General features: G+C 51.4%; 113 protein-coding genes, 3 pseudogenes, 1 riboswitch and 1 other annotated feature (1 of these 118 cut by a window edge). Of the genes and pseudogenes, 34 read left to right on the top strand and 82 right to left on the bottom strand.

Annotation, left to right across the window (positions count from 1 at the left end):
- Positions 1-72: 72 nt before the first annotated feature.
- From cobT to pduF, 22 genes are all read right to left on the bottom strand, one after another.
- Positions 73-1143 (bottom strand): nicotinate-nucleotide--dimethylbenzimidazole phosphoribosyltransferase, encoded by a 1071-nt coding sequence (gene cobT, locus EOS98_RS08930; RefSeq protein WP_126523995.1) that lies wholly within the window; start codon positions 1141-1143, stop codon positions 73-75.
- Between the two features lie 26 nt (positions 1144-1169).
- Positions 1170-1913, bottom strand: coding sequence for an adenosylcobinamide-GDP ribazoletransferase (cobS, locus tag EOS98_RS08925; protein WP_058821190.1), 744 nt, complete (start codon positions 1911-1913; stop codon positions 1170-1172).
- Positions 1910-2455, bottom strand: coding sequence for a bifunctional adenosylcobinamide kinase/adenosylcobinamide-phosphate guanylyltransferase (gene cobU / locus EOS98_RS08920; protein ID WP_000973145.1), 546 nt, complete (start codon positions 2453-2455; stop codon positions 1910-1912). Before cobU ends, cobS begins: the two co-directional genes overlap by 4 nt.
- Complete coding sequence (locus EOS98_RS08915) at positions 2452-3972, bottom strand: cobyric acid synthase (protein ID WP_126523994.1); 1521 nt, start codon at positions 3970-3972, stop codon at positions 2452-2454. Before EOS98_RS08915 ends, cobU begins: the two co-directional genes overlap by 4 nt.
- Positions 3969-4784 carry an energy-coupling factor ABC transporter ATP-binding protein gene (locus EOS98_RS08910; protein WP_000881550.1) on the bottom strand — a complete coding sequence of 272 codons (816 nt, stop codon included), beginning with the start codon at positions 4782-4784 and terminating at the stop codon, positions 3969-3971. The genes EOS98_RS08915 and EOS98_RS08910 overlap by 4 nt, the downstream gene beginning before the upstream one ends.
- 8 nt (positions 4785-4792) lie before the next feature.
- Positions 4793-5470: an energy-coupling factor ABC transporter transmembrane protein gene (locus EOS98_RS08905; protein WP_086811906.1), complete on the bottom strand. Its 678-nt coding sequence runs from the start codon at positions 5468-5470 to the stop codon at positions 4793-4795.
- Positions 5457-5738 (bottom strand): energy-coupling factor ABC transporter substrate-binding protein, encoded by a 282-nt coding sequence (locus tag EOS98_RS08900; protein WP_000753212.1) that lies wholly within the window; start codon positions 5736-5738, stop codon positions 5457-5459. Before EOS98_RS08900 ends, EOS98_RS08905 begins: the two co-directional genes overlap by 14 nt.
- A gap of 1 nt (position 5739) precedes the next feature.
- A complete protein-coding gene (gene cbiM / locus EOS98_RS08895) occupies positions 5740-6477 on the bottom strand; it encodes a cobalt ECF transporter S component CbiM (RefSeq protein WP_000764336.1) in 738 nt (245 codons plus the stop codon).
- Positions 6474-7187 (bottom strand): cobalt-factor II C(20)-methyltransferase, encoded by a 714-nt coding sequence (locus tag EOS98_RS08890; RefSeq protein ID WP_001013552.1) that lies wholly within the window; start codon positions 7185-7187, stop codon positions 6474-6476. Before EOS98_RS08890 ends, cbiM begins: the two co-directional genes overlap by 4 nt.
- Positions 7184-7978 (bottom strand): sirohydrochlorin cobaltochelatase, encoded by a 795-nt coding sequence (gene cbiK / locus EOS98_RS08885; protein WP_126523993.1) that lies wholly within the window; start codon positions 7976-7978, stop codon positions 7184-7186. Before cbiK ends, EOS98_RS08890 begins: the two co-directional genes overlap by 4 nt.
- Before the next feature lie 2 nt (positions 7979-7980).
- Positions 7981-8772 carry a cobalt-precorrin-6A reductase gene (locus EOS98_RS08880; protein ID WP_076726802.1) on the bottom strand — a complete coding sequence of 264 codons (792 nt, stop codon included), beginning with the start codon at positions 8770-8772 and terminating at the stop codon, positions 7981-7983.
- Entirely contained in the window at positions 8769-9494 is a 726-nt protein-coding gene (locus EOS98_RS08875; RefSeq protein WP_000953647.1) for a precorrin-3B C(17)-methyltransferase, read from the bottom strand. Before EOS98_RS08875 ends, EOS98_RS08880 begins: the two co-directional genes overlap by 4 nt.
- Positions 9494-10549, bottom strand: coding sequence for a cobalt-precorrin 5A hydrolase (gene cbiG / locus EOS98_RS08870; protein WP_126523991.1), 1056 nt, complete (start codon positions 10547-10549; stop codon positions 9494-9496). Before cbiG ends, EOS98_RS08875 begins: the two co-directional genes overlap by 1 nt.
- Positions 10530-11303 carry a cobalt-precorrin-4 methyltransferase gene (locus EOS98_RS08865; RefSeq protein WP_000004867.1) on the bottom strand — a complete coding sequence of 258 codons (774 nt, stop codon included), beginning with the start codon at positions 11301-11303 and terminating at the stop codon, positions 10530-10532. The genes cbiG and EOS98_RS08865 overlap by 20 nt, the downstream gene beginning before the upstream one ends.
- A complete protein-coding gene (locus EOS98_RS08860) occupies positions 11287-11865 on the bottom strand; it encodes a decarboxylating cobalt-precorrin-6B (C(15))-methyltransferase (RefSeq protein WP_000650985.1) in 579 nt (192 codons plus the stop codon). Before EOS98_RS08860 ends, EOS98_RS08865 begins: the two co-directional genes overlap by 17 nt.
- Positions 11855-12460, bottom strand: a complete 606-nt coding sequence (locus tag EOS98_RS08855; RefSeq protein ID WP_023202813.1) for a cobalt-precorrin-7 (C(5))-methyltransferase — start codon at positions 12458-12460, stop codon at positions 11855-11857. The genes EOS98_RS08860 and EOS98_RS08855 overlap by 11 nt, the downstream gene beginning before the upstream one ends.
- The gene (cbiD, locus tag EOS98_RS08850; RefSeq protein WP_126523990.1) at positions 12454-13593 is read right to left on the bottom strand and encodes a cobalt-precorrin-5B (C(1))-methyltransferase CbiD; all 1140 of its coding nucleotides are present in this window, start codon (positions 13591-13593) and stop codon (positions 12454-12456) included. The genes EOS98_RS08855 and cbiD overlap by 7 nt, the downstream gene beginning before the upstream one ends.
- Positions 13593-14225 carry a cobalt-precorrin-8 methylmutase gene (locus EOS98_RS08845; protein WP_000558995.1) on the bottom strand — a complete coding sequence of 211 codons (633 nt, stop codon included), beginning with the start codon at positions 14223-14225 and terminating at the stop codon, positions 13593-13595. Before EOS98_RS08845 ends, cbiD begins: the two co-directional genes overlap by 1 nt.
- A gap of 10 nt (positions 14226-14235) precedes the next feature.
- The gene (cbiB, locus tag EOS98_RS08840) at positions 14236-15195 is read right to left on the bottom strand and encodes an adenosylcobinamide-phosphate synthase CbiB (RefSeq protein WP_000153647.1); all 960 of its coding nucleotides are present in this window, start codon (positions 15193-15195) and stop codon (positions 14236-14238) included.
- Positions 15192-16571 (bottom strand): cobyrinate a,c-diamide synthase, encoded by a 1380-nt coding sequence (locus tag EOS98_RS08835; protein ID WP_109187924.1) that lies wholly within the window; start codon positions 16569-16571, stop codon positions 15192-15194. Before EOS98_RS08835 ends, cbiB begins: the two co-directional genes overlap by 4 nt.
- A 96-nt stretch (positions 16572-16667) precedes the next feature.
- Positions 16668-16843, bottom strand: a riboswitch (cobalamin riboswitch).
- 325 nt (positions 16844-17168) lie between these two features.
- Entirely contained in the window at positions 17169-18080 is a 912-nt protein-coding gene (pocR, locus tag EOS98_RS08830; RefSeq protein WP_000622326.1) for a transcriptional regulator PocR, read from the bottom strand.
- A 216-nt stretch (positions 18081-18296) separates the two neighbouring features.
- The gene (pduF, locus tag EOS98_RS08825; protein WP_001000023.1) at positions 18297-19091 is read right to left on the bottom strand and encodes a propanediol diffusion facilitator PduF; all 795 of its coding nucleotides are present in this window, start codon (positions 19089-19091) and stop codon (positions 18297-18299) included.
- Between the two features lie 524 nt (positions 19092-19615).
- Here pduF and pduA point away from each other — a divergent pair.
- From pduA to pduX, 21 genes are all read left to right on the top strand, one after another.
- Positions 19616-19900, top strand: coding sequence for a propanediol utilization microcompartment protein PduA (gene pduA / locus EOS98_RS08820; protein ID WP_001183618.1), 285 nt, complete (start codon positions 19616-19618; stop codon positions 19898-19900).
- On the top strand, positions 19897-20709 hold the full coding sequence (pduB, locus tag EOS98_RS08815; RefSeq protein ID WP_000097500.1) for a propanediol utilization microcompartment protein PduB: 813 nt from the start codon (positions 19897-19899) through the stop codon (positions 20707-20709). The genes pduA and pduB overlap by 4 nt, the downstream gene beginning before the upstream one ends.
- Before the next feature lie 18 nt (positions 20710-20727).
- Positions 20728-22392: a propanediol dehydratase large subunit PduC gene (gene pduC / locus EOS98_RS08810; RefSeq protein ID WP_001256896.1), complete on the top strand. Its 1665-nt coding sequence runs from the start codon at positions 20728-20730 to the stop codon at positions 22390-22392.
- A gap of 10 nt (positions 22393-22402) precedes the next feature.
- The gene (gene pduD, locus EOS98_RS08805) at positions 22403-23077 is read left to right on the top strand and encodes a propanediol dehydratase medium subunit PduD (protein ID WP_000405047.1); all 675 of its coding nucleotides are present in this window, start codon (positions 22403-22405) and stop codon (positions 23075-23077) included.
- 14 nt (positions 23078-23091) lie between these two features.
- Complete coding sequence (gene pduE, locus EOS98_RS08800) at positions 23092-23613, top strand: propanediol dehydratase small subunit PduE (protein WP_001090597.1); 522 nt, start codon at positions 23092-23094, stop codon at positions 23611-23613.
- A 15-nt stretch (positions 23614-23628) separates the two neighbouring features.
- Positions 23629-25461, top strand: a complete 1833-nt coding sequence (gene pduG / locus EOS98_RS08795) for a propanediol dehydratase reactivase alpha subunit PduG (protein ID WP_017441814.1) — start codon at positions 23629-23631, stop codon at positions 25459-25461.
- Positions 25451-25801 carry a propanediol dehydratase reactivase beta subunit PduH gene (pduH, locus tag EOS98_RS08790; protein ID WP_080217597.1) on the top strand — a complete coding sequence of 117 codons (351 nt, stop codon included), beginning with the start codon at positions 25451-25453 and terminating at the stop codon, positions 25799-25801. Before pduG ends, pduH begins: the two co-directional genes overlap by 11 nt.
- Positions 25802-25820: 19 nt before the next feature.
- Positions 25821-26096, top strand: a complete 276-nt coding sequence (pduJ, locus tag EOS98_RS08785; RefSeq protein ID WP_001057755.1) for a propanediol utilization microcompartment protein PduJ — start codon at positions 25821-25823, stop codon at positions 26094-26096.
- Between the two features lie 3 nt (positions 26097-26099).
- Positions 26100-26582 carry a propanediol utilization microcompartment protein PduK gene (gene pduK, locus EOS98_RS08780; RefSeq protein WP_001284379.1) on the top strand — a complete coding sequence of 161 codons (483 nt, stop codon included), beginning with the start codon at positions 26100-26102 and terminating at the stop codon, positions 26580-26582.
- Entirely contained in the window at positions 26582-27214 is a 633-nt protein-coding gene (locus EOS98_RS08775) for a phosphate propanoyltransferase (protein ID WP_000356733.1), read from the top strand. The genes pduK and EOS98_RS08775 overlap by 1 nt, the downstream gene beginning before the upstream one ends.
- Positions 27211-27702: a propanediol utilization microcompartment protein PduM gene (pduM, locus tag EOS98_RS08770; RefSeq protein WP_001012966.1), complete on the top strand. Its 492-nt coding sequence runs from the start codon at positions 27211-27213 to the stop codon at positions 27700-27702. The genes EOS98_RS08775 and pduM overlap by 4 nt, the downstream gene beginning before the upstream one ends.
- 3 nt (positions 27703-27705) lie before the next feature.
- Complete coding sequence (gene pduN, locus EOS98_RS08765) at positions 27706-27981, top strand: propanediol utilization microcompartment protein PduN (RefSeq protein ID WP_000549825.1); 276 nt, start codon at positions 27706-27708, stop codon at positions 27979-27981.
- Positions 27982-27990: 9 nt separating this feature from the next.
- Complete coding sequence (pduO, locus tag EOS98_RS08760; protein WP_001029486.1) at positions 27991-29001, top strand: two-domain cob(I)yrinic acid a,c-diamide adenosyltransferase PduO; 1011 nt, start codon at positions 27991-27993, stop codon at positions 28999-29001.
- Positions 28998-30392, top strand: a complete 1395-nt coding sequence (pduP, locus tag EOS98_RS08755) for a CoA-acylating propionaldehyde dehydrogenase PduP (protein ID WP_127821163.1) — start codon at positions 28998-29000, stop codon at positions 30390-30392. Before pduO ends, pduP begins: the two co-directional genes overlap by 4 nt.
- Positions 30393-30403: 11 nt before the next feature.
- Positions 30404-31516 carry a 1-propanol dehydrogenase PduQ gene (gene pduQ / locus EOS98_RS08750; protein ID WP_126523988.1) on the top strand — a complete coding sequence of 371 codons (1113 nt, stop codon included), beginning with the start codon at positions 30404-30406 and terminating at the stop codon, positions 31514-31516.
- Positions 31513-32868 carry a cobalamin reductase PduS gene (gene pduS, locus EOS98_RS08745; RefSeq protein WP_126523987.1) on the top strand — a complete coding sequence of 452 codons (1356 nt, stop codon included), beginning with the start codon at positions 31513-31515 and terminating at the stop codon, positions 32866-32868. The genes pduQ and pduS overlap by 4 nt, the downstream gene beginning before the upstream one ends.
- Before the next feature lie 2 nt (positions 32869-32870).
- Positions 32871-33425: a propanediol utilization microcompartment protein PduT gene (pduT, locus tag EOS98_RS08740; RefSeq protein WP_000075777.1), complete on the top strand. Its 555-nt coding sequence runs from the start codon at positions 32871-32873 to the stop codon at positions 33423-33425.
- Positions 33425-33775: a propanediol utilization microcompartment protein PduU gene (gene pduU, locus EOS98_RS08735; RefSeq protein ID WP_000441100.1), complete on the top strand. Its 351-nt coding sequence runs from the start codon at positions 33425-33427 to the stop codon at positions 33773-33775. The genes pduT and pduU overlap by 1 nt, the downstream gene beginning before the upstream one ends.
- A 4-nt stretch (positions 33776-33779) precedes the next feature.
- Positions 33780-34232 carry a propanediol utilization protein PduV gene (pduV, locus tag EOS98_RS08730; protein ID WP_000826277.1) on the top strand — a complete coding sequence of 151 codons (453 nt, stop codon included), beginning with the start codon at positions 33780-33782 and terminating at the stop codon, positions 34230-34232.
- Positions 34217-35431, top strand: a complete 1215-nt coding sequence (gene pduW / locus EOS98_RS08725; RefSeq protein WP_000120647.1) for a propanediol utilization propionate kinase PduW — start codon at positions 34217-34219, stop codon at positions 35429-35431. The genes pduV and pduW overlap by 16 nt, the downstream gene beginning before the upstream one ends.
- A gap of 93 nt (positions 35432-35524) precedes the next feature.
- A complete protein-coding gene (pduX, locus tag EOS98_RS08720; RefSeq protein ID WP_001533066.1) occupies positions 35525-36391 on the top strand; it encodes an L-threonine kinase PduX in 867 nt (288 codons plus the stop codon).
- Between the two features lie 33 nt (positions 36392-36424).
- Here pduX and EOS98_RS08715 read toward each other — a convergent pair whose 3' ends face one another.
- The 8 genes and pseudogenes from EOS98_RS08715 to EOS98_RS08680 all read right to left on the bottom strand — a co-directional run.
- Positions 36425-36760, bottom strand: a complete 336-nt coding sequence (locus EOS98_RS08715) for a DUF496 family protein (protein ID WP_000450405.1) — start codon at positions 36758-36760, stop codon at positions 36425-36427.
- Between the two features lie 244 nt (positions 36761-37004).
- Entirely contained in the window at positions 37005-38063 is a 1059-nt protein-coding gene (locus tag EOS98_RS08710) for an FUSC family protein (protein ID WP_001200854.1), read from the bottom strand.
- Positions 38064-38181: 118 nt separating this feature from the next.
- Positions 38182-38649 (bottom strand): DNA gyrase inhibitor SbmC, encoded by a 468-nt coding sequence (gene sbmC, locus EOS98_RS08705; protein WP_000384326.1) that lies wholly within the window; start codon positions 38647-38649, stop codon positions 38182-38184.
- 150 nt (positions 38650-38799) lie between these two features.
- A complete protein-coding gene (gene dacD / locus EOS98_RS08700; RefSeq protein WP_000925042.1) occupies positions 38800-39972 on the bottom strand; it encodes a serine-type D-Ala-D-Ala carboxypeptidase DacD in 1173 nt (390 codons plus the stop codon).
- 123 nt (positions 39973-40095) lie between these two features.
- Positions 40096-40860, bottom strand: coding sequence for a thiosulfate reductase cytochrome B subunit (phsC, locus tag EOS98_RS08695; protein ID WP_001092553.1), 765 nt, complete (start codon positions 40858-40860; stop codon positions 40096-40098).
- Positions 40857-41435: a thiosulfate reductase electron transport protein PhsB gene (phsB, locus tag EOS98_RS08690; protein ID WP_001016236.1), complete on the bottom strand. Its 579-nt coding sequence runs from the start codon at positions 41433-41435 to the stop codon at positions 40857-40859. Before phsB ends, phsC begins: the two co-directional genes overlap by 4 nt.
- A gap of 14 nt (positions 41436-41449) precedes the next feature.
- The gene (gene phsA / locus EOS98_RS08685) at positions 41450-43726 is read right to left on the bottom strand and encodes a thiosulfate reductase PhsA (protein WP_127821162.1); all 2277 of its coding nucleotides are present in this window, start codon (positions 43724-43726) and stop codon (positions 41450-41452) included.
- Positions 43727-43985: 259 nt separating this feature from the next.
- Positions 43986-44078, bottom strand: a pseudogene (locus tag EOS98_RS08680) (heavy metal-binding domain-containing protein); the annotation flags it as partial.
- A 266-nt stretch (positions 44079-44344) separates the two neighbouring features.
- Between EOS98_RS08680 and sopA the strand changes: the two are divergent.
- A complete protein-coding gene (gene sopA, locus EOS98_RS08675) occupies positions 44345-46693 on the top strand; it encodes an SPI-1 type III secretion system effector HECT-type E3 ubiquitin transferase SopA (protein WP_126523985.1) in 2349 nt (782 codons plus the stop codon).
- A gap of 128 nt (positions 46694-46821) precedes the next feature.
- On the opposite strand, the pseudogene EOS98_RS24815 reads toward sopA, so the two are convergent.
- A pseudogene (locus EOS98_RS24815) lies at positions 46822-46899 on the bottom strand (hypothetical protein); the annotation flags it as partial.
- A gap of 159 nt (positions 46900-47058) precedes the next feature.
- Between EOS98_RS24815 and sbcB the strand changes: the two are divergent.
- Positions 47059-48489 carry an exodeoxyribonuclease I gene (gene sbcB / locus EOS98_RS08670; protein WP_000216702.1) on the top strand — a complete coding sequence of 477 codons (1431 nt, stop codon included), beginning with the start codon at positions 47059-47061 and terminating at the stop codon, positions 48487-48489.
- A 135-nt stretch (positions 48490-48624) separates the two neighbouring features.
- Here sbcB and plaP read toward each other — a convergent pair whose 3' ends face one another.
- The 4 genes from plaP to EOS98_RS08650 form a co-directional block, all read right to left on the bottom strand.
- Positions 48625-49983 carry a putrescine/proton symporter PlaP gene (plaP, locus tag EOS98_RS08665; protein ID WP_001519005.1) on the bottom strand — a complete coding sequence of 453 codons (1359 nt, stop codon included), beginning with the start codon at positions 49981-49983 and terminating at the stop codon, positions 48625-48627.
- Positions 49973-50035, bottom strand: a complete 63-nt coding sequence (yoeI, locus tag EOS98_RS08660; RefSeq protein ID WP_096335044.1) for a membrane protein YoeI — start codon at positions 50033-50035, stop codon at positions 49973-49975. Before yoeI ends, plaP begins: the two co-directional genes overlap by 11 nt.
- Before the next feature lie 233 nt (positions 50036-50268).
- Complete coding sequence (locus EOS98_RS08655; RefSeq protein WP_000803316.1) at positions 50269-51183, bottom strand: LysR family transcriptional regulator; 915 nt, start codon at positions 51181-51183, stop codon at positions 50269-50271.
- 45 nt (positions 51184-51228) lie between these two features.
- Positions 51229-52053: an SDR family oxidoreductase gene (locus EOS98_RS08650; RefSeq protein ID WP_000754712.1), complete on the bottom strand. Its 825-nt coding sequence runs from the start codon at positions 52051-52053 to the stop codon at positions 51229-51231.
- A gap of 162 nt (positions 52054-52215) precedes the next feature.
- Here EOS98_RS08650 and hisL point away from each other — a divergent pair, with 162 nt between their 5' ends.
- The 9 genes from hisL to hisIE all read left to right on the top strand — a co-directional run bounded on the left by hisL (position 52216) and on the right by hisIE (position 59548).
- The gene (hisL, locus tag EOS98_RS08645) at positions 52216-52266 is read left to right on the top strand and encodes a his operon leader peptide (RefSeq protein WP_001364200.1); all 51 of its coding nucleotides are present in this window, start codon (positions 52216-52218) and stop codon (positions 52264-52266) included.
- Positions 52242-52365: a sequence feature (His leader region), on the top strand. Its footprint overlaps the gene before it by 25 nt.
- Before the next feature lie 46 nt (positions 52366-52411).
- A complete protein-coding gene (gene hisG, locus EOS98_RS08640; protein WP_000886600.1) occupies positions 52412-53311 on the top strand; it encodes an ATP phosphoribosyltransferase in 900 nt (299 codons plus the stop codon).
- A gap of 102 nt (positions 53312-53413) precedes the next feature.
- On the top strand, positions 53414-54718 hold the full coding sequence (hisD, locus tag EOS98_RS08635) for a histidinol dehydrogenase (protein ID WP_000009613.1): 1305 nt from the start codon (positions 53414-53416) through the stop codon (positions 54716-54718).
- Positions 54715-55794, top strand: coding sequence for a histidinol-phosphate transaminase (gene hisC, locus EOS98_RS08630; protein WP_126523984.1), 1080 nt, complete (start codon positions 54715-54717; stop codon positions 55792-55794). Before hisD ends, hisC begins: the two co-directional genes overlap by 4 nt.
- Positions 55791-56858: a bifunctional histidinol-phosphatase/imidazoleglycerol-phosphate dehydratase HisB gene (gene hisB, locus EOS98_RS08625; RefSeq protein ID WP_000080053.1), complete on the top strand. Its 1068-nt coding sequence runs from the start codon at positions 55791-55793 to the stop codon at positions 56856-56858. Before hisC ends, hisB begins: the two co-directional genes overlap by 4 nt.
- Positions 56858-57448 carry an imidazole glycerol phosphate synthase subunit HisH gene (gene hisH / locus EOS98_RS08620; protein WP_001103593.1) on the top strand — a complete coding sequence of 197 codons (591 nt, stop codon included), beginning with the start codon at positions 56858-56860 and terminating at the stop codon, positions 57446-57448. Before hisB ends, hisH begins: the two co-directional genes overlap by 1 nt.
- Entirely contained in the window at positions 57448-58185 is a 738-nt protein-coding gene (hisA, locus tag EOS98_RS08615; protein WP_000586409.1) for a 1-(5-phosphoribosyl)-5-[(5-phosphoribosylamino)methylideneamino]imidazole-4-carboxamide isomerase, read from the top strand. Before hisH ends, hisA begins: the two co-directional genes overlap by 1 nt.
- Positions 58167-58943: an imidazole glycerol phosphate synthase subunit HisF gene (hisF, locus tag EOS98_RS08610; RefSeq protein WP_126523983.1), complete on the top strand. Its 777-nt coding sequence runs from the start codon at positions 58167-58169 to the stop codon at positions 58941-58943. The genes hisA and hisF overlap by 19 nt, the downstream gene beginning before the upstream one ends.
- Positions 58937-59548 (top strand): bifunctional phosphoribosyl-AMP cyclohydrolase/phosphoribosyl-ATP diphosphatase HisIE, encoded by a 612-nt coding sequence (gene hisIE / locus EOS98_RS08605; RefSeq protein WP_000954846.1) that lies wholly within the window; start codon positions 58937-58939, stop codon positions 59546-59548. The genes hisF and hisIE overlap by 7 nt, the downstream gene beginning before the upstream one ends.
- Positions 59549-59629: 81 nt before the next feature.
- Here the strand turns inward: hisIE and wzzB are convergent, their stop codons facing one another.
- The 44 genes and pseudogenes from wzzB to EOS98_RS08385 form a co-directional block, all read right to left on the bottom strand.
- Positions 59630-60613, bottom strand: a complete 984-nt coding sequence (wzzB, locus tag EOS98_RS08600) for an LPS O-antigen chain length determinant protein WzzB (RefSeq protein ID WP_000215250.1) — start codon at positions 60611-60613, stop codon at positions 59630-59632.
- 142 nt (positions 60614-60755) lie between these two features.
- The gene (gene ugd, locus EOS98_RS08595) at positions 60756-61922 is read right to left on the bottom strand and encodes a UDP-glucose 6-dehydrogenase (protein WP_000704825.1); all 1167 of its coding nucleotides are present in this window, start codon (positions 61920-61922) and stop codon (positions 60756-60758) included.
- A gap of 236 nt (positions 61923-62158) precedes the next feature.
- Complete coding sequence (gene gndA, locus EOS98_RS08585; protein ID WP_000043532.1) at positions 62159-63565, bottom strand: NADP-dependent phosphogluconate dehydrogenase; 1407 nt, start codon at positions 63563-63565, stop codon at positions 62159-62161.
- 163 nt (positions 63566-63728) lie between these two features.
- Entirely contained in the window at positions 63729-65159 is a 1431-nt protein-coding gene (locus EOS98_RS08580) for an undecaprenyl-phosphate galactose phosphotransferase (RefSeq protein WP_024797758.1), read from the bottom strand.
- A gap of 78 nt (positions 65160-65237) precedes the next feature.
- Positions 65238-66674 (bottom strand): phosphomannomutase, encoded by a 1437-nt coding sequence (locus EOS98_RS08575; protein ID WP_024797757.1) that lies wholly within the window; start codon positions 66672-66674, stop codon positions 65238-65240.
- A 7-nt stretch (positions 66675-66681) separates the two neighbouring features.
- A complete protein-coding gene (locus EOS98_RS08570) occupies positions 66682-68103 on the bottom strand; it encodes a mannose-1-phosphate guanylyltransferase/mannose-6-phosphate isomerase (RefSeq protein WP_024798623.1) in 1422 nt (473 codons plus the stop codon).
- 14 nt (positions 68104-68117) lie between these two features.
- Positions 68118-69275 (bottom strand): glycosyltransferase family 4 protein, encoded by a 1158-nt coding sequence (locus EOS98_RS08565; protein ID WP_000405025.1) that lies wholly within the window; start codon positions 69273-69275, stop codon positions 68118-68120.
- Positions 69262-70272 carry a glycosyltransferase family 4 protein gene (locus EOS98_RS08560; protein WP_126523982.1) on the bottom strand — a complete coding sequence of 337 codons (1011 nt, stop codon included), beginning with the start codon at positions 70270-70272 and terminating at the stop codon, positions 69262-69264. The genes EOS98_RS08565 and EOS98_RS08560 overlap by 14 nt, the downstream gene beginning before the upstream one ends.
- The gene (locus EOS98_RS08555) at positions 70272-71471 is read right to left on the bottom strand and encodes an O-antigen polymerase (protein WP_127821214.1); all 1200 of its coding nucleotides are present in this window, start codon (positions 71469-71471) and stop codon (positions 70272-70274) included. Before EOS98_RS08555 ends, EOS98_RS08560 begins: the two co-directional genes overlap by 1 nt.
- Positions 71472-71564: 93 nt before the next feature.
- Positions 71565-71867 carry a hypothetical protein gene (locus EOS98_RS24810; protein WP_225872849.1) on the bottom strand — a complete coding sequence of 101 codons (303 nt, stop codon included), beginning with the start codon at positions 71865-71867 and terminating at the stop codon, positions 71565-71567.
- Complete coding sequence (locus EOS98_RS08550; protein ID WP_225872848.1) at positions 71846-72607, bottom strand: glycosyltransferase family 2 protein; 762 nt, start codon at positions 72605-72607, stop codon at positions 71846-71848. The genes EOS98_RS24810 and EOS98_RS08550 overlap by 22 nt, the downstream gene beginning before the upstream one ends.
- A gap of 1 nt (position 72608) precedes the next feature.
- On the bottom strand, positions 72609-73223 hold the full coding sequence (locus tag EOS98_RS08545; RefSeq protein WP_024797753.1) for an acyltransferase: 615 nt from the start codon (positions 73221-73223) through the stop codon (positions 72609-72611).
- A gap of 180 nt (positions 73224-73403) precedes the next feature.
- Positions 73404-74231: a glycosyltransferase family A protein gene (locus EOS98_RS08540; protein ID WP_318655734.1), complete on the bottom strand. Its 828-nt coding sequence runs from the start codon at positions 74229-74231 to the stop codon at positions 73404-73406.
- Positions 74224-75564 (bottom strand): hypothetical protein, encoded by a 1341-nt coding sequence (locus EOS98_RS08535; RefSeq protein ID WP_001079813.1) that lies wholly within the window; start codon positions 75562-75564, stop codon positions 74224-74226. Before EOS98_RS08535 ends, EOS98_RS08540 begins: the two co-directional genes overlap by 8 nt.
- Positions 75564-76445 carry a CDP-abequose synthase gene (rfbJ, locus tag EOS98_RS08530; RefSeq protein WP_000887842.1) on the bottom strand — a complete coding sequence of 294 codons (882 nt, stop codon included), beginning with the start codon at positions 76443-76445 and terminating at the stop codon, positions 75564-75566. Before rfbJ ends, EOS98_RS08535 begins: the two co-directional genes overlap by 1 nt.
- Before the next feature lie 13 nt (positions 76446-76458).
- The gene (gene rfbH, locus EOS98_RS08525) at positions 76459-77772 is read right to left on the bottom strand and encodes a lipopolysaccharide biosynthesis protein RfbH (RefSeq protein ID WP_000126351.1); all 1314 of its coding nucleotides are present in this window, start codon (positions 77770-77772) and stop codon (positions 76459-76461) included.
- A 26-nt stretch (positions 77773-77798) separates the two neighbouring features.
- Entirely contained in the window at positions 77799-78878 is a 1080-nt protein-coding gene (rfbG, locus tag EOS98_RS08520; RefSeq protein ID WP_000565902.1) for a CDP-glucose 4,6-dehydratase, read from the bottom strand.
- Positions 78879-78882: 4 nt separating this feature from the next.
- Complete coding sequence (rfbF, locus tag EOS98_RS08515) at positions 78883-79656, bottom strand: glucose-1-phosphate cytidylyltransferase (RefSeq protein WP_000648783.1); 774 nt, start codon at positions 79654-79656, stop codon at positions 78883-78885.
- Positions 79653-80646 (bottom strand): annotated as a pseudogene (locus EOS98_RS08510) (CDP-6-deoxy-delta-3,4-glucoseen reductase). The gene rfbF and the pseudogene EOS98_RS08510 overlap by 4 nt, the downstream one beginning before the upstream one ends.
- 5 nt (positions 80647-80651) lie before the next feature.
- Positions 80652-81203 (bottom strand): dTDP-4-dehydrorhamnose 3,5-epimerase, encoded by a 552-nt coding sequence (gene rfbC / locus EOS98_RS08505; RefSeq protein ID WP_077914013.1) that lies wholly within the window; start codon positions 81201-81203, stop codon positions 80652-80654.
- On the bottom strand, positions 81204-82082 hold the full coding sequence (rfbA, locus tag EOS98_RS08500; protein WP_126523980.1) for a glucose-1-phosphate thymidylyltransferase RfbA: 879 nt from the start codon (positions 82080-82082) through the stop codon (positions 81204-81206).
- Positions 82083-82129: 47 nt separating this feature from the next.
- Positions 82130-83029, bottom strand: coding sequence for a dTDP-4-dehydrorhamnose reductase (rfbD, locus tag EOS98_RS08495; RefSeq protein WP_001023662.1), 900 nt, complete (start codon positions 83027-83029; stop codon positions 82130-82132).
- Positions 83029-84114, bottom strand: coding sequence for a dTDP-glucose 4,6-dehydratase (gene rfbB, locus EOS98_RS08490; protein ID WP_080094861.1), 1086 nt, complete (start codon positions 84112-84114; stop codon positions 83029-83031). Before rfbB ends, rfbD begins: the two co-directional genes overlap by 1 nt.
- Before the next feature lie 376 nt (positions 84115-84490).
- On the bottom strand, positions 84491-85384 hold the full coding sequence (gene galF / locus EOS98_RS08485; protein ID WP_000981469.1) for a GalU regulator GalF: 894 nt from the start codon (positions 85382-85384) through the stop codon (positions 84491-84493).
- 177 nt (positions 85385-85561) lie between these two features.
- A complete protein-coding gene (gene wcaM, locus EOS98_RS08480; RefSeq protein ID WP_126523979.1) occupies positions 85562-86965 on the bottom strand; it encodes a colanic acid biosynthesis protein WcaM in 1404 nt (467 codons plus the stop codon).
- A 10-nt stretch (positions 86966-86975) separates the two neighbouring features.
- Positions 86976-88196: a colanic acid biosynthesis glycosyltransferase WcaL gene (wcaL, locus tag EOS98_RS08475; protein WP_069722191.1), complete on the bottom strand. Its 1221-nt coding sequence runs from the start codon at positions 88194-88196 to the stop codon at positions 86976-86978.
- Complete coding sequence (wcaK, locus tag EOS98_RS08470) at positions 88193-89473, bottom strand: colanic acid biosynthesis pyruvyl transferase WcaK (protein ID WP_126523978.1); 1281 nt, start codon at positions 89471-89473, stop codon at positions 88193-88195. Before wcaK ends, wcaL begins: the two co-directional genes overlap by 4 nt.
- A 21-nt stretch (positions 89474-89494) precedes the next feature.
- Positions 89495-90973, bottom strand: a complete 1479-nt coding sequence (gene wzxC / locus EOS98_RS08465; protein WP_000058681.1) for a colanic acid undecaprenyl disphosphate flippase WzxC — start codon at positions 90971-90973, stop codon at positions 89495-89497.
- A 101-nt stretch (positions 90974-91074) separates the two neighbouring features.
- The gene (gene wcaJ, locus EOS98_RS08460) at positions 91075-92469 is read right to left on the bottom strand and encodes an undecaprenyl-phosphate glucose phosphotransferase (protein WP_000183155.1); all 1395 of its coding nucleotides are present in this window, start codon (positions 92467-92469) and stop codon (positions 91075-91077) included.
- A gap of 53 nt (positions 92470-92522) precedes the next feature.
- Entirely contained in the window at positions 92523-93893 is a 1371-nt protein-coding gene (gene cpsG, locus EOS98_RS08455) for a colanic acid biosynthesis phosphomannomutase CpsG (protein WP_126523977.1), read from the bottom strand.
- Positions 93894-94002: 109 nt separating this feature from the next.
- Positions 94003-95445 carry a mannose-1-phosphate guanyltransferase gene (cpsB, locus tag EOS98_RS08450; RefSeq protein WP_000605946.1) on the bottom strand — a complete coding sequence of 481 codons (1443 nt, stop codon included), beginning with the start codon at positions 95443-95445 and terminating at the stop codon, positions 94003-94005.
- Positions 95442-96665, bottom strand: coding sequence for a colanic acid biosynthesis fucosyltransferase WcaI (wcaI, locus tag EOS98_RS08445; protein ID WP_001523542.1), 1224 nt, complete (start codon positions 96663-96665; stop codon positions 95442-95444). The genes cpsB and wcaI overlap by 4 nt, the downstream gene beginning before the upstream one ends.
- On the bottom strand, positions 96662-97135 hold the full coding sequence (locus tag EOS98_RS08440; protein WP_001624869.1) for a GDP-mannose mannosyl hydrolase: 474 nt from the start codon (positions 97133-97135) through the stop codon (positions 96662-96664). The genes wcaI and EOS98_RS08440 overlap by 4 nt, the downstream gene beginning before the upstream one ends.
- A gap of 2 nt (positions 97136-97137) precedes the next feature.
- Entirely contained in the window at positions 97138-98103 is a 966-nt protein-coding gene (gene fcl, locus EOS98_RS08435; protein WP_001041701.1) for a GDP-L-fucose synthase, read from the bottom strand.
- A 2-nt stretch (positions 98104-98105) separates the two neighbouring features.
- Positions 98106-99227 (bottom strand): GDP-mannose 4,6-dehydratase, encoded by a 1122-nt coding sequence (gmd, locus tag EOS98_RS08430; RefSeq protein ID WP_000048160.1) that lies wholly within the window; start codon positions 99225-99227, stop codon positions 98106-98108.
- 23 nt (positions 99228-99250) lie between these two features.
- Complete coding sequence (wcaF, locus tag EOS98_RS08425) at positions 99251-99805, bottom strand: colanic acid biosynthesis acetyltransferase WcaF (protein ID WP_001153603.1); 555 nt, start codon at positions 99803-99805, stop codon at positions 99251-99253.
- A 15-nt stretch (positions 99806-99820) separates the two neighbouring features.
- Positions 99821-100567, bottom strand: a complete 747-nt coding sequence (gene wcaE, locus EOS98_RS08420; RefSeq protein ID WP_094947811.1) for a colanic acid biosynthesis glycosyltransferase WcaE — start codon at positions 100565-100567, stop codon at positions 99821-99823.
- Between the two features lie 12 nt (positions 100568-100579).
- Positions 100580-101794, bottom strand: a complete 1215-nt coding sequence (gene wcaD / locus EOS98_RS08415; RefSeq protein WP_000091397.1) for a colanic acid polymerase WcaD — start codon at positions 101792-101794, stop codon at positions 100580-100582.
- Entirely contained in the window at positions 101769-102986 is a 1218-nt protein-coding gene (gene wcaC, locus EOS98_RS08410) for a colanic acid biosynthesis glycosyltransferase WcaC (protein ID WP_079950493.1), read from the bottom strand. The genes wcaD and wcaC overlap by 26 nt, the downstream gene beginning before the upstream one ends.
- Positions 102983-103471 (bottom strand): colanic acid biosynthesis acetyltransferase WcaB, encoded by a 489-nt coding sequence (gene wcaB, locus EOS98_RS08405; RefSeq protein WP_000888724.1) that lies wholly within the window; start codon positions 103469-103471, stop codon positions 102983-102985. Before wcaB ends, wcaC begins: the two co-directional genes overlap by 4 nt.
- A 2-nt stretch (positions 103472-103473) precedes the next feature.
- A complete protein-coding gene (wcaA, locus tag EOS98_RS08400; protein ID WP_000205695.1) occupies positions 103474-104316 on the bottom strand; it encodes a colanic acid biosynthesis glycosyltransferase WcaA in 843 nt (280 codons plus the stop codon).
- 86 nt (positions 104317-104402) lie between these two features.
- Complete coding sequence (wzc, locus tag EOS98_RS08395) at positions 104403-106562, bottom strand: tyrosine-protein kinase Wzc (protein WP_017442202.1); 2160 nt, start codon at positions 106560-106562, stop codon at positions 104403-104405.
- Entirely contained in the window at positions 106559-107008 is a 450-nt protein-coding gene (wzb, locus tag EOS98_RS08390; protein ID WP_000482224.1) for a low molecular weight protein-tyrosine-phosphatase Wzb, read from the bottom strand. Before wzb ends, wzc begins: the two co-directional genes overlap by 4 nt.
- A 5-nt stretch (positions 107009-107013) precedes the next feature.
- Positions 107014-108153, bottom strand: a complete 1140-nt coding sequence (locus tag EOS98_RS08385) for a polysaccharide export protein (protein WP_000978077.1) — start codon at positions 108151-108153, stop codon at positions 107014-107016.
- Between the two features lie 674 nt (positions 108154-108827).
- Between EOS98_RS08385 and EOS98_RS08380 the strand changes: the two genes are divergently transcribed.
- Positions 108828-110408: a TerC family protein gene (locus EOS98_RS08380; protein WP_126523975.1), complete on the top strand. Its 1581-nt coding sequence runs from the start codon at positions 108828-108830 to the stop codon at positions 110406-110408.
- A gap of 85 nt (positions 110409-110493) precedes the next feature.
- Here the strand turns inward: EOS98_RS08380 and asmA are convergent, their stop codons facing one another.
- From asmA to udk, 3 genes are all read right to left on the bottom strand, one after another.
- A complete protein-coding gene (gene asmA, locus EOS98_RS08375) occupies positions 110494-112350 on the bottom strand; it encodes an outer membrane assembly protein AsmA (protein ID WP_023206604.1) in 1857 nt (618 codons plus the stop codon).
- 38 nt (positions 112351-112388) lie between these two features.
- Positions 112389-112970 carry a dCTP deaminase gene (gene dcd / locus EOS98_RS08370; protein WP_001234783.1) on the bottom strand — a complete coding sequence of 194 codons (582 nt, stop codon included), beginning with the start codon at positions 112968-112970 and terminating at the stop codon, positions 112389-112391.
- 90 nt (positions 112971-113060) lie between these two features.
- Positions 113061-113702: a uridine kinase gene (udk, locus tag EOS98_RS08365; protein WP_000132082.1), complete on the bottom strand. Its 642-nt coding sequence runs from the start codon at positions 113700-113702 to the stop codon at positions 113061-113063.
- Between the two features lie 329 nt (positions 113703-114031).
- On the opposite strand from udk, the gene EOS98_RS08360 reads away from it, so the two are divergent.
- Positions 114032-115343 carry the 5' portion of an MASE1 domain-containing protein gene (locus tag EOS98_RS08360; protein ID WP_000042941.1) on the top strand. The gene runs 1679 nt beyond the window's last position, so the window shows 1312 of its 2991 coding nt (coding positions 1-1312); it begins with the start codon at positions 114032-114034; its stop codon lies off the right edge, out of view.

The raw sequence follows: 115343 nt of genomic DNA, 5'->3' as shown, positions 1-115343 counted from the left end.
CCCTTCCTTTGTCGCGGCAGGAGTGCGTTAAGTATAGCTTTTTTCTCACATGGCTGGTGTTGTGCGCCCGGGTTATGTTGCGTTTGCGTTCCCCTCCGGCAGGACAATATTACTGGCCGCTAACTCCCCCATATTGTGGAACATGGCGCACGCGGCTTCCACGATCGGCATCGCCAGCGCCGCGCCGCTTCCTTCACCTAACCGCATCGCCATATGCAAATAGGGTTCCATAGACAAATGCGCGAGCGCGATGCGGGCACCCTTTTCCGCCGAAAAGTGCGACGGGATCAGATAAGGTCTCACCGCAGACGCAATCTGACAGGCCGCCAGCGCTGCCGAGTAGGAAAGAAAGCCATCCAGCAATACGGGTAAGCCACACCTTGCCGCGCCAAGCATCACGCCGGTCATCCCGACCAGATCGAAACCACCCACCTTCGACAACACATCAATGCCATCGCGCGGATTGGGCTGATTAATCGCAATCGCCCGCCGCACGACGTCCACTTTATTATCGATGCGGGAAGGCGGAAGATTCGCGCCAATCCCCACCACCTCTTTTGCATCACTTCCTGTAAAAACGCTGACCATCGCGGCGGCTGGCGTAGTGTTCGCCATTCCCAGCTCCCCTACGCCAAATAAGGTCACGCCGCGTTGCGCCAGGTCGCAGGTGTAGCGGGAAACCTCCAACAAAAGCGCTTCAGCCTGCGAGCGGCTCATCGCCGGGCCAACGGCAATATTTCCGCAGCCGCGCGCGACGCGCATATCAACTACGCCAGGAATAGGTTCGGCATCAATACCGACATCAATGACATGCACCTTCGCACCGGCCTGAGCGGCAAGCACGCATACGCCGGTTGTTCCCTGCGTCATATTCGCCGCCTGAATCGCCGTCACGATTTTGGGCGAAACCGCTACGCCTTCATCCCAGACGCCATGGTCGGCGCACATCACCAGCACCGCCTTTTCACCTACCTGCGGCGTACCGTTAAGACCCGGCATTCCCGCGAGCTGAACGGCTAAGGTTTCCAGTCTGCCCAGGCTGCCCGGCGGTTTGAGCAGGCCGTCAATATGTTGCTGCGCACGCGCCATCGCCTCGGCGTCCGGCGCAGGAATGTCACGAAGTAAAGCGTGTAGTGTCTGCATAAGATGTCTCGTCCGTAATAATCGGCTCATAATAGAGCCAGCAGAAAGATCAATTCGCCAAGTTCGATCGCCGCGCCCAGCGTATCGCCGGTTTGACCGCCAAGCGTACGTTTAAGCAACTGGCCAAGGATGAAAATCGCCGCGCATGTGACCACCATTGCGGCCAACCCTTGCATACCAGGCAGTAATACCGTGGCGACGATTATCGCCAATCCCAGAGTAATGCAGGTTTGCCGTCCGCTGACTTTACCGATAAATACATTGCCAAGCCCCTCTTCACGGGCGTAGCGATGACGGTACATCAATAAAACGGCGCTGCCGCGCCCAGCCGCACAGGCCGCTGCCAGCGCCGCCAACATTGGCGTTCCACGTAACGCCAGTTCACTGACCACCAGAATTTTTGCCAGTAGCACGAAAATAAGCGCCAGCCCGCCATGGGTTCCCAGGCGACTATCACGCATAATCTCCAGCATTCGCTCACGGCGGCGCGCGGAAAAAATGCCATCGCAGGTATCGGCCAGCCCATCCAGGTGAAAACCACCGGTCAGCAGCGCCAGCGCCAGAATACAGAACAACGCCGCTAGCGGAATACCGCACCAGGGTTGCAGGAGGATGAAAATCAGGCCGCTTACGCCCCCCAGAATCAACCCGATAAAGGGAAACATCACGATCCCACGCGAATATTGCTCGAAATCCAGTCCCTGCGACCAGCGTGACGGCACGGGCAAGCGGCTAATAAAAGCGAGCATGGCCCAAAACAGCTTACTCATTTAATTTTGACTCCAATACCTGAGACCACCAGCCAGACCTCATCCGCCGCTGCCGCCAGTCGTTGGTTGACCCGACCGGCAATATCACGAAAATGGCGCGCCAGACGGTTTTCCGGGACGATCCCCATTCCCACCTCATTTGTCACCAGTACCACTTTCGCCGGGCAGCGCTGGCAGGCTGCAATTAAAATCTGAATTTCATCGTCAATGGCGCGCTCCATCGCCGCATAATCCCACTGTTCGGGATCGTTCTCGCCTCCCAGCGCAAACAGCAGATTCGTCACCATGGTGGTAATACATTCCAGCAAAATCGCGTCGTCAGGGGCAAGATCCGCGGTAATCAACGTATCAAGATGCCGCCAGCATTCTGCGGTCCGCCAGTGTGCCGGCCTGCCATCTTTATGATGCTGAATTCTCGCCGCCATCTCGTCATCAAGAATCTGCGAGGTGGCGATATACAGTACCTGCGGCGCATCGCCAATTAAGGCTTCAGCATGACGGCTTTTACCACTACGTGCCCCGCCCGTCACCAGAATCATCATACCGGCTCCTGATGCTGTTGCATGATGGTATAAATTTTATCAATATCAATATGTTGCCGCATCGCTTCCGCCAGCAGATCAAATTGCCGCGCTTTATGATCCGCATAACAAAAAGTCGTTTCCCACGGCGCAAGCCCTTTTCGCGCCCGTAACCCATTGACCACCGCACGGGTAAAGGCATCGCTGTCAAACAGGCCGTGAAGGTAAGTGCCAAACGCCAGTCCGTCGGCGGTGACCGCGCCATCCGCCACAGAGCATCCATTTTTCTGTAACGTCATGGCCGTACAGCATCCTTCCTGCAGCACCGTTTCCCCCATGTGAATTTCATAACCGCGTACCGGTAGCCCCGCCGCGGCAGCCAGCCAGCCGGGCAGCTCGCCTGACATTGTCGCGTTAACCTGCGTCGTGGTTTTATCCTGTGCAAAGCGAGTGATCGTATTAAGCAGCCCCAGGCCCGGCTGCGTACCCAGCCCCGACTCCACCTCATCCACAATGGTGTCGCCCAGCATCTGGTAGCCGCCGCAAATCCCCATCACCGGCACGCCCTGCCGATGTGTCTGCAATACCGCATCCGCCATCCCGCTTTCGCGCAGCCAGGCGAGGTCGCTCAGCGTATTCTTACTGCCCGGCAGGATCACCAGATCAACGTCTGCCAACGCTTCCGGGCGGCGAATATAGCGTATGCGCACATCCGGCTGCGCCGCCAGAGCGTTAAAATCCGTAAAGTTAGAAATATGTGGCAGTTGCACAATGGCAATAGTGATATCACGGGGGGCGTTACCGCGATATTTATCGTTTTGCAGCGCGACGCCATCTTCATCTTCCAGATCCACATCCAGCCATGGCATCACTCCCAGAACCGGGACGCCGGTAAGCGATTCGATTTGTTCGATACCGGAATAGAGTAGCGCCACGTCGCCGCGGAATTTGTTGATAATGACGCCCTTTACTCTGTCACGCTCCTGTTTATGCAGCAGCGCCAGCGTGCCATAAATAGCGGCGAATACGCCGCCCCGGTCGATATCCGCCACCAGAATAACCGGACACTGGGCCATTTCCGCCATTCCCATATTGACGATATCGCGATCGCGCAGATTGATTTCCGCCGGGCTTCCGGCGCCTTCCAGCACAATAACGTCATATTCCTGCGCCAGGCTGTTATAGACCGCAAGGATTTGCTCACGCAAACGCGGTTTATAGTCATGGTAACTCACCGCATCCATATTGGTCGCCACTTTCCCCATCAGCACGACCTGCGCCTGGCGATCGCTGGTCGGTTTGAGCAGCACCGGGTTCATACGCACATCTGGCGTGATCCCCGCGGCTTCCGCCTGAAAAATTTGCGCCCGCCCCATCTCTTTACCATCCGGCGTAATACCAGAATTAAGCGCCATATTTTGCGATTTAAACGGCGCGGTACGCAGACCATCCTGATAAAAAATGCGGCATAAACCCGCCGCCAGCACACTTTTGCCGACGTCGGATGCCGTCCCCTGCAACATAACTGCCTGCGTCATGACGCCTCCCTGAATGCGCACTTTTGCATTCGATGAAAAAACTCCGTTTCTGTTTTACACAGCGGCAGTCCCAGTTGAGTATGAAGTTTGACCAGCCAGGGCTGGGTTAGCCCCGCTTGTTCCATCGCTTCCGTACACGCAAAAACCTCGCCAGGCGCGCCATGCGTCAGGATCTGGCCCTGGCGTAATACGTATACGGCATCGCTAATTTCATAAATAAGATCGATATCATGGCTGGAGATAATGACATGATTGCCCTGCGCCACAATCCGCCTGATGATAGCAATCATCTGAGTGCGCCCTGCGGGATCGAGACCAGCAGTGGGTTCATCCAGCAATAGATAGCGCGCCTGTAGCACCAGCGCTCCGGCGATAGCCACACGTTTTTTTTGCCCATGACTCAAACACTGAATGGGCTGATGGCGAAAATGTTGGGCGTCAACCAGCGTTAGCGCCTCGTCGACGCGGCGCGTGATTTCCGCCTCCGGCACCCCCAAATTACGTAAACTAAATGCAATATCGCTATCGATATCAGTATAAAAAATCTGCTGTTCAGGGTCCTGAAAAACCGTCGCAACTTGCTGGCGCAGCGCCAGTAGTCCGCGCTTGCTGTAATCCAGCGGTTTTCCCTGCCACAACACGGCCCCTTTTTGCGGACGCAACAAGCCGCTCAGGTTCATAAAAAGCGTAGACTTCCCACAGCCGTTCGCGCCCACCAAACCGGTAACAGGCGAAAGCGAAAAATCCAGATTTAACCCTTTAAGTACCGGCTCATTCTGATAACGAAACCACAGGTCTGAAGTGGCAAGCATAATAGTCCTTACAGGTGAAAATCACCCTGATACAGTTTGATATCCAGCGTGGTGGTCATTTGCTGATAACGCATTAACACCCGCGTAAACAGGAGTCCAGCCAGCATCGCCAGAGATCGATAGCCGTTCGGCAGGCTGCAATAACCAAAACGCAGCGTTTGCGCACGACGGATTGCCACCGCCTCATCCAGAAGAATAAAGAGAAAGCGCCACGTTAACAGGATTTGCTCGGTAAGCAGGCGTGGAATATGCGCGCGCTTAAGCAAGCTAATTAACTGCGGAAACGGTAGGTTCATCACCAGCCACAACGTCGCGGACAGCGCCGTCAGGCTACGCCAGAACGTTTCATTCGCCGTAACCACGCCCGCACGGGTAATCCCGATCCAGTACGGCCCAACAGATATGCCAGCCAGCAGCATTTGCGGCTCGCGGCTGATGCTGAAGATAATCGTTATCACGCCGACCAACAAAAATCCAAAAGGTATCGCCATCCATCGACACCAGCGCCAGAGGGATATGCGCAATAGCCAACAGCTCAATCCGGCAATGATCAGCAGCTCAATGCCCTGCCCTACAGGCGGCAGAATAAACGCCAGTATCATCATCGCCAGCCACAGCAAAAACTTGCGCTGCGGCGCAACGTGTGCCCAGCGGCTTTGATAGCTGAGTCGATCAAGCCCGGTCATCACGGCGTTGTTTACCTTTGCAATACCCCAGGATATAAAAAATCACCGCCGCGCCAAGAGAGCCCTGAAGGGTAAACAGCAGGCTTTCAATTTCACCGCTGGCAGGTTCATATAACGGCTGAAACCAGGGTTTATACTGCGGCGCAATAGCCTGAATCTGGCTTTCCGCTTCGCCGTCTGAACCGCCATATTCACCGCCATGATTAATAAAAAACGGCAGAATCACCAGCGCCACCACCATCGCTAACAACATCAACGTTTTTTTCATTTTAATGTCCTTGTACGGTAATCACTTGCCGTTTGGTTAACTGGTCATAAATCATGACGGTTAATAAACCTTCAGCAATGGCGACAGGAATCTGTGTGAGGCAGAAAATCCCCATAAACTTCACAACAGACCCTGTCGCTCCGGCATGGGGATCGGGAAACGCAACGCCAAGCTGGACTGAAGTCACAAAATAGGTCGCCAAATCCGCCAGCATCGCGCACAGAAAAACGGCGACATCGCGGCGCAGTCCGGCACGGCAGGCCATTTTCCACACCAGATAACCGACAACCGGGCCAATCACCGCCATCGACATTCCGTTTGCGCCAAGCGTCGTCAGGCCGCCGTGCGCCAGCAATAGCGCCTGAAACAACAGCACAACCGCGCCGAGAATCGCCACCACCCCGGGCCCGAACAAGATAACCGCCAGACCAACGCCGGTCGGATGTGAACAACTCCCCGTTACCGACGGAATTTTGAGCGCGGACAGGACAAAAATAAACGCGCCGCACAGCGCCAGCAGTACCTTCTGATGATTATCCTCCTGCACAATACGCCGTAAGCGCACCAGCCCATACCACAAGCAGGGTAAAAACAGTAACCACCAGGCCAGCGCCCACACTGGCGGTAAAAAGCCCTCCATGATATGCATCGCAAACGCCTGTTGCGGGACAACCATCAGCAATAGCGCTGCAGCCAGTCCACTGAAAGACAACTGTCGAAGCTGCTGTTCAAGTTTCATTCTGCATACTCCCACTGTTTATTGACCAGAATGGTCGAAAAATAGGGCAACGGTCGATCATCGTTGACCTCGTGGAGATGGCGCCAGCACTGCTCGCCGGGCAGTGTGGCCTCGGACATCATTAAGGCGCATTCCAGCAGGCCAGCCTGCGCCAGCAACGCTTTAATACGAGCGAACCGGCCATACACTTTCATCAGCACCAGGCTATCATGCTGTTGTAGCGCCTGGGCTATTTCCGCTTCCGGCGCGGTACAAGAAATAACCGCCAGCGATTGCCGTTCTATGGCGAGCGGCATTTTCGCGCGGGCGGCTATCGCGGCGAAGGACGTGACGCCGGGGACAATCTCCAGCCACTCCGGGCAGCCGATTCGCTGGAGTAAAAAAATCCAGGTACTGAATAGCATCGCATCGCCCAGGGTAATAAAACCGACCTGTTTACCTGCTTCCACCTCTGCGGTAAGCGCGGCGGCAACCTCGTTCCAGACCGCTTCTTTCTCGGCGCCGTCAGCGCTCATAGGGAAATGGCAACAACGTACTTCCGTCTGCTCGCCGAGATAGTCGCGCACAATCGACAGCGCCAGACTATCGCCCCCCTTACGACCGGCGGGCGCATACAGAATGTCCAGCGAGCCAAGAATCCGCGCTGCGCGGACGGTTATCAGGTCGGGCGCGCCTGGCCCGGTGCTTAATGCGTATAATTTACCGTTCATGCCGCCTCCTCTACCGCCATGTTCAGCGCCTGGTGCAAATGCGCGACAAACATCGCCCGGATAGCCGGGTTTTCTCCCAGCCCGCTCAGCCACGGCGTCGCCGGAATGCCCGCCGCGTTAAAGCGCATTTTCCATGAGTCGCCGTCGTCTGAAGCCATATCATTAATGGCGTGATCGCCCGCCACCAGCATTAATGGCATCAAATGTACGCCGGTGACGCCTTCGTCACGCAGGCTGTCGATCAGGATGTCGACCTCCGGGTAGCTTTCTACGGCGCCGACGCGCGCCGGGAAGCGCTGCGCGGTCATCATATGATCGAGACAGGCATAGGCTGCGAATGCGTGATGGCTGGCGCCGTGGCCCATAAAAACGACTTTCTCCGTTTGTCTGAGCGATGGCATCTGTTGTCGCAACGCCTGCATTAGCTGCACATAATCGTTATGGCTGCTCAGCAGCGGCACGCCCAGCGTCAGGCGAGTGAATAACGGACGCAAGAGTTGTACCTCACGGACAATTTTTTCATATTCGTCGCCGTTAATAATGTGCAACGACTGAATCGCCACGTCCCGATATCCCTGTGCGGCAAGCTTTTGCAAAGCCTGTAATGGCGTATCGATGTCGATACCGTCACGCTGGCGAAGCTTGCGAATGATCATTCCGGAAGTGAAGGCGCGAAACAGGTCGCGATCGGGACAGGACGCCGCCAGATCACGTTCGCACGCCACAATGTTTTTTTCACAGGTGTCGTGATAGCTGGTGCCAAAACTGACTACCAGAAGCGCTTTTTTCATTTTTACTCCTTAGCTGCGGCCAGCCAGCGCGATAAACGCTGCGCAAAGGCGGCCTGGCTTTCCAGTAACTCATCACCCGTCACAAGCGGCGTCGGGCGCGCAATAACGATGCAGGGAATGCCCGCATCCAGACAGGGCTGAACTTTTTCCTGATATCCCCCCTCCGCGCCGGACGCTTTGGTAATGACTACGTCGGCCCGGCACTGGTGGTAAAACGCGGCGTTAAAATCAGCGCTGAACGGCCCACACAGTGCGAAAATTTCTCCAACGCCGAACCCCAGTTCGCTGCAGCGTTGAATCACCTCCGCCACGGGCAGTACGCGCGCCAGCAACGTTTTTTCCGCCAGCCCGGCACGCCAGACGGCCAGATCTTTACTGCCGGTCGTCAGTAACACGCGCGGACCAAAACGCCTCGCTATCTCGCAGGCATCGGCAATACTGCGCGCCGTATAGAGAAGCGGATGCGTCAGATTGCTAAGCTGCTCCGGACGCTGATAACGACTTAACAACACGCCTGCCGTTTCACAGGCGCGAAGGATGTTATGGCTGACCATTTCTGCATAAGGATGCGATGCATCTATTACCCAGCGAGTACGGTTTTCTTTTAGCCAGGCGACCATCTGCCCGTACTCCAGACGACCACAGCGCACCTGTCCTTTAATGTCGCCCGCCAGCGCTTTTCCGGCTGGCGTCGCCACGGATAAGGTGTACGCGACGTTCGCCGCATCCAGTTGTCGGCATAACGCGCGCGCATCGCTGGTGCCGCCCACCACCAGCACCTCCCCCTCATTCACAGCGTGTAACCTCGCGGCGTTATCATCAGCCCATCCTGAACATAGGTCGTTTTATTACCAACGATGACCAGACTGGTCATATCTACCGGTTCAAAATCCATATCGCCGAGCGTAGTCAACCATTTTTCCTCTTTCTTACGTCCGGCGGATTTCACTACGCCAACCGGCGTTTGCGCGCTTTTACTGGCGGCAAGCAGGTCAAACGCACGCGCCAGATGCCCTTCGCGCCCGCGGCTGCGCGGGTTGTAAAAACAGATAACAAAGTCTGCCTCTCCGGCGGCAACGATGCGTTTTTCAATCACCGGCCACGGGGTCAGCAGGTCGCTGAGGCTGATATGACAGAAGTCATGCATCAACGGCGCGCCCAGTAAAGAGGCGGCGGCGATGCTGGCGGTCATGCCAGGAATGAGCCGCACCTCGACGTCCAGTTTCTGCTTGCCGACCAGTTCCAGCACCAGACCCGCCATGCCATAAATACCGGCGTCGCCGCTGCTAATCAGCGCTACGTTATGCCCGGCCTGCGCCAGTTCAATAGCCGCCTGGCAGCGTTCAATTTCCTTACACATGCCGGTCTTGATCACCTGTTTGTCGCCGGTGAATGCTTTCACCAGGTGGGTGTAGGTTTTGTAGCCCACGACGATTTCCGCCGCCTGTAACGCCTCAATCGCTTCCATGGTCATCATTGACTGTGAGCCAGGGCCAATTCCGATTACGCTTAACATCAGTGTGAAACTCCCAAAGTAATAGTGACGCCCTGTTCGCGCAGGGTTTCGCCTAACAATTGTCCCTGGCTTAATAACCACGCAGCCGGGCCGGATACGCTGCCAACGCCCACCGTTTTTCTGACGAAGCCAGAACCGGGAAAATAGTGTTCGAATTCGCGCAACGCTTCGGCGGTAAAGGTTTTAAAAGGCACGCGGCAGCAGGAGGCGAGCTGAATAAGCCCCGGCTCCCCTTTTTTGAGCGTGACGCTGCCAATCGCTTTTAACGCCAGCGGATCGAGTTTCTGCGCTTCAAGCTGGCGCGCCAGTAATGTCGCTAACAGGGGAAATGGCGTATCGCGGCGACAGCCAATTCCCGCCACCACGCGCTGGGGCACCAGTTTCCAGTGCGGTACGGGAAGCTCAGGGAGGTCATTACGCAAAGAGACGCAGATAAGCGCATCCAGTTCAGGCAACCGCTGCAAATCATCAACAGGGATAAAACCGCGAATATCGCACTGGCCGATCTCTTCCGTTAGTTCGGCATCCCACCATAACCCCACACGTTGATGACTGACCAACATCTGGTTAACGGTTTTTACCGCCGTGCGAAGATCGGTCATGCGGGCGTTAAGCTGGAAAGCTAAAGTGTCCAACGCGGACATCTCATTGACATCCGTTGCCGTGGTAATCACCGGATCGGCGCCTAACATTCCTGCCAGGTAGCGCGTCAAGGCATTGGCCCCGCCCGCATGACCGGAAAGCAGGCTAATGACATGCTGACCACGTTCATCAATGACGACCACCGCCGGATCGCTGAACTTGTCGTTCACTAACGGCGCCAGGACACGAACGGCAATGCCGGTCGCGCCGATAAAAATAAGCGCGGTATAAGTGGTAAAAGCCTGCCGCGCGGTATTAGCGAATCCGCCATCGAAGGGAATAAATCCCTCTTCCCGCAGTTTTTCACTGGTAAAGCAGGTTAACGGCAGCATCGCGGCGAGTCTCTTTGCCAGCGCCACGCCGCCGGGCGTCAGGCAAAACAACGCAATGGATTCAGGCTTTACGGTATTCATGGCTAAAGTCCGCTGCATAAAGTCTTGAGTAGTGATACTCCTTACCCAGAAAATTCCCGACCAGGATTAGCGCCGTCTTACGGATGCCAGCATCACGTACTTTGTCGCTAATATCCGCTAATGTGCCGCGAACGGTCTGGCTTTCCGGCCAGGTAGCCTTATAGATGACCGCGACAGGCGTAGCTGCCGGATAACCGCCGGCAATGAGACGTTCCGCCACTCGGTGAATACGCTGAACGGAGAGATAAATCGCCATCGACGTCTGGTGACTGGCGAACGCCTCCAGTTGTTCGCGCGCCGGTACTGGCGTACGCCCTTCCAGACGGGTAATAATGAGACTCTGCGATACCTCCGGTACGGTATATTCCACACCCAGCTCCGCCGCAGCGCCGAGAAACGCGCTGACGCCAGGCACTACCTGCCAGTCGATACCACGGCGGGTTAACTCTTCGCCTTGCTCACGTACGGAGCCGTACAGCGAGACATCGCCCGTTTGCAACCGCACCACCGTTTTTCCCGCTTTCACGCCCGCCGCCATCAGCTCGATAATCTGCTCAAGATGCAGTTCGGCGCTGTCATAGCGTTCTGCCTGCGCGGGGCAGTAATCCAGCAGTTCGGTATTGATCAGCGAACCGGCATAGATAACTACCTGCGCCTGTTGCAGCAGGCGGTAGCCTTTAAGCGTGATCAGCTCGCGATCGCCCGGCCCGGCGCCGACGAACCATACACAGCGTGGATCAAATGTCTCTGACATGGTTTTCTTCCTTCTGACAGGCGATAACAAAAACAGGGTTGTTCGGTTTGAAATAGTGTCCCGCCCCCAGCGGCGTTAACGATGAAAGCTGAAGCTGTACACAGTCCATTCGACATGCGCCGATGTGGGCAAGATGCGCCAGCGCGCTATGAAGGTTTTCCTGCAAGATAAAGGTCATCACCAGACGGCCACCGGGATGCAGATGGCCCATCGCCCAGTCAATCAGCGCCGTCAGATGCCCGCCGCTGCCGCCCATAAACACCGCATCGGCTTTCCCGGTTATGGTCATTGGCGCTTCGCCGGGGAGAATATCGATATTACCGCAGGCAAAGCGCTGACGATTCTCATCAAGCAGCCGTAGCGCGGCAGGATTACGCTCGATAGCCGTCACCTGCAACGAAGGAAATTGCAGCGCCGCTTCAATTGAGACGCTTCCCGTTCCCGCCCCGACGTCAATCAGGTGACTGGCGCGGTGGAGCTCAAGTTTCGACAGTGCCAGCGCCCGTACCGCCTCTTTGGTCATTGGCACGTTCTCGCCGCGCAGAAAAAGCTCATCTTTCATCCAGGATCACCACTGCATTCATTTCATAGTCGGCGTTGACCGCACTGACGGGTAGCCAGTGGATCCGCTCATTTTCCATCGCCAGATTTTCACCAATCACCATTAAGCGATGCCCTTTACCGCGCGCGACCAGCTCCCGCGCGATTTCTCGCGGCCCGCAGCGGGCATCCGTGACCATCGCCACTTTGCGATGGTTCGCCAACTGCTCGAAGCTGACGCAACGACCGTGGCTACTGGTCAACCACATGTCATTCATATCAATTCCAGCCTGTGCGCACAGATACTGTACGGCGCTGATGCCAGGGATAATGCGAACCTGTTCGATACCAAAATGCGCCACCAGGCGTGTACCGATGCCATAAAACAGCGGATCGCCGGAGGCCAGCACCACGATCCCTTTATCCCGACGGGCGGCAATCCATGACAACAACGCGCCAATATCCGCGCCCAGCGTAAATCGTTCGCCGCCAAACGCCGGAAACTGCGCCAAATGGCGTTTACCGCCTGCCAGCGCATCGGCATGGTCTATCGCTTCCAGCGCCGCAGGCGTCATCAAATGCTGTCCGGCGGGCCCCATTCCCACGACCGTTAGCATTGCAGCTCCTTAGCAATCTCGTCGACGGGACGATTACTGCCGAGAATATGGTTATCAAAAGAAAACAGGATGGCGTCGCAGACAGGCGGCGTTTTGGTAAAACGCAGCATCTGCATGACTCGTAAACAAATACGCCGGGCAAGATGGTTATAGATATGCCCGAAGCCATATGCTTCAATGTGCTCCATTGCCGCTTCGGTGGTATCGCAATCGCTGACCAGGGTGAGTAACTCCAGCGGCGCGCCCAGTAAAGCTAAATGCGCGACCAGCGTTTCCATGCGCGCATCGGCAATATGGCTATGGGTATGAAAGATCCCGGCGGCGATTTTGATCAATTTTCCAGGATGCCCCACCAGCACTATCTGGCAAAATCCCAGCCGTACCGCCTCTTCAATCATGTAGCCGACAAAATTGCTCATGGTGACGACCGCCTGTGTGTCGACGCCCATTTGTTCGCGAACAAACCGTTCGCCGTGGTTGCCCGGCACGAGTATCACCCGCGTTAATCCTGACGCCCGTTTGATCTCCAGTTCCAGCGATAGCGAGCGTTTCCAGCTTTCTTCCGACATCGGCGTCACAATGCCGGTAGTGCCAATAATGGAAATGCCGCCAAGAATGCCAAGCCGCGAGTTATACGTTTTTTGCGCCCGCACTTCGCCTTCCGGGGCAAAAATCTCCACATCGGCCCCACGCGCCGGGCCTATCGCTTCGCGCACCGCAGATTCAATGGTATGGCGCGGCGTACGATTGATGGCGGCGCTCCCGAGCGGTAGTCCAACCCCTTTACGCGTTACCGTACCAATACCTTCTCCGCCAGTGAGCGTAATCTCACCGCTGTCGTTGAGCGTAACGCGGGCAAAAATCAGCATTCCGTGCGTGGCATCCACATCATCGCCGCCATCTTTACGAATTGCGGCTATCGCCTGCCGGCCTTCAATGTGCGGCGACTCCACGTTCAGGCATAGCGTGACGCCCGACGGCGTGACGATGGAGACCTGATGAATCAGATGTTGACGCAATACCATCAGCGCGGCGACTTTTGCCGCCGCCGTCGCGCAGGAACCGGTGGTATATCCTTTACGTAACGCTTTACCGTGGCGCCAGACCGGCGCGTCAAAAGAAAGCTCGCTCATCAGGCCTCCCGGAGGTGATAGAGCAGCGCATTGACGATAGCGGCAGCCACGTTACTGCCGCCTTTACGCCCTAACGCGGCAACCGCGGGGAAATGGCTATGGGTGAGCGCCTCTTTGGACTCCGCCGCGCCGACAAAGCCTACCGGTACGCCCACCACGCCGCTCACCGTCACGTTATGTTCAAGCAAACGGAACAGGGCCGTCGGCGCATTACCGAAAACAAAGAGCTTGTTTTTCTCCTCCTCGGCGATAGCGATATCGACGGCGGCCATTGAGCGGGTAATCCCCTGCGTTTTTGCGGCGCGCACCACGCGCGGATCGCTGATATAACAGCGACACTCGCCGCCAAACGTCGCCAGTAATCTTTTATTAATGCCGGACAGCGCCATCGTGGTATCGGTATAAATAATGCCAGGTTGACGTAGCGCATCACAAAGCTGTTCCAGCGCATCGGCAGAGAACCACAAAATGTCCAGCCAGTCGAAATCGGCGGTGGTATGAATAACCCGCTTGATAATGGCCTCATGGAGCGGACTGGCGAAACGGTAATCAGGACGCGTTTCGCGAATAATGTCGCTAATAATGGTGAAACTGTTGGCCTCAATGGTTTGGGGCTGCTGGATATAATGCATACTGTCGTCCTCAGGCCACGCCAGATAACCCGCACCGCGCCGCAATAAACAGCGCCAGCGCCAGGGTTGAAGCGACCCACATCAATCGAATCGTTCGGGAAATATCGTCCACGGAAATATCGCGCTGCGCGTCGCCTATCCAGGGCTTGTCCACACGCTCGCCAAAGTAGTTATTTGGGCCACCGAGCTGGATACCTAAGGCGCCGGCCACACACGCTTCCGACCAGGCGCAATTTGGGCTACTGTGGTTATAACGGTCACGCCAGCCAATACGCAGCGCCCGCCAACCACTCAGGCGACACAGTCCTGCCGCAATGCCCAGCAACAGCCAGCTCAGTCGGGCAGGAAGATAGTTCGCTACGTCGTCCATACGGGCGCTGACCATACCAATCGCCCGGTATTTTTCATGTTTGTAGCCCACCATTGAATCCAGGGTATTGACGGCTTTGTAGGCCATCGCCAGCGGCGCGCCGCCGAGAAAGAGGAAAAAGAGCGGCGCGATAATGCCGTCAACGGTGTTTTCTGCAACCGTTTCCACCACGGCGCGATTGATCTGCGCTGGCTGAAGTTGCGACGTATCGCGCCCGACGATCCAGGAGAGTTTTATTCGGCTTTCCGCAAGGTCGTTCTTCCGTAACGGTCGTTCAACCTCCTGCGCGGCGTGGGCCAGAGAGCGTCCGGCCAGCGTGGTAAAGATCATCCAGACTTCGACGCTCCAGCCAAACCAGGGGTGAATCCGCTGCGCCAGCGCCAGTACGCCCCATGCCACGCCCCAGGTCGCCCCGACAACCACAACCCACATTACGCCGCCGCCAATCCGCAGCGCTTTATCGCCGGGACAATAGCGACGCACAATACGCTGCACAAACGTGATTAAACGACCTATCCAGCGTACCGGATGGGGCCAGTGTTGAGGGTCGCCGATGATAAAATCCAGCACCCAGGCGATACACCAGGCAAGAATCGTCATAATACGCGCCTCGCCGCCGCCAGCCAGTGCTGCAACATTTCCGGACGCTGGGCGAAATGGACGTGCAGATAGCTGGCAAACGTGTTGCCTGTCTGCCAGCCGCCAGCCCATTCCTGTAACACGCGGCCATCGCGAACCTTACGACAGGCCATAACGGCGGGTGTTTCGGGAATAAAATCTGAGTAGTGAAATTCATGGCCGCGCACTATCTCGCCAGGCGCCGCCAATAGCGTTGGCTGCATAGCCTGCGCCTCACAGTAGCCAAAGCGGGTAAGTCGCTTACCCATTTTGCTGTGACCGGGGATAATATTCGCCATCTGATGAATTTCCCCACCGCTATCCTCCAGAGTGCTCCCCAGATACATCAGACCGCCACACTCCGCGTAAATCGCCACGCCGCGCTGATGCGCCGCCCGCAAATGTTTTAACATCGCTGTATTTGCCGCCAGATCCGCGGCGTATAATTCAGGATATCCACCGCCCAGCCAGATCATCTGACAATCAGGCAATGCGCGGTCATGCAGTGGGCTGAAACGCACAATGTTAACGCCGGCGCGCTCCAGCAAATCGATGTTATCGGGATAATAAAAGTTAAAGGCCTCATCATCCGCCAGAGCAAGCGTCAGCCCTGCCCCCGCTGTGTTATCGGGGCGTTCAGGCCACATTCCCGCCGGAAGCGCGGATAACACGCTCAGCGAGAGTAGCGCATCCACATCCACTGTTTGTTCCAGCGTGGCGGCAAAATCATGCCATGATTGCTGATTGACGAGGGATTCTCTGGCAGTAATCAACCCCAGGTGGCGTTCAGGTAATGCGACGCCGTCGCAAGGAGGGACATACCCCAGTACCGGCAGTGAGCAATAATGTTCAATGGCATTTTTGAGGAGCTGATAGTGGGCGTCGCTAGTGACGCGATTCACAATCACGCCCGCGAGGTTGAGGGTCGGGTCGAAGTGCTGAAATCCCATAACGGTAGCCGCAAGCGACGTTGAAACAGCCTTGCCGTCCACCAGTAGGATGACCGGGCAACCAAGCTGTTTGGCCATCGCGGCTGTGCTGCAGTAATTGGGGTCGACGCCATAGCCGTCATACAGCCCCATGACGCCTTCAATGACAGCGATATCCGCCTGCCGCATTTGTTCGCAAAATAAGGCGTTGAGAACAGGAGGAGGAAGCATGAAACTGTCAAGATTACGGGACGCCACGCCACAGATAGCGGTATGCCAGCCGGTATCAAGGTAATCTGGCCCAACTTTAAACGGCTGTACGCGCAGCGCGCGTTTTTGCAGCAGCCTCAACAAACCAAGCGTCACCGTGGTTTTGCCGCAACCGCTTCCTGTGCCTGCAAGAATAAATGCGTGATGCCTTGCCGCCATTACCCTGATCCTGTTCAGGGTGGTAGGGGTATACAGGTACGCGCATGTTCAGTCTTTCGACTGTACGCGTCTTCGCAACCCACTTCCCACCGAAGTTGTTGGTTATCACCGACAGGCAGGTCTTCTGGCTTAGCGTCCTCCTCGCCCGTCCTTCCCAATCTTGCGATCAGTGGTCTTTACGGGGTCGTCAGCATCACAGCAGCGGGGGCTGCGGGGGATTTTCACCCCCTTCCCTACCACAAATGTGGCAAACCTGTTGGTTTACGTTATGGCTGTACGGCACACCCATAACGGCAATTAATAATGTGTTACGTTTTACATTTCTGTGAGCAATAGCCTGAGCGGTTGCTCATCTGACGTTAATCTACTCATCCTTACCGGTATATTGACGATAAAACGTATCGACAAAGCGTAATAAAACTTATCTTTCCTGACACTGTACTTCATCACAAAAATAAAAACTGGTGCAGTTTATGCCCTAAATTTTATTATTTTGTTGCGCTATGACAATTTATTGTTACACCAGATAAATTTTCTTTCTGAAATGATTAAGATACAAAAGACTATCAAAAATCGGCAATAGCAAAATATTGCTATTCATAACGATGGAGGATGAGAATTCTCATTTATCTGCTGGCGATAAGCCTGCGGCGTAACCTGATAGGTCTGGCGGAAGACTTTGCAAAAATAGCTGGTTTGCGAAAAGCCTAAATTACGCGCAATACTGGCAATACTCCAGTCACTATGGCAAAGCAATTCTCTGGCGCTAACCATTCTCTGGCGGTTTACCCACGCATTAAATCCGATTCCCTGATATTTCTTGAATAGCTTACTGAAGTAATAGGGGCTGAGATAGACATGTGAGGCGACATCCTCAAGACGAAGATCGTCGGACAAATGCGCATCAATATAGCGAAGCGCTTTTTTCATTTTACTGTCATGCGGAGTGGGACCACGAGTGGTTTTATTTGCCTCCGATTGCTGCGGATTGTCTTTGATAACCACGAAATTGAGCTGTTTTTTCAGGCAATTCTCAACAATCAGTTTAAGAAGATCGGCGGAAGCGATAACGCGTGAATAGTCCATCTCTGGCACATTCCGAAATTCATTCAAGAGCTCAGGGTCAGCCTGCCAGCGATCGTCGACATTAAGAATGTTTACCAGCTCCACGTCATTACTTAAACGAACCTGCCCGCATAAAACAAAGCCAACTAAATGCCCTGCGATTACCAGCGGAATAGAAAAATCCGTTAGACCGGCATGACAACGATAAATACAGGGTTGATCGGACTTCGATGCCTCCAGTCCCCCGCAGCGATCGCTCATACGACAACGTGTACTATGCTGGGGATGCTGCCGCATCAACTGACAAAACGGCGTGAAATTGAATAGCTCAGATATTTCATCACCATGAATATTGACAACCACAACCGCCAGACCGGTGGCTTGTGCAAAATCCTGTGCGATTTTATTAATGAGTTCTGAGTTCAGAGCGCTCGCAGAAATCATGATAAAACCCCTCAGTTAATTTATTGTTATAAACAAAACACATTATTTACATTCACTTTTTATTAGCATTATCCTGGCCCTGATAAAAAGTACAATGACAATATCAAAAGTCTCCCATTGCTGGGAGACGTTTTGATCAGTTCGTGAAAGCAGATCACGAAATTATCTCACCTGTTTTTACGATACATCATTGCTGTGAATCTGGTTCGCATTTTCTTACAGTTCACAGCGGTTACAAGGTAAATTCTTACCAATAAAATAGCGATATATGGCTGCTCCGGCACAGGCGCCGATAACAGGCGCGACAATCGGCACGATAAAATAAGGGATCTCTCGCCCGCCGCTCATCGCCATGTTCCCCCACCCCGCTAACCATGTGAACAGTTTGGGACCGAAATCACGCGCCGGGTTCATTGCAAAACCGGTAAGGGGTCCAGTAGACGCGCCGATAACGGCAACCAATATCCCAATAAGCAAAGGCGCAAGCGGCCCTTTAGGAATGCCATTGCCATCATCCGTCAATGCCATGATCATGCCCATCAGAATCGACGTAATGACCACTTCCACCAACGCAGCCTGCCATACATTTAGCGCTGCGGCCGGATAGGTACTGAAAATGCTGGCTAATTGCAAACTTTCGACGCTACCGCGCACCATATGATGCGCAGTCTCAAATTCAGTAAAAAGGCTACTATAAAGCACATACGCCAGCAGAGCGCCGCCAAAAGCGCCGGCAAACTGGGCAATAATATAAGGCAATACTTTCTGTTTGGGGAAGCAGGCAAACAGCCACAGCGCAATCGTCACCGCAGGGTTAAGATGTCCGCCGGAGATGCCGGCCGTAAGGTAAACGGCCAGTGAAATCCCAAGCCCCCAAATAATGCAAATCTCCCATAATCCGAGGCTGGCGCCTGCGACTTTGAGCGCGCTCAAACAACCGATACCAAAAAACAAAAAGAGTCCGGTGCCTAAAAATTCCGCACCACATTGCGCCTTTAGAGAATCATTCATGTGACACCTTCTGAGCAAAGTTCGTGTCCTGGCCAGCGCAAGTTTCGGCTGGCGGTAGAGTACAGCTAACCTCACTATAAAAAGTGCCGCCTGTAAATTGTTGGCAACCTGCGGGCCTGCCTTCCGGAAAAATCGTGTTGCGATAGCAAAATTTTGCTTTTCCGATATTTTTATCAGCCCATCACACGGGAAATTTGAGCTATAAAATACGCCTGTTGAAATAATAAAATATTGCACAAGCCAACTTATCAATTTCGAATAAACATCACATTTTGCGTCTTTCGCCATATCAAATAAAAATACTCTCGTCACTAACAAAAATGTAAAAATGAAATAATAAAAACAAAATAATCATATAGACAATAATAAATTAAATATTGATTATCAATGAGTTATAAAAATAAAAGGCAATTTAGTCATATTGCTTTCTCATTATTTTCTGATGCTCAACAGCAAGTCAGCCATTCTTTTTCCTCGCATCTTCTTATAGTCCCAACTATCGGAACACTCCATGCGAGGTCTTTATGCAACAAGAAGCACTAGGAATGGTAGAAACCAAAGGCTTAACCGCAGCCATAGAGGCCGCTGATGCAATGGTTAAGTCAGCCAATGTGATGTTAGTGGGCTATGAAAAGATTGGCTCCGGGCTGGTAACCGTCATCGTGCGCGGCGATGTTGGCGCGGTCAAAGCGGCCACCGATGCAGGTGCCGCAGCCGCACGCAACGTGGGTGAAGTGAAAGCCGTACACGTCATCCCACGCCCTCACACCGATGTAGAAAAAATCTTACCGAAGGGAATTAGCCAATGAGCAGCAATGAGCTGGTGGAACAGATCATGGCGCAGGTGATTGCCCGTGTGGCAACGCCGGAACAACAGGCCATCCCTGGTCAACCCCAACCTATACGAGAGACGGCTATGGCAGAAAAAAGCTGCAGTTTAACGGAATTTGTCGGGACCGCCATTGGCGATACCCTGGGCCTGGTTATCGCCAACGTCGATACCGCCCTGCTGGACGCGATGAAGCTTGAGAAGCGCTATCGTTCCATCGGCATTCTCGGCGCCCGCACCGGCGCAGGCCCGCACATTATGGCGGCGGACGAAGCGGTGAAAGCCACCAACACCGAAGTGGTCAGCATTGAGCTGCCGCGCGATACCAAAGGCGGAGCGGGCCACGGTTCGCTGATTATTTTAGGCGGTAACGATGTATCCGACGTCAAGCGCGGTATCGAAGTCGCGCTGAAAGAGCTGGACCGCACCTTCGGTGATGTTTACGGCAACGAAGCCGGGCATATCGAGCTGCAGTACACCGCTCGCGCCAGCTACGCGCTGGAAAAAGCGTTCGGCGCGCCGATTGGCCGTGCCTGCGGCGTCATCGTCGGCGCTCCGGCTTCCGTCGGCGTACTGATGGCCGATACCGCCCTGAAGTCAGCCAACGTTGAAGTCGTGGCGTACAGCTCTCCGGCGCACGGCACCAGCTTTAGTAACGAAGCCATTCTGGTGATTTCCGGCGACTCCGGCGCGGTCCGTCAGGCGGTGACCTCCGCCCGCGAAATCGGCAAAACCGTCCTTGCGACCCTCGGTTCTGAACCGAAAAACGATCGCCCGTCCTACATCTGATACCCACGAGGCTGATTCATGAGATCGAAAAGATTTGAAGCACTGGCGAAACGCCCTGTGAATCAGGACGGCTTCGTTAAGGAGTGGATCGAAGAAGGCTTTATCGCGATGGAAAGCCCGAACGATCCAAAACCGTCGATTAAAATCGTTAACGGCGCGGTGACCGAGCTGGACGGAAAACCGGTTAGCGAATTCGACCTGATCGACCACTTTATCGCCCGCTACGGCATCAACCTGAACCGCGCCGAAGAAGTGATGGCGATGGATTCGGTCAAGCTGGCTAACATGCTCTGCGATCCGAACGTCAAGCGCAGCGAAATCGTTCCGCTGACCACCGCCATGACCCCGGCGAAAATTGTTGAAGTGGTTTCGCATATGAACGTGGTTGAGATGATGATGGCGATGCAGAAAATGCGCGCACGCCGCACGCCGTCTCAGCAGGCGCACGTCACCAACGTCAAGGATAACCCGGTGCAAATTGCCGCCGATGCCGCCGAAGGCGCATGGCGCGGGTTTGACGAACAAGAAACCACGGTTGCGGTAGCACGCTACGCGCCGTTCAACGCCATCGCGCTGTTGGTCGGCTCTCAGGTTGGTCGTCCGGGCGTACTGACGCAGTGCTCCCTGGAAGAAGCCACCGAGCTGAAGCTCGGCATGCTGGGCCACACCTGCTACGCCGAAACCATCTCCGTTTACGGCACCGAGCCGGTCTTCACCGACGGTGACGATACGCCATGGTCGAAAGGCTTCTTAGCCTCTTCCTACGCCTCTCGCGGCCTGAAAATGCGCTTCACCTCCGGCTCCGGCTCCGAAGTGCAGATGGGCTACGCCGAAGGCAAATCCATGCTGTATCTGGAAGCGCGCTGCATCTATATCACCAAAGCGGCTGGCGTTCAGGGGCTGCAAAACGGCTCCGTAAGCTGCATCGGCGTACCGTCTGCCGTGCCGTCAGGCATTCGTGCCGTGCTGGCGGAAAACCTGATCTGCTCGTCACTGGATCTGGAATGCGCCTCCAGTAACGACCAGACCTTCACCCACTCCGATATGCGTCGTACCGCGCGCCTGCTGATGCAGTTCCTGCCGGGTACCGACTTTATCTCCTCCGGTTATTCCGCGGTGCCGAACTACGACAACATGTTCGCCGGTTCCAACGAAGATGCGGAAGACTTTGACGACTACAACGTTATCCAGCGTGACCTGAAAGTGGACGGCGGTCTGCGCCCGGTTCGCGAAGAGGACGTTATCGCCATCCGTAACAAAGCCGCCCGCGCGCTGCAGGCCGTGTTTGCCGGAATGGGACTACCGCCGATTACCGATGAAGAAGTTGAAGCCGCGACCTATGCCCACGGTTCGAAAGATATGCCGGAGCGTAACATCGTCGAAGACATCAAGTTCGCCCAGGAAATCATCAATAAAAACCGCAACGGTCTGGAAGTCGTTAAAGCGCTGGCGCAGGGCGGGTTTACCGACGTGGCCCAGGACATGCTCAACATCCAGAAAGCCAAGCTAACCGGCGACTATTTGCACACCTCCGCCATTATCGTCGGCGACGGACAAGTGCTCTCTGCGGTTAATGACGTCAATGACTATGCCGGTCCGGCAACAGGTTATCGCCTGCAGGGAGAACGCTGGGAAGAGATTAAAAACATCCCTGGCGCTCTTGATCCCAACGAGATTGATTAAGGGGTGAGAAATGGAAATTAATGAAAAATTGCTGCGCCAGATAATTGAAGACGTGCTCCGCGATATGAAGGGCAGCGATAAACCCGTCTCGTTTAATGCGCCTGCGGCATCCATAGCACCACAGACCGCTGCGCCTGCGGGCGACGGCTTTCTGACCGAAGTGGGCGAAGCGCGCCAGGGCACTCAGCAGGACGAAGTCATTATCGCCGTCGGCCCGGCATTTGGCCTGGCACAGACTGTTAATATCGTCGGCTTACCGCATAAGAGCATCCTGCGCGAAGTCATTGCCGGTATTGAAGAAGAAGGTATCAGGGCGCGCGTGATTCGCTGCTTTAAATCTTCCGACGTGGCGTTCGTCGCCGTTGAAGGTAACCGCCTGAGCGGCTCCGGCATCTCCATCGGCATCCAGTCGAAAGGCACTACGGTTATCCACCAGCAGGGGCTACCGCCGCTCTCCAACCTGGAGCTGTTCCCACAGGCGCCGCTGCTGACGCTGGAAACCTACCGTCAGATTGGTAAAAACGCCGCCCGTTATGCGAAACGCGAATCACCGCAGCCGGTCCCTACGCTCAATGACCAGATGGCACGCCCGAAGTACCAGGCAAAGTCGGCCATTTTGCACATTAAAGAGACCAAGTACGTCGTGACGGGCAAAAACCCGCAGGAACTGCGCGTGGCGCTTTGATAAAGGATAACTCCATGAATACCGACGCAATTGAATCGATGGTCCGGGACGTATTGAGCCGCATGAACAGCCTGCAGGGCGATGCGCCAGCAGCGGCTCCTGCGGCAGGCGGCACGTCCCGCAGCGCAAAGGTCAGCGACTACCCGCTGGCGAACAAACACCCGGAATGGGTGAAAACCGCCACCAATAAAACGCTGGACGACTTTACGCTGGAAAACGTGCTGAGCAATAAAGTCACCGCTCAGGATATGCGTATTACCCCGGAAACCCTGCGCTTACAGGCGTCTATCGCCAAAGATGCGGGCCGCGACCGGCTGGCGATGAACTTCGAACGCGCCGCCGAACTGACCGCGGTACCGGACGATCGCATTCTTGAAATCTACAACGCCCTTCGTCCGTATCGTTCAACGAAAGAAGAGCTGCTCGCTATCGCCGACGATCTCGAAAACCGTTATCAGGCAAAGATTTGCGCAGCTTTCGTTCGTGAAGCGGCAGGGCTGTACGTTGAGCGTAAAAAACTCAAAGGCGACGATTAATTACAGGGGTATGTGATGCGATATATAGCTGGCATTGATATCGGCAACTCATCGACGGAAGTCGCCCTGGCGACTCTGAATGAGGCTGGCGCGCTGACAATCACCCACAGCGCGCTGGCGGAAACCACCGGGATCAAAGGCACGTTGCGTAACGTGTTCGGCATTCAGGAAGCGCTCGCCCTCGTCGCAAAGCGCGCGGGGATCAATGTCAGCGATATTTCGCTCATCCGCATTAACGAAGCCACGCCGGTGATTGGCGATGTGGCGATGGAAACCATTACCGAAACCATCATCACCGAATCGACAATGATCGGCCATAACCCAAAAACGCCGGGCGGAGCAGGCCTTGGTGTGGGTATCACGATTACGCCGGAGGAGCTGTTAACCCGCCCGGCGGACTCGTCCTATATTCTGGTGGTATCGTCAGCCTTTGATTTTGCTGATATCGCCAATGTTATCAACGCCTCAATGCGCGCCGGATACCAGATTACCGGCGTCATTTTGCAGCGCGACGATGGCGTACTGGTCAGCAACCGGCTGGAAAAATCGCTACCGATTGTCGATGAAGTTCTGTACATCGACCGCATTCCGCTGGGGATGCTGGCGGCGATTGAAGTCGCCGTGCCGGGAAAGGTTATCGAAACCCTCTCTAACCCTTACGGCATCGCCACCGTATTCAACCTCAACGCCGATGAGACGAAAAACATCGTCCCGATGGCGCGCGCGCTGATTGGCAACCGTTCCGCCGTGGTGGTTAAAACGCCATCCGGAGACGTCAAAGCGCGCGCAATACCCGCCGGTAACCTGGAGCTGCAGGCTCAGGGTCGTACCGTGCGCGTGGATGTTGCCGCCGGTGCCGAAGCTATCATGAAAGCGGTGGACGGCTGCGGCAAGCTCGACAACGTCACCGGCGAGGCCGGGACCAATATCGGCGGCATGCTGGAGCATGTGCGCCAGACCATGGCCGAGCTAACCAATAAGCCCAGCAGCGAGATTTTCATTCAGGATCTTCTGGCCGTTGACACCTCGGTTCCGGTGAGCGTCACCGGCGGTCTGGCCGGGGAGTTCTCGCTGGAGCAGGCCGTCGGCATCGCCTCGATGGTGAAATCAGACCGTCTGCAAATGGCGATGATTGCCCGTGAAATTGAGCAGAAGCTTAATATCGACGTGCAGATCGGCGGCGCTGAGGCTGAAGCCGCCATTCTCGGCGCGCTGACCACGCCGGGTACCACCCGACCGCTGGCGATCCTCGACCTCGGCGCGGGCTCCACCGATGCCTCCATCATCAACCCTAAAGGCGAAATCATCGCCACCCATCTCGCCGGGGCAGGCGACATGGTCACGATGATTATTGCCCGCGAGCTGGGGCTGGAAGACCGCTATCTGGCGGAAGAGATCAAAAAATACCCGCTGGCGAAGGTCGAAAGCCTGTTCCACTTACGCCACGAGGACGGCAGCGTCCAGTTCTTCCCGACGCCGCTGCCTCCCGCCGTGTTCGCCCGCGTCTGCGTGGTGAAACCGGACGAACTGGTGCCGCTTCCCGGCGACTTAGCGCTGGAAAAAGTGCGCGCCATTCGCCGCAGCGCTAAAGAACGCGTCTTTGTCACCAACGCCCTGCGCGCGCTGCGCCAGGTCAGTCCAACCGGCAACATTCGTGATATTCCGTTCGTGGTGCTGGTCGGCGGCTCGTCGCTGGATTTCGAAGTTCCGCAGTTGGTCACCGATGCGCTGGCGCACTACCGCCTGGTCGCCGGGCGAGGAAATATTCGCGGTAGCGAAGGCCCAAGAAACGCGGTGGCCACCGGCCTGATTCTCTCCTGGCACAAGGAATTTGCATATGGACAGTAATCACAGCGCCCCGGCCATCGTCATTACCGTTATCAACGACTGCGCCAGCCTCTGGCACGAAGTGCTGCTGGGTCTCGAAGAAGAAGGCATCCCTTTCCTGCTTCAGCATCACCCGGCTGGAGATGTCGTTGACAGCGCCTGGCAGGCGGCGCGCAGCTCGCCGCTGCTGGTTGGCATTGCCTGCGATCGACACTCGCTGGTCGTGCATTACAAGAATTTACCCGCATCGGCGCCGCTTTTTACGCTGATGCATCATCAGGACAGTCAGGCCCATCGCAATACCGGTAATAACGCGGCACGGCTGGTCAAAGGGATCCCTTTCCGGGATCTGAATAGCTAAGCAACAGGAGAACTGCAGTATGAATAACGCACTGGGACTGGTTGAAACAAAAGGGCTGGTCGGCGCCATTGAAGCCGCCGACGCCATGGTGAAATCCGCCAACGTACAGCTGGTGGGCTACGAAAAAATTGGTTCTGGCCTGGTTACCGTCATGGTTCGCGGCGACGTCGGCGCGGTTAAAGCAGCCGTAGATGCAGGCAGCGCGGCGGCAAGCGTCGTGGGTGAAGTGAAATCCTGCCACGTTATCCCGCGTCCGCACAGCGATGTTGAGGCCATTTTACCGAAATCAGCCTAATCGATGGCGAATAAGGAGCACCGCGTGAAGCAATCACTGGGATTACTTGAAGTTTGTGGTCTGGCACTGGCTATCAGCTGCGCCGATATCATGGCGAAATCCGCTTCTATCACGCTGCTCGCCCTCGAAAAGACCAATGGTTCAGGCTGGATGGTGATTAAAATTACCGGTGATGTGGCCTCCGTGCAGGCGGCCATCACCACCGGTGCGCATTTCGCCGAACAGCGGAATGGCCTGGTGGCCCACAAGGTTATCGCCAGGCCCGGAGAAGGGATCCTGCTCGCAGAGGCTCCCTCCCCCTCCGTCATAGAACCTGAGCCTGAAGCGTCAGAGATGGCCGATGTCGTTTCTGAAGCGCCAGCCGAAGATGCCCCGCAGGAATCAGAACTGGTCAGCTGCAATCTGTGTCTGGATCCAAAATGTCCGCGCCAGAAGGGCGAACCTCGTACGCTTTGCATTCATTCCGGCAAGCGAGGTGAAGCGTAATGGATAAAGAGCTTCTGCAATCAACGGTCAGTAAAGTTCTCGACGAGATGCGCCAGCGGCCTATTCCGCTGGGCGTCTCAAACCGTCATATCCACCTGTCCGCACAGGATTATGAGCGGCTGTTTCCCGGCCATCCCATCAGCGAGAAAAAAGCGCTGCTGCAGCCGGGACAATACGCCGCGGAGCAAACCGTCACTCTGGTGGGACCGAAAGGGCAGCTCAAAAATGTGCGCCTGCTCGGCCCGCTGCGCTCGGTAAGCCAGGTGGAAATTTCGCGTACCGATGCGAGAACGCTGGGGATTGCCGCGCCGCTGAGAATGTCCGGCAACCTGAAGGGGACGCCGGGCATCCGCCTGGTCAGCCCCTTTGCCGAACTGGAGCTGCCTTCCGGGGTTATCGTCGCGCAGCGGCATATCCATATGTCGCCGCTTGATGCGCTGATCCTGCGGGTTTCCCACGGCGATATGGTCTCCGTGGCGATTGAAGGCGACGATCGCGGGCTGATTTTCAACAACGTGGCGATTCGCGTTTCACCGGACATGCGCCTCGAAATGCACATTGATACCGATGAAGCCAACGCCGCTGGTGCCGATAACCCGCAGGCCTTTGCCCGGCTGGTAGGCCCGCGATGAACGGCGAAACTCTGCAGCGCATTGTCGAGGAGATTGTCTCCCGGCTGCAGCGCCGTGCCCAGAGCACGGCGACGCTGAGCGTTACGCAACTTCGTGATGCCGACTGTCCAGCACTGTTCTGTCAGCACGCGTCGCTGCGCATCCTGCTCGTCGACCTGCCGCTGCTGGGTCAGCTTGCGGATGCAGAAACCGACGATGCCGCCGCCCGGAAAATTCACGACGCGCTGGCGTTTGGTATCCGCGTACAGCTCAGCCTGCACAGCCAGTTGCTGCCGGTTATCCCGGTAAAAAAACTGGCTCGTCTGCCGCTGGTATTCACCGACGAGCACGGACTGCCGCTGGTTCTGCATGCGGGTTCGGTGCTGAGCTATCGCGATGTCGCGCTGCTAAGCCGGGGGCGTGTGGTTGTCCACCGCAAATGCATCGTGACCGCCATGGCGCGTGACGCGGCCAATGCGCGAAATATTCAATTAATTAAGCAGGAGTAAATCATGCATCTGGCACGAGTCACGGGCGCGGTTGTCTCCACGCAAAAATCACCTTCTTTGATTGGGAAAAAGCTGCTGCTGGTGCGTCGGGTCAGCGCCGATGGCGAACTCCCCGCCTCGCCCACCTCTGGCGATGAAGTGGCCGTGGACTCCGTCGGCGCGGGCGTCGGCGAACTGGTTTTGCTCAGCGGCGGCTCCAGCGCCAGGCACGTTTTTTCCGGGCCAAATGAGGCCATCGACCTCGCCGTTGTCGGCATTGTAGATACGCTTTCGCGTTAAGGGGCGGTTATGGCGATTTATACCCGAACAGGTGACGCTGGCACCACATCACTGTTTACCGGCCAGCGGGTGAGCAAAACCCACCCGCGGGTTGAAGCCTACGGCACGCTGGATGAGCTGAACGCCGCGCTGAGCCTGTGCGCCTGCGCCGCTGCGGATGAAAATCACCGCACCTTACTCGAGGCCATCCAGCAGCAACTTTTTTGGTTTAGCGCAGAGCTGGCCAGCGACAGCGAGCAGCCGTCGCCCAAACAGCGCTACATCAGCAGCGAAGAGATTTCGGCTCTGGAAGCCGCTATCGATCGGGCAATGGCCCGCGTCGAACCGCTGCACAGCTTTATTTTACCCGGACGCTGCGAAGCCGCGAGCCGCTTACATTTTGCCCGCACGCTGGCGCGCCGCGCCGAACGCCGTCTGGTTGAACTGGCAACTGAAGTCAACGTACGCCAGGTGCTGATGCGCTACATCAACCGCTTATCGGACTGCCTGTACGCCCTGGCCCGCGCGGAAGATAGCGATGCGCACCAGGCCAACATCATCCGTGAAGTTAGCAAGCGCTATCTGGCTGCCAGCCAGCCGACCCGCAGCAAGGAGACAACGCCCGTGGCCCTCTCATTCCACGATCTGCACCAGCTCACCCGCGCCGCCGTTGAGCGCGCGCAGCAGCTTCAGGTTCCGGTAGTCGTCAGCATCGTTGACGCACACGGCACGGAAACTGTGACCTGGCGGATGCCGGACGCCCTGCTGGTCAGCAGCGAACTGGCGCCGAAAAAGGCCTGGACCGCAGTGGCAATGAAAACGGCGACCCATGAGCTGAGCGATGTTGTTCAGCCAGGCGCGGCGCTTTATGGCCTGGAAAGTCATTTACAGGGAAAAGTGGTCACCTTTGGCGGCGGTTACGCCCTGTGGCGCGACGGCATATTAATTGGGGGTCTTGGCATCAGCGGCGGCAGCGTTGAGCAGGACATGGACATAGCACAGACCGCCATCGCGGCTATTAACGTGGGAACTCATCAATGAATACTTCTGAACTCGAAACCCTGATTCGCACCATTCTTAGCGAGCAATTAACCACGCCGGCGCAAACGCCGGCCCAGCCTCAGGGCAAAGGGATTTTCCAGTCCGTGAGCGAGGCCATCGACGCCGCGCACCAGGCGTTCTTACGTTATCAGCAGTGCCCGCTAAAAACCCGCAGCGCCATTATCAGCGCGATGCGTCAGGAGCTGACGCCGCTACTGGCAACCCTGGCGGAAGAGAGCGCCAATGAAACGGGGATGGGCAACAAAGAAGATAAATTCCTCAAGAACAAGGCTGCGCTGAACAACACGCCGGGCGTAGAAGATCTCACCACCACCGCGCTGACCGGTGACGGCGGCATGGTGCTCTTTGAATACTCGCCGTTTGGCGTCATCGGTTCGGTCGCCCCAAGCACCAACCCGACGGAAACCATCATCAATAACAGCATCAGCATGTTGGCGGCGGGCAATAGTATTTACTTTAGCCCGCATCCGGGCGCGAAAAAGGTCTCTCTGAAGCTAATTAGCCTGATTGAAGAGATTGCCTTCCGCTGCTGCGGCATCCGCAATCTGGTGGTGACCGTGGCTGAACCGACTTTCGAAGCGACCCAGCAGATGATGGCCCACCCGCGCATCGCAGTACTGGCGATTACCGGTGGTCCCGGCATTGTGGCAATGGGCATGAAGAGCGGTAAGAAGGTGATTGGCGCTGGCGCGGGTAACCCGCCCTGCATCGTCGATGAAACGGCAGACCTGGTGAAAGCGGCGGAAGATATCATTAACGGCGCGTCATTCGATTACAACCTGCCCTGCATTGCCGAGAAGAGCCTGATCGTAGTGGAGAGCGTCGCCGAGCGTCTGGTGCAGCAAATGCAAACCTTCGGTGCGCTGCTGCTAAGCCCTGCCGATACCGACAAACTCCGCGCCGCCTGCCTGCCAGAAGGCCAGGCGAATAAAAAACTGGTCGGCAAGAGCCCATCGGCCATGCTGGGAGCCGCCGGGATCGCTGTCCCTGCAAAAGCACCGCGTCTGCTGATTGCGCTGGTTAACGCTGACGATCCGTGGGTCACCAGCGAACAGTTGATGCCGATGCTGCCGGTGGTAAAAGTCAGCGATTTCGATAGCGCGCTGGCGCTGGCGCTGAAGGTTGAAGAGGGGCTGCATCACACCGCTATCATGCACTCGCAGAACGTGTCGCGCCTGAACCTCGCGGCCCGCACGCTGCAAACCTCGATATTCGTCAAAAACGGCCCCTCTTATGCCGGGATCGGCGTCGGCGGCGAAGGCTTTACTACCTTCACTATCGCCACGCCAACCGGTGAAGGGACCACGTCAGCGCGTACTTTTGCCCGCTCCCGGCGCTGCGTACTGACCAACGGCTTTTCTATTCGCTAACCGAGGTCGCGATGAATACCTTCTCACTACAAACGCGGTTGTACAGCGGTCAGGGCAGCCTGGCGGTGCTCAAGCGCTTTACCAATAAGCACATCTGGATAATCTGCGATGGCTTTCTGGCTCGCTCGCCGCTGCTGGATACCCTGCGTAACGCGCTGCCCGCAGATAACCGCATCAGCGTATTTAGCGAGATAACGCCGGACCCCACCATCCACACAGTGGTTCAGGGCATTGCGCAAATGCAGGATCTGCAACCGCAGGTGGTGATCGGTTTTGGCGGCGGCTCGGCAATGGACGCGGCGAAAGCGATTGTCTGGTTTAGCCAGCAAAGCGGGATCAACATCGAAACCTGCGTGGCGATCCCGACCACCAGCGGCACCGGTTCGGAAGTCACCAGCGCCTGCGTAATTAGCGACCCGGATAAAGGCATCAAGTATCCGCTGTTCAACAATGCGCTGTATCCGGATATGGCGATCCTCGACCCGGAGCTGGTGGTCAGCGTACCGCCGCAGATTACCGCCAACACCGGCATGGACGTGCTGACCCACGCCCTGGAAGCGTGGGTTTCACCGCACGCCAGCGACTTTACCGACGCGCTGGCGGAAAAGGCCGCCAAACTGGTGTTCCAGTATCTGCCCACGGCGGTGGAAAAAGGCGACTGCGTGGCGACGCGCGGGAAAATGCACAACGCTTCAACGCTCGCCGGGATGGCCTTCAGCCAGGCGGGGCTGGGGCTTAACCACGCGATAGCCCACCAGCTTGGCGGACAGTTTCATCTGCCGCACGGGCTGGCCAATGCGCTGCTGCTCACGACGGTGATCCGCTTTAACGCGGGTGACCCGCGCGCCGCCAAACGCTATGCGCGGCTGGCCAAAGCCTGCGGTTTTTGCCCGGCAGAAGCCAATGACATTGCGGCAATCAATGCGCTGATTCAGCAAATCGAACTGCTTAAGCAACGCTGCGCCCTTCCCTCACTGGCCGTTGCGCTTAAAGAAGGAAGATCCGACTTTTCCGCACGCATTCCGGCGATGGTGCAGGCTGCGCTGGCTGACGTTACGCTGCGCACTAACCCGCGCCCGGCCAATGCCGAAGCCATTCGGGAACTGCTGGAGGAACTGCTATGAGTACCGCCGTCAACGTCGTTGAAATGTCTCATAGCGCTGATGAAATTCGCGAGCGCGTTCGCGCAGCGGGCGTTGTGGGTGCGGGCGGCGCAGGTTTTCCCGCTCACGTCAAACTACAGGCGCAGGTAGAGATTTTTCTGGTGAACGCCGCCGAGTGTGAACCGATGCTCAAAGTTGACCAGCAGCTAATGTGGCAGCAGGCCGCGCGTCTTGTGCGCGGCGTACAGTACGCCATGACGGCAACCGGCGCGCGCGAAGGGGTGATAGCCCTGAAAGAAAAATACCGCCGGGCCATCGACGCGCTCACCCCGCAGCTGCCAGCCGGTATCCGCCTGCATATCCTGCCGGATGTTTATCCTGCGGGCGATGAGGTGCTGACTATCTGGATGGCAACCGGCCGCCGGGTCGCCCCGGCTGCGCTACCGGCCAGCGTCGGCGTGGTCGTCAATAACGTGCAAACGGTGCTGAATATTGCCCGGGCGGTCGAGCAGCAGTTTCCGGTCACTCGTCGCACGTTGACCGTGAACGGCGCGGTCGCCAGACCGTTGACCATTACCGTGCCTATCGGCATGTCACTGCATGAAGTGCTGGCGCTGGCGGGCGGCGCAACGGTCGACGACCCTGGTTTTATTAACGGCGGCCCGATGATGGGTGGCCTGATTACCTCTCTTGATAACCCAGTGACGAAAACTACCGGCGGCCTGCTGGTGCTCCCCAAAAGCCATCCGCTTATCCAGCGGAGAATGCAGGACGAGCGCACGGTGCTTTCCGTCGCGCGTACCGTCTGCGAACAGTGCCGACTGTGTACCGATCTCTGTCCGCGACACCTGATCGGCCACGAACTCTCTCCGCACCTGCTGGTGCGGGCAGTGAACTTTCACCAGGCCGCCACGCCGCAGCTGCTGCTGAGCGCCCTTACCTGCTCGGAATGCAACGTTTGCGAAAGCGTGGCCTGCCCGGTGGGGATCTCGCCGATGCGCATCAACCGCATGTTAAAACGCGAGCTGCGGGCGCAAAACCAGCGCTACGAAGGGCCGCTGAATCCGGCCGACGAGATGGCGAAATATCGCCTGGTGCCGGTGAAGCGGCTGATCGCCAAACTGGGACTAAGCCCCTGGTACCAGGAAGCACCGCTGGTTGAAGAAGAGCCGTCAGTAGAAAAAGTTACTTTGCAACTGCGCCAGCATATTGGTGCCAGCGCAGTACCGACTGTTGCCGTCGGGGAGCGCGTGACGCGCGGACAGTGCATTGCCGATGTCCCGGCAGGTGCATTAGGCGCGCCGATTCACGCCAGCATCGACGGCGTTGTATCGACCATCAGCGAACAGGCCATTACGGTTGTAAGAGGTTAACCATGTCTCAGGCTATAGGAATTTTAGAACTCACCAGCATCGCCAAAGGCATGGAGCTTGGTGATGCCATGCTGAAAAGCGCCAACGTTAATCTGCTGGTCAGTAAGACCATCTGCCCAGGTAAGTTTTTACTGATGCTGGGCGGCGATATCGGCGCTATCCAGCAGGCCATTGAAACCGGTACGTCGCAGGCCGGCGAGATGCTCGTCGACAGCCTGGTGCTGGCAAATATTCATCCCAGCGTACTTCCGGCCATCAGCGGCCTGAACAGCGTCGATAAGCGCCAGGCGGTAGGTATCGTCGAAACCTGGAGCGTGGCGGCCTGCATCAGCGCCGCAGACCGGGCGGTAAAAGGCTCAAACGTCACCCTGGTGCGGGTACATATGGCCTTCGGCATCGGCGGTAAATGCTACATGGTGGTGGCGGGCGACGTTTCTGACGTCAACAACGCCGTGACGGTCGCCAGCGAAAGCGCGGGGGAAAAAGGGCTGCTGGTTTACCGCTCGGTGATCCCGCGCCCGCATGAAGCCATGTGGCGACAGATGGTGGAGGGATAATGGAAAGACAACCGACAACGGATCGCATGATTCAGGAATACGTGCCGGGGAAACAGGTCACTCTCGCGCACCTGATTGCTAATCCAGGGAAAGATCTCTTTAAGAAGCTGGGCCTGCCGGATGCAGTGTCCGCCATTGGCATCCTTACCATCACGCCGAGCGAAGCGTCGATTATCGCCTGCGATATCGCCACTAAATCCGGCGCGGTGGAAATTGGTTTTCTCGATCGCTTTACCGGTGCCGTGGTGCTGACCGGCGACGTTTCCGCCGTCGAGTATGCCCTCAAGCAGGTAACGCGCACGCTGGGCGAAATGATGCAGTTCACCACCTGTTCGATCACCCGGACGTAACGTCATGAAGCGTTTGATGTTTATCGGCCCCAGCCAGTGCGGAAAAACCTCGCTGACCCAAAGCCTGCGCGGCGAAGCGCTCCATTATAAGAAAACCCAGGCCATTGAATGGTCGCCGATGGCCATCGACACGCCGGGCGAATACCTGGAGAACCGCTGCCTGTATAGCGCCTTGCTAACCAGCGCCTGCGAGGCCGACGTCATCGCCCTGGTGCTGAATGCCGACGCCCAGTGGTCGCCCTTTTCTCCGGGTTTTACCGCCCCGATGAACCGCCCGACGATTGGCCTGGTCACCAAGGCCGATCTCGCCGAGCCGCAGCGTATTTCGCTGGTTGCGGAATGGCTTACGCAGGCTGGCGCACAGCAGATTTTTATTACCAGCGCGCTGAATAACTCGGGTCTCGACGCCGTGCTGGATTTTCTGAATTCGAAGGAACCTTTATGTCTTACAAAATAATGGCCATTAACGCCGGCAGCTCATCGTTAAAATTTCAGCTGCTGGAGATGCCGCAGGGCGACATGCTCTGTCAGGGGCTGATTGAGCGTATCGGTATGGCGGATGCGCAGGTGACAATTAAGACGCACAGCCAAAAATGGCAGGAAACCGTCCCCGTTGCCGATCATCGCGATGCGGTAACGCTGCTTCTGGAAAAGCTGCTGGGTTATCAAATCATTAACAGTCTGCGGGACATTGATGGGGTGGGCCATCGTGTGGCGCACGGCGGTGAGTTTTTTAAAGACTCGACGCTGGTCACGGATGAAACGTTAGCGCAAATCGAACGTCTTGCTGAACTGGCCCCGCTTCACAACCCGGTAAACGCGTTGGGTATTCACGTTTTTCGTCAACTGTTGCCTGATGCCCCTTCCGTAGCCGTGTTTGATACGGCATTTCACCAGACGCTGGATGAACCCGCCTATATTTACCCGCTTCCCTGGCATTATTACGCGGAACTGGGGATTCGCCGTTATGGCTTTCATGGCACCAGCCATAAGTATGTCAGCGGCGTTCTGGCGGAAAAGCTGGGCGTACCACTCAGCGCATTACGGGTGATTTGTTGTCATCTTGGAAACGGTAGCAGCATCTGCGCCATCAAGAACGGGCGTTCGGTCAATACGTCGATGGGCTTTACGCCGCAGTCAGGCGTGATGATGGGCACCCGTAGCGGAGATATTGATCCCTCTATTCTGCCGTGGATAGCCCAGCGCGAAAGCAAAACCCCGCAACAGTTGAATCAGTTATTAAATAATGAGTCAGGCTTGCTGGGCGTTTCTGGCGTGTCGTCTGATTACCGCGATGTCGAACAGGCAGCCAATACCGGTAACCGGCAGGCTAAACTCGCTCTCACTCTATTTGCCGAACGCATTCGCGCCACCATTGGCAGCTATATTATGCAAATGGGAGGACTGGATGCGCTGGTATTCACTGGGGGAATTGGCGAGAACTCAGCGCGAGCCAGATCGGCGGTTTGCCATAATTTGCAATTTTTGGGCTTAGCCGTTGATGAAGAGAAAAATCAACGTAATGCGACATTTATCCAGACGGAGAACGCCCTGGTGAAAGTCGCCGTCATCAACACCAACGAAGAGTTAATGATCGCACAAGACGTTATGCGCATTGCGCTACCGGCCACGGAAGGGCTTTGTGTACCAGCCTGAGAGGGTTATACGACGCATTGCGGCAAGTCATGGTAATAACGCTTTTACCATGACACTATGCGCGCACACTATTCGTACCTGAAAGGTGATAACGTGGCTGTTGCGCAATGCCCCGCCTCATGCGGGGAACTTATCCAGGGATGGATTCTGGGCAGTGAGAAACTGGTCTCCTGCCCCGTTGACTGGTACAGCACCGTAGCAGTCACGGCTGCGCCGCCGTTGGTAAACGAGCGCCCATTGTCGCGGGCGATGGTGGAGCGCGTTCTGGCGCACTGGCAGTATCCTGCGCACTGGAGTAACGAGATTCGCGTCGATGTGCGTTCGTCAATTCCCGTTGCCAAAGGCATGGCCAGCAGCACCGCAGATATTGCCGCTACGGCAGTGGCAACGGCGCATCATCTTGGACATTCGCTGGATGAAACCACCCTTGCACAGCTTTGCGTCTCAATCGAACCCACTGATAGCACCGTTTTTCATCAGTTAACGCTGTTTGATCATAATAATGCGGTCACGCAAATCGCCTGCGAGCCACCGCCGCCAATCGATTTGCTGGTACTGGAAAGCCCGGTCACACTGCGCACGCAAGATTACCACCGTCTCCCTCGCCAGCAGAAATTAATAGCAAGTTCAGCAACCTTGCAGCAGGCCTGGAATCTGGTGCAGGAAGCCTGTATAACGCAAAATCCGCTCCGACTGGGTGAGGCGGCTACGCTTAGCGCTATCGCCAGCCAGACGCTGTTACCTAAGCCGGGCTTTACCGCCCTGCTGTCGCTGGTCGAAGAGTGTGATTTATACGGATTGAACGTGGCGCATAGCGGTAGCGTGGTGGGTCTGATGCTGGACCGGAAACGTCATGACATTGCGCGCCTGAAAGGTAAGCTGGCAGAGAAAAAACTTACCCGACACTGGCCAAAACAACATTTACTCAAGATGGTCACAGGCGGGGTCAAACTGCAGTGAGAGCCTGATATACGCTCCCACTGCCGTAGCGCATTATTCGGCTTTTACATCGGCGTGTTTCATTTCGCCCATCGCTTTCAGCTTTTTGGAAATGTCGCGACGCTCTTTGGAGATTTCGGCATTTTTAATGATGTAGTCATCAACGCGATCTTCATAGTCGCTTTTCATGCTGGCGATGATACCCTGAATCGCCTCAACGCTCATACCTGGCTTGATGTAGTCGCTCAGGTTGTCCAGCAGCAGCACACGCTTCTGGTTGTCACGGATCTTCTTCTCAATGTCCTGAATTTCACGCTGCAGTTTATTTTTGCGACGGAACAGACGAACAAACTCCAGCACGTCCTGGAAAGAAGGCTTGGTTGTTTCCATTTTTACACCCCTGATAATGTGAGATTCGGATTCGTTAAGCAACTGCTAGTGGATAAACATTACGTTTATCCCCGTCATACTTCAAGCCGCCAGAGGAAACACCGTTACGTCGCCGTCTGGGGAAACCTGAAGGTTCGGGGATAAAATCGTTGCCAGTAGCACTCATTTTATCCTTATATTAGTATCATACTCTTAATCTTTGCTGAATCGAAGCAGCAACAAATTCATTCGCCCCATCTGCTTTTTATTTGCGCAAAGCCCGGCAGATCAAGTGTGAAAGCAGTTCCAACTGTCGGGCCGTTTCCATACTTAGCCAAACATAGCCGTGAATGGGGGTTTCAGCCACCGCGTCGCCCTGCTGCTCGTTCATTAGCTGTCGCAACTCGGCAGCAATATCATTCAGTTTACCGGTATTTGCCAGTACCGGCTGCGGGTTGCCTTCAAACAACGCGTGGGCGATCGTTAGCAAGGTTTGCTGCGTCATCTGCTGGGTTTCACGCAATGTGTGCGCGTTAAGCATCACAAAATGGCTGGCGCGCGTCGCCCAGTGGGCATTGATTTGTAATTCAAGCATACAAACCAGATTGCGGTTGATGGTCTGAATGGCCTCGAAAATAGATTTTTGTATCCGGGTTTCTTTACTGGCTGGCGTTATCAGCCCGCGCATTTTGACGACATCGTTCAGCAACCGTTGCAAATGTTTATCCAACCGGGGGCGCTCCAGCAAATTCGGCGACAGCGCTGCCTGATACACCCGATTATACGCCGTGACGCAATGCGCCAGTTGGATGCGCCAGTGCAAAAAGGCGCGCTGGGGCCAGATGCCGGTAAACAACATTGCCAGTAGCGACCCCAAAATCACATCCCCGCCACGCCATAATGCCGTATCCATATCACCAGCGGGAGCGCCGACAACAACGGCGAGCGTTATGCCTATCAGTAGCGCCTGATACGGTTTTTTCCCTAAGGCCAGCCAGCCGCACAAAAACATCGCTATCGCACACCACACCAGCATCAGCGGTAAGGAAAAGAGCTCCAGGCGTAGCGCCACCAGCCCTAACGCCGCGCCCAGGATCGTACCGCCTATGCGCTCAAAAGCACGAGGCACTACATTTCCCCAGAATGAGATGGGCCCCATAATCACCACTAACGTGATGAGCGGCCATGTGCCCTCGGGAATAGAAAACAGACGAACCAGCAGAAAGGTAAGAATGAACGCCAGGGCGATACGTATGCCATGCACGATGCGATAATGACGGTACAACCGTATTTCAAAAGGGCTTAATGACTTATCGGCACGCACGCTTGCGCTCCTTACGGGAATGGCAAAAAATGCATTGTACCTGCTTTATAGCAAAAATAGCGCACTGGCGGACGGAACACATTATCCGTCCGCTCTTTTCAGACAGGAAACCAGTCGATCACTTCCGCTGTACCGGAATATACATTTCAATATCCCAGTATCCATCTTCCATGCCGTTATTCAGATAGGTTTCAAAACAGGGCGCAGAGGCTATCTGATAAGCGCTATCCTGCTCGAGGACATCAAAAAACCGTTCCCACGGCTTCGCAAAGTCACGGTCTTCCACTCGCGCGACAGCAGTGGCATATTCGCCGCCTTCAATGGCGGTCACGATTACGCCTTCGCTATTGTCCGGCAGGATGAAATTCTCTGCCACGGACACCACGGTATCGCAGCGGAGTTTTTCTGCAGGTACGACATCTGGATTGTCGTAATAGACGGCAATCCATTCAACTGGCACGATCCGCTGTCGATCCACCCACGTCATCAGTTGTTCAAAACCCTGCTTCACGGTGTGTTCCCATGGACCGACCATGTGGAAACCGGCTATCTTGCGTTTTTGTTCCTGCCTGATTTCGTAATCCATGCTGCCTCCGTCACTTTACTATACTGTATGAATGTACAGTATAATGACAGCCTTTTACGGTCACAAGGACAGCGTGATCATTTTGTGAGCAACCTCGCAATCCCGCCCTTTTGACACCTCAGATGACGGTGAACGGTGTGTGACAACGGCTTACGCTTTATGCTGAAAATAGTCGCTCAGACGAGAGAACATACCGCCTTTACCCACCGATTCCAGAGTGACCAGCGGCCACTGAGCGATCAGTTTATCCCGATCGTAGAGCTCTATTTCACCTACCTGTTGATGAGCAGCGATTGGCGCCTCCAGCTCTTTTCTATCCAGCACATATTTTGCTTTGATATGCGGAATTTCCGCTTTGGGCAGCGCCATCCAGAAATCCTGTTCCGTACCCAGCGCAATCTTTTCTTTGTCTCCATACCAGATTCGCTCGCTGCCCACTTTTTTACCGCTGTGCAAAATCTGCACCGTCGCAAAGTTTTGCTGGCCCCACTGCAACAGTTTTCTCGCCTGTTCCTCACGACCTTTCGAACTTTTCGCCCCCATCACAACGGCAATAAGTCGACGCTGCCCGTCCACCGCCGATGCGATAAGATTAAATCCCGCCCCCGATGTGTGTCCGGTTTTAAGCCCATCGATATGCATGGTCTTATCCCATAACAAGCCGTTGCGGTTCTGCTGCGTGATGCCGTTCCAGGTCAGGCTTTTCTCGCTGTACATGTGATAAAATTCAGGTTCGCCGTGAATAATCGCCCGGGAGAGTACGGCCAGATCATACGCGGAGCTATGTTGTCCCGGCGCATCCAGACCGTGGACGGTTTCAAAATGGGTATCCTGCAAATTGAGTTTTTTCACATAGCTGTTCATCATCGCCACAAACTGCGGCTGCCCGCCCGCGATATAATCCGCCAGCGCCACACAGGCATCGTTACCGGAATCCACAATTAAGCCACGGCTTAAATCACGCACCGACACGCGATCCCCTTCTTTTAAAAACATCAACGAGGAGCCGACAAACACCGGATTATCCTTCGCCCAGGCGTCGCGCCCAACGGTGACGATATCGTCAGGGCTGATACGATGACTATCGATGGCGCGATCGACGACGTAGCCCGTCATTAGCTTGGTAAGGCTGGCGGGATTACGTTGCTGGTGTTCATTACCGGCGGTAAGAACCTGTCCCGTAGTGTAATCCATCAACACCCAGGCGCCTGCATCAATGGCTGGCGGTTGGGGAGCAAAACTTACGGCATCGGCCGCAAGCGCAGGAGAAAGGTGCATCGCGAATAAAGAAGCGGCAATAAACAAACGGCGTTTCAACAGCATGTCCTCAGGATGGTCTCAATTTGCCGTTCTTTTTACGGAAGTTCAGTTAAACAAACATGGATAAATTGCAAGAAAATGTGACACAAGGCACATTTTCTTGCTGACTTTATTTTATGGATACGCTCAGACGGCGGACTTATCCCCGCGCGGCGCGGTACGATGACGATGATAGCCGTCAACCATGCTACGGAAAATTTGTCCCGGCGTGTCGCCAAGAGTACACAGATAGAGATGCGCGCAAATAAACAGTAAGCCGATGATAGCAAGCGCCATATGCAGCACCAGCATCACAGGGCCCAGACCCGCAACCTGCGGATAGAGACACAGCAAACCGGTGATGATTAACAGCGGTACCAGCGCGTACATAATCGCCAGATATGCCAGTTGTTGCAGTGGATTGAACTTATTCTGCTCTGTTGCCGCGAACGGATGCGCTTCCCCTTTCATGATGCCAAAAAGGTAAAAACGCGTCTGGCGTATGCAGCGCGTTACCAGTCCGGAAAAATTTACCCGATAGTGACGCCCGTTACCTGTGGTGAGGTTGATCAGCACAAACCCGACCCAGAAAGCCAGTAAGGCAAAACCACACCAGGTATGCACTTGTACCATTAGCGCTACAGGGCCGAGAGAAAAATGACCAAATAAACCGCTTAACAGTAATAAAACAAACAGTAACGCATTTCCCCAATGCCAACGGCGAATCGCCAGCGAGTAGAGATAGTCACGATGCTCTTCGCCGCCCGCCGTTTTTGGCGCCAGCATCCGGCGCAATAACGCATGGATAACCAGCCCAACAAGCATGAGCAGCACCACGACGCCTGCATAAATTAACCACAGCGGCCAATAATCTGGCGCATAATGTAGTTCCGCTCCCCAGATAGTATTCATGCTTTACCCTCCTGATGGACTTCTTTACGACGGTACAGACTGACCGCGCCGCTACGCGCTTCCTGCTGGCGATAGACCTCTTTCTGACCGACCCAGCGCTGGATCTCGCTCTCATCCAGTCTGCCGAATTTCAGCGCGTCCGTTGGGCAAACGGATACGCACGCCGGAGACTGGCCAGCCGCCAACCGCGTGTCGGCGCAGAAGTTACACTTGTCGGCGACACCGGTTTGCGGATTCAAATAGCGCACATGGAAAGGACATGCGGCAACACAATAATCGCAGCCAATACAGCGCGATTTATCCACCTGCACGATCCCGTTTTCATCACGATATGACGCTCCGGTAGGACAAACGCTGACACATGGCGCATTTTCACAGTGCTGACAGGAGACGCGGACAAATTGAAAATGGGTTAGTGCGTTGGATGCCTGTTCAGGGGCGCGAATTTGTACCTGTACGCGGCTAAATCCCTCCGGTACGTCATTAAGCACTTTGCAGGCAACGGTACACGCCTGGCAGCCGATACAACGTTTTTCATCATGCAGCATGACGTACTGATTCGTTAAATGATTCATGGTTCCCTCCTCCCTCATGCCCGGCTCAGCGTCACGCCTGCGGTATGCACTACCGTACCGGATACCGGACTCGTCACGTGCGGCAGTAAATTGCCACAGTGGATACCGTGTGTCGTCGCCGCCGTTTTGGCCCCAGCTTTAGCGCCAAATCCCATATAGACAAAAAGCGTGTCCGGGCGGATACCGGGCGTCACCAGCGCCTTACCTTTCTCTTTACCCGTGGCATTTTCCAGCCAGACCTCATCGCCGGTCTTAATGCCTTTTTCTTGCGCCGTTTGCGGATGAACCCAGACCGCGTTATCCCACATTAGCTCGCTGAGTAAAGGTACGTACTGCGTCGCGCCATTGGTATGCACGGCCACCTTGCCCTGAATGAAGTAAAGCTCATTCTCTTTTTTCAGCGCAAAGTCACGAACGCGCGGAACGCCGTAGCCAGGGAGCAATTCCTCCAGGGTTGCGGAATAAAGTTCGATTTTGCCGGAGGGCGATTTGAAGCGAAGCTGTTCGCCATAGGTGTTGTCACTGTCCGTCGCGATAGCGCCGGGGTAACGCGCCGTAAACTGACGAACGGATTCTGGTTCGCGTAATAGCAGCGGAACGCCCCATTCGAGATACCCTTTCTGTCGCAGTTCCTTCGCTAAGGCATGGTCGCCGTTCAACTGATAGAGTTGGCGCGTCTGCATATCCTGCCACGGATAGTACTGCCCTAATCCCAACTGCTCGCCAAGTTCTTTCCAGATTTGCCAACTCGGACGCGCCTCGCCAATCGGCTCTACGACCTGTTGGCGCAGAGCGTAAGCCGGGTGCAGTCCCGACATATCGGATACCTCTTCGTCCCGTTCGAGATAGGTGCATTCCGGCAGCAGATAGTCGGCATACGCCGCGCTCTCGCTCAAATAGACATCGCAGCTGACCACCAGATCCAGTTGCTCAACGGTTTTTACCAGGTCCGAACGACAGGTGACGGTCTGGAAAGGATTATGCCGCGACATAATCCACGCCTTTATCGGGTAAGGCTTCTGGGTTAACACCGCGTCAATAATGCTTTGCACCACGCCGCCGCCAGCGGCGATATATTTAAACTGCGGTGCGACCAAATCGATTCGTTGCGCCGTCAGTTTCGGCATATTTTTAATGTTGAGTTTCGCCAGCGTTGGCGCGACCTTTTCTCCGGCCAGTTTGTTGTAAACCGACGCGTTTTTTTTCTGGTATAGCCCGCCTTCGCGCTCAATATTACCGAGCAGCACATTAAGCGTAAAAATCATACGCCGCATATCGATCTCTTCCTGCGAGAACGTCGCGCGATGACCAGGACTGACAATAGCGTGAGGCGCGCAGGCGGCCAGTTCGCGTGTCACCCGGACAATAACGTCGGCTGGGACATCGGCCTGCGCGGCGGCCCATTCCGGCGTCGTCTCTTTTACCGCCTGTGCTAACTGTTCAAATCCGCTGGTATAACGCTCAACAAAAGACGCATCGTAGAGTTGTTCATCAATCATGACGTGGCACATCGCCAGCAGAACCGCTAAATCCCCCCCGGGACGAATAGCGTGCCACTCATCCGCCTTGCTGGAAAATATCGACAGACGCGGATCGAAGCTCACCATTTTGGCCCCCTTCTCCTGCGCGGTCATTAACTCATGGGTATCGGCAACTTCAATCCCTTCATACAAATTGTGGCCAAACGAAACCAGATAGCGCGTGTTAGCGATATCCATCGCCAGATCGCCGCCCATCATCACTTTTGCCGCAATGGCTTTCCCGGCAGGGCATGTTGAGGCGTGAGTAAAGGTATTAGGCGAACCAAAGGCCGTAGCCAGATGGAAAAGATGGCTGGAGAGCGAGCCCGATTTGGAAGAGAAAGCCACGCTCTCGGGGCCATGCTGCGCTTTGATGGCATTCATTTTCGCCGCGATTTCTTGGTAAGCCTGTTGCCAGCTAATCACCTGCCATTCACCGTCGCCGCGTGGCCCGGTGCGTTTCATAGGTTTTACAATCCGTTGCGGGTCATTGACCAGGCTGACGCCGCTCCCGCCCCTGGCGCATATGCGCGTCCCCTGCTGCGGCGCAGAAGGATTGCCCTGGATAAAAACGGTCTTGTTATTGACTACCTGCGCCTGAATAGGGCAACGAAAGGAACACATTTCGCACAAGCTTGGCGTTAGCGTGGTTTTACCGTTAATGCCGGCAATCGGGTTGCGCGCCAGCGCCCCGGGCGGAAAAGCGCCCAGCGCGCAGGCAGAGCAGCCGATGCCTACCCCCTGCAAAAAAGAACGACGACTAATGCTCATATAACCTCCTGTTATTAGATATAGCTGAAGATTATATTTAATTTGTATTATGAAATGTCGGCTTCAATCACAATTTGAAATAGTTGTTAAAATGAGCATATCAACACGATAAGACCTTTTATTTTATAAATATTTTACATTTCCTGAACACGCACATGGACTGTCATTGAATAATCAGCAGAATTACCAAACAACCCGCTGTTAATTATAAAAATGATACAATTCCAATAACACGTAATAATATTTAAAAGAAAACGATTATTTCCTGAAAAGCGATTTCACGCGCTTTACGCAGTTCTTTCTCATACGTGCCGGAACGTCCGCCGACGATATCCCAAATGCCGGCGAAAAACACTGGTTGAGCATCGAAGCGGGTTTACTTTTGCGTGCACACGGGCTTCGTTACCCGACCCGCTCCCTTATGCCTTGATTTTTCCGCAGATACGTCAACGTCCCACAATACGGTGACATGATGACAGGATGGACACTTTCTGAAAGAAACCTGCCAGATAACATGGTGAATTGTGATCTCCATCGCCATACCGACATATGAAGCTTACTTTTAAGGCGTTAAAAATCCAGACCGTTTTTCCATAATGATGTTGATAAGGAATTCTAATGAAGATATCATCAGGCGCAATTAATTTTTCTACTATTCCTAACCAGGTTAAAAAATTAATTACCTCTATTCGTGAACATACGAAAAACGGGTTCGCCTCAAAAATAACCAGTGTTAAAAACACGCATGCTTCTTTAAATGAAAAACTTAAAACAGGAAAGAGCTCATCGATTGAGTTCGCGTTACCACAAAAAATAAAAGACTTCTTCCAGCCGAAAGATAAAAACACCTTAAACAAAACATTGATTACTGTTAAAAATATTAAAGATACAAATAATGCAGGTAAGAAAAATATTTCAGCAGAAGATGTCTCAAAAATGAATGCAGCATTCATGCGTAAGCATATTGCAAATCAAACATGTGATTATAATTACAGAGTGACAGGTGCGGCCCCGCTCCCCGGTGGAGTCTCTGTATCAGCCAATAACAGGCCCACGGTTTCTGAAGGTAGAACACCACCAGTATCACCCTCCCTCTCACTTCAGGCTACGTCTTCCCCGTCATCACCTGCCGAATGGGCTAAGAAACTCACGGATGCACTTTTACGACAGAAAGCCGGAGAAACCCTTACGGCCGCAGATCGCGATTTTTCAAACGCAGATTTCCGTAATATTACATTCAGCAAAATATTGCCCACCAGCTTCATGGAGCGAGACGGCGATATTATTAAGGGGTTCAACTTTTCAAATTCAAAATTTACTTATTCTGATATATCTCATTTACATTTTGACGAATGCCGATTCACTTATTCGACACTGAGTGATGTAGTCTGCAGTAATACAAAATTTAGTAATTCAGACATGAATGAACTGATTTTACAGTATTCAATTACTACACGACAACAGCCGTCTTTTATTAATACAACATTAAAAAATACGTTTATACGTCACAAAGCCAACCTCTCTGGCGTTATTTTAAATGAACCGGATAATTCATCACCTCCGTCAGTGTCAGGGGGCGGAAATTTTATTCGTCTAGGTGATATCTGGCTGCAAATGCCACTCCTTTGGAGTGAGAACGCTGTGGATGGATTTTTAAATCATGAGCACAATAATGGTAAAAGTATTCTGATGACCATTGACAGCCTGCCCGATAAATACAGTCAGGAAAAAGTCCGGGCAATGGAAGACCTGGTGAAGTCATTGCGGGGTGGCCGCTTAACAGAAGCATGTATCCGGCCAGTTGAAAGTTCGCTGGTGAGCGTACTGGCCCACCCTCCCTATACGCAAAGTGCGCTTATCCGCGAGTGGCTCGGGCCTGTTCAGGAACGTTTTTTTGCCCACCAGTGCCAGACCTATAATGACGTTCCCCTGCCGACTCCTGACACATATTATCAGCAGCGCATACTGTCTGTGTTGCTGGATTCGTTTGACAGGAACAGCGCCGCCATGACCACTCACAGCGGACTCTTTAATCAGGTGATTTTACACTGTATGACAGGCGTGGACTGCACTGATGGCACCCGCCAGAAAGCTGCAGCGCTTTATGAACAGTATCTTGCTCACCCGGCGGTGTCTCCCCACATCCATAATGGGCTCTTCGGCAATTATGACGGCAGCCCGGACTGGACAACCCGCGCTGCAGATAATTTCCTGCTGCTTTCCTCCCAGGATTCAGACACGGCGATGATGCTCTCCACTGACACGCTGTTAACAATGCTAAACCCCACTCCTGACACTGCATGGGACAACTTTTACCTGCTGCGAGCCGGAGAGAACGTTTCCACCGCGCAAATCTCTCCGGTAGAGTTATTCCGTCATGACTTTCCGGTGTTTCTCGCCGCATTTAATCAGCAGGCCACGCAGCGACGCTTTGGGGAGCTGATTGATATCATCTTCAGCACTGAAGATCACGGGGAGCTGAACCAGCAGTTTATTGCCGCCACGAACCAGAAACATTCCACCGTGAAGTTGATTGATGATGCCTCAGTGTCGCGTCTGGCCACCATTTTTGACCCCTTGCTTCCTGAAGGCAAACTCAGCCCGGCACACTACCAGCACATCCTCAGTGCTTATCACCTGACGGACGCCACCCCACAGAAGCAGGCGGAAATCCTGTTCTGTCTCAGTACCGCATTCGCACGCTATTCCTCCAGCGCCATTTTCGGCACTGAGCATGACTCTCCGCCGGCCCTGAGAGGCTATGCGGAGGCGCTGATGCAGAAAGCCTGGGAGCTGTCTCCGGCGATATTCCCATCCAGCGAACAGTTTACCGAGTGGTCCGACCGTTTTCACGGCCTCCATGGCGCCTTTACCTGTACCAGCGTTGTGGCGGATAGTATGCAACGTCATGCCAGAAAATATTTCCCGAGTGTTCTGTCATCCATCCTGCCACTGGCCTGGGCGTAGTCCAGCCTCAACCCGCATGGAATTAAGGGACACAGCGTTGTGTCCCTCTGTAAATAGACCCGTTTTAGTCCATGCATTTTTGAGATCCCGGCCAGATTGACCCTGGCCTAAATTCCATACAGTACTAAATCAGAATCAGTAATTTCAGATGGGCCGGAATATGGTTTACCATAGAGGGAGCGTAGCTTAGTGTCGCTGATGGTCATTTTAGTATTTTGTACTCAATGATTTTAATGTTTATGTACTCACCATCGCATGTACGAACATTAGCAACGATATCAATTGGTGTACAAATACAATCAATCAACGACAAAATAAAAGAATAAAATATTTCATATACAGATAACATCAGGCGTGTACATCAAGTGACAGTTAAAAACGACAGCATACAGAGCACATTCCTCTTCCACGATTACGAAACCTTCGGTACGCATCCGGCCCTCGACAGACCAGCGCAATTCGCCGCGCTCCGTACGGATAACGACTTCAACGTTATTGGCGAGCCGGAGGTATTTTATTGCAAACCCGCTGATGATTATCTACCGCAGCCCGGCGCGGTGCTGATTACCGGCATCACGCCGCAGGAAGCGCGTGAGAAAGGAGAAAACGAAGCCGCTTTCGCCAGACGCATTCATGCGCTGTTTACCGTTCCTAAAACCTGCGTTGTGGGCTACAACAATGTGCGTTTTGATGATGAAGTCACGCGCAATATTTTTTATCGCAACTTTTACGATCCCTACGCCTGGAGCTGGCAGCATGATAATTCACGTTGGGATCTATTGGATGTCATGCGCGCCTGTTATGCGCTGCGCCCGGAGGGAATTAACTGGCCGGAAAACGACGACGGCCTGCCCAGCTTTCGTCTGGAACATTTAACCCAGGCGAACGGGATCGAACACAGCAACGCGCATGATGCGATGGCGGATGTCTACGCCACTATTGCGATGGCGCAACTGGTGAAAACACGCCAGCCGCGACTGTTTGATTATCTTTATAGCCACCGCAGTAAACATAAACTGGCGGCGCTGATTGACGTTCCGCAAATGAAGCCGCTGGTGCATGTCTCCGGCATGTTTGGCGCGTGGCGCGGTAATACAAGCTGGGTCGCGCCGCTGGCGTGGCATCCTGAAAACCGTAACGCGGTGATCATGGTCGATTTAGCAGGCGATATTTCTCCTCTTCTTGAGCTGGACAGCGACACCCTTCGCGAGCGGCTTTATACGGCCAAAGCCGATCTTGGCGATCACGTCGCAGTGCCGGTAAAGCTGGTGCATATCAATAAATGTCCGGTACTGGCGCAGGCGAATACCTTGCGCCCGGAGGATGCCGACCGACTGGGAATTAACCGCCAGCATTGCCTGGATAACCTGAAAGTGCTGCGTGAAAACCCGCAGGTCCGCGACAAAGTGGTGGCGATTTTCGCCGAAGCCGAACCTTTTGCCGCCTCGGATAACGTTGATGCCCAGCTCTATGATGGTTTTTTCAGCGATGCCGATCGCGCAGCCATGAAAATCGTACTCGAAACCGAGCCGCGTAACCTACCCGCGCTGGACATTACTTTTGTCGATAAGCGCATTGAGAAGCTGCTGTTTAATTACCGCGCACGCAATTTTCCCGGTACGCTGGATGACGCAGAGCAGCAGCGCTGGCTGGAGCATCGCCGTCAGGTGCTGACGCCGGAGTTTTTACAACAGTATGCCAATGAATTGCAGATGCTTTCTCAGCAGTATGCGGAAGATAAAACGAAGCTGGGGCTGCTGAAATCACTGTGGCAGTACGCAACTGAGATTGTGTAATTGACCAATGCCTGACGGGCATTGTTAATTCAGAGCGGATAAAGAGTGACACCGCCATCCGGTAAACATGCTGGATGACAAACAAAAAACCGGAGGCACTGCCTCCGGTTTTACTATTGCCGATAATACGCACGATTACGCGACGTCTTCGTACTGTGGAACCGGGTTGCGGAAGCTTTTAGTTACGCACGCCAGATAAATCAGCCCGATACCCGCCCAGATCAGGCCCAGTACCATTGAGCTCTCTTCCAGGTTAACCCACAACGCACCAACCGTGAGCGCGCCGCACATGGGCAGGAACAGATACTGGAAGTGATCTTTCAACGTTTTATTACGCTTCTCACGGATCCAGAACTGCGAAATCACCGACAGGTTAACAAAGGTAAACGCGACCAGCGCACCAAAGTTAATCAGCGCCGTCGCCATCACCAGGTCAAAATTAATCGCCAGCAGCGCGATCGCCCCGACCAGGATGATGTTCATCGCTGGCGTACGCCATTTCGGATGAACGTAACCGAAGAAGCTTTTCGGGAATACGCCGTCGCGCCCCATTACGTACATCAGGCGCGCTACGCCTGCATGCGCCGCCATACCGGAAGCCAGCACGGTGATAGTAGAGAAGATCAGCGCGCCCACCTGGAAGGTTTTACCCGCCACGTACAGCATGATTTCCGGCTGAGACGCATCCGGATCTTTAAAGCGAGAGATATCCGGGAAGTACAATTGCAGGAAATAGGTTGCAAAGATGAAGATCAGGCCGCCAATCAGCGCGGTCAGGAAAATCGCACGCGGGATCACGCGCTCAGCATCTTTGGTCTCTTCCGACAGGTTACTGATGCCGTCAAAGCCGGTAAAGGAGAAGCACAGGATCGTCGCTCCCGTAATCATCGGGATAACGTGCGCATCGCCGGACCAGAACGGACGGGTGCTCGCCAGCGTACCGGCGCCTTCGCCTTCAAATACGCCATAAACCACCATGCCCAGAATGACCGCAATCAGCACCACCTGTAGCACTACAATCACGGTGTTGAAGTTAGCGACCGATTTGAGGCTGCGCAGGTTAAAGGCCGTCATAAAGGCCACCAGCGCCACGACAAACACCCATGACGGAATGGAGGGCACCAGCGCTTCAAAATAAATTTTCGCCAACAGAATGTTGATCATCGGCGCGAACAGATAATCGAGCAGAGAAGACCAACCCACCATAAAGCCAACGGTCGGGCTGATGGATTTCTGGGCATAGGTATACGCCGAACCCGCGGAAGGGTAGCGACGCACCAGTTTCCCGTAGCTCAACGCCGTAAACAGAATCGCGATTAACGCGAATGCATACGCCGTCGGTACGTGACCGTCAGTGAGGCCTGAAACGATACCAAATGTATCGAACAGCGTCATCGGCTGCATATAGGCAAGACCCATCATTACAACCGGAACTAACGTAAGCGTTTTACGTAATTCCACGCGAGAGGTGTTTGGAGTAACGTTATGCGACATGGTCATTCTCCTTTACGGCGAATGCCGTCGCGTAAGCAAAAAATTGCCCCATTTTCTGGATTCCTCAGCGACAACAACTGTCGATTTTTAAGTAAGTATCTATCCGGTACGAAGCCCGGCCTCTTGGTATTGAATGATGTGTTTGAAGCAAAAAAATAACCGACGCGTATTAAAACGTCGGTTAGTGTCATTTTTTGCAAGCGGCGTATTCTGCCCTAAATTGAAGTGAAATGACAAGAGAATGCGAGCGCGTTCAAAAAATTATTTTTCATAAGCGATTGATTTTTAAACCGGCGATTTTGCATACACCCCAGCAATAGCATTATTTGCTAAAATTTCATCCCGCCACCAGCCGCTGGCCAGCCCGGCGGTCTGTTCATTCCAGCCAACCCACACCGGTTCATAGACGATTTGCGCTACAACTTTCTTCTCTATAAGCGCGCCGCTTTCCAAAAATCGCTGCGCCAGATAACGCGGTAAATAGCCGCATCCCAGGCCGCTAATTTGCAGCTCCAGCTTGGTTTTAAAATCAAACACGGTAATCGCTTCCTGAGCGTCGAGCAGTTCAGACCCTATTGATCGCGAGGAATGGACGCTATCGCCAACCACAATCGCGCGAAAACGTTTGATCGTCTGGCGGCTAAGCGGTTCCTCTTCATGAACCAGCGGATGATGCGGAGCGACAGCAAACACCAGTTCAAGATCGCCCAGTCTTGCAAAGCCAAAGCCGGTGTCAGGCGGCGGCGCGCGCATGGCGCCAACGATGATATCCGCCCTTCCCTGCGTCAGCGTCTCCCATGAACCGCCGAGAACGCCATTGACAAATTTAAGGCGCGTCACGCTGTGGCGTTGATAAAAAGCGTCGATAAGCGGGGCCAGAAGAGAAAAGGGAAAGGTATCATCCACACCGATGACCAGTTCGTTCTCCCAGCCTTCATGCAGTTTAATCGCCTGCTTTTCCAGCTCGCGAACGGTGTGCAGCACTTCACGGCCTTTTTCCAGTAGCATCTTACCGGTTCGCGTAAATCGCGCGCGATGCCCGCTACGGTCGAGCAGTTGGATATTAAGATCGTTTTCCAGCTTATGAACGGTATAACTGAGGGCGGACGGCGTTTTAAATAATTTTGCCGACGCCGCCGCGAAGCTGCCTTCTTTTTCTAACGCATCAAGAATAATCAGAACGTCCAGCAGTGGTTTCATACTCGTCCCCTTGCGCTATATGGCGACCACCTGCTGGACAGCGACTCACTCCATCGGCATCACCAGCGGATCGGGATATTGATATTCAAATCCCAGCTCATTACAAATCCGGCTACCGTCGATAATCTTCCCTTTGCCGTTGTCCGGTGCGTCACGAAAATGCGGCGGCGCCATTCCCAGCAAGCGCGTCATTTGCGGATAAAACACGTTGCGGGCTGGATGCGCCGGCGCACATATATTATAGATGTGCCCCCCTTTTGGCGCCTGTAGCAAGAGGGTAATTGCGCCAACCACGTCTTCAAGATGCACCAGATTGACCCCGTGTTGACCATCCGGCGCGGTTTTTCCGGCAAAGAAACGTCCGGGATGGCGCCCAGGCCCGACCAACCCCGCCAGCCGCAGAATATCTACTGACGTGCCCGGCAGATTATGCAGCCAATCTTCCAGTTCCTTCAGGGTACGCCCGCTGGCCGTGACCGGATTACGCGGCGTATTCTCTTTCACCACGCCTTGCGCATCGCCGTAAACAGACGTCGAACTGGTAAAAATAATACGCGGGATACGATAAGCCAGCGCGCTGTCGACCAGCTCCTGCATCGCCTGCAGATAAAAATCCTCTCCTGGACCGCTACGGCGCGCGGGCAGTGTTATCACCAGCGCATCGACATCCAGCAGAGCGTCAAGATCGTCCGCCTCACAGACCAACTCCGGCTCCAGACGCAGCGGATAGCTTTCAATTCCACTCATACGGGCCGCTTCCACCCCGTCAAGGGTGGTTTTGCTGCCGGTAACCTGCCAGCCTCTCGCTGCCAGCGACATTGCCAGCGGCATGCCTAACCAACCTAAACCGACAATTGCGACCTTTTTCATCCATTTTCTCCTGACTTTAACGCCTCATACATAAGGCTACGCCAGCCCGCCGTGACTGACAATTCATACTATAAATGCGAAATGAAAAAAGCGCTTGCTTTAAGGCGTAAAAGTGGTTTAGGTTAAAAGGTATCAAATGAATAAGCATTCATCGGAATTTTTATGACACGCGTTCAATTTAAACACCACCATCATCACCATCATCCTGACTAGTCTTTCAGGCGATGTGTGCTGGAAGACATTCAGATCTTCCAGTGGTGCATGAACGCATGAGAAAGCCCCCGGAAGATCATCTTCCGGGGGCTTTTTTTTGGCGCGCGATACAGACCGGTTCAGACAGGATAAAGAGGAACGCAGAATGTTAGACAACACCCGCTTACGCATAGCTATTCAGAAATCAGGCCGTTTAAGCGATGATTCACGAGAATTGCTGGCCCGCTGCGGCATAAAAATTAATTTACACACTCAGCGCCTGATTGCGATGGCGGAAAACATGCCGATTGATATCCTGCGCGTGCGTGATGATGACATTCCGGGTCTGGTGATGGATGGCGTGGTCGATCTCGGCATTATCGGCGAGAACGTGCTGGAAGAAGAGCTACTCAATCGCCGCGCGCAGGGCGAAGATCCGCGCTATTTTACCCTGCGCCGTCTTGACTTCGGCGGCTGCCGTTTATCGCTGGCAACGCCGGTTGACGAAGCCTGGGACGGCCCGGCCGCGCTGGACGGTAAACGTATCGCTACCTCTTATCCGCACCTCCTCAAACGCTACCTCGACCAGAAAGGCGTCTCTTTTAAATCGTGTCTGTTAAATGGTTCTGTCGAAGTCGCGCCGCGCGCGGGGCTGGCCGACGCTATCTGCGATTTGGTCTCTACCGGCGCGACGCTTGAAGCTAACGGCCTGCGTGAAGTCGAAGTTATCTACCGCTCTAAAGCCTGTCTGATTCAGCGCGACGGTGAGATGGCACAGAGCAAGCAACAGCTGATCGATAAATTGCTGACCCGTATTCAGGGCGTGATTCAGGCGCGCGAATCGAAATACATCATGATGCACGCGCCAAGTGAACGCCTGGAAGAGGTTATCGCCCTGCTGCCAGGCGCTGAAAGGCCGACAATTCTGCCGCTGGCGGGCGAGCAACAGCGCGTGGCGATGCACATGGTCAGCAGCGAAACGTTGTTCTGGGAAACCATGGAGAAACTGAAAGCGCTTGGCGCCAGCTCGATTCTGGTACTGCCGATCGAGAAGATGATGGAGTGATCTGACGCCTGATAGCGCTGCGCTTATCAGGCCTACGTAATGCGTTGATATTTTGGGTTCTGTAGGCCGGATAAGGCGGAACCCTGTGATGGAGTAAAGACCATGAGCTTCAATACCCTGATTGACTGGAACAGCTGTAGCCCTGAACAGCAGCGTGCGCTGCTGACGCGTCCGGCGATTTCCGCCTCTGACAGTATTACCCGGACGGTCAGCGATATTCTGGATAATGTAAAAACACGCGGTGACGATGCCCTGCGTGAATACAGCGCTAAATTTGATAAAACAGAAGTGACAGCGCTACGCATTACCCCTGAAGAGATCGCCGCCGCCGGCGCGCGTCTGAGCGACGAATTAAAACAGGCGATGGCCGCTGCCGTCAAAAATATTGAAACGTTCCATTCCGCGCAGACGCTACCGCCTGTAGATGTGGAAACCCAGCCAGGCGTGCGTTGCCAGCAGGTTACGCGTCCCGTCGCGTCTGTCGGTCTGTATATTCCCGGCGGCTCGGCTCCGCTCTTCTCAACGGTGCTGATGCTGGCGACGCCGGCGCGTATTGCGGGATGTCAGAACGTGGTTCTGTGCTCGCCGCCGCCCATCGCTGATGAAATCCTCTATGCGGCGCAACTGTGTGGCGTGCAGGAAATCTTTAACGTCGGCGGCGCGCAGGCGATTGCCGCTCTGGCCTTCGGCAGCGAGTCCGTACCGAAAGTGGATAAAATTTTTGGCCCCGGCAACGCCTTTGTAACCGAAGCCAAGCGTCAGGTCAGCCAACGCCTCGACGGCGCGGCTATCGATATGCCTGCCGGGCCGTCTGAAGTACTGGTGATCGCCGACAGCGGCGCAACACCGGATTTCGTCGCTTCTGACCTGCTCTCCCAGGCAGAACACGGTCCGGATTCGCAGGTGATCCTGCTGACGCCTGATGCTGACATTGCCCGCAAGGTGGCGGAGGCGGTAGAACGTCAACTGGCGGAACTGCCGCGCGCGGACACCGCCCGGCAGGCCCTGAGCGCCAGTCGTCTGATTGTGACCAAAGATTTAGCGCAGTGCGTCGCCATCTCTAATCAGTATGGGCCGGAACACTTAATCATCCAGACGCGCAATGCGCGCGATTTGGTGGATGCGATTACCAGCGCAGGCTCGGTATTTCTCGGCGACTGGTCGCCGGAATCCGCCGGTGATTACGCTTCCGGAACCAACCATGTCTTACCGACCTATGGCTATACTGCTACCTGTTCCAGCCTTGGGTTAGCGGATTTCCAGAAACGGATGACCGTTCAGGAACTGTCGAAAGCGGGCTTTTCCGCTCTGGCATCAACCATTGAAACATTGGCGGCGGCAGAACGTCTGACCGCCCATAAAAATGCCGTGACCCTGCGCGTAAACGCCCTCAAGGAGCAAGCATGAGCACTGAAAACACTCTCAGCGTCGCTGACTTAGCCCGTGAAAATGTCCGCAACCTGGTACCGTATCAGTCCGCCCGCCGTCTGGGCGGTAACGGCGATGTCTGGCTAAACGCGAATGAATTCCCGACAGCGGTGGAGTTTCAGCTCACCCAACAAACGCTTAACCGCTACCCGGAATGCCAGCCAAAGGCCGTGATTGAAAACTACGCGCAATATGCTGGCGTAAAGCCGGAGCAGGTGCTGGTCAGCCGCGGCGCGGATGAAGGGATCGAACTGGTGATCCGCGCCTTCTGCGAACCGGGGAAAGACGCCATTCTCTACTGTCCGCCCACTTACGGTATGTACAGCGTCAGCGCCGAAACCCTTGGCGTAGAGCGCCGGACGGTTCCCGCGCTTGAAAACTGGCAGCTGGATCTACAGGGGATTTCCGACAACCTTGACGGAACAAAAGTGGTATTCGTTTGTAGCCCCAATAACCCCACCGGGCAACTTATCAACCCGCAGGATCTGCGCACGCTGCTGGAGTTGACACGCGGTAAAGCGATAGTCGTCGCCGACGAAGCTTATATTGAGTTTTGCCCGCAGGCCACGCTGGCAGGCTGGCTGGTTGAATATCCTCATCTGGTTATCCTGCGCACATTGTCGAAAGCTTTTGCGCTGGCGGGTCTGCGCTGCGGCTTTACGCTGGCTAATGAAGAGGTGATCAACCTGCTGTTAAAAGTGATCGCCCCTTATCCGCTTTCTACGCCAGTGGCGGATATCGCCGCCCAGGCGCTGAGCCCGCAGGGAATAAACGCAATGCGCGATCGCGTGGCGCAGACAGTGCAGGAACGTCAGTATCTGGTGAATGCCCTGCAACAGACCGCCTGCGTAGAACACGTCTTTGACTCTGAAACCAACTATATTTTGGCGCGGTTTACCGCCTCCAGCAGCGTGTTTAAATCCTTATGGGATCAGGGCATTATCTTACGCGATCAGAATAAACAACCTTCTTTAAGCGGCTGCCTGCGGATTACGGTCGGCACCCGCCAGGAAAACCAGCGCGTCATTGACGCCTTACGTGCGGAGCCAGTATGAGTCAGAAGTATCTTTTCATCGACCGGGACGGAACCTTAATTTCCGAACCACCAAGCGATTTTCAGGTAGACCGCTTTGATAAACTGGCCTTTGAGCCAGAGGTGATTCCCGTATTGCTGAAACTGCAAAAAGCCGGTTTTAAGCTGGTGATGATCACTAACCAGGATGGACTTGGCACGCAAAGCTTCCCGCAGACGGACTTCGACGGACCGCACAACCTGATGATGCAGATTTTCACCTCTCAGGGCGTACGCTTTGATGAGGTGCTGATCTGCCCTCACCTGCCCGCAGACGACTGCGACTGCCGCAAGCCCAAAGTGAAGCTGGTGGAGCGTTATCTTGCGGAACAAGCGATGGATAGCGCTAACAGCTATGTGATTGGCGATCGTGCGACCGATATCCAGCTCGCTGATAATATGGGCATTACTGGTTTACGCTATCACCGTGAAACGCTGAACTGGACGATGATTGGCGAACAGCTAACGAAACGCGATCGCTATGCGCATGTGGTCCGCAACACCAAAGAGACACAGATTGATGTCAGCGTCTGGCTGGATCGCGAAGGCAACAGCAAGATTAATACCGGCGTCGGCTTCTTTGACCATATGCTCGATCAAATCGCCACCCACGGCGGCTTTCGCATGGAGATTACCGTTAAGGGCGATCTCTATATTGACGATCACCACACGGTAGAAGATACCGGACTGGCGCTCGGTGAGGCATTAAAACTGGCACTCGGCGACAAGCGCGGTATCTGCCGTTTTGGCTTTGTACTGCCGATGGATGAATGTCTGGCGCGCTGCGCGCTGGATATTTCCGGTCGTCCGCATCTGGAATATAAAGCTGAATTTACCTACCAGCGTGTGGGCGATTTGAGCACAGAGATGATTGAACACTTTTTCCGCTCACTCTCTTACACGATGGGCGTCACTCTGCATCTCAAGACTAAGGGTAAGAACGATCACCACCGTGTCGAAAGTTTGTTTAAAGCCTTTGGTCGGACGCTACGCCAGGCTATTCGCGTGGAGGGCGATACATTACCGTCCTCGAAAGGAGTGCTGTGATGAACGTCGTCATCCTTGACACCGGCTGCGCCAATTTAAGCTCGGTGAAATCCGCCGTGGCGCGCCACGGTTACACCCCGGTGGTCAGCCGCGAAGCGGAAACCGTATTACGCGCTGACAAACTCTTTCTGCCCGGCGTCGGCACGGCGCAGGCCGCTATGGATCAACTGCGCGAACGTGAACTGATCGACTTAATTAAAGCGTGTACTCAGCCGGTACTGGGTATCTGCTTAGGGATGCAACTGCTGGGTCGTCGCAGCGAAGAGACGCGCGGCGTGGATCTGCTGAACATTATCGAGCAAGACGTGCCGAAAATGACCGACTTTGGTCTGCCGCTGCCGCACATGGGCTGGAATCGCGTGTATCCGCAGGCGGGCAACCGGCTGTTTCAGGGCATTGAAGATGGCGCCTATTTTTACTTTGTTCACAGCTACGCGATGCCGGTCAACCCGTGGACTATCGCCCAGTGCAATTACGGCGAGCCGTTTACCGCGGCGGTACAGAAAGATAATTTCTTCGGCGTACAGTTCCACCCGGAACGTTCGGGCGCGGCGGGCGCACAGTTGCTGAAAAACTTCCTGGAGATGTAATGATTATTCCGGCATTAGATTTAATTGACGGCACCGTGGTGCGTCTCCACCAGGGCGACTACGCCCGGCAGCGGGATTACGGTAACGATCCCCTACCCCGTTTGCAGGATTACGCCGCCCAAGGCGCCGGGGTGCTGCATCTGGTAGATCTGACCGGCGCTAAAGATCCGGCTAAGCGACAGATACCGCTGATTAAAACCCTGGTCGCGGGCGTGAACGTGCCTGTTCAGGTCGGCGGCGGCGTGCGTACCGAAGAAGACGTTGCGGCATTACTGAAAGCTGGCGTTGCCCGTGTGGTCATCGGTTCAACGGCGGTGAAATCTCCTGACGTGGTGAAAGGCTGGTTTGAACGTTTTGGCGCGCAGGCGCTGGTGCTGGCGCTGGACGTTCGCATAGACGAACACGGCACCAAGCAGGTGGCGGTTAGCGGCTGGCAGGAAAATTCCGGCGTCTCGCTGGAACAACTGGTGGAGACCTATCTCCCCGTCGGCCTGAAACATGTACTGTGTACCGATATTTCTCGCGACGGCACGCTGGCGGGCTCTAACGTTTCGCTGTACGAAGAGGTATGCGCCAGATATCCGCAGATCGCCTTTCAATCCTCCGGCGGTATTGGCGATATCGATGATATTGCCGCCCTGCGCGGCACCGGCGTGCGCGGCGTGATTGTCGGACGCGCTCTGTTAGAAGGGAAATTTACCGTTAAGGAGGCCATCCAATGCTGGCAAAACGTATAATTCCGTGTCTGGATGTTCGTGATGGTCAGGTGGTGAAAGGCGTACAGTTTCGCAACCATGAGATCATTGGCGATATCGTTCCGCTGGCCAAACGCTATGCCGACGAAGGCGCGGACGAACTGGTGTTCTATGACATTACCGCCTCCAGCGATGGCCGCGTAGTCGATAAAAGCTGGGTGGCGCGCGTTGCCGAGGTGATCGACATTCCGTTTTGTGTAGCGGGCGGTATCCGGTCAATTGACGACGCCGCCAAAATTCTTTCTTTCGGGGCGGATAAGATCTCTATCAATTCCCCTGCACTGGCTGACCCAACGCTGATTACCCGTCTGGCTGATCGTTTTGGCGTACAGTGCATTGTCGTCGGGATTGATACCTGGTTTGACGACGCCACGGGGAAATATCATGTTAACCAGTATACCGGCGATGAAAACCGTACCCGCGTGACGCAGTGGGAGACGCTGGACTGGATGCAAGAGGTACAACAGCGCGGCGCGGGGGAAATCGTCCTGAATATGATGAACCAGGACGGCGTGCGTAACGGTTACGATCTGACGCAGTTGAAAAAAGTCCGTGACGTTTGCCGCGTGCCGCTGATCGCCTCCGGCGGCGCGGGTACGATGGAACACTTTCTTGAGGCATTCCGTGATGCCGATGTCGACGGCGCGCTTGCCGCCTCCGTTTTTCACAAGCAAATCATCAATATTGGCGAATTAAAAGCGTACCTGGCAGGCCAGGGCGTGGAGATCAGGATATGTTAACAGAGCAACAACGCCGCGAGCTGGACTGGGAAAAAACCGATGGCCTGATGCCAGCCATCGTGCAACATGCGGTATCCGGCGAAGTATTGATGCTGGGCTATATGAACCCACAAGCGCTGGACAAAACCATTGAATCCGGCCATGTTACGTTCTTCTCACGCACGAAACAGCGTTTATGGACCAAAGGCGAAACCTCAGGCCATGTGCTGAATGTCGTCAGCATTGCGCCGGATTGCGACAACGATACACTGCTGGTGCTGGCAAATCCTGTCGGGCCGACCTGCCACAAAGGTACCAGCAGCTGCTTTGGCGACGCCAGCCATCAATGGTTATTCCTGTATCAACTGGAGCAGCTACTGGCAGAGCGCAAAACCGCCGATCCGGCCAGCTCTTACACGGCGAAACTGTACGCCAGCGGTACTAAACGTATTGCGCAAAAAGTTGGCGAAGAAGGTGTAGAAACCGCGCTGGCGGCCACCGTCAATGATCGTTTTGAATTAACCAATGAAGCGTCTGATTTGATGTACCACCTGCTGGTGCTGTTGCAGGATCAGGATCTCAACCTCACCACCGTGATCGACAATCTTCGTAAGCGTCATCAATAAGCGTAAAAAAAACCGGGCAATGCCCGGTTTTTTAATGAGAAATTTTACCTGTCGTAGCCGACCACTATCCGGCAAAGAAGCTTACAAGGCTTTTGGCTTATAGCTACGTAGCGCATTGCGTCCCAGCACAATCCCGGCACCGATCATCCCACCCAGCAATACAGCCAGCACAAGGGTAATGGCTTTTTTCGGGCTATCGCGACGGACCGGCAGCGTCGGCTTCATCACATAACGATAGACGTGCACCGTATCGGCAGTCACTTTCAGATTTTTAATGTCCAGCAGTGTCTGCTTCGTCTGGAAATAGGCCGGAGAAAAGACCAGTGGACGCGTCGCTTCGTTCTGTATCATCGATTTTAGCGCATCGCTCCCCAACAGGAACATAGTGTCCTGGGTAACATCCTGGGTTTGCTGAATCTGCGGCTGCGTGATTTTGGCCTCATCCGCATAGCGCAACGCTTCTTCGATTTGCTTAATACGCAGATCTTTTTGCTCCTGCGCCACAACTTCCTGCGTCTCAAGGGACTCCTGCAACGTTTTGGTTTGCAGCGTGATGTTATCTTTCAGGTCAACTTCCAGTTCCTTAGCGACCTCTTCATCCACCTGTTGGATATATTCCGCCAGCCGACGCTGCGCTCCTTCAGCGGTAGTACTCACATAAGAAACCGAGAGCGGCAGCGCCTGCCCCTTTACCGACTGTTCAATGGTGAGCTTTTCCGGCTCTTTCTGATTATCCAGCGCTTCCGATAATGCAGAAAACGCAGAGCTAAAGCGGCTTATAAAATTCGCCTGCACTTCAGAGATTTTGGGGGCATTCCCGCCATACAAAACGTTGAGCGCGTTGGTATAGGTGGCAACCTGCGCGGCATCAGGTTGGGTAATAATCGCCGTGGATGTCCATTTTTCTTTGGCTATCATCAGGTAGCCTACGGCCAGCAAAATGGCGATAATAACGGCTACAATAATGGTCATCTTCCCACGCCATAACTGTAGCAATAACTCAATCAAATCAATCTGTTCCGGATCGTTCCCACGCCCGGAAGACGTATTACTATCCACTGTCATAGATACCCTAACTAAAAAAAGGATGAAGCTGGAGACAGTGTAGTCATAAAGCAAATATATGCCATAGGATTAATGATAAAAATCAGACATTATTTCCATATGGTCAATAAATCATCGGGACTCATCAGCCCCGATTGCCTTATTAATCACTACCGAAAAGATCGCGGGTATACACTTTTTCAGCGACATCCAAAAGCTCTGCCGCCATCCTGTTGGAAATAATGACATCCGCCTGCTGTTTAAAGCAGTGCAAATCACGTTCAAGACGTGAGTTAAAGAAAGTATCTTCTTCCATTACCGGCTCATAGATGATGACCTCTACGCCTTTCGCTTTAATGCGCTTCATAATCCCCTGAATCGATGAGGCGCGGAAGTTATCGGAGCCACTCTTCATAATCAGGCGATAAATGCCCACCACTTTAGGCTTTCTGGCGAGGATAGCGTCGGCAATAAAATCTTTACGCGTACGGTTTGCTTCAACGATAGCGGAGATAATATTATTAGGCACCGACTGATAATTAGCCAGCAACTGTTTGGTATCTTTTGGCAAACAATATCCGCCATAACCAAAAGAGGGATTATTATAATGATTGCCAATACGCGGATCGAGGCACACCCCTTCAATAATTTGTCGGGTATTTAATCCTAACGTTTCAGCATAGCTGTCTAATTCATTAAAATAAGCGACTCGCATAGCGAGATAAGTATTGGCGAAAAGTTTAATGGCTTCCGCTTCAGTGGAATCCGTAAACAGCGTCGGAATCTCCTGTTTAATAGCGCCTTCCTGGAGTAATGCGGCAAATTCTCTGGCGCGCTCAGACTGTTCCCCAATCACGATACGGGAGGGATAAAGGTTATCGTAAAGGGCTTTACCTTCACGTAAAAACTCCGGAGAGAAAATGATATTTTCTGTCGCAAACTTCTGACGCATTGCCGCCGTGAAGCCAACCGGCACCGTAGACTTAATAATCATCACGGCTGCGGGGTTGATGCTGATCACATCCTGAATGACCGATTCCACACTGGACGTATTAAAATAGTTGGTTTTGGGATCGTAATCCGTAGGCGTAGCAATGATGACGTAATCTGCATTCTGGTACGCATCAAACTTATCCAGCGTTGCCCTGAATCTGATGTTATCTTCCTTTAAAAATTGCTGAATTTCTTTATCAACAATCGGAGATATCCGATCATTTAACAGTTCAACACGGGAAGGAACAATGTCTAATGCCACCACATCATGATGTTGTGCAATAAGCAAACCATTAGACAAGCCAACATAACCCGTCCCGGATATCGTGATTTTCATTATTCGCTCTCAGAATTAACTTAATTATGAATCATGATGTATTTCGCATCCTGATAAGATATTAAAGTTTTAACGCCTGAGTATATAAAGTGCAACGCAGACGAAAACAATTCAGATTATCTTCATTACGATAAACACAGATTATTAAGTTAATATTAAGCAAAAGCGATAAATCAATAAGAATAGAGATAAAAAAAAGCCCGGTATTAAACCGGGCTTAAACATTTTTGCAGAAATTATTCCAACCACTCGGTATGGAAAATGCCTTCTTTATCAGTACGTTTATAGGTGTGCGCACCAAAGTAGTCACGCTGCGCCTGAATTAAGTTAGCTGGCAGTACTGCGGCGCGATAGCTGTCATAGTAGGCCACTGCCGCAGAGAATGTCGGCACCGGAATGCCGTTCTGCACCGCGTAAGCCACAACATCACGCAGCGCCTGCTGGTACTCATCAGCAATTTTCTTGAAGTAAGGCGCTAACAGCAAATTGGCAATACCAGCGTTTTCTGCGTAAGCATCGGTGATTTTCTGCAGGAACTGAGCGCGAATGATACAACCCGCACGGAAAATCTTAGCAATCTCGCCGTAGTTGAGATCCCAGTGATATTCATCAGACGCGGCGCGTAGCTGCGAGAAGCCCTGCGCATAGGAGACGATCTTGCCAAGATACAGCGCGCGACGCACTTTCTCGATAAATTCAGCTTTGTCGCCTGCCGGCTGCGCTTTCGGCCCGGAGAGCACTTTAGATGCGGCAACACGTTGCGCTTTCAACGAAGAGATGTAACGCGCAAAGACGGATTCGGTAATCAGCGACAGCGGTTCACCCAGATCCAGCGCGCTCTGGCTGGTCCATTTACCGGTCCCTTTGTTGGCGGCTTCATCAAGAATGACATCCACCAGGTAGTTTCCGTCTTCATCTTTTTTAGTGAAGATGTCTTTAGTGATGTCGATCAGATAGCTGCTCAGCTCGCCGTTATTCCACTCAGTAAAAGTGTTCGCCAACTCTTCATTGCTGAGATTCAGGCCGCCTTTCAGCAGGGAGTAAGCTTCAGCGATAAGCTGCATATCGCCATATTCAATACCATTGTGGACCATCTTGACGTAGTGACCAGCACCATCGGCGCCGATATAGGTCACGCACGGTTCGCCATCTTCTGCCACAGCAGCAATCTTCGTCAGGATCGGCGCCACCAGTTCATAGGCATCTTTCTGACCGCCAGGCATGATAGATGGCCCTTTCAGCGCGCCCTCTTCACCACCGGAAACACCGGTACCGATAAAGTTAAAACCTTCCGCAGACAGCTCGCGATTGCGACGGATTGTGTCCTGGAAGAAGGTGTTACCGCCATCAATAATGATATCGCCTTTTTCCAGATACGGTTTCAGCGAATCGATAGCTGCATCAGTACCTGCGCCCGCTTTCACCATTAACAGGATACGACGAGGCGTTTCGAGGGATTCAACAAACTCTTTCACCGTGTAATAAGGCACCAGCTTTTTGCCGGGATTCTCGGCAATCACTTCTTCGGTCTTTTCACGGGAGCGGTTGAAAACGGAGACGGTATAACCACGGCTTTCGATGTTGAGCGCGAGGTTGCGCCCCATCACTGCCATACCGACGACGCCGATCTGTTGCTTGGACATTACATACTCCTGTCAGGTGTGGAAACCCTGCCACAAACGGTCATGGCAGGTTAAAGGTGAATAGTATGTTAACTCAAAGGTATGATATTAAGGTAGCGATTGATGCGTTCAGATTTTACGCAGGCTATTTTATACAATTATTATTCAGTACTTCTCGATAAGCTTAATACGCACCATCTCGCCGCAAAACAACTTTCGCTGTTTTAAACAGAATGGCAATATCATTCCAAAGCGTCCAGTTTTTAACATACCATGAATCAAAATAAACACGGGTGTCATAATCAACATCATTACGCCCACTCACTTGCCATAGACCTGTCATGCCCGGTTTTGCCATCAAATAATAATCAACATCATCACAATAACGCTCCAGTTCATCCGAAACGATAGGTCGTGGTCCAACCAGGCTCATATCACCTTTTAGTACATTAAAAAGTTGTGGCAACTCATCAAGGCTAGTTTTACGTATAAATCGACCTACAGCTGTGATTCGAGGATCATTTTTCAGTTTAAAATCTTTTTCCCATTCAGCCCTGGCAATAGGATCGTTAGCCAAAAGTTCTTTTAGTACCTCTTGAGAATTCATAACCATAGAACGAAATTTATAGCATGGAAAAAGTTTTCCATGCCGACCTACTCGCTGGTGACCATAAATAGCCGGACCACCATCTCGAGTAACTTTATACCACAGATAAATCATAAGTGGTGATGCAATTATAAGAATTATTATTGAACAAACAATATCAAATGTCCGTTTGAGAAAACGGGACGACCTTTTAGCCAAGTTATTTTGTATCCTTAATAACATAACTTCATGGCTAAAGATAAAAGACATATCAGTATTATATAATGGCAATCCTCTAAACGAGGGGACTACAGTAACAGAACGACAATGATGTTTTGAAAGTTCACGTAGCCAAAAATGTGTTTTCTCCAACTCGGTGTATTCATAAGCAAGGATATAATGGACATCACCTGTACGATTTAAATCCCAAATAGTCTCAGTGTCCTTTATCACCGGCAACATATTTATTTCAGCATCTGACGCATCCGTATCAAAAAAAGCGATAACATCAAACCCCATCATCTCCTCACTTTGCAGCGCAGAATATGCACCACGAGCATTCTGTCCGCTCCCCAGGATGATAGTTTTTTTCTTCCAGATACCTAGCTTGTTCAATAAATGCTTTGTAAGTGCGCGAAAAAAAGGCACCAGGATTATGGCAAAAGTCCAACAAAACACCCAGACATAGCGTGAAAACTGCCATTTTGTAAAAGCAATTAAAGCCAAATCAAACACAGCAAAAATAACGATAGTACGAATAACCTCTTTCAACTCATACCAGAATGGCTTTCGATATGTATAGTGACGCAGCCGAACCCAAAACCATCCAACGCATACTATAGATAGAATAAAATGTGATATAAATCGATTATCCAATTGCTCTTGTGGTACAAATCGCTGAACTTCATCAAAGATTAAATATACAACACCTAGCGATGCCCATAAGGCTACATTAAAAAACAATAAATCTGATATAGCCAATAATATTTTGCATAAATTTGGGTTATACTTATTATCAAAACGATCCATTTAATTCTCACCCTCAACCTGGGTACCAGATAACCAGACAAAGTATTACTGGAAAGAAACGCTCTATATCAACAGCCATTAAGCTCTACCCAGTTTGCTTTTGATATTAGAGAGAACAGTTTCAACAATATTACATGCATCCTCTTGCGAGTCAGCCTCCGCATAGCAACGCAACTCAGGGGCATTGCCTGAAGGTCGTAAATGAATAATATTATTGTTATCGATAGTGATTCTAAAGCCATCAGTAACATCAGAATGTAATATATGATGTTTATTAAAACCAATATACTGCAAAAAATCCTCTTGATCTGTCAGACCAAGATTTATTAGAGACATACTTGTTTTAACACTTATATCCTGTAATCTGTTTGAATAGGTATAGCGAGCAGGAAGTTTTTTAACAAGCTCACTAATACTTTTGTCCTTGCTACCAAACAGAAGCATAATGGCAGGTAATAAAGCATCACGTGTTGGTAATGCCTTAAGTAAACGCTGATTAATATAAACATCGCTACCTAGCAGAAAGCCACCATTCGCTTCAAAACCAGCTATACAATTATAGTTTGCAGATAATTTAGCAAATGCTGCAATCACATAGGGTGAACCAATCTTTGTTCGTTCCACATGTTTAAAAAAGTTACCAGATGAGATTGTACTGTTGCAGCTTACAGGAATAGCGACTGCATCAGCAGCTAATTCGAGAGAGCACAGAAGGCCTAATATATCTCCTCTTAACCAATTTCCATATTCGTCAGCTATCAGAGGGCGATCTCCATCACCATCAGTTGAAAATATAGCATCTAACTGATATTTTTTTGCCCATGTGATTGCTTTATTTCTATCATCTTCACTTACAGCTTCAGTATCAATAGGAACAAATTCGTCGCTCCTTGCTAAACTAACAACTGTAGCACCCAACATTTTGAATAACGTCTTATAGAGATCACGACCCGCACTAGAATGCTCATAAATTCCAATGCGCTTATTTTTTAAGAATGGCATTGGGAATAATGAGGTATATCGTAGAATATAATTGCTAGCAGCGATTGTGGAAATTGTCAATTGTTCAAGCTTAGGCTGCATAAATGAGGCTTCAACATGAATAATAGCATTCTCATCATCTTTAGTAATTTCACCATCTGGCCTATAAAATTTCAGGCCATTACGGTCAAAAGGGATATGACTGCCAGTAACCATGATTGCAGGTACTTTATCGGAAATTGATTGATGAGCTAAAGCAGGTGTTGGAATTACGCCATAGTAAACGGTTTTAATTCCTTTTTCTTGCAAAGCAGCGGCACAAGCTTGAGCCATCGCGTAACTGCTTGGACGATTATCAATTGCGAGCGCAACCGTTGTAAATGAGAATCTTTGCTGCATTACTGTCAAAAAGGAAATGGTAAATGCTGCGCAAACTTCGGGTGTAAAATCGGTAACAAGGCCGCGGGCACCACTGGTTCCAAAATTAATTCCAGATTTGTTGATAACATCGTAAGTATTATATATATTTTTCATCAATTCATTACTCCAGATATCCAGAATGTTTCTCCAGGCGAATAATATCATCCTCCGCAAGATAGGTGCCAGATTGAATTTCTATTAGTTCTAATGGAATAGTCGCGGGGTTTTTTAACGTATGAACTGTATTAGCAGGTATAAATGTTGATTCATTCTCCGAAATTGTAAAAATTTCTTCCCCCTTAGTAATACAAGCAGTACCAGATACCACTATCCAATGCTCAGCACGATGGAGATGCATCTGAGCAGCAAACTTCGCGCCTGGTTTAACAGTTATTCTTTTAACTAAATAATTATCGCCACTATGAATTACGCTAAATTTTCCCCACGGTCGGAAAACCTCTAAATGTTTTTTATGTTCGTTTCTATTATTAGCTTTTAAATAATCAACAACTTTTTTAACATCCTGGACTGAATCTTTATCAGATACTAATAAGGCATCTGCTGTCTGCACGATAACTAAATTACTTACTCCGATTGTACTAATAAACGATTTTTCAGAATAGATATAATTATCTTTACTATTATATGCAAAAATATCGCCATGTAATACATTACGTTGTGGATCTTTCTTAGAAATATCCCACAGTGAAGACCATGACCCCACATCTGACCAGCCGGCATTCATCGGTACGACAACTGCATGCCTAGTATGTTCCATTACCGCATAATCGATAGAATCACTAGGGCACATTGCGAATGCTTCTTTATCAATACGGATAAAATCAAGATCAGGATTAATACTCCCTACCGCATTTTCACATGCTTGGTAAATATCGGGGGACAGATCCTTTAATTCTTGTAAGTAACTACTTGCACGAAATAGGAACATACCGCTGTTCCAATAATATTTCTCTGATTCTACATAATGACGCGCTGTATCGAAATCAGGCTTCTCTACAAATTCGGCTACAGAAAAAGCATCTTCCCCGATTGCTTCACCTCTACAAATATAACCGTAGCCAGTTTCGGCCTGTGTGGGTACAATACCAAACGTTACTAGCTTACCTTGTGTTGCAAAAAATTCAGCGTGATTGATAGCTTTAAGAAACACTTTCTCATCGCGGATGACATGATCCGCAGCAAGGACAAGCAAAAGCGGGTCTTCATCGACGACATTCTGAAGTGAACAAAAAGCGGCCAGCGCTATAGCTGGGGCTGTATTACGCCCCACTGGCTCTAATATGATGTTATTTGCTAGTTTATTTATAGCTCGAAGTTGTTCAGCGACAAGGAAGCGGTGACTATCATTACAAATGACTAAAGGTTCTCCAGCCAAAAGAGGAGTCAATCTTTTAATGGTGTTTTGCAGCATAGATAATTCACCATCTACGCTTAAAAACTGTTTCGGATGCTCTTCACGTGAAAGTGGCCACAAACGGCTACCAATCCCACCGGCCATTATTACTGGTATTAATTTAGACATTCAATAAACCATAATTAACGTTTAATAATCTGTTCTGTTTTGAAAAGATTCCACTTTTCATTAACAAAGTTCTTAAATTCTTGTTCAAATCTTGATCGAGAAAATTTTTCTGCATTTTTTCTACAAGCCTGAGATGTAAAAAATGATGCATTTTTTTCAAATTCACTAACAGCTTCATGCAAAGAAGCAATATTCTGTTCCTTGAAGAAAATGCCAGTCGGTTCCTCTACACCTAGTGGGCGAACGGTTTCTAAGGCCCCCCCCTTCCCAAAGGCAATAACAGGGGTACCGCAAGCTTGAGCTTCGACAGGTATTATTCCAAAGTCCTCTTCCGCTGCAAAAACAAACGCCCTGGCGCTCTGCATATACTCTTTTAAAACAGGAAAAGATTGATAACCGAGCAATTTTATATTGTCTGTAGCCTTGCTCTTTATTTTTTTCATCTCCGGTCCATCACCAATAACTACTAATTTCTTTTCCGGCATTTTACTAAAGGCTTCGACAATAAGATCAATACGTTTGTAGGGTACCATACGGGATGCTGTGAAATAATAGTCTTGCTTTTCATTTTTTACTTCAAAATTATCCACATCTACAGGCGGATATATAACTGAAGCCTCACGTCTGTATACTTTTTTAATTCTACGCGCGATATATTGAGAATTAGCTATAAAATGATCAACCCCATTTGCGGTTCGAGAATCCCAAATTCGTATTTTGTGAAGAAGCCATTTTGCTAACCAACCTTTAATTCCTTTATTCAGGTTAGACTCATTAAGGTACTGATGCTGTAAATCCCACGCATATCGAATAGGAGAATGAACATAGCTAATGTGAAGCTGATCTGGTCCGGAAATAACACCTTTTGCAACGGAATGGGCGCTACTAATGATGATATTAGCATCTGATAAATCAAGTTGTTCAATAGCCAGTGGCATTAGTGGTAAATATTTCTGGTAAAATTTTTTAGCTTTAGGTAAATTTTGAATAAATGTGGTAGTCGCATATTTCCCCAGAAAATGTCTTCTTTGTTCATCCGTTAGAAAATCAACCACCGAATATAACTTCGCTTCAGGAAAAACATGCAGGATGGCAGATGATACCTGTTCGGAGCCTGCATAACTTAATAACCACTCATGAACGAGAGATATTTTTATTTCATTTATTTCCATCACATGCCTCTGTCAGTACCATTTCAATCTCACTAACCACGTTTTGCCAATTGAACCTCTTTGCCCGCAAAAGCCCCTTTTGGATTAAATGCTTACGAAGTTCAGAATCATTAATTAACCTCGAAATTCCTTTAGTAATAGCATCTTCCGAAAGAGGGTCGACAAGAATCGCTGCATCTCCAGCCACCTCTGGCAATGATGAAGTTAGAGAAGTTAATACAGGAATACCACAGGCCATGCCCTCCACTACAGGTAATCCAAAACCTTCATATAAAGAAGGGAAAACTAATCCTAACGAGCCCTTATATAACGATGGTAAATCTTTTTCAGACACGAACCCAAAGAACTTTACACGTTCACTTAAACCATGTTGTATTATTAGTTTTTCTAAATCATTACAAGGATTACCAGTAAAAACGAGTTTTATTGATGGATCAATATCTGCTTTGGCAAAGGCAGATATAACACACTTCTCATTCTTATGAGTTTTTCTGTTTCCTACACATAGCAAATATTTATAGCCTAAATTCAATGGTTTTACATCGGCATTAAATAGACTAGATACCCCATTATATACCGTGACTATTTTATTAGGGTTTACACCTGACCATGCTACTATTCTTTCTTTTGAAAAATTCGAAACTGTAAATATTTTATATGCTTTTCTACAACCGCGCTTTATTATAAAATTATAAAATAACCTCTTAAAAAGAGATGAATTATCATTTAAATCCAGATGATTTAGATCATGTATTGTTATTATGAACTTTTTCGAACAAAAAAGTGGTGGAATATAGCCAGGAAGAAAAACCACATCAGTTTTCTTTCGCAGAAAAATATTGACTGCTAAACCTAATGGGGCCAGCGGAGAAGCACATTTTCTATATAGTTCCTCCTTAGATATATCACATAGTAGTTTAGCAATTTCATCAGTAAAACGTCCAATCCCCCCTTTATTAGACCAACTGATATCCATCAAAACCTTTTTATTATTCATTATCGCGTGCACCGTCTATTTGTTAATTTTAAAAATGGAATCAAAGCTAAAACTGTCCAATAATATATAGAAAAAGTTGATGACGAAGGTGCTGAACTTAACGCTGCACTTATAAAATATATACTTCCAAAGAGAAAATATAATCTATAGTGCATATGGCTACAATGACTGCCATATATTCTATTTAGTAAAGTTGAAGAATAAAATTGACTTGCCAGATAAATAATATTTATGATTAAGCCAATAATACCAGTCTCAAGGGCGATCCAGAAAAAATAATTATCCGTATTTAACCTATTATCTTTTACCGAAAGCATGTTTCCTGAACCTTGAGTACCCAGACCTATACCTGATGGATGTTCTGACAGGAAGTTTAATGAATTAATTGCCATATCTATCCGTCCCTGTGTAGATCCACGCGATGCCTGAGACGAATCTGTAAACCTGCCGATCAAAATTTCTGTATAGTTGTCAAAAATATTAGTAGAAATTGCTAAAACGGGTATAATTATTACAAATAAAGTTATTCCACAAAGAAGCATCTTCCGATTTGAAATTATATAAAGTGCGTAAATAAGCACAGCAACAAGTATTGCTCCTCTAGTAAGACTCATGCAGATCGCTATAAATAGCACAAAACTAATAATAAGCATCAATAATCTTTTATATCCTTGGGAAAAACACTCCATACATAACAAAACACCTAATGTGAGCATATATCCAAAATTGAGAGCATCACTAAAACCGCCTGTAGCCCGGACCATCCCATCATAGCTATTAATTAAGTTTAATTGTTCTCCTGCATAATGCTCATCATATCCGAGCAATTTAATAAACTCTCCATTCATTAGTACATCAATAATAGATATTGTCGCAACCATAAACATTAGAAAAATTATGTAGCAAACTATTTTTTCAATATTTAAGGATTGCGGGTATGATACTTTTAAAATCACTAATGCTATGAAAACTGCCGGGAATAAAATATAACTCCGCCCTCCCATAATTGCTTGAATTTTATCCGGTGAGAATATAGTTAACGCTATTACCCATAGTATTACCGCCGACCATGAAAAAATAGTAAAAACCAACGGGAAATAAGTTTTTTTCCTATCAATGACAAATCGAACTAGCACTAACGCCACAAAAAATACATTGAGTACATCCCTTAGGATTGCTCCTGGTGGAAATGGCAGCATACCCACCATCCACGAACTAATATATGGAGAAAATAAGTTAACGCCTAATATCGCAGCAAGAAGTATATTCATAACATTTTTTGAAAGTGGAGGTTAAATACCAAGACGCGGAGTACCGCCTTTTTTGCTACGAATGTATTTAATTAAAGCATCATAGCCCCTCCGTTTTAGTACATACCCTAAAAAGGCATGCACATAGAAAAGCTTTTCATTTGAAAATCCCATTTTCCGAAATTTATTTATCATTTTAATATAAGTATAAAGAGGCAAGTCGAGTTGATCTCGAATATAAGGATAAAAATAGTTCGCTAAGTCTTTTCTAATTCCAGCATAAACGCCATCAATTTTTGTTGTATCTTCTATATATTTTGCAATTAGCAACAAGCCTTCAACCATATGTATACGGCCCTCTGGTTTATACCCCCCGGGGTGAAAACTCCTTTTTCAGTTCCAGCGTTACCAAAGTCAGGAGCCTCTGTATCCCTCGACAATGTCATCACGTCGCTAAAATAGTATCCCTGACCTTCAGCCATTAGCATACCAGCAAGGTACATTTGATAATATAAACGCCCATCAAATAAATCACTCGATAGTTTTTTTGCTTTTTCAGCATTGACAATAAAGCCTGAAATAACTCCAACTCTACGGAAGAAAAATTTAATGGCATCAGCCCCCGGCTGAAATAAAGTATCGTCTGTTAAATGACGAACAGTATCACATAACTCATTCGGATTTTCCTTAAACCAACCATACGCTCGCGTAGCCAATACAATTTCAGGATTAGCCTTCAAAACTTTCACTATTTTTGATAACGCTCCATCTGCTAATAGATCATCGTTGCCCATGATCATGCAATATTTACCTGTCGTCAAACTAATGCATTTTTTTAAATTCTTATCATAGCCTAAATTATCTTCATTGAAATTAACATAAAGATTATGTTTATTATTTTTTGCTTTATAGTTTTCGATAATAGAGTTTATCTCATCTCTTTGTGGAGATTTATCTTCACAAACAATGACCTCAAAATCATTATTCTTTAAACAATAATCTTGATTATATATGCTATCCAGTAGTGGCTCTAAAAACTCAGCTCTATTATAAGACGGTATACAAATACTGATAAAAACATTCATTTTAAAATACCTTTATTACTTTAGCAGGAACCCCACCAATTAAACATGGCTTATCGACTTTTAAATCCTTGACGACTGAATTGGCTGCGATTACACAGCCATCACAAATTTCACTACCAGCCAGAATTACTGCATTATCTCCAATCCAGCAGCAATTACCTATTTTAATAGGAGCAATATCACCTAATGGCTTATTTGCTGGCGGTTCTATTTTCGGACTGCATACTTTATAACTGCCATGGCTATGATCGCCTATATAAACTTTGCTACCAATTAATATATCGTTTCCTAAAATTAAACATGATACGCAAGAAATATGAACATTATCACTTAAACATATACGATCACCTATGTACAAATAAGGTTCAAATTTTTCATCACCATAATTATATACAGCTTCAATCCAGCAGTTATCACCAACCCGCATACTACCCCATTTGGAAGAGGTGTTATTTTTTGCAGAGTAAGGTTTGACATTCAATTTAAAATTCTTCCCAACCATTTTAAAATCATATCCGCTAAGCAGAACAAGAAACTTCGCTTTTAATTTCCGCCTAACTTTACTCAATAATGATATGATAAGATTTAGTTTTAATCTTAAAATATAGACAAGCATTAGATAGTCCTATAAGTCGTTTTCAGCAAACCACCTTGAATAATTTTTATTTATGCATTAAAACCGTCTTTATAATATATTTTATTTTTCTAAATAAAGGCACAGTTTTAGGGTATAGATAGAAAAACCTAAGCCCATATTTATATATAATTAAATCTATAAATGCACTATCGCAATCTCTTAAATAATTATTTGTAGCAAAATTTTGGTTTTATCTTCATCGCCTATGAAGTTAAGTAAGAATAAACATGCTGATGCGCGAACTCTCTTACTTACACGGTGCTCTCTGGGATAAAAAACATCAAAGATTGTCGCAAGATTATTAGAAAAAACCTTATATAAATGATATCCACCTGAATTATCTGGCTCAGCCTCAATTATATTATTATGGATAACTGCGAACTCTCCACCCTGTTTAAGTAATGGCAATTGCCATGTTAAATGCATAAGATATTTTCCAGTAGTTTGCGGACTGAAAATACCAACGGCTTTGACAATTGCATCAGTTTTCTTACATATCATTCCAGAAATAAACGTGAACATAACTTTCACGTCTGAAATAAAATCTACATCATTTGTGTAGAATGACGTCCTCACATCAGCATTATAATTTAACTCAGTCTTTGCTGCTGAGTTTACATACACCATATCTAATGCAGGCCGGGACTTTAATATCGAAAAAACCTTCGAAATACCATTTTTGACTATTAGATCATCATCGCCAATCATCCAAAGATATTTTCCATTTGATAACTCAAAACATTTCTGGAAGTTACCATCCATTCCTAAGTTTTCTTCATTTAGATGATAAGTACTATTTCTTATTTTATCTAAGCCACTCTTGGCTATTCTTGCTGTTTCATCTGTTGAAGCATTATCACAAACAATAACCTCGAGTTCATCATGACAATAGTTCTCCTGTTGAATTATACTATCAAGTAAACGAGCCAAACATGAAGAGCGGTTATATGTCGGAATAGCAATAGTAAGAAGAGGTTTTTTACTCATAAGAACTCTTGAATTTTTTAAAGATTATATAAGTTTGAGGAACAAAATATAACCACGTTAGTGCTGCATACATTAACATGTAGAACCTCGAGTACTCTAAATATGCAACAAACAACATTGTAGTTATAGTCAAGAGAGCCATTATACATGATGCCAATGTCATTTTTTCAGTTTTATGCGCTCTTATATAGGTTGCAAAGCAAGCTACAATGTGATTACCAATAATTGCTAAAGATAAAAAGAAAAAATCCTGCAATCCCAAAAACCGCTCGCCAATGTTTGAACCAGATAATTTCAATAACCATAATGAAATGTATACACCAGTTAACCCTGTCAAGACAAAAAAGGATGATTGCATTACTGCACTTTTGAACGATTTACTCAGTTCCGCAAGTTGTTTGTTGGAAACCATTACTCCCCATTTTGGATATTTAGTGGATATCCAAGCCAGGCCCGTAGCCATTACCATATTGCATAATGTTAAAGACATCCCTAACTGCCCTGCATATATAGCCCCGAAATATTTGAATGCAATGGGGGTCATAACAAAATAAATAAAATACCCTGACATCCAACTTAGAGCAATTCGCCATTGCATAGGAAATATTTCATTAACCCATGAAATACCACCTTCAGTATATTTATTTTTATACCTTAAAGATTGCAGGAAAATTTTTTTAAAATACTTATATGAAAATATGGAGAAGATGATAGTCCCTGAAATAGCTATTGCAGACGTAGCATATAGTCCAAAGCCACTAATAAGTAAGCTTACTGCCAATATACCAGCTAACAGCGACTGATACATTCTCATTTTATTCACATCAGTAATTAACCCACTCCCTTCAGCGACAGAAAGTACAGAAACAAGAAAAATATTAAAAGCTGTAACTATTGTTAATAATAACCATGCCCCTTGCCAAGGTACACCTAAGCCTTCTTTTTGCGTAAAAAAAACATACCCGATGGGACCGACTATTAATATTATTAGCAAAGCTATTACTGCATACCATTTTATTGCCAACCGAAATAACGATAGGTAACGTTGCTTATTTTTACTTTCACCTATAATATCTCGTTCAGAATAATCATATTTTAACGCTGACATTTCGTGGCTAGCGAATTGAATGATTACCGTTGATAGCCCCAATTCAAATATTATCTGTAGTGCCACTACTGAATTAAATGTATAATAATAGCCCTGTGCGTCTTTAGATAAATGGTGTGATATTAACATTATTAACAGCAAACCCGTTAATACAGATATTATCTTACCAAAAATAACATAACGAATTGCTTTATCTACACCTAACATTCTAATAATACGATTCATTAATCTTTCATACTCAACATTTTTTTCACACCCTTCTCAATAGAAAACTCGGCACTCCAACCTAATTGAGTCAAGAAAGAGGTATTTGCATGTGACTCCATAATCTCATCATCACGCATCGCAACTGCACCATAATTTATCTTACTACTACTATGCGTTTCTTTTTTTATTATCTCAAACACTTCTTTTAGCTCTATCGATTTTCCAGTCCCCACCTCGACATCATAGTGTCCAGCGTTAAAACCCTCCTTTAAAATTTTCAAATAGGCCGAAACAACATCGTCTATATAAATAAAATCTCTTTTCTGCCTGGCGATCGTACAATCAATATCTTCATTGTTTTTCATTTTTTTGATAATATACGGGATTATTTTACCTGCTTTATCCCTCTCACCGTAAACATGTTCTAAACGTAAATTTATAAAACAAACGTCTGGATGTTCCTCTACGTATATTTTTGATAGTTCTACAAAATGTCTTTTAGATGCCATGTAAGAACGCATATATCCATAGTGCTTCTCATATTTCCCAAAAAAAGAGTCAGTAGAAATAAAGAATTTAGTTTTAAGCGCTGGCATTAACTCAAGCAGTCTTGTTGGTAATAGGACATTACATTTATATTGTTCAGATATAGGGGTTCTGTTTCGACCATAGTCTGTTGCAATATGGACAATCGCATGAATATTCATAGATGATTGACATATTTTTTCTATATCTTGTATATTCAACCATTCAATCAAGGTATTGATAATCGTTGGCTCGGTTATAGGACGCTTTAATGCAATAATACTATAACCTTCCTTTATGAGACTATGTAGTAGATGGGTACCTACAAAGCTAGTAGCGCCAGTCATTAGGATTTTCTTATTCACATCAAGCATCCTATTCTAAAAATTAGAAATTTAAACCAAAAAATTCTTCAAACTTACTTACGACATAATCTAAATGCTCTGTAGTCAAGCCTGGATAAATACCAATCCAGAACGTTTGATTCATTATACGGTCGGTATTTGTCAACTCACCCACTACACGATATTTCACATTAGCAAAATACGGTTGGCGAATCAGATTTCCAGCAAACAGTAAACGTGTACCGATTTTTGCTTCATCAAGGAATTTCACCAGTTCGACACGGTTAACACCGCTAGTTTCTTTCAGGGTGATAGGGAAGCCAAACCAGGATGGGTCCGATTTCTCTGTTGCTTCTGGTAATTCGAGGAATTCAGTGCAAGATTGCAAACCCTGTTTCAAATAGGAAAAGTTAGCTTTACGCTGCTCTACAAACTCTTCCACGCGTTCTAACTGAGCCAGACCACATGCTGCCTGCATGTCCGTGATTTTGAGATTATATCCGAGGTGGGAATAAGTATATTTGTGATCATAGCCTTGAGGAAGTGACCCCAATTGCTGACCAAAACGTTTACCGCAGGTGTTATCGCATCCTGGCGCACAATAACAATCCCGGCCCCAGTCACGGAACGACTCAATAATTTTCTTCAGTTCACCTGACCTGGTGAATACAGCACCACCTTCACCCATTGTGATATGGTGAGCCGGATAAAAACTAACGGTTCCGATGTCACCAAAGGTACCTACCATCTGGCCTTCATAAGTCGTCCCAAGGGCATCACAGCAGTCTTCGATCAACCATAAGTTATATTTATCGGCAATCCGACGAACTTCACTCAGGTTAAATGCATTACCGAGTGTATGAGCGATCATTATCGCTTTTGATTTCTCAGTAACTGCAGCTTCAATGAGAGAGGCATCGATATTATATGTCGGGATATCAACATCCACGAATACCGGTATTAAACCATTCTGGATCGCCGGGTTAACTGTAGTCGGGAAGCCAGCAGCGACAGTAATAACCTCATCACCAGGTTTGAGAGCACGCTCACCTAATTTTGGGGAAGTCAGCGCAGTCAGTGCCAGCAAGTTTGCCGAAGAGCCAGATGTAGTCGTTAAAACATGAGGAACCCCAATAAATTCCCCAAGTTTTTTCTCAAAGGCATCATTGAAACGACCAGTAGTTAGCCATCCATCAAGAGACGCCTCAACCATCAATTGTAACTCTTTGGCACCAATAACCTTCCCGGAAGGAGGCACAACGCTTGTACCTGCAACAAAAGGTTTCGGGCTCAATGCCTCATTCGCATACTGAGCGACAAGCTGAGAGATTTGCTCACGCAGGTTATTTGCTGTCATTACTTTGATTCCTTAAACTTATTTTCTTAACGAGTAGTTGCAGACATATAGTCGCTGATTTCACGCTTTGAACAAATCAACATATCTTCGCCGCGAATCCATGCTTTATGCCATTTTACGATGCGACCAAGTGTTTCAGTCAATCCCCAACGCGGATGCCATCCTAATTGCATATTTGCTTTAGAGCAATCCAGTTTCAGATAATGTGCCTCATGAGGATGATTCTCACCATCCAGTAACCAGCTTGCATCATCACCCCAAAGCGTGACCATCTTGTCAACAATAAATTCGACCGTCTTCGCATCTTCATCACGCGGGCCGAAATTCCATCCTTCAGAAAACTTAGCACCTTCTGTATATAAGCGTTGCGCCACCACAATGTAACCAGAAAGAGGCTCCAGTACATGCTGCCATGGACGGATAGAATATGGGTTTCGAATAATAACCTGCTGGTTATTTTCAAATGAGCGCAGAATATCGGGAATTAAACGGTCTTTAGCCCAATCGCCTCCGCCTATGACATTACCAGCCCTCACAGACGCCAAACCAACGCCATGTTGCTCATAATTTGCAGGATTGAAGAATGAGTTCCGGAATGCAGACGCGACTAATTCTGCACAACCTTTACTATTAGAGTATGGATCGTACCCTCCCATGGGTTCGTTCTCACGATAGCCCCACACCCACTCACGATTGTCGTAGCACTTATCACTGGTGATATTTACGACTGCCTTTATGTTACCTACTTGCTTAACTGCTTCAAGCAAATGGACAGTACCCATAACATTTGTTGAGTATGTTTCGATTGGCTGTTCATAAGATAGGCGCACTAAAGGCTGGGCTGCCATATGGAAAACAATTTCTGGCTTAAATTCTGCAATAGAATTGCGCAGCTTTTCAAAATCACGAATATCGCCAATATGAGATTCCATAAGATCATTAAGATGCACTATCTCAAATAAACTTGGAACAGTTGGCGCATCAAGTGCATAGCCTTTTACAATTGCACCCATTTCAGTCAGCCATAGCGAAAGCCAGCTTCCTTTAAAGCCAGTATGGCCGGTAACGAATACACGTTTACCTTGCCAAAAATTCTTATCAATCATCTACTTACTCCCAGGTTTTCCACGGAGCTTTACCTTTTTCCCACAGCCCTTCGAGGTAAACTTTATCACGTAGGGTATCCATCGGCTGCCAGAAACCTGGGTGTTCAAAAGCCATTAACTCCCCCTGTTGTGCCAATGTCATTAATGGCTCTTGTTCCCAGGTTGTTGCATCGTTATCGATGAGATCGATAACCGATGGATTCAACACAAAGAAACCACCATTGATCATTGCCCCATCGCCTTTCGGTTTTTCCTGGAATGACCGGACCTGACCAGCTTGGATATCTAATGCGCCAAAGCGTCCAGGTGGAAAAGTAGCTGTTAAAGTCGCTTTCTTACCGTGAGCCTTATGGAAATCGATAGTCGCTTTGATATCAAGGTCGGCAACGCCATCACCATAAGTAAACAGGAAAGCCTCGTCATCTTTTACGTATTCAGCAACACGTTTCAGACGACCACCAGTCATTGAAGAATCACCCGTATCAACCAATGTGACATTCCATGGTTCAACACGTTTGTGGTGAACTTCCATACGGTTTTCAGCCATATGGAATGTTACATCTGACATGTGAAGGAAGTAGTTCGCAAAATATTCTTTAATCACATATCCTTTATAACCACAGCAGATAATAAAATCCTTGATACCATGCACAGAATACATTTTCATAATGTGCCAAAGAATAGGCTTGCCACCAATTTCTACCATCGGTTTTGGTTTTACAATTGTTTCTTCACTTAGTCTGGTACCAAGTCCACCAGCCAGGATGACCGCTTTCATAAATTACCCTCAATATTATTTAGATGCAGTAAATGCATCAGAATAGAAATGTTCTACAGAGAGATTTTTCATCATAAAGTCCTTTTTACTGGCATCGATCATCACAGGTGAACCACATGCATATATATCGAAGAACTCTAGAGAATCAAAATCATCCATCACGGCATGATGGACAAATCCCTTTCTCCCCCCCCATTCGGCGTCATCACCAGAAACAACAGGGATATAATGAACGTTCTCATGCTGTTCACTCCACTGCTGCGGTAATGCAGAGTAAAAATCTTTACTATCTTGCATTCCCCAGTAAATGTAGATCTCACGACGACATTTTCCCTGAATGAGATGCTCAACCATTGATTTAACTGGAGCGAATCCAGTACCGCCTGCAAGGAAGATTATAGGTCTGTCACTTTCGCGAATAAAAAATGTTCCGCAAGGCCCTTCAATGCGCATAAGAGTATTTTCTTGTAACTCCCCAAAAATGAGCGAACTCATCTGACCATTGGGAACATTCCTTACATGCAACTCAATACCATTCGACTCATCACTATTAGCGATAGAATAACTGCGAGTTACACCTTTATAATGTAAATTGACATACTGTCCTGGAAGGAAGCCAATTTTTGCTGTTGGTGGTGTGCGTAACTTCAAAGTCATAACATCGCCTGAAACCAGTACAGCACTATCTACCTTGCATGGGACAATTTTTTTTGTCTGCCCAGCTAGTTCAGGAAAAAAATGCGCATTTAGCTCAAGGGCGGTTTTAGGTTTACAGCAGCAGGTTAGTATTTTATCACCCTGTCCAAAAATATTACCTTTGGAGTCAACAACTTCTCCCGCCAACAAATCGGACTCACAGATACCACAATCACCCGCTTTGCAGCTATGTTCAAGATGGATGCCAGCCGATAGCGCAGCATCGAGGATTGATTCATCCTCTCTACCGGAAAATTCAATATTTGATGGAAAAATCTTAATAATATGAGACACGATGCTTACTCTGTTAACAAGGCTTGATGCAGTAAAGGTGCTGCAGCATCTTTTGCTGAAAGCTCAGGCAGCTGAGAAAAAGGCCATTCAATACCTATTGTCTCATCATTCCATAGAATGCTACCTTCCGATGAAGGTGAATAATAATTAGTTGCTTTGTACAAAAACTCTGCATAATCACTGAGAGTAACAAAACCATGAGCAAAACCTTCTGGAATCCAAAGCTGTCGCTTATTCTCAGCAGATAGATTTACGCCAACCCACTGACCAAAAGTAGGCGACTCTTTTCGGATATCGACCGCAACATCAAAAACCTCACCGACAGCACAACGAACTAACTTACCCTGTGCATTTGCTCCTCTCTGAAAATGCAGCCCTCTGAGTACGTTCTTTTTGGATTTTGAATGATTATCTTGAACAAATGTAATTTTACGTCCAATCAACTTTTCAAAGGTCTGCTGGTTATAACTTTCAAAAAAGAATCCCCTCTCATCACCAAAAACTTTAGGCTCTAAGATCAAGACATCTGGTATTGCTGTTTTAATCACAATCATCACTTATAAACCTTTCACCATCGTCAGCAAATATTTGCCATAATCATTTTTTAATAATGGCCCAGCCAGTTCTATAACCTGTTGTGCATTTATAAAATTTTTACGAAATGCGATCTCTTCCGGGCAGGACACTTTTAGCCCCTGGCGTTCTTCGATGGTTGCAATAAAATTACTGGCCTCTATCAAACTCTGATGCGTCCCTGTATCCAGCCAGGCATAACCGCGCCCCATCATAGCGACAGACAATCTTCCCTGATCCATATAGATACGGTTAATATCCGTGATTTCTAACTCACCGCGAGCGGAAGGCTTAAGATTTTTCGCCATCTCCACCACGCTATTATCATAAAAATACAGCCCCGTTACCGCGTAATTACTCTTCGGTTGTAACGGTTTTTCTTCCAGACTAACGGCTGTACCATTTTGATCAAACTCAACCACACCGTAGCGCTCTGGATCGTTTACATGATAAGCAAAGACGGTAGCACCACTTTCTTTATTAACGGCAGCTTCCATTAACTTTGGTAAATCATGACCATAGAAGATATTGTCACCCAGTACTAATGCACAATCATCATTACCAATGAACTCTTCACCAATAATAAACGCCTGTGCTAAGCCATCCGGGCTTGGCTGTACTTTATATTGAAGATTCAGCCCCCACTGGCTGCCGTCTCCCAGCAGTTGTTGAAAACGCGGCGTGTCCTGTGGCGTACTGATGATCAGGATATCCCGAATGCCTGCCAGCATAAGCGTGGAAAGGGGATAGTAAATCATCGGTTTATCATAAATTGGTAGCAATTGCTTACTTACCGCCATGGTCACCGGATAAAGACGGGTGCCGGAGCCCCCCGCTAAAATAATGCCCTTACGCGTTTTCATTTCCATTTCTCATTCATAGAAAATGCCCTGATGGGCATTTAAATTTATCAGATGGTTGTCGTCGTAAACATTTCAGTCAGCATGCGCTTAACTCCTAATTCCCATTGCGGCAGAATAAGGTCAAAATTACGCTGAAACTTTTCAGTATTGAGACGCGAATTTCCAGGTCTGCTCGCCGGCGTCGGGTAGGCGCTGGTCGGCACAGCATTAAGCTCAGTAAGCGCAAGTGTTATCCCTGCCTTACGCGCCTCGTCAAAGACTAAGGCCGCGTAGTCATGCCAGGTTGTGGTTCCCCCGGCAACCAGATGGTAAAGACCTGCGACTTCTGGTTTATTTAACGCCACACGGATCGCATGGGCCGTGCAGTCAGCCAGTAATTCCGCACCGGTTGGCGCACCGTACTGATCGTTAATGACTGAAAGTGTCTGACGCTCTTTCGCCAGACGAAGCATTGTCTTTGCGAAATTATTGCCCTTACCTGCATAAACCCAACTGGTGCGGAAGATAAGGTGCTTAGGGCAGTTATCCTGCAGGGCCTTTTCTCCCGCCAGTTTGGTTTTGCCATAGACATTCAGCGGCGACGTAGCGTCCGTTTCCTGCCATGGGATATCGCCGGTACCAGGAAATACATAATCGGTTGAATAATGCACTACCCATGCGCCAGTTTCGTTGGCCGCTTTAGCGATGGCTTCCACACTGGTGGCGTTAAGTAACTGCGCCAGTTCTGGTTCAGACTCTGCTTTATCTACTGCAGTATGTGCGGCTGCGTTAACAATCACATCGGGACGAAGCTTACGAACGGTTTCGGCAACGCCTTTCGGATTGCTAAAATCACCGCAAAACTCTTTTGAATGGACATCCAGGGCAATCAGATTCCCCACTGGTGCCAGAGAACGTTGCAACTCCCAGCCTACTTGCCCTGTCTTACCAAAAAGTAAGATATTCATTACTGGCGTCCTTCATAGTTCTGTTCTATCCAACTCTGATACGCCCCACTTTTAACATTGTTTACCCATTGAGTATTTGCAAGGTACCATTCCACTGTTTTACGAATACCGCTTTCAAAGGTCTCCAGCGGTTTCCAGCCTAATTCGCGGCTAATTTTACCTGCATCAATGGCATAACGACGATCATGGCCCGGACGATCGGCGACATAAGTGATTTGTTCACGATAAGAAGTCGCTTTGGGTACAATTTCATCCAGCAGATCACAGATGGTAAATACCACATCGAGATTTTTCTTCTCATTGTGGCCACCAATGTTATAAGTCTCCCCTGCCTTGCCTTCAGTCACTACCATATGAAGCGCGCGAGCATGATCTTCTACATATAGCCAATCGCGAATCTGATCCCCTTTGCCATAAATTGGCAAAGACTTTCCTTCCAGCGCATTCAAAATGACCAGTGGAATCAGTTTTTCAGGGAAGTGATAAGGGCCATAGTTATTAGAACAATTGGTAACGATCGTTGGTAGACCATAGGTACGCCGCCAGGCACGGACTAAATGATCGCTGGATGCTTTTGACGCAGAATAGGGGCTACTTGGCGCATATGCCGTCGTTTCAGTAAATAACGGCAGCGTAACGCTGTTTTCAACTTCATCAGGATGCGGTAAATCGCCGTAAACTTCATCAGTGGAAATATGATGAAAACGAAAATTATTTTTTTTATCTTCGCCAAGCGCAGACCAGTATTTACGCGCAACTTCAAGAAGTACATAGGTGCCGACGATATTGGTTTCAATAAATGCTGCTGGCCCGGTAATCGAACGGTCCACATGACTTTCCGCAGCCAAATGCATCACCGCGTCCGGCTGGTACTGCTCAAAAATACGCGTTATTTCAGCGGAATCACAAATATCCGCGTGTTCAAAATTGTAGCGATTACTTTCAGAAATATCAGAAAGGGATTCAAGATTACCGGCGTAGGTTAATTTATCAATATTAACTACAGTGTCCTGTGTATTCTTAATAATATGGCGGACAACAGCTGATCCAATAAAACCTGCCCCGCCAGTAATAAGTATCTTCACTTTTCTATTCCATAAGGCGTATTTAATGTGGTATTTAATTTGCCAATAAAAATTAATTGCTCAAGTCGTTACACACGCTACCGCCCCTGGCTCATCAGCTACCAGTGCACTGCGTACATATCGACTTGTTACAAACCTCGCCCAGCAGGGCAAAGCTCACTAAAACTTAAACGCTAATTGTCTTATTAATTGCATCCGGAAACAAGGATTAATCTTATAAAATCAGCATTAAAATGCTCCAGATAACCCCTTGTTACTTAAGCCCTTTATACAAAACTAAAACGGCAGTCAACACTCGTTTCAGCCAACTTGCCGCTTCGAATGTTCACTGCCGTTATTATGTTTATCACCAACCATTTATCACGGTTGTTAATACTTATTCATGCAAAAGCTGCTCTATGCTCTTACGGAACTTGGCTCCTTCTTTCAGGTTGCGCAGCCCGTACTTCACAAATGCCTGCATGTAGCCCATTTTTTTACCGCAGTCATAGCTGTCACCCGTCATTAGCATCGCGTCAACCGACTGTTTTTTCGCCAGTTCAGCAATAGCATCGGTGAGCTGGATGCGGCCCCAGGCGCCCGGTTCGGTTCTTTCCAGTTCCGCCCAGATGTCGGCTGAAAGCACATAACGGCCTACCGCCATCAAATCGGAATCCAGCGTCTGCGGCTGATCCGGTTTTTCGATAAACTCCACAATCCGGCTGACTTTGCCTTCATTATCCAGAGGTTCTTTCGTCTGGATAACGGAATACTCCGATAAATCACCTTTCATGCGCTTCGCCAGCACCTGGCTGCGACCCGTTTCATTGAAACGCGCCACCATCGCCGCAAGGTTATAGCGCAGCGGATCGGCGGTAGCATCATCAATAATAATATCCGGGAGTACCACAATGAAAGGGTTATCGCCCACGACCGGACGCGCGCACAGAATAGAGTGCCCCAGCCCTAACGGCTGCGCCTGGCGAACGTTCATAATCGTCACGCCCGGTGGGCAGATAGATTGCACTTCCGCCAAAAGCTGACGCTTAACGCGCTGTTCAAGAAGTGATTCAAGTTCATAAGAGGTGTCGAAGTGGTTCTCAACGGCGTTTTTGGACGCGTGAGTCACCAGTACGATTTCTTTGATCCCTGCAGCCACAATCTCATCGACAATGTACTGAATCATTGGCTTGTCGACGATCGGTAGCATCTCTTTTGGGATTGCCTTGGTGGCAGGCAACATATGCATACCCAAACCCGCTACCGGTATAACTGCTTTCAAATTCATCATTGTTTCTTCCACCTGTAAAATGGTTGCTGAATTATAGCTCTTTAGCTTGTTTTCGCCAGCATGAATTACTCTGCTGCCAGGGATAATGATGGCACGCTCTACATTACGTCTTAGTCGGCACCATAACATTAAGTATGAACAACTTTTTCCCAGGAATTTTCGTAAAAATAGCGGTACTTACCCTCCCCGCTTCGGCAGCGAAAAATTCACTGCTTCGACATTCACGGTTTGGTGATTAATCCTGTCGATATCCACGGAACTCTGCCCGTTTTCATTGATGGCATGAACATTAGCGAGGGAAAGCAGCGTGTCCTGGCGGGCCATAAATTGACCACGGACATCTTTACGCAAATCGAAATGCATTTTTAACGCTGGGCCAATCGCTGAAGTTTGCATCACATTGATATTACGCAGGAAAAGATGCTGCGGTTGGTTATGCAGCTCCAGTGTGGCATGCGTCATCCGCACGTTAGTGATAGCGACAAACGAAGGAGCGTTGCCGGAGGAAATTTGAATGCCGCGTAATTTATAAGCAACCTGGCGATTATCCAACCGAATAGCGTTTAATTTAAAGTTTTGCGGAATTGACAGGTATTTTCCTTTAACAACGCCATAGCCGATAAGCATCCCGGCACTATTCGTCATGTCAATATTATCAATGACGAAATTATCACAGCCATAAATGGCGATCGTTGCGTTATCAATACCCGCCTTTTTACTGAAATCGGGCGTGATGTTTTTGGCTTTGACATTGCGAATGACGAAATGTTTGCCATTTTCTACGTGCACCAGCTGTCGGCAATCAGATCCGGTAATATTGGCCACCACAAAGTTTTTTACTGCCTGGTCTTCAGGATAACTATTGTCATAGGTGCTACCCGCCAGCCCGATGCCGATCCCCCAGTTGATTTTGCCATTGGTACAATCAATGCGTTCGATGACATGATCGGAAATCAGGATGTCGCGGTCGTGAATCGCGACATTCCACTCAATGGCGTCCCCCTGTAAATCGCTAAAGCGGCTATGCGTAATCCGCGCGCCGTCCATTTGGTTATGAAATCCCTGGCGGAGAATGGCGTAGTTGGCGTGGGTAACGGTGATGTCATCGATAATGAGATTACGCATCACCTGCGGTTCCTTACCACCGATGAAAATTTGCGCGACGGGGCCAAAGCCGCTCATCGCCACGCCTTTAATCACACAGTCCGACCCGCGAACATCCAGCGTCACATTGTGCAGACTGCCGCCCTGCTCCCCCACCACCTGACACCCGTCCTGCAAAATAAACCGTCCCCGGCCATTCCCACGCACCGCGCCCTGTACCCGCAGCGTTTTTCCCGCCGGAATCGTTATCGCCGCATTGATATTTTCACACACCCATCCTGGCGGTACGACCACGGTCTGTCCGTCGGCGAAGGCCTGTTTGAACGAGGCGATACCGTCATCCGCCGGATAATCCTTAATATCGACGGTCTCGCGAGGTTCACGCGCCTGTACCGGCAAGGCGCGCAGAAAAGGAAGAACAGCAAGCGCAGAACCTGCCGTCAGGAGGGTACGTCGGGAGAATTTAGTCGCGGGCATACCACCTCGTTTATATCGTTTGTAGCAGGCTGGCTAACTGGCGATTAATCGCCTGCTGATTAAAATCTTGCGCCACTTTTTCACGGGCGCGCGTGATCACCGACTCCAGCGTGTCGTGGTCAATCCGGCTGAACTCAGCGAGTCGGGCCGCCAGCGCCTGCGCATCGTTTTCCGGCACCAGCCAGCCGGATTTGCCGGCCTCCACCAGTTCCGGAATACCGCTATGCACGGTAGATACCACGGGAATCCCTACCGCCATCGCCTCCATCAGCGCTACCGGAATACCTTCCATATCGCCATCCGTACCGGTAATCGACGGCAGCAAAAAAACATCGGCGTCATCCAGCATCGCCTTCACTTCATGGCTCGGTTTAAACCCCGGCATCTCAATGACATCCTCTAGCTGATACTGCTCGATGAGCGTGCGCAGCCGACGTTCCCACGGGCCAATCCCCAGAATGCGGTAGCGAAACGCCACGCCCTGTGCTTTCAGTTGCCGACAGGCTTCAATCGCCACATGCAGGCCTTTTTTTTCTGTCAGGCGCGCGACGGAAATCATCTCCAGCGGCATCCCTGGCGCTTTCACCGAACGATGGGTAAAACGCGTCATGTCGACGCCCATGCGCGAAACGGCAATCTTTTCCGGCGGACAGCCCATACTTTTCAGGCGACCGGCCCACAGTTCGCTGATGGGCAGCATCAGATCGCCACGACGAAACAACTGCTGATACTCCGGCGTGTAATGACTGAGCACTTCGCGGCTGGAGATATCAATCCCGTGGAAAATAGTCGCAATTTTGCCGCGAAGCACGCCCAGTTCGCGTAGTTTGGCCGCCGTCACGCCCGCCGGACCAAAGTGTGCGATGAACACATCCGCCACAAAAGGGTGGCTCACCTGCGCGCAAATCGCGGAAAGGATCAAATTGCGTGATTCATCGCCATAGCGGGTAAAATTGAGCGCTTTCCAGGTCGCCGCCCGATGCAGCCCCGGCAGCGTTTTACATGCCCGGTAGCGCAGTTTCGCCAGCCGTCCCTGGGGCTCATCCTGTAACCAGCGGGTTTTCGCCGCCAGGCCATACTTCTCCCAGGCGGCGTGAGTATGTTGGGTATCGCCTTTTTGTAACGCGACAATCTCCACCTCATGGCCCATATCAATAAACGCAGTAATCTGATTCAGCACAAAGGTTTCCGATGAGAGTGGAAATTTCAGCAGAAAAAAGCTGACTTTCATTGCGCCTCCCGAATTCTGTCGAGAACAGATTTGATCATCGTGAACCCTTTCGCCCGCTCCTCGGTGACGGCGTTAGCCACTTTTGCCTTTAGCGCAGGCAATTGATTGAGCGTATCGGCCACCACGCTTTGTAATGAACCGTTCAGCAAGTGACGGATATCGATGGCCAATTCCGCCAGGCCTAGCTGCTGCATAATCCCGGCGGATTTATGTTCATAATTAATGGCGATGGCGGGTGTGCCAAAATTCATGGAGATAATGGCGGAATGCAGGCGCGTCCCGATGGTCAGTACGCAGGAGGCGAGGATCTTTCCGATTTCCACGTCATTGAGTTCGTCCATCGCGATATGGAAATGCTCTGAGTCGTTTACATACTTCGCCATCCGTAACGCAACCATCCGGTCATCGCGGTTATAGCGATCGATACTGGTGCAGGTTGACAGCGCCAGTACCTGATAACCGTCCGCAATCAGGCGATTCACGACCTGGGCAAATGCCTGCTCATAGACCTGCTGAGTGGTGCCCAGGCGTTTATCAAACGGCTCCAGATCGCGCAACGTAATCGCGACGGTTTTGCGGCGCGCGGTGACGTCCAGCCAGTGCTGCACAGCATAACTGGCGACAAACTCGTCGTGACGGCGTTCGACTAACCAGGCGGTATCCACCCCCTGCTCCACTTTCCGGGTATCGATCTGCGCGGCGGTCATCAGATCGCGGCTGACGGTTTCACGCAGGATCAACGCACTGGTGCGTCCAAAAACATAATTGGCGAGCTGGCTAAAGTCAGGGTTCTGGAAAGGGCCGACGCTATGTCCCACCATATAAATTGGTTTGTTCGCCATAAACGCGCACAGCGGATATTCAAAGTGAGTCAAACCGTATAAGTCGACATAGTTTGAACCGCCCACCTGAATGACGGCGTCATACTGCGCAATAAATTGCGCGAATTCGGCAAATTCCGGCGCGATAGCAAAATTACGCAGCGATCCTTCCTGGGCGACTTTAGACAATAAAATTTTATGCTGAAAACGACGGCGTAATACTTTTTTCACCCGACCGTTAAGCCCTGCCGCCGCCTGCTGTTTCTGGCTTAACTGATACAGCGGGTCGGCAATAATCGGGCGCCCCTGCAACCAGGCGGAACTCACCGGGAAACGGCTCATCACATCCATCTCCGCCTCTGGCGCCTGTTGACGGATGGCATCAAGCAAACCGCGCATAATGGCGCTATCACCACGGTTGCCGCATGTGTGGTTGCCTAAAATTAATAATTTCATAAATAGCCTCTTATATCCCCGTCATCCGACACGTAATAACTTTTTCAGTTTTGCACTGCCAACAAGCTGATTTTTAATTTCCATCACCAGCGCATTGCGTGAAAAAATAATCATTAAAATAAAACTCAAAATACCGACCATAACCTGTAGTGCGAATACCCCCGACAACGGTAAATAACCGTCGACCAGCTTTCCTGCGCCGTAGCTGGTAATAAATGTTGGCAATGAGAGATAAAACGGTAGCCACAGGCTGAGAATATACTGACGATAGCTGGAGCCGAGTACCGGCTTAATCATCACGAAATAGCTCAGAATGGTGTTGATGATTTGCACCACCAGGAACCCCAGCGTCACGCCAATCGCCCCCGCCAGATGGCCGCCAATGAGAATTGCCGGGATAAACAGAAACGTTTTAAAGACGTTGAATTTAAAGCTGATATCCACGCGCGCTTTCGCCATCAGCAGCGAACCAATCGGGTTGCCGACCGAGCGCAACAGCCCCACCACGCACAGCAATTGCAGGATCGGGATAATGCTGTTCCACTTCTCGCCAAACACTAACGGCACAAAATTGTTCGCCACTACCATCAGGCCCAACAGCGCGGGAAAATTGATAATTCCCACCACGGAAAGCAACTTATAGAAGTTGACGCGCAGCTTCTCGGTATCGTCCTGGATTTTGGCGAATGCCGGAAATAGCACGCGAGTAATGATGGGATTAAGCTTCGCCGGCGGCACAACCGCCACGTTGTACGCGAGGTTATATCCCCCGGCGACGCTTGCGCCGAGAATTCTCGCCAGTACCAGCGTCGATAAATTCGTGTTGATGTAATTGACGATACTGTCCGCCGTCAGCCACGCGCCAAAACGCAGGTTCGTGGACACCGATGCCAGCGAAAAATGCAGCCCCGGACGGTAAATCTTGCGGCCAAAGTAACCAAACAGCAGCGTTCGCACCGCACTGTTCACCAGATAGCCGAGAATCGCGGTTAACGCCAGCGGCCAGTAATGGGCGCTAATCACCGTAAAGGTGAACCCCGCCAGCACGGAGGTCGTTTCGATCATGCCGATCTTATTGAACTCCAGCTCTTTTTGCATCAGCGCGCGGAACTGCTGCCCGTGAGGGATCACGATGAACGCCAGCGACAACGTTTTGATTAACGGCGCGAGATCCGGGTTATGCAAAACATGGGCAATCGCATCGCTCAGCCAAAAGACCACCGCAAATACCACAATCCCAAGCCCAACGTTTAGCCAGTAGAGCGTGGTCAGCTCCAGATGCCCAATCGTTTTACGCTGGATAATCGAGTTCGCGATGCCAAAGTCCGAGATCGTGTCGGCCAGCGCGATAATCACCAGCGAGACGGTCAACAGGCCAAACTGGTGGTTGTCGATGATCCGCGCCAGCACCGTCATCTGAATTAACCCCAGACCGATAATCACTATCGTGGCGATAGCCGACCATTTAGCGCCGCTGATCGTTTTTTGTCGTAAACTCATTCTTTTCTCCAGAACCTGCTCACAAGGCGTCATTGGCGCAGCCAGATTGAGCACTGCCCTGGTGCAATATGGCAAGTAAAATAGCCTTGTGGGTCAGGTTCTTAATACGCCGCTTTATTAACAAACCCTTTAAAAATCGTCAGAAAAACGATTTTGATATCGAACCAAATACTCCATTCGCGGATGTATTCCAGGTCGAATTCCACGCGTTTTTCCATTTTCTCCAGCGTATCGGTCTCACCGCGCCAGCCATTAATTTGCGCCCAGCCGGTGATGCCCGGTTTCATCTTGTGGCGTAGCATGTAACCTTCAATCAACTGACGATACTGTTCGTTATGCGCCACCGCGTGCGGGCGAGGACCGACGATGGACATCCCGCCAGTTAATACGTTGATAAACTGCGGCAATTCATCCAGCGAGGTACGACGCAAAAAGTTACCTACCCGGGTGACGCGCGGATCGTTTTGCGTCGCCTGGGTAACGACCTTATCGTTCTCCATCACCTTCATTGAGCGGAACTTCCAGACTTTGATCGGCTTGCCGTCCATCCCGTAGCGCGTCTGACGGAAAATCACCGGCCCGGGCGAGCTCAATTTGACCGCCAGCGCAATACAGCACAGTACCGGTGAGATGAGCAGCAGAATCAGCGACGCCAGCACGATATCCTCTGCCCGTTTAAGCAGACGGTTAATCCCTGATAGCGGCGTGTCATATAGCGGAACGACCGGAACGCCGCTCATCTCCTCCACGCGCGAGTGGAGAATATTAAAGGTGAACACATCGGGAATAAGGATCACCGAGCAGGTGGTGTCGGCCAGCTCGCGCACCAGTTTTTTCACCATGGCGCCGTCGCTCATTGACATGGCGATATAAACATTGTGAATTCGCGAGGCTTTCGCATCGTCAATTAACTGCTCAAAGTTCCCGGCCCAGTCAGCAGAGACGCCGCCCGGTTTGGGATCGTGATAGACGCCCACCACCTCAAAACCCAGCCACGGCTCATTACGGAAGCTATCCAGCAACGCCTGGCCCGCAGGCAAATCTCCGGCGACGGCGACCCGGCGAGTGTTATAACCACGATTGCGTAGCCAGCCCGCGCCGAAACGAATAAATGAACGGCATAACACTAAGCCCAGGCTGGACAGCGCATACCAGGCCAGCCAGGTGGCGAGGCGGTTGTCAAAGTCATCATTAAACGCCACCAGACCGGCGCTGAAGATCAGGCTCAGCGTCCAGTTTTGCAGTAACAGCGTTAACTCTGTCGACATTTTGACGCCGCGCCAGGAGCGATAAAAATCGGTTATCCCGCCCAGCATTTGAAAAACAACCAGCGTAATCAGCGCCACCAACAGGTGCATGTACAGGAATGGCAGTCCACTGACTTCACAGATGAACCACAGCCCGCCAAACATGATGGTGATATCTGAAAAGCGTTGCACCATAGAGATTAACGATGCATTGGTTTTGGCTCGTTCGCGCTTTTTTAGATTTGTCATCGTTGTTCCTGTGATTGGCCCCTTACCCGCAGGCGGTAAGGGGAGATCTGACGTTACTGATTCAGCAGCGCCAGCAGAGTGCGTGTTCGCGCTTCCATCAGCGGAATATCGCCGCGTGATTCCACATTCAGGCGCACCACCGGTTCGGTGTTCGACGAGCGCAGGTTGAAACGCCAGTCCGGGAATGACATGCTGAGACCGTCCGTGCGATCCACCGCCTGCGCCTCTTCCGCGAAGTGCGCTTCCACCCGCGCGATGGCCGCCGCCGGCTCCGCCAGCCTGCTGTTGATTTCCCCGCTCGCCGGGAACGCCGCCATCCGGTCGCGGACCAGTTCACCCAGCGACTGTCCCTTCAGGCACACCAGCTCCGCCACCAGCAGCCACGGGATCATCCCGCTGTCGCAGTAGGCAAAATCACGAAAATAGTGATGCGCGCTCATTTCCCCGCCATAAACGGCATCCTCCGTACGCATCCGCTCCTTGATAAAGGCGTGCCCGGTTTTTGACATCACCGGCGTCCCGCCCGCCGCCGTCACCACTGCCTCCGTGTTCCAGGTCAGGCGCGGGTCGTGGATAATCTTCGCCCCCGGGTGTTTTTCCAGAAATGCTTCCGCCAGCAGCCCGACGATGTAGTACCCCTCGATAAACTGCCCTTTCTCATCGAACAGGAAGCAGCGGTCGAAGTCGCCGTCAAAGGCGATGCCCATGTCCGCCCCGTGTTCAATAACGGCCTTGCGGGTGTCGTCGCGACACTCCGGCAGCAACGGGTTGGGAATGCCGTTCGGGAAGGTGCCGTCCGGGGTGTTATGGATTTTGATGAACTCCACCGGCGCGCCCAGCGCCTTCAGGCGCGCTTCGATGGCGTCAATGACCGGCCCCGCCGCGCCGTTGCCGGCGTTAAACACCAGCTTCAGCGGGGTGAGATTGTTAACACTGATATAGCCGAGCAGGTGGCCGATGTAGGCGTCGCGCAGGCTGATTTGTCTGTAGCTGCCGCGCGCGGCCTCGTTCACCGGCGGGAAGTCGCCCGCTTCCGCCAGACGCTGAACGTCGCGCAGACCGGTGTCGCCGCTTATCGGGCGGGCGCCCTCGCGTACCAGCTTCATACCGTTGTAGTCCATCGGGTTATGGCTGGCGGTCACCTCAATACCGCCGTCCACGCCGAGGTGGAAGGTGGCGAAGTAAATCTCTTCGGTGCCGGACATACCGATATCCAGCACGTCGACACCCGCGTCCTGTAACCCTTTCGCCAGCGCCAGCTTCAGCGCCTCGCTGGTCAGACGCACGTCGCCGCCCAGCACGATGGTTTTCGGTTTTAAATATTCGCCGTAGGCGCGGCCAATCCGCCACGCGATATCTTCATTGAGCTCTTCGCCCAGCCTGCCGCGAATGTCGTAGGCCTTGAAACAGGTTAATTTTGTCATGTTCTTACCCTTCTTCAGGCAACAGTTAGCCCTGACCGTAAATGGCCAACATCGTTATTGTTATTCATTGCCGGATGCGCGTTGCGCTTACCGGGCATAATTGCAGGCGTCAGACCCGCCCGTAACGATCCTCGAACCGCACCACGTCGTCCTCTTCGAGATACGAGCCGGAACGCACTTCAATTAAATCGAGCGGTATTTTTCCCGGATTTTCCAGACAGTGAGTCGCCCCCAGCGGAATATAGATGGACTCGTTTTCACCGAGCAGCTTAACCTCGCCGTTGATGGTGACTCTGGCGGTCCCCGCCACCACCACCCAGTGCTCGGCGCGGTGATGGTGCATCTGCACCGACAGTCCTTCCCCCGGCTTGACGGTAATGCGCTTCACCTGATAGCGCTCGCCCGCGTCGATGGAGTCGTATTTGCCCCACGGGCGGTAAACCTCGCGGTGCATGTGGTGCTCATGGCGTCCGTCGGCCTTGATCTTCTCCACCACCTTTTTCACGTCCTGCACCGCGTGGCGATCGGCAATCAACACGGCGTCTTTGGTCTGCACCACCACCAGATCTTTCACGCCGACGGTGGTCACCAGGCCGGATTCGGCGTAAACGTAGCTGTTTTCCGTTTTATGGCTGATGACGTCGCCGTGGTGGACGTTTCCCTCCGGGGTGTGGGCGCTGATTTCCCACAGCGAGGACCACGAGCCGACATCGCTCCAGCCCGCGTCCATTGGCATCACCACCGCGTCCGCCGTCCGCTCCATCACCGCGTAGTCAATGGACTCTTCCGGACAGGCGAGGAAGGCCTCTTCATCCACGCGAATGAAGTCAAGATCCGGATCGACGCCGCGCATCGCCTGTTCACAGGCGGCCAGAATATCGGGGCGGAACTTTTTCAGCTCCTCCAGATAGCGGCCGGCGCGGAACAGAAACATGCCGCTGTTCCAGTAGTAATCGCCGCTGGCGACGTAGGCCTGAGCGGTTTCCAGCCCCGGCTTCTCAACGAACTGCGCCACCTCAAAAGCCACCGCATCCGTCGCGCCCGGCACGACATCACCACGCCGGATATAGCCATAGCCGGTTTCCGGCAGATCCGGCACGATACCGAAGGTCACCAGTTTGCCCGCGTCGGCATAGGGCATGGCGCCGCGTACCGCGTCGCGGAAGGCCTCTTCATTGGCGATTGCATGATCCGCCGCCAGTACCAGCATCAGCGGATCGCAGTCCGTATGCTGGCGCGTCGCCGCCAGCGCCGCCAACGCAATCGCCGGCGCGGTATTGCGCCCGGCGGGCTCAAGAATAATGTTCTCCGTCAGCTTATTGAGCTGGCGGAGCTGCTCGGCAACGATAAAACGGTGCTGTTCGTTGCAGATAACCACCGGGCTTTCGCACTCCACGCCGTTCAGACGGCAAATGGTGGTTTGCAGCATGGTGAGATCGCCTTTCAGGCACAAAAACTGTTTTGGATAAAGCACGCGAGAAAGCGGCCACAATCGGCTACCGGAGCCACCGGCCATCACAACCGGGTAAAGTTTTGTCTGACGCATTATCATCCCCGAATATCTGCAATAAATTGGCGTAGCACGTTCTCTTTATTGAGCGTGCGTTCGGCGTATTCACGTGCCGTCGTGTTGTTTTTCGGCATGGCGAGCGCCTGGCTAATCCCGTTGACCAGCGCGTCGGTCGACTCCGGCTCCACGCAAACGGCGATGCCCGGATAACGCGCGCAAAGTTGTCCTAATTCGGTGTGCGGCTCAGCGGTAATCACCGCATTGCCGCCGACCGCCAGAATGTTAGTCAGCTTGGAGGGCAGCACCGCATCCGCCGCGCCGCGCTTTTGCACCACCAGATGGCAGTCGCCCATTTTCAGCAGCGCGGGTAAGGCGTCGTAAGGCTGCAGCGGGAGGAATTTAATATTTGCCAGGCCGCGTTCGCGGGCCATGTTCTCCAGCCGCGCCTTGCCGCCCCCCTGGCCGACAATCGCGAAAATCAGCGGTCGATCGCGTAATCGTTCCGCGGCGTCAATTACCTTTTCCAGCCCTTGTTTTTCGCCGATATTGCCGGAATAAAGCACAATTTTTTTGCCCTCTGGCAAGCCAAGCTGCTGACGCAAAGCCGTCACGTCAGCGTCATTAACGTCCTGAAAGCGCGCCACTTCCGACCAGTTCGGAAAAAAGAGGATTTTTTCCGCCGCGACGCCCTTTTCCCGCGCTTTATTCATCATGGAGCGAGAGATGGTCGAAACATTATCAACGTTACGCAGCGCGCTGCGTTCAAAGGCCGTCGCTAACCGCGCTACGCTGCCGCGCTTGCCTTTTCCCGCCATTCCTAAGCCGAGCATGGCGTCCACTTCGTAATCCTGAATATGCAGTACGGTACGCGCGCCGGAGAGTGTCGCCAGCAGACGCATTCCCGGCGTACAAAAGAGCGTCGGTACAACGCCGATAATCCGATCCGGCTTCCAGCGACGCTGCGCCATCAGTGGGAAAAAACTGCTCAATGCAAAGCTCCCCAGATGAAGCAGTCGTTTTAGGGTGGAGGGCTGTTTCGGCACATACAGCGGGCAGCGCCAGACGGTAGCCTCGCCCTCTTCCCGGCGATAGCGCCAGGCGGAATAGCGCTCACCGACCTTCCACTGCGGGTAGTACGGCGGCGCAGTAATGACCCGCACCTCATGGCCTTCCCGCGCCATCCACGCCACCATTTCGCCGGTATATTTGCCGATACCGGTCAGTTCCGGTGAATAGTTAATGCCATAGACCAGGATCTTCATAGGCCCACCGCCGGCGCGTCAGGAGAGAAGTAGGCCCGACTGTTCTCATGAACATTATCGCTTGCCAGCAGCTGTTCCGGCGTCAGCCAGCGGTAACTGCCATGCTGCGCGTCAGGCAGGCGTAAATCGCTCTCCGCCACGCGCAGACGAAAGCCGAGCACGATGTAGTGAGTTGAAAAATCCTCACCGGAAAAGTTGTCGTCATAGAAGTGCTGCCAGACGCCATAAAACGTCCCTGCCGCCAGCGGCAGACGCACGCCCAGTTCCGCCTGCGTCAGGCGTGCAAAAGCGGCCTCCAGCGTTTCGTCTTTGCACACCCGCCCCCCCGGCACAAACCAGTAGCCCTGCGCCGGACGGTTGAGACGCTGACCCAGTAAAATTTTCCCCTGGCCGTTTTCCACAATGAAATCGAGGGAGATGAGGGGCGTGGTCCGCACCACGGCGGCGAAATCTTCCTGACGTAAAAACATTGTCACCCCCGGAACCGTTGCTGATTCTCAAGGAACCACTGGTAAGTACCGGCAAGCCCTGCCTCCAGTGAAATTTCGTGATACCAGCCAAGCTGATGCAGGCGCGTGACGTCGAGCAATTTACGCGGCGTGCCGTCCGGCTTCGCGGCATCGAACACCACCCGGCCCTGGTAACCCACCACCTTTGCGATGGTCTGAGCCAGCTCGCGGATAGTGCAGTCCACGCCAGTGCCGACGTTAATGTGCGACAGCATCGGGGCGGTGTTCTCCTGCCACACTTCGCGCGCCAGCTCCATCACGTGAATGCTGGCCGCCGCCATATCGTCAACGTGCAGAAATTCGCGCATCGGCGTGCCGCTGCCCCACACGACCACCTCCGGCGCGTGGCTCTGCGCAGCCTCATGAAAGCGACGCAGCAGCGCCGGGATCACATGTGAATTGTCCGGGTGGAAATTGTCATGCGGGCCGTACAGGTTGGTCGGCATCACCGAACGGTAGTCGCGACCGTACTGCCGGTTGTAGGACTCGCACAGTTTAATCCCGGCGATCTTGGCGATGGCATACGGCTCGTTGGTCGGCTCCAGCGTCCCCTGCAGCAGCTCGCTTTCCGCCATCGGCTGCCTTGCCAGTTTCGGATAGATACAGGACGAACCGAGAAACAGCAGTTTGTTCACGTTGTGCAGGTGCGCGGCGTGAATAATGTTGCTCTCTATCATCATGTTTTCATAAATAAAATCCGCCGGATACGTGTTGTTGGCGACAATGCCGCCCACTTTCGCCGCCGCCAGATAAACCTGGTCGATACCCGCCCCGGCAAAGAACGCCTGTACCGCACGCCCGTCGAGCAGATCCAGCTCATCGCGGGTGCGCAGTACCAGTTCCACGTCGCCGCGCTGCGCAAGCTGCCGTACAATGGCGGAGCCCACCATCCCGCGATGGCCCGCCACAAAAATTCGTTGCTTATTCATTCTCAGGACTCCAGCGCGATGGCCACCTCGTAACCGTGAGATTTCAGCAGTGAGTGTTTTTTCGCGGCCTCCAGATCGTTCGCCACCATCTCGGAGACCATCTCCGACAGGGTGATTTCCGGTTTCCAGCCCAGTTTCTCATGCGCTTTGGACGGGTCGCCCAGCAGGGTTTCCACTTCCGCCGGACGGAAATAACGCGGATCAACGGCCACAATCACATCCCCCGGTTTCACGCCCGGCGCATCGTGTCCGGTAACGGATACCACGATCCCTTTCTCATTAATGCCTTCGCCTTCAAAGCGCAGTTTTATCCCCAGTTGCGCCGCCGCCAGCTCCACAAACTGGCGCACGGAATACTGCACGCCGGTGGCAATCACGAAATCTTCCGGCTGCTCCTGCTGTAACATCATCCACTGCATCCGCACGTAATCTTTCGCATGGCCCCAGTCGCGCAGCGAGTCCATGTTGCCGAGATACAGGCAGGACTCCAGTCCCTGCGCGATATTGGCGATGGCGCGGGTGATCTTACGGGTGACGAAGGTTTCGCCGCGACGCGGGGACTCATGGTTAAACAGAATGCCGTTACAGGCGTAAATACCGTAGGATTCACGGTAGTTGACGGTGATCCAGTAGGCGTACAGTTTCGCCACCGCATAGGGGGAACGCGGGTAGAACGGCGTGGTCTCTTTCTGCGGAATTTCCTGCACCAGACCGTACAGTTCAGAGGTGGAGGCCTGGTAGAACCGCGTTTTCTTTTCAAGACCGAGGAAGCGAATCGCCTCCAGCAGGCGCAGCGTGCCCATCGCATCCACATCGGCGGTATATTCCGGCGACTCAAACGACACCGCCACGTGGCTCATTGCGCCCAGGTTGTAGACCTCATCCGGCTGCACTTCCTGTAAAATGCGGGTCAGGTTGGAGGCGTCGGTCAGGTCGCCATAATGCAGATGAAATTTCGGGTTGCAGCTGTGCGGGTCCTGATAAATATGGTCCACGCGCTCGGTATTAAACGATGACGCGCGGCGCTTGATACCATGCACCTCATACCCTTTTTCCAGCAGAAATTCTGCCAGGTAAGACCCATCCTGTCCGGTTACGCCAGTAATGAGAGCGACTTTTGACATTTTCATTTCCTCAAATAGTCCCGTTAGGGAGTAACTTTCTGAACGCGCTGGCGCGTTACCACTGCGGGATTGCCCCGACAAATCGCATTTGCCGGTAATGATTTAAATACGCTGCTGCGCGCGCCGACGACGGTGCCATGACCTATCGTCACGCCGGGCGCGACAAAAACATCGGTCGCCAGCCAACATTTTTCGCCAATAACAATCGGCGCGGCGTTAATATCGAAATGAGCGCTGGTATAATCATGGCTACCGGTACACAAATACCCTTTTTGTGAAATGACCGCATGTGCGCCAATATTAATTTCACCCAACGTATATAACACAGCGTCGTCGCCTACCCAGGCATAATCGCCGACGGTTAATTTCCACGGATAGGTAATTTTTACTGACGGTCGAATAACCACATTCTTTCCAATTTTGGCGCCAAACAGACGCAGCAAAAAGGCTCGCCAGCGATACAATATTTGCGGCGACCCGGCGAATAATGTCGCCTGTACCGCCCACCATAATTGTACTTTTAGCGCATTAGCGCCGCGGAACCCCTTCGGCACCGTAAAGCCGCTAAGATCCTGCATAATAACTCCCGGTGATTAGACTTTGTTATACCGCGCTTTTGTTTTACCCGTCGTTTTCAGACGTAATAAATAGGATAATTGCGCCCAAAACCCTGGCACACGTAATATTTTTCGCTGTACGTTTTTTGCATCCTGACATAATTCCAGATTATTCGAGGTTGACACGCCGCCCATCGAAAATTCAGATACCAGTCCGTTAATTCGCCGAAAAGGATAGCCTGCTTTATAGAGACGGGCCGCCAGCGCATAATCTGAAGAGACATGATATTGCAGATCATAAGGATACTTTTTTAACGCTGCCGTCGGGAAAAATATCGCCTGATGGCTGGCTGGCAAACTATGGTAGATATAATACCCGGGTTTAGCCTTCCGGCGTATTTTATGCCCGTCGCCGAAATCCAGCAGCGCGTCGCCAATATACATCGCCTCGCCCTTTTGCCGCGCCAGTTGGCGGACAAACAGCGCGGCATCATCATGGAACGCATCACCGGAATTAAGAAACAGGGTATAGCGCCCCTGCGCCAGCGCAATGCCTTTGTTCATGGCATCATAAATACCGCGATCCTTTTCACTGATAAAACGCAGGTTAAACTCACCGTGACGTTTTTGCAGAAATTCGCGCGTGCCGTCCTCCGAACCGCCATCCACTACGATCCATTCAAATGACAGACCCGGATCGCGCGCCAGATTGCGCAGCGAGCGCCAGGTTTTTACCACCCCTTCGTAATTGCGAAAGGCGACGGTAACGACGCTTAAAAACATGCCACCACCCCGTTATGAAATTTTTAACGCCTTGCGCAAAATGAACGGACAGACGATTAAAAAAGCATATTCCGGGCTAAATATTGAACCGGTAAAAAACAGCGACACCGGCGTAAAAAGATAGAGCTGTACCCGAAAATTGCGATTATCGCCAAACGCATTTAGCGCCATTTTTAAAACTTTCCCCATATACCACAGCGTCATTAGCACTGCGAACCAGGAAAAATAAATAATCAGTAGATACAATCCATTGTCTATGGTTTTCCCGACATCCGCACCGTTAAAGATTCCGAATGATGCAACATATTCATAAAGTGAGCCAAATCTGACTACACCATCAATATGGGTCAAGGAATATCCGACCATGACTAACGGGCCCACAATACGATAATAAGAAGATGAGCCTTCCGTCCCTAAATCGCCAAGTCGTGTCGCGATATAAGGAAATGCAATAATTACCCCAACCAAAAACAGGGTTAATGAGACCAGCGCCAGTGGAAGTTTTTTCTTTATCGCATCCTTATTCAAATATTGGAACGCCCATTCCAGAAGGTAAAACAGGATAAAGGTCATTACCCCTGAAAATGATCCTGATAATATTATCCCTGCCAGAATCATAGCATCGCTTTTCGGTGTTTTGATACCAAACTGTTTGATGCTCAGCCAAATTGAGATTAGTGCCAAAGCGAAAAATGCCGGTTCAAAATAAAGCGCAGTGGTACGCTTACCGCCAAATTTTATGAAGTTCAGTACATAGCTATTACTGTAAATGAGATATTTCGAAATTCCTTCCATAATACTGCTGCCGCCGGTAAGGATAATTTGCGCCATCTCAACCGCGGCGAGCGCGACCACCATACCCACCACCAGATAAAAAAAACGCAAAATCTTTCGGTGGTTATGCGCGGAAATGGTTTTGAATCGGATACTCCAGACCATCCCGATAATGACCACAATATAGACAAACAGCATCGTGGACGTGACATATTTACCGGCATTCAGCGACTGGCCGAACAGGAAGTTAAATGCCGTAAGCCCTGCGCCGATGCCTAAGGCGATCATCAATTTTTTTACGCTAATGCGTTCCACAAATAACAGTAGCAACAGCGGTAAAAAAGTGACGATGGTAATGGGAAAGCTTTCCCCCAGTTGGGCAATCTTGACATTGACCAGTAGGTAGATCAGCGGCAGCAGCAGATAGCTACAGATTCTGATAGAACGAGACATACTCCTCCAGCATCTGTTGACCGCTGTACGCGACGCGGCTACGCATACGAAAGGCGTCCAGTGTTGTGCCAAATACCGCCTGAGCAATCTCTGGCTTACGCCGCTGCGCCAGGCGCAGTACATCTGTAGCGGCAAAAGTCTGGCCGCCGGATTTCGCCAGCACCTCCTGCGCCGCCTCGCTGTGGGTGGCGATTACCGGTACGCCGATCGAGAGCGCTTCACACAAGATCAGCGGATAGTTATCGACCCGCGAGCTAAAGACCAGCGCATCCATCTCATTGAGCGCGCTCATTAATTTGCGCTTATCGGTTTCAAAACCGTGATTAACGACGTTTTGGCCGGTAAAAGGCGAAAATTTACCGAAGGTGTGCAGTTCAATTTTTTCGCCCAGCGCCATCATGTCGTGTACCAGACGCTGGTCAGTTTTGCCGTCATAACGCAAGTCATGCGCCACAATGGCGATCCGCGGTTTGCCCGGATTCAGCGGCACAGGTGATAGCTGCGCGAGAATCGCCTCGGTCGCCAGATCGATACCGTTGTTAATAATCTGGCAGCGCCCCGCGCCATAAACGCTGTTAAAGGCCTCGGCCACGTGCTGGCTCGGTGAAATAAACCGGCAGCCCAGCCGCAGCATGTCCCGAAAGCGCTGACGTTTGCCGCCAATAAGCTGGTGCGCCCGATCCACCCTGACCGGCGGATAATTGCTTAGGGTCGGACATTTTTGGCAGCCGCTTTTCCAGCCCTCGCAACCGTCGGTGAAGGCGCAACGCCCGGTGACGCTCCAGTGATCGTGCAACGTCCAGACCAGCGTGACGTCCGGTTTTTGCGCTTTGACTTTTTCGCAAAACGTCACGATGTCCGCCAGGTTTAGCCAGTAACTGTGGAGAACATGAAAATGCAGCACCAGCGGGCCGGATGTCTGGATAACCGTGCGGTAAAGATTGTCGAGATTGCCAAACAGATCGCGATTCAGGAAACGAAACAGCGCGATATTAGCGATTGCCGTGCCGCGCGGCGTCTGTTTTATCACCTGCGGATAACGGTGGTGGCTGACGCTTTTTTTTCCGCCTTTGCCATAACCATAGACAAAACGTGACGTCAGCCCTTTTTGCAGCGCCCGCAGATGGAGATCCAACGCCACTCCCGCCGCGCCGCCTTCCGCCAGCCGTACATTAAATTGCAGAATATTCATGTGCTGACCTTCACCCGTGCTTTTTCTCCCACCACCAGCGCATGGTCCGGAATACTGTCAAGCACCACGCTACCCGCGCCAATCGTGACGTGATTACCGATAGTAATATCGCCAAGCAGGATGACATTCGCCCCCAGCTCAACGCCGTGACCAATCACCGGACAAGCCAGGCTGTCCGCGCCGCGATTGCCAATGGTGACGCCGTGGCGAATGGTAAAATCGTCACCGGCGACGACATGTTTGTTGATCACTACCGCGTAACCATGATGGATAGTGAACCGCCGACCAATGGTCGCGGCGGCCTGGATTTCATACCCGAACAGGCATTCCGTGATCACGCGATACAGCACCAGCACCGGCGCGGCCCACAGATTATTCAGCACATTCTTTTTGCGCCAGACGGAACAAAAATGAGCGATACGGTAGGCCAGCACCATGCAACAGGGGCGTAAGCTCCAGCTATTCGCGCGTAAGTCTTCCAGCATCGTTATCGCCCCCGCAGCCCGGCCGCCAGGCGTTTGCTGTTACGCACGGAGAGCAACGTCAGCAACGTGCGCCAGGTCATTCGCTTATTGCGAATTTGGTACAGCGTAAAAAGCTGGTATTTTTTGCTGGCGCGATCGAATTTATCTTTGTGCTTACGATAAAAATGGAAATAGCCGGAGAACTTTTTCGGCGAAGAGGTAATCTGCATCTCGCCGTGGTTGATATGTAAAATTTGCGTCGCCTCTTCGACTTTCCACGGTTCGCCATACTCCACCACCATGCGCAGAAAAATGTCGTAGTCCTGCGCCGCCTTGAGTTCGGTATCGAACAAACACGCTTTAAAACGCCAGGCCCAGGTAAAAACCTGATTGCCAATAATATTGCGCTTGTAGAATAAGCGGCGCGAATAAGGAGATTTCGGATACAGCGGCAGGCTGGCAGGCTGAGAGTAGACCTCGCCCTCGCACACATAGTCGTTGGCATACAAAAAGGCGTGTGTAGTTAACTGGTGTTTATGGGCCAGAAACACGCTCAGACGGTTTGGCGTCCATTCATCGTCATCATCAATACCGGTAATGTAGTGTCCTTGCGCCTGCATAATGGCCTGGTTGCGAACCGCGCAGGCGCCGGTATTCCTGGCGTTATGAGTATAACGAACGCGCGGGTCGTTCAGCTCCTCAACAAATTGTTGTAGCTGCTGATAAGACGAGGAGCAATCATCCACGATGATCATCTCCCAGTGACGGTAGTCCTGACGTAGTACTGATTTAATCGCCCGGATAGCCAACTGCTGCCTGTTCCAGGTTGGCATATAAATTGAGATCAGCGGATTGTCTGTTGTCATGCTTATTCCCCAGATAGTTTTGCCGCATGGCGCTACGCTTGTCCGGCCTACAGTCACAGGCCGCGCCATCCGGCACGCCTTATTTTTTATTTGGAATCTGACTGGTATTCATACTCGTAATAGCCATAATCCTGGTAGCCCGTCGCCCGGCGGAAAATGGAATTGAGAATGACGCCTTTGACCTGAATGCCATTCTGGTCAAAACGGCTCAGACTGGTTTCCACCTCTTTTAAGGTGTTGACGGCATAACGCGCCACCATCAGCGTCGTCCCGACGTGACGACCCACAATCGCGGCGTCCGTCACGGCCAGAATCGGCGGCGTGTCGATTAATACCAGATCGTAGCGGCTGCTTGCCCAGGCGATCAGCTCGCCGAAGCGCTCGCTCATCAGCAGTTCCGATGGATTAGGCGGCACCTGACCGCGCGGAATAAGATCAAAATTAGCGATCGCCGTGGGTTTCGCGCAGGAGGCTATCTCGCCTTTGCCCGCCAGAATGTCAGATAAGCCGTCCACGTTATTGGTGCCGAGCAGTTCATGGGTGTAGCCTTTGCGCATATCGCAGTCGATCAGTAATACCCGTTTATGCGTCTGGCTGATGACGGCCGCCAGGTTGGCGCAAACAAAGGTTTTGCCGATAGAGGGGCTGACGCCTGTGAGCATGAGTACATTATTTTGCGCCTGCATCATGGCGAAATGTAGGCTGGTGCGCAGGCTGCGAATCGCCTCAATCGCCAGATCGGTCGGATTGCCCACCGCCAGCAGTTGGCTCTGCTTGTAACGCTTAATTCCTTTAATGGTTTTGACGCTATCGCGCGCTTTTTGCCATTCCGACAGCGGAATACTGGCATAGACGCTGATCCCGTGCTCCTCCAGCGCCTGCGGGCTTTCGATACCGCGATTAAACAGCGAACGCAGCAGCACGCCGACAATCGATAACATTAATCCCAGAATAATGCTGCCGAGAATAATCAACGCCTTTTTCGGCTTCAGCACGCCCGGCTGGGTAATCGCCGGGTCAACGATGCGCACGTCGCCAACGGTGCTGGCTTCGGTGATTTTCAGCTCCTGCTGTTTATTAAGCAGTTGCATATAAACCTGCTGACCGGACTCCACATCGCGGGTCAAACGCACAATCTCCTGCTGGGTTTTCGGCATCGCCGTCACCCGCCCGTTCAGTTTGGCTTTTTCATCTTCCAGCGCTTTACGTTTTTCCAGCAGCGTGCGGTAAGCCGGATGCGCTTTGGTAAAGAGCTTGGAAATTTCTGCCTCTTTAAACGTCAACTCATTCAACTGGGCGTCGATATTAACCATCGAATCGAGCACCGCCTTCGCCTCCAGCGGTAAATCTACCGAGTCTTTATCCTGGCGGAAAGCGTTTAGCTTGTTTTCCGCCACATCCAGACGGCTGCGGACTTCCGGCAGTTGTTTTGCCAGAAACGCCAGGCTCTTCCCCGCCTCTTCAGATTTCCGCGCAATATCCTGTTGCAGATAGTTACGGGTAATACTGTTGAGAATTTCGCGGATCTGGTCGCGATCTTCTCCCGTGAACGTCAGGCTCAGAACGCCGGTATCTTTGCCGGTTTCCGTTACGGTGAGGTTATTTTGCAGGTTATTAATCATGCCAAGCGTTGAGAATTTACTCACCGTAAATTCTGTATCAGGACGGGCGTCAATCGCCTCTACCTGCATCGTCACGCCGTCTTTATTGAGTGGCTGGCCCACAACGCCCTGCGCGCTAAATCCGCCGTCGCTAACCAACTGATAACGTTTGTCGCCCAGCACTTTGAGGGTGAAGATCTGTCCGCTCATCGTCTCTGGTCGGGTGAATGTCGTGACTTTCACCATTTCATTGTGACGCCCCATCAGCCGCTCCCACCCGGCGCCGAACAGCGGAAAGGTGTTTTTGGTGACGGCAATATCCAGATCCAGATCATCAACGGTCTTCCCCAGCACCAGGCGCGATCGAATGAGCTGAATTTCCGCATCGGAAGCCGGCGGCTTATTCGCTAATGCGCTGTTGATATCCTGTACCAGCGAATTACCGGCGTTTTGTTCAATCTGTACCAGCGCATCGGCGCTATAGATGGGCGTGGCGAAGAACGTATAAATTACCGCGCACAGCGCAAATATGGCCGTCGTCCCCAACACCCACCAACGCGCTTCAATCACCGTTCCGACCAGGCGCCCGATATCGATTTCATCGCTACCCGTAGCCGCCGCAGATTGTTTTACTTTTTCTGTCATGGTTTTCCCTGCTCTGCATTCAGTGCCTGCGCCCACTGGCGGGCAGACCTTTCCAGTAATGTGTACACCGCCTCAAACGCATCGCGGCTTTTGCGATACGGGTCCGGTATTTCACGCTCGCTGTCCCAGTGACCAAACAGCATTACCTTGCCGCGCATTTCCGGCGCAATGTCGCACAGGGCGGCGATGTGGCGTTTCTCCATCGTCAGAATCAGGTCATATTCCCGGCACAGACGCGCGGAAATTTGCCTTGCGCAGTGATTTTCCAAAGACAGATCGTGGGCGCTCGCCACGCTCGCCGCCGCAGGATCGGCGCCTTTGCCGACCAGCGCGCCTAACCCGGCGGACGCAACCGTCAGCGAGGGATGAAAGCGCTTTAGCAAACGTTCCGCCGTCGGGGAACGGCAAACATTCCCCACACAGACCACTAAAATTTTGTTAAACATAACGATTACCAGGAATGAATGTCGCTGGCCGTATCCGTCATATAACGGACACCGCTAATGGTCGGCAGCAACTGATTGATCAGACGGTTCCAGCGAGCAACCGGCGCGGTCGTGACGTACACCACATCGTAAGGCTGAAGTCGGAATTCCGTCGCCATCACCAATGACGTGGCGTCAGACATATCAAGCTGGTAGATATTGGCGATCTTGCCGCCGCGTCCCCCCTCGCCTTTCAACGGACGAATCACAAAAATGCCGCTGGCGTTGGAGGTGGTCAGATCGATGCCTTCCGCATTGCCCAATGCTTCGGTGAGCGTCATGCCGCTGAAATCCATTTTGAGGGTGCTCTGTTTTTTCACTTCGCCCATGACAAAGACTTTCAGATCGTCATTGCGCGGCACATACAGAATGTCGCCAGGGTAGAGCAAGCGGTTCTGGCTAAGATCGCCATTTTGCATCAGCGCCTGTAGCGAAATGCGCTGTTCTTTGCCGTTGTGCGTCAACACGACGTTGCGCCAGTCCGCCATATCGGTCAGACCGCCCGCGGCGTTAATCGCATCCAGGACGGTTAGCGGTACGTTAGTAATGGCCTGCTGACCGGATTTATTCACCTGGCCGGAGATATACGCTTTTTGCGAGCGGAAAGCTGCGATATTGACATCCACCTGCGGGTCCGCGATGTACTTCGCTAAACGCCCGGTAATATCGCTGCGAATCTCTGACAAAGTTTTACCGACGACGCTAACCTTGCCAATGTAGGGATAAAACATGGTGCCGTCCGGCTGTACCCAGTTGCCGGTATCGCTTGAGCTACGGTACTGGCCCGCTGGCGTGGTCAATTCCGGGTGATCCCAGACGGTGACATTCAGCACATCGCCAGGCCCGACGCGATACTGATAGCTGGCAATCTCCTGGTCCAGCGACATATTCGGTTGCGCGACATTGGGCCGCGGGCGTAATTGCTCAACCAGCCGTGGCGTCAGCGGATACACATTGACCATCCGGTCGAGATCAAAGTCAGCGTCTTGCTGTTTGATCACATCTTTCCCCATCGTAGACATATTGCTGCCCGGAAGTACTGTGCAACCACTTATCAAGCTGAGCGACGCCAATAATGGCATCAATTTCATTTTGGATTTCATCATTGATTATTTATCACTTTGGCAGAGTCATTATCCTGTGCAATTTAAATAGCGGCTTCGTCCGTGCACATTTACCTTGCAGTTAATGGCAGAGAAAATTAACTGGCATCATTCTGAAAAAAAATCAATTCATCCGCAGGCTATTGACAGAATAATAAAGGCTTATATTCAGGCTTTCAGGCACGCTACCGCCCCTGGCTTTTTAGCTACCAATACACTGATTATTCTAAATTTTCGCATTCCCCTCCGATTTCATCCTCGTTCAGATAAAAATCTTCAGCGAAATAAAGGTTACGTATTAATAGTTTTCTCGATGTCGTGACAGGATATTTAAGAGCGCTATCTTAATCCTGCAAGAATTGTTGCAGCTAACCTAATGACAGGCAAGGTAACAAACCCGTCATTCTATATTTTTAAGATTAATATTAAATGAATTAACAGATGATTTTAGGATTTTATTGATGTTGACAATATTTATTTACCCCACTCCACCTGCGATATTTCCTAAATATATTCTTGACATTATTTAGTTTCCGACAGAAACATTACGGCTATTTTAAAGTTATTTTATAGCCGCGTAACAAAGATAAATTGCTCTGCGGCATTGCATTTTTCCGCCGTATTATCCATGATCGAATTGTGACAATTGTCATATTACAGAAGGTATTGCTCTTACTATGGAATGGATTGCCGATCCGTCAATCTGGGCCGGACTGGTAACGTTAATCGTTATCGAACTTGTTCTCGGCATTGATAACCTGGTCTTTATTGCCATCCTCGCTGAAAAACTACCGCCGGGGCAGCGCGACCGCGCGCGCATTACCGGCCTGATACTGGCGATGATCATGCGCCTGCTGCTGCTGGCGTCAATCTCGTGGCTGGTCACCTTGACTAAGCCGCTCTTTAGCGTACAGGCGTTAAGCTTCAGCGCCCGCGATCTGATTATGCTGTTCGGCGGCTTTTTCCTGCTCTTTAAAGCCACCATGGAGCTCAACGAACGGCTGGAAGGGAAAGATAGCGCCAACCCTACCCAGCGTAAGGGGGCGAAATTCTGGGCGGTGGTCGCGCAAATCGTGGTGCTGGACGCTATCTTTTCTCTCGACTCCGTGATTACCGCCGTGGGGATGGTCGATCACCTGGCGGTCATGATGGCGGCAGTGATAATCGCCATTAGCCTGATGCTGCTCGCCAGCAAGTCACTGACCCGATTTGTGAACAACCATCCCACCATTGTCATTTTGTGTCTTAGCTTCCTGCTAATGATCGGCTTTAGCCTGGTGGCGGAAGGGTTTGGTTTCCACATTCCGAAAGGGTATCTGTACGCGGCTATCGGCTTCTCGGTGATGATCGAGGCGCTCAACCAACTGGCTATTTTTAACCGCCGCCGTTTTCTTTCCGCTAACCATACGCTGCGCCAGCGCACAACGGAGGCCGTGATGCGGCTGATTAGCGGTAAAAAAGAGGATGCCGAACTGGATGCGGAAACCGCTGCGATGCTGGCAGACCATGACGACAGCCAGATTTTTAATCCGCAGGAGCGCAGGATGATCGAGCGGGTGCTGAATCTCAACCAGCGCACCGTAAGTAGCATCATGACGTCGCGCCACGATATCGAGCATATCGATCTCAACGCGCCGGAAGCGGAAATCCGCGCTCTGCTGGAAAAGAACCAGCATACGCGTCTGGTCGTGACGGGTGAAAATGAACAGGAAGATTTACTCGGCGTCGTCCACGTCATCGATCTGTTGCAACAATCGCTGCGCGGCGAACCGCTCAACCTGCGGGCGCTGATTCGCCAACCGCTGGTTTTCCCGGAAACATTGCCGCTGCTGCCTGCGCTGGAGCAGTTCCGTAACGCCAGAACCCATTTTGCCTTTGTCGTAGATGAGTTTGGCTCGGTTGAAGGCATTGTGACATTAAGCGATGTCATGGAGACTATTGCCGGTAATCTGCCGAATGAAGTCGAGGAAATTGACGCCCGCCACGATATTCAGAAGAACCCGGACGGTTCCTGGACAGCAAACGGCCATATGCCGCTGGAGGATTTGGTGCAGTACGTGCCGCTACCGCTGGATGAAAAACGGGAATACCATACGATTGCCGGATTATTGATGGAATATTTGCAGCGCATACCGCAAACCGGTGAAGAGGTTCAGGTGGGCGATTATTTGCTGAAAACATTGCAGATAGAAAGCCATCGAGTGCAGAAAGTGCAGTTAATTCCGCTGCATAACGGCGAGCCAGACCCGGAGATGTAACGTCTGTTCGCCTGCCCCGGCCTGCTTACCAGGCAGGCCGGAGGCGCGTTAGCCTCGCCATCCGGCTCTGCCCTTTGGCCAAAAACTACAGCTTATTCAGCAGCTTCTTCACATCTTTACCGTTGCGGGTATCTTTATTGCGATCCGCCCAGTCGTTGAGCCGACGCTTCGCCTCATCCTGTAAATGCTTACGCAATAACTGATCCACTTGCAGGGTATAGTTCAGCTCCTGCCACTTGCCATAGACGCGCAGCGGCACCGGCGTCTCTTTCAGGAAGGTGATCAGGTTGCTATCGCCGTTCCAGCCGCCCAACACACGCAGATTAAATTGCGTATCACAGCTCTGCTTAACCAGATCCAGCGTTCCGCTGCCGGTTAACGCCAGCATAGAAGATTGCCCGACCATGTCGTCGAGCGTCAGCGTGCCCTTATTTAGCGTCAGATCGGTCGTGAAGCGATCCAGTCGGGTCGCGTTGTCCATATTTTCCTGCGACTGCTGCGCGTCGCCGCCGCTTCGCTCTACGGCCTGCTGCACCAGTTGCTGGAAATTCATTCCTTCAAGGCGCGTATTGCTCATGTCAACATGCGCTTTTCCTTTCCAGCTATGGCGAAATGCCTCCGCGTCAATATCCGCCCCGGAGAAATCGCCAACCAGCGACATCTTACCGGTCAGGCTAATCGGATAATTGAAGGCTTTCAGGATAGTCCCAATCTCAACATGGTTGAGGCGAGGGTGGAATTCGATGCGTGGACTGGCGGTGCGGGCGTCCAGCGTGCCGGGCAGCGACATCTCTCCGTCGGCCAGTTTCCCCTGCAACTCGGTGATATCCAGCAATCCGGCCTGATTAGACATCTTCGTCGAAACCTGGGTAAAGTCCATTCCCCGCCAGCGAACTGAATCCGCCTGTAAAGCAATCTCCGCCGTAAAGCTTTGCAGCCCCTGATAAGGCGGCGCACCAACACGCGACGCGATAACTGGCCTGGTCAGGGGGAGCGTATTTTGCCCCTGCGACACCGCGCCGCCCGTCTGTGCCACGGCGCTATGATGCGGCAACAGGTTGTCCAGATTAAGCTTGCTGGACTGGAGGTCAATTTGCCATTCCGGCTGCTCCGCCAGCGTTACCTGAACGTGTCCGGTCAGAGAACTGTCATTCGCCGTTAAATTTAAGTGGTTAAATGAAAGACGTTTTTGCGCCTCCTGCCACTGCGCCTGCAGCTGTCCCTGCCCCTCAATCCCCTGCGCCGGTAAATCCGCGCCCTGCAATTGCCAGCGCAGTTGCTCAATACCCGCGGTTAAGTTATGCGGATAATCGGAAGCATCCACCGTTCCGCTGAACGATAAAGCAAGATCCCGCTGATCGCGGTTCACGCGTCCCGAAAAATCAAACGTGCCGCGATGCTCGGCATCTTGTTCCATATTCAGACGAATATCGCGCACCGTGACCTGATCATCATTTTCATGCTGGAAAACCAGCACGCTGTCGGCAACGCGCAGGCTACGAATATCAAACGACCAGCCGCGATCTTCCGCTACGTCCGGCAAGGTATTATCTTTCGGCGCGACCGGCGCATCATCACTGCGTACCGCTTCCGTTTGCGGCGTCAGTTGAATCACCCCGCCCTTCAGCATCACCTGCTTAACATGAAGCTGATGACTCAACAGCGGCCATAAAGCGACATCCAGGCGCATATTGTCAGCCCGCACCAGCGGTTCGCTGGCGCCTCGCGCCGTTAGCGTCATTCGCCCGGAAAGGATACTGAGTTGCGGCCATACGTGCCAGCGCAGCGGCCCGTCAAGTTGCAACTGATATTCACTACGCGCGGCAACCTGCTGCACCATATAGGCGCGGAAATCATTCGGATTGACCAACAATACCAACGCAGAGAATCCGGCCACCAGCACGACCAGGAGAATCATCAGCGTCGTCAGAAATCGTCTCATGCTACCCTCAATGGACCGGCAGTATTGCGCCGAATGGCTCAGTCTTTATCAATCCGGCTGGCAACAGCGCCCTGCTGATCGCGATATTTGGCATCCTGACGGCGGTTATAAGGCCGCGCCGCCGGGCCGGACAGCGGCTCAAAGCTCAGCGCGCCGATGAGCATACCCGGACGCAACGCCAGCGGCAGCTTCCCGGAGTTGTAAAACTCAAGCACAATGCAGCCCGACCAGCCGGGATCGATACGGTGCGCCGTCACATGCACCATCAGTCCCAGACGCGCCAGCGAGGAACGACCATCCAGCCAGCCCACTAAATCCGGCGGCAGGGTAACGGATTCAAAGGTGACAGCCAGCGCCAACTCGCCCGGATGCAGATAAAATGCCTCGCCGTCCGGCAAAACGATTTCATCGCTCATCACGCGATCCAGCGCCGCGCTGACCTCATCTTTCGGCCCGCTCAGATCGATAAACGCCGCCGTATGGCCACGGAAGGTTCGAAATTTATTGCCAAGACGTACATCGACCGTCGCGCCGTTAATGCGCTCTACGGGAGGTCGCGGGGTGATAGACAAACGGCCTTCATCCAGCCAGGCTTCAATATCTCGGTCGCATAAACGCATGGCACTTTCTCCTTTCGCGCATCAAGCCCTTAAATCAAGCACATCAAGGGCTAACCAGGTTATCACTGAACGGTACACAATTCGCCAGATTTATTCAAAGAACTGGCTGATTTTCGCTTTCAGAATATCAATAGCGATGCGGTTTTTACCGCCGCGCGGCACGATAATATCCGCATATTGTTTGGAAGGCTCAATAAATTGCAGGAACATCGGACGCACCGTTTTCTGATATTGCGCCATCACCGAATCCATTGAGCGACCACGCTCGTTCACATCGCGTTTGATACGGCGCATCAAACAGATATCCAGCGGCGTATCGACAAAAATAGAGAAGTTCATCTCTTCACGCAAACGCGCGTCGGTCAGTAACAGAATACCTTCAAGAATAATCACTTTCTTCGGTTCTACGCGAACCGTTTCCTGCATACGGGTATGCTCAACATAACTGTATACCGGTAATTCAATCGCCGAACCGCGCTTGAGCGCCTGAAGATGCTGAAATAGCAGGCTGTGATCCATCGCATTCGGATGGTCATAGTTGGTTTTTACGCGTTCTTCCATCGACAGATGGCTTTGATCTTTGTAATAACTGTCTTCGGGAATAACGCCAATATGTTCGTCACCCACTTGTTCACGCAATTCGCGGTAAAGGGTACTGGCAATAAGACTCTTGCCGGAAGCCGATGCGCCAGCGATACCGATAATGACGCACTGATGAGACTGATCAGTCATAAATTTAGCGACCTGATTAACCTGGATGTAAGGAAGGGGGCGCCGAAACGCCAAACGCGGCAATTATAGGGATTTCAGCAACGCGATACCAGTCCGGCGCTATGCCACGGTGAATTTGTTGGCGGCGCATTCGACGTCGCGACGTAAAAGCGTTCAGTTTTAACGCGGACAGCGGATTTATCGACCCGTCTGGAGGAGGAATACGCCGGGAGCCACAATTTATATTCAGCCAGCGTATAAATCATTACGCGTTTATACTAGCATAATCACAGAGTAAACTGACGCGTCCGGTATTCCGCGACGTTACCGGCGATTCGGATAGAGTGGTAATGAGTAAACCATCCCAACATGTTTTCGTTACCGTCCCCCACCCGCTATTGCGTCTGGTCAGTTTAGGCCTGGTCGCGTTTGTCTTTACGCTCTTTTCGCTCGTATTATCGCGTGTCGGCACCCAACTCGCGCCGCTGTGGTTCCCCACCTCCATTATGATGGTCGCGTTTTACCGCCATGCGGGCCGTCTGTGGCCTGGGATCGCGGTCGCCTGCTCGCTCGGCAGCATCGGCGCCTCACTGACTTTATTTCCGGCCGCCTCGCTTAACTTTAGCTGGACGGCAATAAATATTATCGAGGCGGCCACTGGCGCGATACTGCTGCGAAAACTGCTGCCCAGCTACAACCCCTTACAAAATTTGAATGACTGGTTTCGTCTGGCTATCGGCAGCGCCGTGATTCCGCCGCTACTCGGCGGCCTGTTATTTTGGCTGATAGCGCCGGAAGCGGTCGCCTCGAAAGCGTTTCTGATTTGGGTATTATCGGAAGCCATCGGCGCGCTGACGCTGGTGCCGTTAGGTTTACTGTTTAAACCACACTATCTATTGCGTCATCGCGACCCGCATCTGTTGCTGGAAACGCTATTGACGCTGGTCATTACGCTGGCGTTAAGCTGGCTCGCTATGCGCTATATTCCGTGGCCGTTTACGTGCGTTATCGTCCTGTTGATGTGGAGTGCGGTGCGCCTGCCGCGAATGGAGGCGTTTTTAATTTTTTTAGCTACCGTTATCGTGGTCTCGCTCATGCTGGCCAATGACCCCACGCTGCTCGCCACGCCGAAAACCGACGTGATGGTTAATATGCCGTGGCTGCCTTTTTTAATGATCCTGCTGCCTGCCAATATGATGACGATGGTGATGTACGCGTTTCGCACGGAGCGTAAACATATCACCGAGAGCGAATCCCGCTTTCGCAACGCGATGGAGTATTCCGCCATTGGTATGGCGCTGGTCGGTACGGAGGGTCAGTGGCTACAGGTCAATAAATCTCTGAGCCATTTTCTTGGCTATAGCCAGGATGAATTACGCACGATGACATTTCAGCAATTGACCTGGCCGGAAGACCTGAATAACGACCTTGAACAGCTAAACATGCTGGTGCGCGGCGACATCAATAGCTATTCCATGGAAAAACGCTACTACACCCGCAACGGCGATGTCGTCTGGGCGCTACTGGCCGTCTCGCTGGTTCGTCATAAAGACAATAAACCTCTCTATTTTATTGCTCAGATTGAAGATATTAACGATCTCAAGCAAAGCGAGCAGGAAAACCAGCGGTTGATGGAACGTATTACACAAGCGAACGACGCGC

The organism is Salmonella sp. SSDFZ69, from assembly GCF_004010755.1.
GTDB lineage: Bacteria > Pseudomonadota > Gammaproteobacteria > Enterobacterales > Enterobacteriaceae > Salmonella > Salmonella enterica.
The sequence above is the reverse complement of the archived record's forward strand: the minus strand, read 5'-3'. Positions and strand labels throughout refer to the sequence as shown.

Bases quoted from the DNA above. Each gene is read 5' to 3' on its own strand.
- wzzB (WP_000215250.1), bottom strand. From the start codon at position 60,613: ATGACAGTGGATAGTAATACGTCTTCCGGGCGTGGGAACGATCCGGAA.
- wcaL (WP_069722191.1), bottom strand. From the start codon at position 88,196: ATGAAAGTCAGCTTTTTTCTGCTGAAATTTCCACTCTCATCGGAAACC.
- EOS98_RS08380 (WP_126523975.1), top strand. From the start codon at position 108,828: ATGGAATGGATTGCCGATCCGTCAATCTGGGCCGGACTGGTAACGTTA.
- pduB (WP_000097500.1), top strand. From the start codon at position 19,897: ATGAGCAGCAATGAGCTGGTGGAACAGATCATGGCGCAGGTGATTGCC.
- pduV (WP_000826277.1), top strand. From the start codon at position 33,780: ATGAAGCGTTTGATGTTTATCGGCCCCAGCCAGTGCGGAAAAACCTCG.
- wzxC (WP_000058681.1), bottom strand. From the start codon at position 90,973: ATGAGTTTACGACAAAAAACGATCAGCGGCGCTAAATGGTCGGCTATC.
- pduU (WP_000441100.1), top strand. From the start codon at position 33,425: ATGGAAAGACAACCGACAACGGATCGCATGATTCAGGAATACGTGCCG.
- EOS98_RS08540 (WP_318655734.1), bottom strand. From the start codon at position 74,231: ATGAGTAAAAAACCTCTTCTTACTATTGCTATTCCGACATATAACCGC.
- pduP (WP_127821163.1), top strand. From the start codon at position 28,998: ATGAATACTTCTGAACTCGAAACCCTGATTCGCACCATTCTTAGCGAG.
- cobS (WP_058821190.1), bottom strand. From the start codon at position 1,913: ATGAGTAAGCTGTTTTGGGCCATGCTCGCTTTTATTAGCCGCTTGCCC.
- ugd (WP_000704825.1), bottom strand. From the start codon at position 61,922: ATGAAAATCACGATATCCGGGACGGGTTATGTTGGCTTGTCTAATGGT.
- wcaM (WP_126523979.1), bottom strand. From the start codon at position 86,965: ATGCCCGCGACTAAATTCTCCCGACGTACCCTCCTGACGGCAGGTTCT.
- dacD (WP_000925042.1), bottom strand. From the start codon at position 39,972: ATGCTGTTGAAACGCCGTTTGTTTATTGCCGCTTCTTTATTCGCGATG.
- wcaC (WP_079950493.1), bottom strand. From the start codon at position 102,986: ATGAATATTCTGCAATTTAATGTACGGCTGGCGGAAGGCGGCGCGGCG.
- EOS98_RS08385 (WP_000978077.1), bottom strand. From the start codon at position 108,153: ATGATGAAATCCAAAATGAAATTGATGCCATTATTGGCGTCGCTCAGC.
- rfbH (WP_000126351.1), bottom strand. From the start codon at position 77,772: ATGACAGCAAATAACCTGCGTGAGCAAATCTCTCAGCTTGTCGCTCAG.
- EOS98_RS08910 (WP_000881550.1), bottom strand. From the start codon at position 4,784: ATGCTTGCCACTTCAGACCTGTGGTTTCGTTATCAGAATGAGCCGGTA.
- plaP (WP_001519005.1), bottom strand. From the start codon at position 49,983: ATGTCGCATAACGTTACTCCAAACACCTCTCGCGTGGAATTACGTAAA.
- pduD (WP_000405047.1), top strand. From the start codon at position 22,403: ATGGAAATTAATGAAAAATTGCTGCGCCAGATAATTGAAGACGTGCTC.
- EOS98_RS08565 (WP_000405025.1), bottom strand. From the start codon at position 69,275: ATGGAAATAAATGAAATAAAAATATCTCTCGTTCATGAGTGGTTATTA.
- pduE (WP_001090597.1), top strand. From the start codon at position 23,092: ATGAATACCGACGCAATTGAATCGATGGTCCGGGACGTATTGAGCCGC.
- cbiG (WP_126523991.1), bottom strand. From the start codon at position 10,549: ATGAATACCGTAAAGCCTGAATCCATTGCGTTGTTTTGCCTGACGCCC.
- phsB (WP_001016236.1), bottom strand. From the start codon at position 41,435: ATGAATCATTTAACGAATCAGTACGTCATGCTGCATGATGAAAAACGT.
- hisC (WP_126523984.1), top strand. From the start codon at position 54,715: ATGAGCACTGAAAACACTCTCAGCGTCGCTGACTTAGCCCGTGAAAAT.
- EOS98_RS08440 (WP_001624869.1), bottom strand. From the start codon at position 97,135: ATGTTTTTACGTCAGGAAGATTTCGCCGCCGTGGTGCGGACCACGCCC.
- pduC (WP_001256896.1), top strand. From the start codon at position 20,728: ATGAGATCGAAAAGATTTGAAGCACTGGCGAAACGCCCTGTGAATCAG.
- EOS98_RS08915 (WP_126523994.1), bottom strand. From the start codon at position 3,972: ATGACGCAGGCAGTTATGTTGCAGGGGACGGCATCCGACGTCGGCAAA.
- phsC (WP_001092553.1), bottom strand. From the start codon at position 40,860: ATGAATACTATCTGGGGAGCGGAACTACATTATGCGCCAGATTATTGG.
- pduQ (WP_126523988.1), top strand. From the start codon at position 30,404: ATGAATACCTTCTCACTACAAACGCGGTTGTACAGCGGTCAGGGCAGC.
- EOS98_RS08550 (WP_225872848.1), bottom strand. From the start codon at position 72,607: ATGAATGTTTTTATCAGTATTTGTATACCGTCTTATAATAGAGCTGAG.
- wcaA (WP_000205695.1), bottom strand. From the start codon at position 104,316: ATGACAACAGACAATCCGCTGATCTCAATTTATATGCCAACCTGGAAC.
- EOS98_RS08855 (WP_023202813.1), bottom strand. From the start codon at position 12,460: ATGCTAACGGTCGTGGGAATGGGGCCCGCCGGACAGCATTTGATGACG.
- EOS98_RS08650 (WP_000754712.1), bottom strand. From the start codon at position 52,053: ATGAAAAAGGTCGCAATTGTCGGTTTAGGTTGGTTAGGCATGCCGCTG.
- EOS98_RS08775 (WP_000356733.1), top strand. From the start codon at position 26,582: ATGGATAAAGAGCTTCTGCAATCAACGGTCAGTAAAGTTCTCGACGAG.
- EOS98_RS08575 (WP_024797757.1), bottom strand. From the start codon at position 66,674: ATGAAAAATATATATAATACTTACGATGTTATCAACAAATCTGGAATT.
- wcaK (WP_126523978.1), bottom strand. From the start codon at position 89,473: ATGAAATTATTAATTTTAGGCAACCACACATGCGGCAACCGTGGTGAT.
- hisD (WP_000009613.1), top strand. From the start codon at position 53,414: ATGAGCTTCAATACCCTGATTGACTGGAACAGCTGTAGCCCTGAACAG.
- pduG (WP_017441814.1), top strand. From the start codon at position 23,629: ATGCGATATATAGCTGGCATTGATATCGGCAACTCATCGACGGAAGTC.
- EOS98_RS08655 (WP_000803316.1), bottom strand. From the start codon at position 51,183: ATGAAACCACTGCTGGACGTTCTGATTATTCTTGATGCGTTAGAAAAA.
- EOS98_RS08570 (WP_024798623.1), bottom strand. From the start codon at position 68,103: ATGTCTAAATTAATACCAGTAATAATGGCCGGTGGGATTGGTAGCCGT.
- wcaB (WP_000888724.1), bottom strand. From the start codon at position 103,471: ATGCTGGAAGACTTACGCGCGAATAGCTGGAGCTTACGCCCCTGTTGC.
- EOS98_RS08555 (WP_127821214.1), bottom strand. From the start codon at position 71,471: ATGCTGCCATTTCCACCAGGAGCAATCCTAAGGGATGTACTCAATGTA.
- pduM (WP_001012966.1), top strand. From the start codon at position 27,211: ATGAACGGCGAAACTCTGCAGCGCATTGTCGAGGAGATTGTCTCCCGG.
- wzb (WP_000482224.1), bottom strand. From the start codon at position 107,008: ATGTTTAACAAAATTTTAGTGGTCTGTGTGGGGAATGTTTGCCGTTCC.
- pocR (WP_000622326.1), bottom strand. From the start codon at position 18,080: ATGATTTCTGCGAGCGCTCTGAACTCAGAACTCATTAATAAAATCGCA.
- wcaI (WP_001523542.1), bottom strand. From the start codon at position 96,665: ATGAAGATCCTGGTCTATGGCATTAACTATTCACCGGAACTGACCGGT.
- cbiK (WP_126523993.1), bottom strand. From the start codon at position 7,978: ATGAAAAAAGCGCTTCTGGTAGTCAGTTTTGGCACCAGCTATCACGAC.
- EOS98_RS08905 (WP_086811906.1), bottom strand. From the start codon at position 5,470: ATGACCGGGCTTGATCGACTCAGCTATCAAAGCCGCTGGGCACACGTT.
- EOS98_RS24810 (WP_225872849.1), bottom strand. From the start codon at position 71,867: ATGGTTGAAGGCTTGTTGCTAATTGCAAAATATATAGAAGATACAACA.
- EOS98_RS08875 (WP_000953647.1), bottom strand. From the start codon at position 9,494: ATGTTAAGCGTAATCGGAATTGGCCCTGGCTCACAGTCAATGATGACC.
- hisA (WP_000586409.1), top strand. From the start codon at position 57,448: ATGATTATTCCGGCATTAGATTTAATTGACGGCACCGTGGTGCGTCTC.
- wzc (WP_017442202.1), bottom strand. From the start codon at position 106,562: ATGACAGAAAAAGTAAAACAATCTGCGGCGGCTACGGGTAGCGATGAA.
- hisH (WP_001103593.1), top strand. From the start codon at position 56,858: ATGAACGTCGTCATCCTTGACACCGGCTGCGCCAATTTAAGCTCGGTG.
- galF (WP_000981469.1), bottom strand. From the start codon at position 85,384: ATGATGAATTTGAAAGCAGTTATACCGGTAGCGGGTTTGGGTATGCAT.
- wcaJ (WP_000183155.1), bottom strand. From the start codon at position 92,469: ATGACAAATCTAAAAAAGCGCGAACGAGCCAAAACCAATGCATCGTTA.
- fcl (WP_001041701.1), bottom strand. From the start codon at position 98,103: ATGAATAAGCAACGAATTTTTGTGGCGGGCCATCGCGGGATGGTGGGC.
- pduH (WP_080217597.1), top strand. From the start codon at position 25,451: ATGGACAGTAATCACAGCGCCCCGGCCATCGTCATTACCGTTATCAAC.
- udk (WP_000132082.1), bottom strand. From the start codon at position 113,702: ATGACTGATCAGTCTCATCAGTGCGTCATTATCGGTATCGCTGGCGCA.
- cbiD (WP_126523990.1), bottom strand. From the start codon at position 13,593: ATGAGCGAGCTTTCTTTTGACGCGCCGGTCTGGCGCCACGGTAAAGCG.
- hisG (WP_000886600.1), top strand. From the start codon at position 52,412: ATGTTAGACAACACCCGCTTACGCATAGCTATTCAGAAATCAGGCCGT.
- EOS98_RS08545 (WP_024797753.1), bottom strand. From the start codon at position 73,223: ATGCTTGTCTATATTTTAAGATTAAAACTAAATCTTATCATATCATTA.
- sopA (WP_126523985.1), top strand. From the start codon at position 44,345: ATGAAGATATCATCAGGCGCAATTAATTTTTCTACTATTCCTAACCAG.
- pduN (WP_000549825.1), top strand. From the start codon at position 27,706: ATGCATCTGGCACGAGTCACGGGCGCGGTTGTCTCCACGCAAAAATCA.
- pduK (WP_001284379.1), top strand. From the start codon at position 26,100: ATGGCGAATAAGGAGCACCGCGTGAAGCAATCACTGGGATTACTTGAA.
- gndA (WP_000043532.1), bottom strand. From the start codon at position 63,565: ATGTCCAAGCAACAGATCGGCGTCGTCGGTATGGCAGTGATGGGGCGC.
- gmd (WP_000048160.1), bottom strand. From the start codon at position 99,227: ATGTCAAAAGTCGCTCTCATTACTGGCGTAACCGGACAGGATGGGTCT.
- cbiM (WP_000764336.1), bottom strand. From the start codon at position 6,477: ATGAAACTTGAACAGCAGCTTCGACAGTTGTCTTTCAGTGGACTGGCT.
- pduS (WP_126523987.1), top strand. From the start codon at position 31,513: ATGAGTACCGCCGTCAACGTCGTTGAAATGTCTCATAGCGCTGATGAA.
- pduA (WP_001183618.1), top strand. From the start codon at position 19,616: ATGCAACAAGAAGCACTAGGAATGGTAGAAACCAAAGGCTTAACCGCA.
- cpsG (WP_126523977.1), bottom strand. From the start codon at position 93,893: ATGACAAAATTAACCTGTTTCAAGGCCTACGACATTCGCGGCAGGCTG.
- EOS98_RS08845 (WP_000558995.1), bottom strand. From the start codon at position 14,225: ATGCATTATATCCAGCAGCCCCAAACCATTGAGGCCAACAGTTTCACC.
- pduO (WP_001029486.1), top strand. From the start codon at position 27,991: ATGGCGATTTATACCCGAACAGGTGACGCTGGCACCACATCACTGTTT.
- cpsB (WP_000605946.1), bottom strand. From the start codon at position 95,445: ATGATAATGCGTCAGACAAAACTTTACCCGGTTGTGATGGCCGGTGGC.
- cobU (WP_000973145.1), bottom strand. From the start codon at position 2,455: ATGATGATTCTGGTGACGGGCGGGGCACGTAGTGGTAAAAGCCGTCAT.
- EOS98_RS08715 (WP_000450405.1), bottom strand. From the start codon at position 36,760: ATGGAAACAACCAAGCCTTCTTTCCAGGACGTGCTGGAGTTTGTTCGT.
- sbmC (WP_000384326.1), bottom strand. From the start codon at position 38,649: ATGGATTACGAAATCAGGCAGGAACAAAAACGCAAGATAGCCGGTTTC.
- hisIE (WP_000954846.1), top strand. From the start codon at position 58,937: ATGTTAACAGAGCAACAACGCCGCGAGCTGGACTGGGAAAAAACCGAT.
- pduT (WP_000075777.1), top strand. From the start codon at position 32,871: ATGTCTCAGGCTATAGGAATTTTAGAACTCACCAGCATCGCCAAAGGC.
- EOS98_RS08580 (WP_024797758.1), bottom strand. From the start codon at position 65,159: ATGGATCGTTTTGATAATAAGTATAACCCAAATTTATGCAAAATATTA.
- rfbJ (WP_000887842.1), bottom strand. From the start codon at position 76,445: ATGCTTGATGTGAATAAGAAAATCCTAATGACTGGCGCTACTAGCTTT.
- asmA (WP_023206604.1), bottom strand. From the start codon at position 112,350: ATGAGACGATTTCTGACGACGCTGATGATTCTCCTGGTCGTGCTGGTG.
- EOS98_RS08900 (WP_000753212.1), bottom strand. From the start codon at position 5,738: ATGAAAAAAACGTTGATGTTGTTAGCGATGGTGGTGGCGCTGGTGATT.
- dcd (WP_001234783.1), bottom strand. From the start codon at position 112,970: ATGCGTTTATGCGACCGAGATATTGAAGCCTGGCTGGATGAAGGCCGT.
- hisF (WP_126523983.1), top strand. From the start codon at position 58,167: ATGCTGGCAAAACGTATAATTCCGTGTCTGGATGTTCGTGATGGTCAG.
- pduJ (WP_001057755.1), top strand. From the start codon at position 25,821: ATGAATAACGCACTGGGACTGGTTGAAACAAAAGGGCTGGTCGGCGCC.
- pduW (WP_000120647.1), top strand. From the start codon at position 34,217: ATGTCTTACAAAATAATGGCCATTAACGCCGGCAGCTCATCGTTAAAA.
- EOS98_RS08865 (WP_000004867.1), bottom strand. From the start codon at position 11,303: ATGTCAGAGACATTTGATCCACGCTGTGTATGGTTCGTCGGCGCCGGG.
- EOS98_RS08835 (WP_109187924.1), bottom strand. From the start codon at position 16,571: ATGGCGGCAAGGCATCACGCATTTATTCTTGCAGGCACAGGAAGCGGT.
- rfbF (WP_000648783.1), bottom strand. From the start codon at position 79,656: ATGAAAGCGGTCATCCTGGCTGGTGGACTTGGTACCAGACTAAGTGAA.
- cobT (WP_126523995.1), bottom strand. From the start codon at position 1,143: ATGCAGACACTACACGCTTTACTTCGTGACATTCCTGCGCCGGACGCC.
- EOS98_RS08860 (WP_000650985.1), bottom strand. From the start codon at position 11,865: ATGAAAGATGAGCTTTTTCTGCGCGGCGAGAACGTGCCAATGACCAAA.
- EOS98_RS08890 (WP_001013552.1), bottom strand. From the start codon at position 7,187: ATGAACGGTAAATTATACGCATTAAGCACCGGGCCAGGCGCGCCCGAC.
- rfbG (WP_000565902.1), bottom strand. From the start codon at position 78,878: ATGATTGATAAGAATTTTTGGCAAGGTAAACGTGTATTCGTTACCGGC.
- phsA (WP_127821162.1), bottom strand. From the start codon at position 43,726: ATGAGCATTAGTCGTCGTTCTTTTTTGCAGGGGGTAGGCATCGGCTGC.
- hisB (WP_000080053.1), top strand. From the start codon at position 55,791: ATGAGTCAGAAGTATCTTTTCATCGACCGGGACGGAACCTTAATTTCC.
- rfbA (WP_126523980.1), bottom strand. From the start codon at position 82,082: ATGAAAACGCGTAAGGGCATTATTTTAGCGGGGGGCTCCGGCACCCGT.
- wcaE (WP_094947811.1), bottom strand. From the start codon at position 100,567: ATGTTTTTAAGCGTCGTTACCGTCGCCTTTCGCAATTACGAAGGGGTG.
- wcaF (WP_001153603.1), bottom strand. From the start codon at position 99,805: ATGCAGGATCTTAGCGGCTTTACGGTGCCGAAGGGGTTCCGCGGCGCT.
- cbiB (WP_000153647.1), bottom strand. From the start codon at position 15,195: ATGACGATTCTTGCCTGGTGTATCGCCTGGGTGCTGGATTTTATCATC.
- pduF (WP_001000023.1), bottom strand. From the start codon at position 19,091: ATGAATGATTCTCTAAAGGCGCAATGTGGTGCGGAATTTTTAGGCACC.
- EOS98_RS08535 (WP_001079813.1), bottom strand. From the start codon at position 75,564: ATGAATCGTATTATTAGAATGTTAGGTGTAGATAAAGCAATTCGTTAT.
- rfbD (WP_001023662.1), bottom strand. From the start codon at position 83,029: ATGAATATCTTACTTTTTGGTAAGACAGGGCAAGTAGGCTGGGAGTTG.
- wcaD (WP_000091397.1), bottom strand. From the start codon at position 101,794: ATGTCTCGTTCTATCAGAATCTGTAGCTATCTGCTGCTGCCGCTGATC.
- EOS98_RS08560 (WP_126523982.1), bottom strand. From the start codon at position 70,272: ATGAATAATAAAAAGGTTTTGATGGATATCAGTTGGTCTAATAAAGGG.